At 69.5% G+C, this 113260-nt stretch carries 103 protein-coding genes and 3 pseudogenes (1 of these 106 cut by a window edge); 58 read left to right on the top strand and 48 right to left on the bottom strand.

All coding sequences use genetic code 11. The features are described 5' to 3' along the window. From PV734_RS39615 to PV734_RS39595, 5 genes are all read left to right on the top strand, one after another. Positions 1-662, top strand: the 3' portion of a protein-coding gene (locus tag PV734_RS39615; RefSeq protein ID WP_319095295.1) for a helix-turn-helix transcriptional regulator. Its footprint begins 196 nt before the window's first position; 662 of the gene's 858 nt are visible here — the last part of the coding sequence; its start codon lies off the left edge, out of view; the stop codon is at positions 660-662. 226 nt (positions 663-888) lie between these two features. Then, a complete protein-coding gene (locus PV734_RS39610; protein WP_006380954.1) occupies positions 889-1098 on the top strand; it encodes a DUF397 domain-containing protein in 210 nt (69 codons plus the stop codon). 193 nt (positions 1099-1291) lie between these two features. Next, positions 1292-2149: a hypothetical protein gene (locus PV734_RS39605; RefSeq protein ID WP_319095296.1), complete on the top strand. Its 858-nt coding sequence runs from the start codon at positions 1292-1294 to the stop codon at positions 2147-2149. A 162-nt stretch (positions 2150-2311) separates the two neighbouring features. Beyond that, on the top strand, positions 2312-3097 hold the full coding sequence (locus PV734_RS39600; RefSeq protein WP_319095297.1) for an SDR family oxidoreductase: 786 nt from the start codon (positions 2312-2314) through the stop codon (positions 3095-3097). 185 nt (positions 3098-3282) lie between these two features. Then, on the top strand, positions 3283-4839 hold the full coding sequence (locus PV734_RS39595; protein WP_319095493.1) for a sodium:solute symporter family protein: 1557 nt from the start codon (positions 3283-3285) through the stop codon (positions 4837-4839). Between the two features lie 368 nt (positions 4840-5207). Here the strand turns inward: PV734_RS39595 and PV734_RS39590 are convergent, their stop codons facing one another. Continuing rightward, positions 5208-6341 carry an ADP-ribosylglycohydrolase family protein gene (locus PV734_RS39590; RefSeq protein WP_319294252.1) on the bottom strand — a complete coding sequence of 378 codons (1134 nt, stop codon included), beginning with the start codon at positions 6339-6341 and terminating at the stop codon, positions 5208-5210. Positions 6342-6505: 164 nt separating this feature from the next. Then, a complete protein-coding gene (locus tag PV734_RS39585) occupies positions 6506-9901 on the bottom strand; it encodes a tetratricopeptide repeat protein (RefSeq protein ID WP_319294250.1) in 3396 nt (1131 codons plus the stop codon). A 148-nt stretch (positions 9902-10049) separates the two neighbouring features. On the opposite strand from PV734_RS39585, the gene PV734_RS39580 reads away from it, so the two are divergent. Next, on the top strand, positions 10050-10595 hold the full coding sequence (locus PV734_RS39580; RefSeq protein WP_319294248.1) for a DUF2165 domain-containing protein: 546 nt from the start codon (positions 10050-10052) through the stop codon (positions 10593-10595). A 13-nt stretch (positions 10596-10608) separates the two neighbouring features. On the opposite strand, the gene PV734_RS39575 is transcribed toward PV734_RS39580, so the two are convergent. Further along, the gene (locus PV734_RS39575) at positions 10609-11178 is read right to left on the bottom strand and encodes a hypothetical protein (RefSeq protein ID WP_319294246.1); all 570 of its coding nucleotides are present in this window, start codon (positions 11176-11178) and stop codon (positions 10609-10611) included. A 127-nt stretch (positions 11179-11305) separates the two neighbouring features. Then, positions 11306-12184: a calcium-binding protein gene (locus tag PV734_RS39570; RefSeq protein ID WP_319294244.1), complete on the bottom strand. Its 879-nt coding sequence runs from the start codon at positions 12182-12184 to the stop codon at positions 11306-11308. Positions 12185-12454: 270 nt separating this feature from the next. Between PV734_RS39570 and PV734_RS39565 the strand changes: the two genes are divergently transcribed. Next, on the top strand, positions 12455-13843 hold the full coding sequence (locus tag PV734_RS39565) for a glycoside hydrolase family 43 protein (RefSeq protein ID WP_319095303.1): 1389 nt from the start codon (positions 12455-12457) through the stop codon (positions 13841-13843). Positions 13844-14186: 343 nt separating this feature from the next. Here PV734_RS39565 and PV734_RS39560 read toward each other — a convergent pair whose 3' ends face one another. Then, on the bottom strand, positions 14187-15497 hold the full coding sequence (locus PV734_RS39560) for a glycoside hydrolase family 30 beta sandwich domain-containing protein (RefSeq protein WP_319294242.1): 1311 nt from the start codon (positions 15495-15497) through the stop codon (positions 14187-14189). 273 nt (positions 15498-15770) lie between these two features. Here PV734_RS39560 and PV734_RS39555 point away from each other — a divergent pair, with 273 nt between their 5' ends. The 3 genes from PV734_RS39555 to PV734_RS39545 all read left to right on the top strand — a co-directional run bounded on the left by PV734_RS39555 (position 15771) and on the right by PV734_RS39545 (position 18620). Continuing rightward, positions 15771-16829 carry an amidohydrolase family protein gene (locus PV734_RS39555; protein WP_319095305.1) on the top strand — a complete coding sequence of 353 codons (1059 nt, stop codon included), beginning with the start codon at positions 15771-15773 and terminating at the stop codon, positions 16827-16829. Between the two features lie 73 nt (positions 16830-16902). After that, complete coding sequence (locus PV734_RS39550) at positions 16903-17595, top strand: RNA polymerase sigma factor (RefSeq protein ID WP_319294240.1); 693 nt, start codon at positions 16903-16905, stop codon at positions 17593-17595. Next, a complete protein-coding gene (locus PV734_RS39545; protein WP_319294238.1) occupies positions 17592-18620 on the top strand; it encodes a CU044_5270 family protein in 1029 nt (342 codons plus the stop codon). Before PV734_RS39550 ends, PV734_RS39545 begins: the two co-directional genes overlap by 4 nt. A gap of 103 nt (positions 18621-18723) precedes the next feature. On the opposite strand, the gene PV734_RS39540 is transcribed toward PV734_RS39545, so the two are convergent. Together PV734_RS39540 and PV734_RS39535 are read right to left on the bottom strand one after the other, a co-directional pair. Beyond that, positions 18724-21339 (bottom strand): bifunctional FO biosynthesis protein CofGH, encoded by a 2616-nt coding sequence (locus PV734_RS39540; RefSeq protein WP_319294236.1) that lies wholly within the window; start codon positions 21337-21339, stop codon positions 18724-18726. 110 nt (positions 21340-21449) lie between these two features. Further along, on the bottom strand, positions 21450-22295 hold the full coding sequence (locus tag PV734_RS39535; RefSeq protein ID WP_319095309.1) for an LLM class F420-dependent oxidoreductase: 846 nt from the start codon (positions 22293-22295) through the stop codon (positions 21450-21452). A 193-nt stretch (positions 22296-22488) separates the two neighbouring features. Between PV734_RS39535 and PV734_RS39530 the strand changes: the two genes are divergently transcribed. Then, on the top strand, positions 22489-24036 hold the full coding sequence (locus PV734_RS39530) for a CehA/McbA family metallohydrolase (protein WP_319294234.1): 1548 nt from the start codon (positions 22489-22491) through the stop codon (positions 24034-24036). Positions 24037-24061: 25 nt separating this feature from the next. Here the strand turns inward: PV734_RS39530 and PV734_RS39525 are convergent, their stop codons facing one another. After that, positions 24062-24775 (bottom strand): LAETG motif-containing sortase-dependent surface protein, encoded by a 714-nt coding sequence (locus tag PV734_RS39525; RefSeq protein WP_319095311.1) that lies wholly within the window; start codon positions 24773-24775, stop codon positions 24062-24064. On the opposite strand from PV734_RS39525, the gene PV734_RS39520 reads away from it, so the two are divergent. After that, positions 24759-25109 carry a hypothetical protein gene (locus PV734_RS39520; protein WP_319095312.1) on the top strand — a complete coding sequence of 117 codons (351 nt, stop codon included), beginning with the start codon at positions 24759-24761 and terminating at the stop codon, positions 25107-25109. The genes PV734_RS39525 and PV734_RS39520 overlap by 17 nt on opposite strands. Before the next feature lie 140 nt (positions 25110-25249). Here the strand turns inward: PV734_RS39520 and PV734_RS39515 are convergent, their stop codons facing one another. After that, entirely contained in the window at positions 25250-26068 is an 819-nt protein-coding gene (locus tag PV734_RS39515; protein ID WP_319095313.1) for an endonuclease/exonuclease/phosphatase family protein, read from the bottom strand. A 101-nt stretch (positions 26069-26169) separates the two neighbouring features. On the opposite strand from PV734_RS39515, the gene PV734_RS39510 reads away from it, so the two are divergent. From PV734_RS39510 to PV734_RS39500, 3 genes are read left to right on the top strand one after another with little or no spacing between them, the layout of a single operon-like run. Next, complete coding sequence (locus PV734_RS39510; protein WP_319095314.1) at positions 26170-26574, top strand: nitroreductase family deazaflavin-dependent oxidoreductase; 405 nt, start codon at positions 26170-26172, stop codon at positions 26572-26574. A gap of 57 nt (positions 26575-26631) precedes the next feature. Continuing rightward, on the top strand, positions 26632-26862 hold the full coding sequence (locus tag PV734_RS39505) for a hypothetical protein (RefSeq protein ID WP_319095315.1): 231 nt from the start codon (positions 26632-26634) through the stop codon (positions 26860-26862). Then, positions 26859-27158 (top strand): type II toxin-antitoxin system PemK/MazF family toxin, encoded by a 300-nt coding sequence (locus tag PV734_RS39500; protein WP_319095316.1) that lies wholly within the window; start codon positions 26859-26861, stop codon positions 27156-27158. Before PV734_RS39505 ends, PV734_RS39500 begins: the two co-directional genes overlap by 4 nt. 35 nt (positions 27159-27193) lie before the next feature. Here the strand turns inward: PV734_RS39500 and PV734_RS39495 are convergent, their stop codons facing one another. The 3 genes from PV734_RS39495 to PV734_RS39485 all read right to left on the bottom strand — a co-directional run bounded on the left by PV734_RS39495 (position 27194) and on the right by PV734_RS39485 (position 31666). After that, entirely contained in the window at positions 27194-27373 is a 180-nt protein-coding gene (locus PV734_RS39495) for a hypothetical protein (RefSeq protein ID WP_319095317.1), read from the bottom strand. Between the two features lie 354 nt (positions 27374-27727). Next, on the bottom strand, positions 27728-28516 hold the full coding sequence (locus PV734_RS39490; protein ID WP_319095318.1) for a VOC family protein: 789 nt from the start codon (positions 28514-28516) through the stop codon (positions 27728-27730). Positions 28517-28747: 231 nt separating this feature from the next. Then, on the bottom strand, positions 28748-31666 hold the full coding sequence (locus tag PV734_RS39485) for an NACHT domain-containing protein (protein WP_319095319.1): 2919 nt from the start codon (positions 31664-31666) through the stop codon (positions 28748-28750). 120 nt (positions 31667-31786) lie between these two features. Here PV734_RS39485 and PV734_RS39480 point away from each other — a divergent pair, with 120 nt between their 5' ends. Continuing rightward, on the top strand, positions 31787-31999 hold the full coding sequence (locus PV734_RS39480; RefSeq protein WP_319095320.1) for a hypothetical protein: 213 nt from the start codon (positions 31787-31789) through the stop codon (positions 31997-31999). A gap of 355 nt (positions 32000-32354) precedes the next feature. On the opposite strand, the gene PV734_RS39475 is transcribed toward PV734_RS39480, so the two are convergent. Then, positions 32355-32810, bottom strand: a complete 456-nt coding sequence (locus PV734_RS39475) for an ATP-binding protein (RefSeq protein WP_319095321.1) — start codon at positions 32808-32810, stop codon at positions 32355-32357. A 229-nt stretch (positions 32811-33039) separates the two neighbouring features. Between PV734_RS39475 and PV734_RS39470 the strand changes: the two genes are divergently transcribed. Genes PV734_RS39470 through PV734_RS39460 form a run of 3 tightly spaced genes read left to right on the top strand, consistent with a single transcriptional unit; the run spans position 33040 to position 34688 of the window. Further along, entirely contained in the window at positions 33040-33891 is an 852-nt protein-coding gene (locus tag PV734_RS39470; protein ID WP_319095322.1) for a helix-turn-helix transcriptional regulator, read from the top strand. 11 nt (positions 33892-33902) lie between these two features. After that, the gene (locus PV734_RS39465) at positions 33903-34118 is read left to right on the top strand and encodes a DUF397 domain-containing protein (RefSeq protein ID WP_319095323.1); all 216 of its coding nucleotides are present in this window, start codon (positions 33903-33905) and stop codon (positions 34116-34118) included. 45 nt (positions 34119-34163) lie between these two features. Further along, on the top strand, positions 34164-34688 hold the full coding sequence (locus PV734_RS39460) for a DUF6879 family protein (protein WP_319294231.1): 525 nt from the start codon (positions 34164-34166) through the stop codon (positions 34686-34688). A gap of 167 nt (positions 34689-34855) precedes the next feature. Here PV734_RS39460 and PV734_RS39455 read toward each other — a convergent pair whose 3' ends face one another. Then, positions 34856-35596 (bottom strand): ANTAR domain-containing protein, encoded by a 741-nt coding sequence (locus PV734_RS39455; protein ID WP_319294230.1) that lies wholly within the window; start codon positions 35594-35596, stop codon positions 34856-34858. A 409-nt stretch (positions 35597-36005) separates the two neighbouring features. Between PV734_RS39455 and PV734_RS39450 the strand changes: the two genes are divergently transcribed. The 4 genes from PV734_RS39450 to PV734_RS39435 all read left to right on the top strand — a co-directional run bounded on the left by PV734_RS39450 (position 36006) and on the right by PV734_RS39435 (position 38972). After that, complete coding sequence (locus PV734_RS39450; RefSeq protein WP_319095325.1) at positions 36006-36314, top strand: STAS domain-containing protein; 309 nt, start codon at positions 36006-36008, stop codon at positions 36312-36314. Beyond that, a complete protein-coding gene (locus PV734_RS39445) occupies positions 36311-37270 on the top strand; it encodes a sensor histidine kinase (RefSeq protein WP_319294228.1) in 960 nt (319 codons plus the stop codon). The genes PV734_RS39450 and PV734_RS39445 overlap by 4 nt, the downstream gene beginning before the upstream one ends. 196 nt (positions 37271-37466) lie before the next feature. Continuing rightward, positions 37467-38468 (top strand): helix-turn-helix domain-containing protein, encoded by a 1002-nt coding sequence (locus PV734_RS39440; protein ID WP_319095327.1) that lies wholly within the window; start codon positions 37467-37469, stop codon positions 38466-38468. Positions 38469-38585: 117 nt separating this feature from the next. Beyond that, the gene (locus PV734_RS39435; protein ID WP_319095328.1) at positions 38586-38972 is read left to right on the top strand and encodes an SH3 domain-containing protein; all 387 of its coding nucleotides are present in this window, start codon (positions 38586-38588) and stop codon (positions 38970-38972) included. A gap of 90 nt (positions 38973-39062) precedes the next feature. Here PV734_RS39435 and PV734_RS39430 read toward each other — a convergent pair whose 3' ends face one another. From PV734_RS39430 to PV734_RS39420, 3 genes are all read right to left on the bottom strand, one after another. Next, complete coding sequence (locus tag PV734_RS39430) at positions 39063-40556, bottom strand: aldehyde dehydrogenase family protein (protein WP_415924342.1); 1494 nt, start codon at positions 40554-40556, stop codon at positions 39063-39065. After that, complete coding sequence (locus PV734_RS39425; RefSeq protein ID WP_319095329.1) at positions 40553-42286, bottom strand: D-aminoacylase; 1734 nt, start codon at positions 42284-42286, stop codon at positions 40553-40555. The genes PV734_RS39430 and PV734_RS39425 overlap by 4 nt, the downstream gene beginning before the upstream one ends. A gap of 80 nt (positions 42287-42366) precedes the next feature. Then, a complete protein-coding gene (locus PV734_RS39420; protein ID WP_319095330.1) occupies positions 42367-43485 on the bottom strand; it encodes an LLM class flavin-dependent oxidoreductase in 1119 nt (372 codons plus the stop codon). Positions 43486-43654: 169 nt separating this feature from the next. Here PV734_RS39420 and PV734_RS39415 point away from each other — a divergent pair, with 169 nt between their 5' ends. Continuing rightward, a complete protein-coding gene (locus PV734_RS39415; protein ID WP_319294227.1) occupies positions 43655-44179 on the top strand; it encodes a GNAT family N-acetyltransferase in 525 nt (174 codons plus the stop codon). 34 nt (positions 44180-44213) lie between these two features. On the opposite strand, the gene PV734_RS39410 is transcribed toward PV734_RS39415, so the two are convergent. Continuing rightward, positions 44214-44990 carry a glucose 1-dehydrogenase gene (locus PV734_RS39410; protein ID WP_319095496.1) on the bottom strand — a complete coding sequence of 259 codons (777 nt, stop codon included), beginning with the start codon at positions 44988-44990 and terminating at the stop codon, positions 44214-44216. A gap of 225 nt (positions 44991-45215) precedes the next feature. On the opposite strand from PV734_RS39410, the gene PV734_RS39405 reads away from it, so the two are divergent. Both PV734_RS39405 and PV734_RS39400 read left to right on the top strand, forming a co-directional pair. Further along, on the top strand, positions 45216-45950 hold the full coding sequence (locus PV734_RS39405; RefSeq protein ID WP_319095332.1) for a hypothetical protein: 735 nt from the start codon (positions 45216-45218) through the stop codon (positions 45948-45950). A 160-nt stretch (positions 45951-46110) separates the two neighbouring features. Then, on the top strand, positions 46111-46902 hold the full coding sequence (locus tag PV734_RS39400; RefSeq protein ID WP_319095333.1) for a hypothetical protein: 792 nt from the start codon (positions 46111-46113) through the stop codon (positions 46900-46902). Positions 46903-46949: 47 nt separating this feature from the next. Here PV734_RS39400 and PV734_RS39395 read toward each other — a convergent pair whose 3' ends face one another. The 6 genes from PV734_RS39395 to PV734_RS39370 form a co-directional block, all read right to left on the bottom strand. Beyond that, positions 46950-47738, bottom strand: coding sequence for a LuxR C-terminal-related transcriptional regulator (locus PV734_RS39395; RefSeq protein WP_415924341.1), 789 nt, complete (start codon positions 47736-47738; stop codon positions 46950-46952). A gap of 77 nt (positions 47739-47815) precedes the next feature. Then, positions 47816-48805 (bottom strand): LLM class F420-dependent oxidoreductase, encoded by a 990-nt coding sequence (locus PV734_RS39390; protein WP_319095334.1) that lies wholly within the window; start codon positions 48803-48805, stop codon positions 47816-47818. A 121-nt stretch (positions 48806-48926) separates the two neighbouring features. Continuing rightward, positions 48927-51344, bottom strand: coding sequence for a hypothetical protein (locus tag PV734_RS39385; protein WP_319294226.1), 2418 nt, complete (start codon positions 51342-51344; stop codon positions 48927-48929). Beyond that, positions 51345-52229 carry a hypothetical protein gene (locus tag PV734_RS39380; RefSeq protein ID WP_319294224.1) on the bottom strand — a complete coding sequence of 295 codons (885 nt, stop codon included), beginning with the start codon at positions 52227-52229 and terminating at the stop codon, positions 51345-51347. A 2-nt stretch (positions 52230-52231) separates the two neighbouring features. After that, positions 52232-53074, bottom strand: a complete 843-nt coding sequence (locus tag PV734_RS39375; RefSeq protein WP_319095337.1) for a VWA domain-containing protein — start codon at positions 53072-53074, stop codon at positions 52232-52234. A gap of 167 nt (positions 53075-53241) precedes the next feature. After that, positions 53242-54513 (bottom strand): amidohydrolase family protein, encoded by a 1272-nt coding sequence (locus PV734_RS39370; protein ID WP_415924340.1) that lies wholly within the window; start codon positions 54511-54513, stop codon positions 53242-53244. A gap of 236 nt (positions 54514-54749) precedes the next feature. On the opposite strand from PV734_RS39370, the gene PV734_RS39365 reads away from it, so the two are divergent. Both PV734_RS39365 and PV734_RS39360 read left to right on the top strand, forming a co-directional pair. Next, positions 54750-57773, top strand: coding sequence for a BTAD domain-containing putative transcriptional regulator (locus PV734_RS39365; protein WP_415924339.1), 3024 nt, complete (start codon positions 54750-54752; stop codon positions 57771-57773). Between the two features lie 219 nt (positions 57774-57992). Further along, the gene (locus PV734_RS39360) at positions 57993-58193 is read left to right on the top strand and encodes a hypothetical protein (RefSeq protein ID WP_319095339.1); all 201 of its coding nucleotides are present in this window, start codon (positions 57993-57995) and stop codon (positions 58191-58193) included. Positions 58194-58302: 109 nt separating this feature from the next. On the opposite strand, the gene PV734_RS39355 is transcribed toward PV734_RS39360, so the two are convergent. Both PV734_RS39355 and PV734_RS39350 read right to left on the bottom strand, forming a co-directional pair. Further along, positions 58303-58695, bottom strand: coding sequence for a hypothetical protein (locus tag PV734_RS39355; protein WP_319294222.1), 393 nt, complete (start codon positions 58693-58695; stop codon positions 58303-58305). A 4-nt stretch (positions 58696-58699) separates the two neighbouring features. Then, positions 58700-58978 carry a hypothetical protein gene (locus PV734_RS39350; RefSeq protein WP_319095341.1) on the bottom strand — a complete coding sequence of 93 codons (279 nt, stop codon included), beginning with the start codon at positions 58976-58978 and terminating at the stop codon, positions 58700-58702. A 140-nt stretch (positions 58979-59118) separates the two neighbouring features. Here PV734_RS39350 and PV734_RS39345 point away from each other — a divergent pair, with 140 nt between their 5' ends. The 3 genes and pseudogenes from PV734_RS39345 to PV734_RS39335 form a co-directional block, all read left to right on the top strand. Next, entirely contained in the window at positions 59119-59757 is a 639-nt protein-coding gene (locus PV734_RS39345; protein WP_319294220.1) for a LysE family translocator, read from the top strand. Between the two features lie 398 nt (positions 59758-60155). Continuing rightward, a complete protein-coding gene (locus PV734_RS39340) occupies positions 60156-60755 on the top strand; it encodes a DUF4328 domain-containing protein (RefSeq protein ID WP_319294218.1) in 600 nt (199 codons plus the stop codon). Positions 60756-60825: 70 nt separating this feature from the next. After that, positions 60826-61053, top strand: a pseudogene (locus PV734_RS39335) (protein kinase family protein); the annotation flags it as partial. A gap of 7 nt (positions 61054-61060) precedes the next feature. Here PV734_RS39335 and PV734_RS39330 read toward each other — a convergent pair. Together PV734_RS39330 and PV734_RS39325 are read right to left on the bottom strand one after the other, a co-directional pair. Further along, positions 61061-61432 (bottom strand): fic family toxin-antitoxin system, toxin component, encoded by a 372-nt coding sequence (locus tag PV734_RS39330; protein ID WP_319294216.1) that lies wholly within the window; start codon positions 61430-61432, stop codon positions 61061-61063. Further along, positions 61429-61656, bottom strand: a complete 228-nt coding sequence (locus PV734_RS39325; RefSeq protein WP_319294214.1) for a hypothetical protein — start codon at positions 61654-61656, stop codon at positions 61429-61431. The genes PV734_RS39330 and PV734_RS39325 overlap by 4 nt, the downstream gene beginning before the upstream one ends. On the opposite strand from PV734_RS39325, the gene PV734_RS39320 reads away from it, so the two are divergent. Then, positions 61547-62104 carry a tyrosine-type recombinase/integrase gene (locus PV734_RS39320; RefSeq protein WP_319294212.1) on the top strand — a complete coding sequence of 186 codons (558 nt, stop codon included), beginning with the start codon at positions 61547-61549 and terminating at the stop codon, positions 62102-62104. The two genes, PV734_RS39325 and PV734_RS39320, sit on opposite strands and share 110 nt — an antisense overlap. Before the next feature lie 51 nt (positions 62105-62155). On the opposite strand, the gene PV734_RS39315 is transcribed toward PV734_RS39320, so the two are convergent. Then, entirely contained in the window at positions 62156-62923 is a 768-nt protein-coding gene (locus PV734_RS39315) for a transposase (RefSeq protein ID WP_319294210.1), read from the bottom strand. A gap of 76 nt (positions 62924-62999) precedes the next feature. Between PV734_RS39315 and PV734_RS39310 the strand changes: the two genes are divergently transcribed. Then, entirely contained in the window at positions 63000-63482 is a 483-nt protein-coding gene (locus PV734_RS39310; protein ID WP_319294208.1) for a hypothetical protein, read from the top strand. Between the two features lie 188 nt (positions 63483-63670). On the opposite strand, the gene PV734_RS39305 is transcribed toward PV734_RS39310, so the two are convergent. The 3 genes from PV734_RS39305 to PV734_RS39295 all read right to left on the bottom strand — a co-directional run bounded on the left by PV734_RS39305 (position 63671) and on the right by PV734_RS39295 (position 67295). Then, positions 63671-64036, bottom strand: a complete 366-nt coding sequence (locus tag PV734_RS39305) for a hypothetical protein (protein ID WP_319294206.1) — start codon at positions 64034-64036, stop codon at positions 63671-63673. 15 nt (positions 64037-64051) lie between these two features. After that, positions 64052-64510, bottom strand: coding sequence for a restriction endonuclease fold toxin-2 domain-containing protein (locus PV734_RS39300; protein ID WP_319294204.1), 459 nt, complete (start codon positions 64508-64510; stop codon positions 64052-64054). A 601-nt stretch (positions 64511-65111) separates the two neighbouring features. Further along, positions 65112-67295: a polymorphic toxin-type HINT domain-containing protein gene (locus PV734_RS39295; RefSeq protein WP_319294202.1), complete on the bottom strand. Its 2184-nt coding sequence runs from the start codon at positions 67293-67295 to the stop codon at positions 65112-65114. On the opposite strand from PV734_RS39295, the gene PV734_RS39290 reads away from it, so the two are divergent. Then, positions 67276-70422, top strand: a complete 3147-nt coding sequence (locus PV734_RS39290; RefSeq protein ID WP_319294200.1) for a LamG-like jellyroll fold domain-containing protein — start codon at positions 67276-67278, stop codon at positions 70420-70422. The genes PV734_RS39295 and PV734_RS39290 overlap by 20 nt on opposite strands. Before the next feature lie 185 nt (positions 70423-70607). Here the strand turns inward: PV734_RS39290 and PV734_RS39285 are convergent, their stop codons facing one another. Then, positions 70608-72191: a FadD3 family acyl-CoA ligase gene (locus PV734_RS39285; protein WP_319294198.1), complete on the bottom strand. Its 1584-nt coding sequence runs from the start codon at positions 72189-72191 to the stop codon at positions 70608-70610. A gap of 108 nt (positions 72192-72299) precedes the next feature. On the opposite strand from PV734_RS39285, the gene PV734_RS39280 reads away from it, so the two are divergent. From PV734_RS39280 to PV734_RS39250, 7 genes are all read left to right on the top strand, one after another. Next, positions 72300-73496, top strand: coding sequence for a lipid-transfer protein (locus tag PV734_RS39280; RefSeq protein WP_319294196.1), 1197 nt, complete (start codon positions 72300-72302; stop codon positions 73494-73496). Between the two features lie 3 nt (positions 73497-73499). Further along, the gene (locus PV734_RS39275; RefSeq protein WP_319095347.1) at positions 73500-73916 is read left to right on the top strand and encodes an OB-fold domain-containing protein; all 417 of its coding nucleotides are present in this window, start codon (positions 73500-73502) and stop codon (positions 73914-73916) included. After that, a complete protein-coding gene (locus PV734_RS39270) occupies positions 73913-74683 on the top strand; it encodes an enoyl-CoA hydratase/isomerase family protein (protein WP_319095348.1) in 771 nt (256 codons plus the stop codon). The genes PV734_RS39275 and PV734_RS39270 overlap by 4 nt, the downstream gene beginning before the upstream one ends. 125 nt (positions 74684-74808) lie before the next feature. Beyond that, entirely contained in the window at positions 74809-75768 is a 960-nt protein-coding gene (locus PV734_RS39265; protein WP_319294280.1) for an alpha/beta hydrolase, read from the top strand. Positions 75769-75961: 193 nt separating this feature from the next. Then, positions 75962-76348, top strand: a complete 387-nt coding sequence (locus PV734_RS39260; protein WP_319095500.1) for a sortase-dependent protein — start codon at positions 75962-75964, stop codon at positions 76346-76348. Beyond that, positions 76345-76995: a class F sortase gene (locus PV734_RS39255; RefSeq protein WP_319294194.1), complete on the top strand. Its 651-nt coding sequence runs from the start codon at positions 76345-76347 to the stop codon at positions 76993-76995. Before PV734_RS39260 ends, PV734_RS39255 begins: the two co-directional genes overlap by 4 nt. Positions 76996-77117: 122 nt before the next feature. Then, entirely contained in the window at positions 77118-77615 is a 498-nt protein-coding gene (locus PV734_RS39250; RefSeq protein WP_319294192.1) for an RNA polymerase sigma factor, read from the top strand. Positions 77616-77738: 123 nt separating this feature from the next. Here PV734_RS39250 and PV734_RS39245 read toward each other — a convergent pair whose 3' ends face one another. After that, entirely contained in the window at positions 77739-78590 is an 852-nt protein-coding gene (locus PV734_RS39245; protein WP_319095351.1) for a hypothetical protein, read from the bottom strand. Here PV734_RS39245 and PV734_RS39240 point away from each other — a divergent pair. Continuing rightward, the gene (locus PV734_RS39240) at positions 78568-78747 is read left to right on the top strand and encodes a hypothetical protein (RefSeq protein WP_319095352.1); all 180 of its coding nucleotides are present in this window, start codon (positions 78568-78570) and stop codon (positions 78745-78747) included. The genes PV734_RS39245 and PV734_RS39240 overlap by 23 nt on opposite strands. Here PV734_RS39240 and PV734_RS39235 read toward each other — a convergent pair. Continuing rightward, positions 78737-80368 (bottom strand): annotated as a pseudogene (locus PV734_RS39235) (IS200/IS605 family accessory protein TnpB-related protein). The gene PV734_RS39240 and the pseudogene PV734_RS39235 overlap by 11 nt on opposite strands. Positions 80369-80430: 62 nt before the next feature. Here PV734_RS39235 and PV734_RS39230 point away from each other — a divergent pair. The 3 genes from PV734_RS39230 (at position 80431) to PV734_RS39220 (ending at position 83046) form a co-directional block, all read left to right on the top strand. Then, positions 80431-80991, top strand: a complete 561-nt coding sequence (locus PV734_RS39230; RefSeq protein ID WP_319294190.1) for a carbohydrate ABC transporter permease — start codon at positions 80431-80433, stop codon at positions 80989-80991. A 48-nt stretch (positions 80992-81039) separates the two neighbouring features. Beyond that, on the top strand, positions 81040-82062 hold the full coding sequence (locus tag PV734_RS39225; protein ID WP_319294188.1) for a helix-turn-helix domain-containing protein: 1023 nt from the start codon (positions 81040-81042) through the stop codon (positions 82060-82062). A 129-nt stretch (positions 82063-82191) separates the two neighbouring features. Then, complete coding sequence (locus PV734_RS39220; protein WP_319095355.1) at positions 82192-83046, top strand: hypothetical protein; 855 nt, start codon at positions 82192-82194, stop codon at positions 83044-83046. A 405-nt stretch (positions 83047-83451) separates the two neighbouring features. Here PV734_RS39220 and PV734_RS39215 read toward each other — a convergent pair whose 3' ends face one another. The 3 genes from PV734_RS39215 to PV734_RS39205 form a co-directional block, all read right to left on the bottom strand. Then, on the bottom strand, positions 83452-84075 hold the full coding sequence (locus PV734_RS39215) for a hypothetical protein (protein ID WP_319294186.1): 624 nt from the start codon (positions 84073-84075) through the stop codon (positions 83452-83454). Between the two features lie 678 nt (positions 84076-84753). Continuing rightward, positions 84754-86787: a non-reducing end alpha-L-arabinofuranosidase family hydrolase gene (locus PV734_RS39210; protein ID WP_319095357.1), complete on the bottom strand. Its 2034-nt coding sequence runs from the start codon at positions 86785-86787 to the stop codon at positions 84754-84756. Positions 86788-86836: 49 nt separating this feature from the next. Then, positions 86837-88486, bottom strand: a complete 1650-nt coding sequence (locus PV734_RS39205; protein WP_319294184.1) for a glycoside hydrolase 43 family protein — start codon at positions 88484-88486, stop codon at positions 86837-86839. Between the two features lie 461 nt (positions 88487-88947). Between PV734_RS39205 and PV734_RS39200 the strand changes: the two genes are divergently transcribed. The 4 genes from PV734_RS39200 (at position 88948) to PV734_RS39185 (ending at position 94254) form a co-directional block, all read left to right on the top strand. Further along, positions 88948-90594: a glycoside hydrolase family 27 protein gene (locus PV734_RS39200; protein WP_319294182.1), complete on the top strand. Its 1647-nt coding sequence runs from the start codon at positions 88948-88950 to the stop codon at positions 90592-90594. Positions 90595-90802: 208 nt separating this feature from the next. After that, the gene (locus tag PV734_RS39195; protein WP_319095360.1) at positions 90803-91213 is read left to right on the top strand and encodes a hypothetical protein; all 411 of its coding nucleotides are present in this window, start codon (positions 90803-90805) and stop codon (positions 91211-91213) included. A gap of 75 nt (positions 91214-91288) precedes the next feature. Continuing rightward, entirely contained in the window at positions 91289-91963 is a 675-nt protein-coding gene (locus tag PV734_RS39190; protein WP_319095361.1) for an ABC transporter ATP-binding protein, read from the top strand. Further along, positions 91960-94254 (top strand): ABC transporter permease, encoded by a 2295-nt coding sequence (locus PV734_RS39185; protein WP_319294180.1) that lies wholly within the window; start codon positions 91960-91962, stop codon positions 94252-94254. Before PV734_RS39190 ends, PV734_RS39185 begins: the two co-directional genes overlap by 4 nt. A gap of 158 nt (positions 94255-94412) precedes the next feature. Here PV734_RS39185 and PV734_RS39180 read toward each other — a convergent pair whose 3' ends face one another. Together PV734_RS39180 and PV734_RS39175 are read right to left on the bottom strand one after the other, a co-directional pair. Next, complete coding sequence (locus tag PV734_RS39180; RefSeq protein WP_319294178.1) at positions 94413-94595, bottom strand: hypothetical protein; 183 nt, start codon at positions 94593-94595, stop codon at positions 94413-94415. Beyond that, on the bottom strand, positions 94592-95476 hold the full coding sequence (locus PV734_RS39175; RefSeq protein ID WP_319095364.1) for a helix-turn-helix domain-containing protein: 885 nt from the start codon (positions 95474-95476) through the stop codon (positions 94592-94594). Before PV734_RS39175 ends, PV734_RS39180 begins: the two co-directional genes overlap by 4 nt. Before the next feature lie 133 nt (positions 95477-95609). Between PV734_RS39175 and PV734_RS39170 the strand changes: the two genes are divergently transcribed. Beyond that, on the top strand, positions 95610-96281 hold the full coding sequence (locus PV734_RS39170) for a hypothetical protein (protein WP_319294176.1): 672 nt from the start codon (positions 95610-95612) through the stop codon (positions 96279-96281). Between the two features lie 639 nt (positions 96282-96920). Here the strand turns inward: PV734_RS39170 and PV734_RS39165 are convergent. Beyond that, positions 96921-97331 (bottom strand): winged helix-turn-helix transcriptional regulator, encoded by a 411-nt coding sequence (locus PV734_RS39165; RefSeq protein ID WP_415924338.1) that lies wholly within the window; start codon positions 97329-97331, stop codon positions 96921-96923. A 109-nt stretch (positions 97332-97440) separates the two neighbouring features. Between PV734_RS39165 and PV734_RS39160 the strand changes: the two genes are divergently transcribed. After that, entirely contained in the window at positions 97441-98346 is a 906-nt protein-coding gene (locus PV734_RS39160; RefSeq protein WP_319294174.1) for an NADP-dependent oxidoreductase, read from the top strand. Between the two features lie 75 nt (positions 98347-98421). On the opposite strand, the gene PV734_RS39155 is transcribed toward PV734_RS39160, so the two are convergent. Beyond that, positions 98422-98883, bottom strand: a complete 462-nt coding sequence (locus tag PV734_RS39155) for an ATP-binding protein (RefSeq protein ID WP_319095367.1) — start codon at positions 98881-98883, stop codon at positions 98422-98424. 135 nt (positions 98884-99018) lie between these two features. Here PV734_RS39155 and PV734_RS39150 point away from each other — a divergent pair, with 135 nt between their 5' ends. Both PV734_RS39150 and PV734_RS39145 read left to right on the top strand, forming a co-directional pair. After that, positions 99019-99903: a helix-turn-helix transcriptional regulator gene (locus PV734_RS39150; protein ID WP_319095368.1), complete on the top strand. Its 885-nt coding sequence runs from the start codon at positions 99019-99021 to the stop codon at positions 99901-99903. Positions 99904-99906: 3 nt separating this feature from the next. Beyond that, on the top strand, positions 99907-100080 hold the full coding sequence (locus PV734_RS39145) for a DUF397 domain-containing protein (RefSeq protein ID WP_319095369.1): 174 nt from the start codon (positions 99907-99909) through the stop codon (positions 100078-100080). Positions 100081-100209: 129 nt separating this feature from the next. Here the strand turns inward: PV734_RS39145 and PV734_RS39140 are convergent. The 3 genes and pseudogenes from PV734_RS39140 to PV734_RS39130 form a co-directional block, all read right to left on the bottom strand. Next, positions 100210-100358 (bottom strand): annotated as a pseudogene (locus PV734_RS39140) (ATP-binding protein); the annotation flags it as partial. Between the two features lie 210 nt (positions 100359-100568). After that, a complete protein-coding gene (locus tag PV734_RS39135; protein WP_319095370.1) occupies positions 100569-101219 on the bottom strand; it encodes a response regulator transcription factor in 651 nt (216 codons plus the stop codon). Further along, entirely contained in the window at positions 101207-102466 is a 1260-nt protein-coding gene (locus PV734_RS39130) for a sensor histidine kinase (RefSeq protein WP_319294172.1), read from the bottom strand. Before PV734_RS39130 ends, PV734_RS39135 begins: the two co-directional genes overlap by 13 nt. A 135-nt stretch (positions 102467-102601) precedes the next feature. Between PV734_RS39130 and PV734_RS39125 the strand changes: the two genes are divergently transcribed. Continuing rightward, positions 102602-103099 (top strand): hypothetical protein, encoded by a 498-nt coding sequence (locus PV734_RS39125; RefSeq protein WP_319294170.1) that lies wholly within the window; start codon positions 102602-102604, stop codon positions 103097-103099. Between the two features lie 61 nt (positions 103100-103160). Next, a complete protein-coding gene (locus PV734_RS39120; protein WP_319095373.1) occupies positions 103161-103334 on the top strand; it encodes a DUF397 domain-containing protein in 174 nt (57 codons plus the stop codon). Here the strand turns inward: PV734_RS39120 and PV734_RS39115 are convergent. After that, positions 103318-103992, bottom strand: a complete 675-nt coding sequence (locus tag PV734_RS39115) for a TetR/AcrR family transcriptional regulator (RefSeq protein ID WP_319095374.1) — start codon at positions 103990-103992, stop codon at positions 103318-103320. The genes PV734_RS39120 and PV734_RS39115 overlap by 17 nt on opposite strands. Positions 103993-104163: 171 nt before the next feature. Between PV734_RS39115 and PV734_RS39110 the strand changes: the two genes are divergently transcribed. Together PV734_RS39110 and PV734_RS39105 are read left to right on the top strand one after the other, a co-directional pair. Next, positions 104164-105294 carry an NAD(P)/FAD-dependent oxidoreductase gene (locus tag PV734_RS39110; protein ID WP_319294168.1) on the top strand — a complete coding sequence of 377 codons (1131 nt, stop codon included), beginning with the start codon at positions 104164-104166 and terminating at the stop codon, positions 105292-105294. Between the two features lie 110 nt (positions 105295-105404). After that, positions 105405-108551 carry an ATP-binding protein gene (locus tag PV734_RS39105; protein ID WP_319294166.1) on the top strand — a complete coding sequence of 1049 codons (3147 nt, stop codon included), beginning with the start codon at positions 105405-105407 and terminating at the stop codon, positions 108549-108551. Here the strand turns inward: PV734_RS39105 and PV734_RS39100 are convergent. Continuing rightward, a complete protein-coding gene (locus tag PV734_RS39100; RefSeq protein ID WP_319095377.1) occupies positions 108532-109350 on the bottom strand; it encodes an ABC transporter permease in 819 nt (272 codons plus the stop codon). The two genes, PV734_RS39105 and PV734_RS39100, sit on opposite strands and share 20 nt — an antisense overlap. Beyond that, the gene (locus PV734_RS39095; RefSeq protein WP_319294164.1) at positions 109347-110321 is read right to left on the bottom strand and encodes an ATP-binding cassette domain-containing protein; all 975 of its coding nucleotides are present in this window, start codon (positions 110319-110321) and stop codon (positions 109347-109349) included. The genes PV734_RS39100 and PV734_RS39095 overlap by 4 nt, the downstream gene beginning before the upstream one ends. A gap of 432 nt (positions 110322-110753) precedes the next feature. Here PV734_RS39095 and PV734_RS39090 point away from each other — a divergent pair, with 432 nt between their 5' ends. Next, positions 110754-113018 carry an ATP-binding protein gene (locus PV734_RS39090; protein ID WP_319294276.1) on the top strand — a complete coding sequence of 755 codons (2265 nt, stop codon included), beginning with the start codon at positions 110754-110756 and terminating at the stop codon, positions 113016-113018. Positions 113019-113260 lie beyond the last annotated feature (242 nt).

The raw sequence follows: 113260 nt of genomic DNA, 5'->3' as shown, positions 1-113260 counted from the left end.
AGGTCGAGGACCAGCGGATGGTCGACTCCCTGATGGAGATGGCCAAGGACTCCCGCCAGCAGGGCTGGTGGCACGCGTTCGGGGACGTCCCGTACAGCGTGTACATCGGACTGGAGACGGACGCGGCGTCGCTGCGCGTCTACGACCCCCAGGTCATCCCGGGGCTGTTGCAGACCCGCCCGTACGCGGAGGCCCTCATCACCGGCGCGCTGCCGGAGACGGCCTCCAGCGACATCGACAACCGGGTCCAGGTCAGGCTGCGCCGGCAGGAACGAATCACCGCCGTGGAGAATCCGCTGCGCCTGTGGACGGTGCTCGACGAGGCGGCGTTGCGCCGGGTCGTGGGCAACAAGCTGCTGATGCGGGAGCAGTTGGAGTCCCTGGTCGAGCAGTCGCAGCTGCCGCACGTCACGGTGCAGGTCATCCCCTTCGAGATGGGCGCGCACCCGGGCCTCAACGGCCAGTACGCGATCCTGGAGTTCCCGGACGCGGCCGATTCCAGCGTGGTCTACATCGAGGGCGTCACCAGCGACCTCTACCTGGAGAAAGCGCAGGACGTTCAGAAGTACAGCGTCATGTACGAACACTTGCGGGCACAGGCCCTGAACGTGGACCAATCCCGGCAATTCATCGCGGACTTGGCGAAAGAGTACGCACGCTGACGCCCTTGAGAAGCAAGGGCCGCACAGTACACCTCCGCCTCACGCCAGTGGAAGACCCGGCTGGTATATGCCACCCGGTCGAGTGAACGGTTGGTCCGCATAAGGGCGTTGGCGAGTAGCGTCGATCAGGCCATCGAGGAACAACGTTGGCGCAAACCGTGCCGAGGGCTCCGCAGGGGCCCTCCGTCGGCGACAGCAACTCACCCCTGGTCAAAGCGGAGCGAACATGGCAATTCAGCAAGGCGCCACGAGCACCTGGACGAAGTCCTCGTACTCCACGGGCAACGGCGCGTGTGTCGAGGTCAAGTCCCCGGTTCTCGCGGCGATGTCGGTCCGGGACTCCAAGGTCCCGGCAGGTCCGACCCTGGCTTTCCCGGCCGACTCATGGAACTCGTTCGTGGCAGAGATCAGCCGGGGAGCGTCCGACCTCATCTGATGCTTCACCGCCACTTCTCACAACTCCATAAGCAGCACAGGAAGAGCCCTCTCGACTGGCCCGCCGTCCTGGCCGAGGGGGCTCGGCCATGCCCGGCCACGCCCGGTCGGGCCCGCCGCCCTCAACCGAACTCCGGACGGAGTCGAACGGAATCCCTCTCCTAATCTGACGCCCAGTCAGGTACACCGGACTCATGACAGAGGATGCGACGCACACAGACGAAACCCGCAGCCGCACGTACGCGGAACTGGCCGCCGTCGGCCCCTACGGAGCCGACCTCGGACATGCCCTGATCACCATGGTCGAGCCGCACCCGGGCCACGAACGCCAGTACAACCGCTGGTACGAAGACGATCACTTCATCGCCGGCGCGATGGCCATGCCGTGGATGTACGCGGGCCGCCGCTGGGTCGCCACCCGGGACCTCCAGCTCCTGCGCTATCCCGAGACCTCCGCCGTCGCACAGCCCGTGACGGCAGGGTGCTACATATCCGTCTACTGGATGACCGCCGGCCGCTACGCCGACCACATGCGGTGGACCGTCGGCATCAACAAACGCCTCAACCGCGACCACCGGGTCTTCCAGGACCGTACGCACGTCTTCACCGCCTTCCAGGACCACCTCACCACCGTCTACCGCGACGGCGACCAGGGCCCCCGCGACATCCACGCCCTCGACCATCCCTACGCCGGGCTCGTCGTCCAGGTCGTCGACGCCGGCTCCCCCGGCGAGCGCGGGGAGTTGCTCGCATGGCTGCGCGACGACCACCTCCCGAAGCGGCTGGCCGGCTCCCCGGCGGCCATGGTGACCGTCTTCGCGCCGACCCCGCTGCCTCTGGACCGGATGGCCTACGTCAAGCAGGTCGAAGGGGTGGGGACCCGGCTGACCCTGCTGTGGTTCCTCCGGCAGGATCCCCGCGAGAGCTGGCAGGAGCATTTCGCGGACCTGGACACGGCGGTGGCCGCTTCCGGCCTCGGTGAGGTGCAGTTCGTCGCGCCGTTCATCCCCACGATCCCGGGCACGGACCGTTATGCGGACGAACTTCGGTGACCACTGTGGACACTCCGGGTGCCCTCTCCCTTCCCGGCTGCACCCATCCCCATCGCCATCCCCATCCCCATCTCCATCCCCTCCCCTCCTCTTCCTTCCTCCTTCGGACGCCCATATTCTGACGCTCCGTCAGATAATCCGTCAGAGTCGGGGAGGGCTTCGATGTCGCTGCTCACAGGGAAGACCGTGGTCGTCTCGGGTGTCGGTGCCGGGCTGGGGCGTCAGGTCGTGGCGGCTGTCCTGCGGGACGGGGGGAACGTCGTGCTCGGGGCGCGTACCGAGGCGCACCTCGTGAAGACCGCCGCCGAGCTGGATCCGGACGGGGCGCGGACGGCGTACCGGACGACCGACATCACCGACGAGGGGCAGTGTCAGGCGCTGGCCGCGCTGGCGTGCGAGCGGTTCGGGCGGATCGACGGGGCCGTCCATGTCGCCGCCTGGGACAGCTACTTCGGGGGGATCGAGGACGCGGACTTCGAGAGCTGGGCGGGCGTCGTCGACGTGAACCTGCTGGGCACGCTGCGGATGACGCGGGCCTGTCTGCCGGCGCTGAAGGAGCGGGGCGGGAGCGTGGTGTTCATCGGGACGCAGTCCGCCGTGGCCGCGCCCTCGCAGGTGCGGCAGGCCGCGTACGCCGCCTCCAAGGGGGCGTTGACGAGCGCGATGTACTCGCTGGCCCGGGAGCTGGGACCGCATCGGATTCGGGTCAACACCGTGCTGCCGGGGTGGATGTGGGGCCCGCCGGTGGAGGCGTACGTGCGGTTCACGGCCCAGGGGGAGGGGGTGCCGGAGACCGAGGTGCGGCGGCGGCTCGCGGAGCGGATGGCGTTGCCCGAGCTGGCCACGGACGGGGATGTCGCGGACGCGGTGGTGTTCCTGGCGTCGGAGCGGGCTCGGGCCATCACCGGACAGTCGTTGCTGGTGAACGCGGGTGAGCTGATGCGGTAGCCGATATTCCGCCAATCTCCCAGTGGTCGCGCTGAGTTCATGGACATGAACCGAGGTCAGTGCGGCGAACTTCTTTACTCCCTCTTGACCATACGGGCTGTTGTCGCTGCCATGCCAGCGAATCGACGATGAGCGGGCGCTCGACACCCCCGCTCGACCTGCTCGACGCCCCTGGGAGGGAGCACATGAACGGTCTCGACTGGACCGTGCTCATCGCGTACTTCGGTGTGATGGTCGCCATCGGTGTCTGGTCCCACAAACGGGTCGACAACGTCAGCGACTTCTTCACCGCGGGCGGGAAGATGCCCTGGTGGCTGTCCGGCATCTCCCATCACATGTCCGGATACAGCGCGGTGATGTTCACGGGTTACGCCGGTATCGCGTACACGTACGGCGTCACGTCCTTCGTCACCTGGTCCTTTCCCATCGCCCTCGGTATCGCCATCGGCTCCAAGCTGTTCGCGCCGCGCATCAACAGGTTGCGGTCCCGGCTGCATGTGGCGTCCCCGCTGGAGTACCTGAAGAACCGGTACGACCTGAAGACACAGCAGGCGCTGGCCTGGTCCGGGATGCTGCTGAAGATCGTGGACGTGGGCGCCAAGTGGGCCGCCATCGCCACCCTGTTGTCCGTCTTCACCGGCATGTCCCTCAACCAGGGCATCCTCATCACCGGTGCGATCACCGCCGTCTACTGCACGATCGGCGGGCTCTGGGCCGACGCACTCACGGAGTTGGGGCAGTTCGTCATCCAACTCCTCGCCGGTATCGCCATGTTCGTGGCCGTCGTCAGCAAACTCGACGACCACGGAGGGTTCTTCGGGGTCTGGGACGAGCCCGCACTGCAGGGTCACGGCAAGCCGCTGGTTGGTCCGTACGGCACGGTCTTCCTGCTCGCGTTCCTCTTCATCAAGCTGTTCGAGTACAACGGCGGCATGCTCAACCAGGCTCAGCGGTACATGGCCACGGCCAGTCCGAAGGAGGCCGAGCGGTCCGCGCGGTTGTCGGCGGTCCTGTGGCTGGTCTGGCCGGTGGTGCTGTTCTTCCCGATGTGGATGTCACCGCTGCTGGTCCAGTCGCAGAAGCCGGACGGTTCCGACTCCTACGCCCTGATGACCGAACAGCTCCTGCCACACGGCTTGTTGGGGCTCGTCATCGTCGGCTTCTTCTCCCACACGATGGCCATGTGCTCGTCCGACGCGAACGCCATCGCCGCCGTCTTCACCCGGGACGTCGCTCCGGTGGTCTGGAAGCGGGCGCGGGCCTGGTCGGACTCGTCCGGGCTGGTCGCGGCGCGGGTGACGACGGTCGTCTTCCTCGGGCTGTCGATGGCCGCGGCGACGCAGGTCAATTCCCCCGCGTTCAAGGACATCATCACGGTCGTCATCAAGTGGGTGGCCGGTCTGATGGGTCCGATGGCGATTCCGATGATGCTGGGGCTGCTGCGGCCGTTCCGGCGGTCGGGGCCGACGGCGGCGCTGGGCAGCTGGTCGATGGGGCTGCTCGCCTTCTGGCTGGTGAACTACCCGATCAACTGGAACGTGGACGGCGGGGTGCCGCTCCAGTACCAGGTGTCGATCCCGTTGGCCGTGTCGCTGGTGCTGTACATCCTGATCGGTTTCCTGCGGCCCGAGGACACGCCTGAGCGGTTGGCGATCATCGAGACCGTGAACACGGACGGGGACGGTAGCGGGAGTTCGTCGGTGCGGGTGGCTGTTCCGGAGGTGGCGCCCGTCCGGGAGTGAGGGTGCGGGTAGGGGTGCCGGGGGGTTTCTCGCCCCCGCCGCCCCTACCCGTCCCATCCCGTTCCTGGGGGCTGCGCCCCCAGACCCCCCTCCGGCCCTGAACGGGCCTTGTCCTCAAACGCCGGACGGGCTGGAGGTGCGGGCCGGGGCTGGAGGGGCGGCCTGGGCTGTAGGCGCGGTGGGGGCGGGTGGGCGGGAAAGAAGGACCGGCTGGACAGGCCTCGTCCTCAAACGCCGGACGGGCTGGAAATGCGGGCCGGGGCTGGAGGGTGCGGCCTGCGCTGCAGAAGCGGTGGGGGCGCGTGGGCGGGAAAGAAGGACCGGCTGGACAGGCCTTGTCCTCAAGCGCCCACGGGCTGAAAGCCTCCTCACGCCCGTGGGTATCGTGCGAGCCAGCCCGGTGAGGATCCTGCCGGGCCGTGCAGGGCCGGGCCCTGGGTCATCTCCATGGCGAAGTCGTCGGCGATGACCAGCATCGTCGGTCGGCCCTCCAGTTCCGCCAGCCAGGCGGGCGGGAGGGCCGTCTCGCCGTGCAGGGCGCCCAGGAGGCCGCCGGTCAGGGCGCCCGTCGCGGCCGAGGGGCCGCCGTGGTTGACCGACAGGGACAGACCGTGGCGGACGTCCTCGCCGACCAGCGCGCAGTACACCGCCACGGACAGGAGGCCCTCCGCCGTGCCGACGCCGGCCAGGTCCGTGACCCGCGCGGGGGACGGGATGCCCTGGCGTACGGCGCCCAGGGCCCGCTGGAGGGCCTCCGCCACCTGCTGGTGGCCGGGTCTGGCCGCGAGCAGGGCCAGCGCCCGCTGCACCGCCGCGTCGAGGCTCTCGCCCCGCGCCAGGCCGTGCACGATCACGGCGTACGCGCCCGCCGCCAGGTAACCCGTCGGGTGGCCGTGGGTCTGCGCGGCGCACTCCACCGCCAGCTGCATCACTAGCTGCGGCTCCCAGCCGACCAACAGCCCGAACGGGCCCGAGCGGGCCGCCGCCTCCACGCCCCCCTCGCCGGGGTTCTTCGGCGCGTCCAGGGTGCCCATCGTCTCGTCGCCGAGGCCGAGCAGACAGGCCAGGGCCGGGTCGCGGCGGGCGTACAGCCACTCCTCGCGGGCCAGCCAGCCGTCCTCCTTGCGCCGTTCGTCGGGCCCCCAGTCGCTCTGGGTGGCCGCCCAGCGGCGGTAGGCGCGGTGCAGATCGGTCGGCGGGTGCCAGGCGCCGGTGTCGCGGCGCACCTGGGCGCGGATCAGGCCGTCCAGGGTGAAGAGGGTGAGCTGGGTGATGTCGGTGATCGCACCGCGTCTGCCGTACGCGAACGCCAGATCGGTGAGGCCATCCGCGCCGTACGCCTCGTGGATGGAGTCGAGGGTGAGTCCTTCGAGCGGGGCGCCCAGGGCGTCGCCGAGAGCCGCGCCGAGCAGTGTGCCGCGGACCCGGCTGCGGAAGTCCTGCTGTTCGGAGCGGCCCCAGATCGCGCCGGACGCGGCACCGGTCACTCCACCGGATGTCATCACGCCCACCTCGGACCTCCCTCACAGCAGCGTTCGTACGATTGACAGCTCAGCACTGTAATCGACCGGGAACGGTCTGCTCAGGGCCCGGATTGGTATGCGGAACATGGCCCGACTGGGCATGAGTGGTCCCAGCTGGTCACCAATCGGGAGCCTTACGCCCGTCAGCGCGCGTACCGTCCGCCGATCGCGTCCCGTGCCTCCCGCACCCGCGCCAGCCGTACGGCGAGCCGTTCCGCCTCCTCCGGCGAACCGCCCGGTGCCCGCGCCAGCTCGCCCAGCAGGTCGGCCAGCCACGCCACGTCCACCCACTCCCGCCTTCCCGCGAGCAGGCCGGCGAGATGCTCGTCCAGGTCCGCCCAGTCGCCGAGACCCGCCGCGATCACCGCGTGCAGGAAGTCGGAGGCGCCCTCGGTCAGCTCCCAGCCGGAGGCCAGCCGCTCCGCCTCGCGCCAGACCGGGCGGGCGGCGTCCTGACCCAGTTCCCCGGCGACCGCGAGGGCGAGGCAGAAGACGCCCCCGGCCTCGTGCAGGGCGCGCATCCGGTCCGCCGTCTCCCGTGCGGCCCGCCACTCCCCCGCCCTGCGCTGGGTGCGGGCCAGCTCCTCCAGGCCGGCCGGCTCCACGAGCCCGAGCCGCGCGGCCTCCGCGAGCGCCGCCGCCGCGTCCTCGGGGCGCCCGTCCAGGAGGTGGATCTGCGCGAGGGTGTGGTGCGCCCAGGCCAGGTCGTCGCCGATCACGAGATAGCGGTTCAGGTCGGTACGGGCATCCTCGGGGCGGCCCACCGCCAGCAGGGTCATGATCCGGCGCATCAGATGCCAGGCCCCGTCCGGGTCGAGCGCGACAGCCCGGTCCAGATCCGCCAACGCCTCGCCGTAGAGCCGCAGTTCGTGCAGTACGGCGCCACGGCAGCCGACCGCCCACACACTGCCCGGGAACAGTGCGAGCGCCTGGTCCAGGTCGGCGCGCGCCTCCTCGAACCGGCCCAGACAGCGCAGCGCCTCGCCCCGGTTCCACAGGGCCCACGCGCTCTCCGGCTCCAACTCAACGGCCCTGTCGGCGTCTTCGTACGACGCCTCGTACCCGTCGGTTCTCCGGTGCACCACCGAGCGCTGCACCAACGCCCAGGGATACGCCGGATGCAGTGCCAGCGCCCTGTCGAGGTCGGCCAACCCCCCTTCGTGGCGGCCGAGTCGGCTGTGGGAGACGCCCCGGCTGGCGTACGCCGACGCGTAGGCCGGGTCGAGTTCGAGGGCTCGGTCGTAGTCGGCGAGCGCCTCGGTGTCGCGGCCGGCGACCCGGAGCGCGTCGCCGCGCTGGCACCAGACCCAGGCCAGCTCGGGGCCGAGGGCCACCGCCCGGTCGAGGTCGGCGAACTGACGGTCGTGTTCCTCTCGCGAGCGGTGCACCCTGGCCCGCCGGACCAGCGCCCACACGTGCTCGGGGTCCAGTTCGAGGGCCCGGTCGAGGTCGGCGAGGGCCTGTTCGGTGTCGCCGGTGCCGTGCCGGGTGACACCTCGGGAGGCCCAGGCGCCGGCCAGGTCGGGGCCGAGGGCGACGGCCCGGTCCAGGTCACGGACCGCTTCCTCGTGGTGGCCGAGGATGCGGTGGTAGTCGCCGCGTACGAAGAGGACGCGGGCCGTGTCGGGGGCGAGCCGGTCGGCGCGGTCGAGGTCGGTGATGGCGGCGGCGTAGTCGCGCTGTTCGGCGCGGGTGACACCCCGGCCGTAGTAGGCGCGCTCCAGCTCCGGATCGAGTGCGAGGGCCTGTTCGTACTCGCCGAGGGCCCTCTCGTAGGCCCCGCTCAGCCGCAGTTCGCGCCCGCGCAGCATGCGTGCGACGGCCTGCCCGCGCGAGTCGAGCCCGGCCCGGCCCAGGAGAAGCGCGAGCGCGCGGAGCACTCCGCCGGCCTCGCCCTCCTCCCCGCCGGCCTCGTCACCGGCGCCCTCCCCCTCCTCCGCGAGCGCTTCGAGGAGGTCGTGTCCCCAACTTCGTACCGTCGAGGCCTCGTTGTCGTCCCCGGCCTCCACCAGCACCCGGGCCAGGCGCCGGGCGACCACCTCCCCGTGGTCGCAGGCGTCGACGACGTCCCGCAGGACAAGGGGCAGCGCGGTACGGGGGGACGCGCACAGCAGGTGGTACGACTCCGCGAACCGCAGCTCCCGCCACTCCTCCGTCGCCCACAACTCATCGGCGAGGAGATGCACTTCGGCCTCGGCTCGCCAGGCGGCGAAGGTGTCGGCCAGCCAGGTGTGCTGCTCGGCCCAGCGGCGCGGGGAGCGGCGGCGCTGGAGACGGAGCATGGGTGTTCGTACGACGTCGTGGTACTGGACCCGGTCACCCCGGTCGCTCACGAAGGGCAGCTCCCTCAACCACGCGAACAGCAGGTCGAGTTCGGCCTCGGTCCGGGCGTGCGCCGGGGCGGGGAGGGCGGCCCGGAAGATGTCCGCGTCCAGGCGCCGGGGCAGTGCGCAGGCGAGGGCGGCGGCCCGGCGCAGCGGGTCGGACTCCCACTTCAGGAACCGTTCGACGGCGGTCGCGCTCGGGTCGCCGATGTCGTCCGGGTCGGCGGGGCGGGCCGCGGCGAGGGTCGACACCAGCACCGGCAGCCCGCCGGTGAGCCGCAGCACCTCCTCGACGACCGGCTCGTCCGTCACGCCCCTGTCGGCGAGCAGTCCACGCGCCTCGGCCTCCGTGAACGGCCCGAGGGGCACCTCGGTGACGAAGTCGGCGAAGCCTCCCCAGCGTCCCGTGTCGAAGGGCCGCTGACCGGCGGTGACGAGGACGAGGTTGGCGGGGAAGGAGAGATCGCCGTAACGGTCGGTGGTCATGATGTCGTGCAGCCAGCCGTCGAGGAACGGGCCGGTGCGCTCGTACGTGTCGAGGAACAGGACGATCCAGGGCACGGCCGCGCAGATGTCGTCCAGCTCGGCGAGCAGCACCGGCGTGAGGACGCGCTCGGGCGCGAGGACGAGCTGTACGTCGTCCTGGTTGCGCAGCCGGGCGGCGATCCCGGCCCGTACCCGGTCGGCGCCCTGGGCGATCCGGTCGGCGTCGAATGCGCCGGCGAACGGTCCGACGACGGGGATGAGTCCGGCGCCGACGAGCCCGATCCGGGCGGCCGTCAGACTGCCGGCCGAGGCACCGGCGGCCGAGGCACCCTCGGGCTGCGGTTCGAGGCTCGCGACGGCGGACTCGGCCTCGTGCCGCCGCTCACGATGGGCCGCGAGGAGCCGCTCCAGTTCCTTGAACCGCCTTCCCTGGGCGGCGAACTGACGGCACATCACCGCCAGCGCCTCCGGCACGCTGCCGGCGCCCTCGTCGACGTACGCGGTGAGCGCGCCGCGCTCCTTCGCCTGCTGCTCCAACTCCCTCACCAGGAACGTCTTTCCGACGCCGGCGTTGCCGTGCACATGGAAGCGGAAGTGGTGGCGTTCGTCGTCCGGCGGCAGGTCGAAGTTGGCCCGGAAGGCGGCCCGTTCGGCGCTGCGGCCGACGAAGCCGGCCCGTCTGCGCTGCTGGATCAGCTGCCGCATCGACGGCCGCGGGGCCTGAGCCATCCGTACGTCTCCCTGTGTCGTGGTGAGCGTGTCGTCGTGAGCCTTTTGCCGCGTCCACCAGTCTGACCCAACTCCCCTTCGGTGAACGGGAGGTCAACGGGGCGGGGGACATGGAGACGGCGTACGGGCCACTCCATAGAGTTGCCTCATGACCACAACAGGTACCCCCCACTCCACGCGTGCCACTCCCCCCACACACACCGCGCTCACCCTCGCCGCGACCGTGTTGACGGCGACCGTCGCGCTCTACATCGCCCTCGTGGCGCTCGGCAACATCACCGACTTCGGCTCCAACCAGCAGTTCGTACGGCATGTCCTCGCGATGGACACCACGTTCAAGGACGACGACCTGATGTGGCGGGCCATCACGTCGAAGGGCCTGGCGGACGCGGCGTACGTGGCGATCATCGTGTGGGAGACGCTCGCCGCGTTCGTCCTCGTCGCCGGTACGTGGCTGTGGGTCCGCCGCGACGTGGAACGGGCGCGGAGCGTCTCGACGTACGGCCTGCTGATGCTGATGCTGCTGTTCGGCGCCGGTTTCATCGCGATCGGCGGCGAGTGGTTCGCCATGTGGCAGTCGGACGACTGGAACGGCCTGGACGCGGCGACACGGGTGTTCCTGCTGAGCGGCGTGGTGCTGCTGGTGCTGCACCTGCCGTCGGGGACACCCCGAGCGGCGGCCGAGGAGTCGTAGGAAGCGGCGCCGGCTACTCGACGACCGTCACCTCGGTGCCCGTGTCCCCGAAGGCCCACAGGGCGGTGCCGTCCGCCTTGGACATGCGGATGCCGCCCGTCTGGACGCCGGACGCGGGCTGCGGTGAGGCGCCGTCGACGGCGTTGGAGAAGGCGATCGAGAGCCCGGACCCGGTGGCGAAGAACATGACGTGCTCGATCGGGACGCCGTCGGAGCCGGTCCGGGCCTCGACCCGCTGCCCCACCGTGTACTTCCCCGGGTCCGGGCTCACCGAGCCCGGCCACACCGCGAACGTACGACGGGTCTGTTCGCTCGCGTCGACCAGCCAGACCCGCTTCTGCCCGAGCGAGTAGACGACCCGCCGCCCGGTCCCCGAACCGTCCGGCACGGCCACCTCGACGGGCTTGGTGGGCTTGGCGGAGGGCTTCGCCGACGCGGAGGCGTGGGGCCTGGCGGCGGCGGCGTTGTGGGGGTGCGGACCTTGTTCGGCCTTCACCGCCAGCACACCGACGGCGGCGACCGCGCCCAAGGTCAGACCGGTGACCCAGACCGATGAGGGAAGCCGTCGGGCAGCCACGGTCACGCATCTCCTCAGCAACGGAACCCGCCGCCGGGTCCTCCGCCGGGGGTCGGATCATCGTACTCCGACGCGCATGCTCTCCCTGGCCGGAAAGGAGGTCAGCGAGAGCATCGACCCGGCGGTTCCGGTGTCAGTCCTGGTGGACGACGTTGCGGCCGGGGCCGCCGCTGAGGGTGTCCCTGCCAGGACCGCCGTACAGCTTGTCGTTGCCGCTGTTGCCCTGGATCGTGTCGTTGCCGCTGTTCCCGTAGAGGATGTCGTTGCCGGGGCTGCCGTAGATCAGGTCGTTGCCGGCGCCGCCGCGGACCGTGTCGTTGCCGTCGCCCCCGGTCAGGATCTGCCGGCCCGCACCTCCTTGGACGAGGTCGTTGCCCTTGCCCCCGTCCACGCGGCTTCCCTCGCCGTCGGCAGAGATCGTGTCGTTGCCGTCCTGGCCCCAGACACGCCCCTTGCCTTGCACGGTGATGTTGTCGTTGCCAGGTCCGCCGTAGACCAGGTTGCCGTCTTTGCCACCGGTCTGGATCGAACTGTCGTTTCCGGTGCCCAGGTCGATCGCGACTGCGTACATGCCCTGATCGGCGTTCCTGTTGACGGTGACGGTGTCGTTGCCGTCGCCGAGTTTCATGGTCAGCGCCACATACTCCGCGTCGCTGGCATAGGCGTACAGGTCGCAGAGGACTCTGGTGCGGTCTGCGGGGTCGGGGTAGCGGCAGGAGTCCCCGGGAGCATCGATCGGAACCACGTCGTCGATGGTGAAGTAGAGCGAGAGTGACATGCCGCCGTCCATCGTCGCGTCGACTTTCGCCTTGTTGGTCTGACCCGGCGCCGCTGTGTAAACGAAGGGGACGCCACCAGGACCCCTCGTCAAGGTGGCCGCCTGTTCCGCGGCGCCCGCAGAGGCGGGCAGGGCGACCAGGGCGGTCAGTGCGGTGGTGGCCGCCAGAGTCAGGGCCGAGGCTGCGCGGAGTGCCTTTCGGCCGGCGCGGCGGCCTGCGGGGCGAGAGGGCATTGCACAACCTCCATGAGGAGCGAACGTTTTCAACACCCCCAGGTGACTCACGGCGCGCACAGAGGGTTGCCCAAAGAATCCCCACAGCCTTGCCAGAGTGATTGACGAGCAGGGTGGGGCGATCTACCTTCTGATCGACTTTCCGAACCTAGTTCGAAATTTCGGCCAATTCGCCTGTCTGGCTGCGCCTTTCACGTGCCCGATCCCCACCGATCGCGCAGCCGCTCACTCCCCTCCCGGACCCGCACCCACCCCCGCTTGGAGACACAGATGAGCGCACGACCCCAGCCGTCCCGCCGCCTCTTCCTCGGCATGGCCGCCACCGCTCCGCTCGCCGCGTCCGGCGTCCTGACCCTCGGCGCCGGCACGGCCCACGCGGCCGACTCGGCGTACGTGATGTGCTACTTCACCGAGTCGACGAGCCTCGGCCTGGGCACCGACTACGGCCTTCACCTGGCTGTCAGCACCGACTCGCTCAACTGGACGCCGCTGAACCAGAACAACCCCGTGGTGACCCCGACCGCGGGCGCCCTCGGACTGCGCGACCCGTTCCTCATGCGCAAGCAGGACGGCACCTTCGTCGCCATCGCCACCGACCTCAAGGGCACGGACTGGTCGTACAACAGCCAGTACATCCATGTCTGGGACTCGGCCGACCTGCGCACCTTCACCGGCTACCGGCGCCTCAAACTCCACGACATGACCACGCACAGCTGGGCGCCCGAGGCGTTCTGGGACGCGGGCCGGGGCCAGTACGCGGTGATCTACTCGGCGGTCAACTCCAGCGGCCACAACGTGATCATGGTCAACTACACGAGCGACTTCGTCACGGCGTCGGCGCCTCAGGTCTTCTTCGACCCCGGCTACGACATCATCGACGGTGACATGGCGGTCGGGGTGGGCGGCTACAACTACCTGTTCTTCAAGAAGAACCAGACGCTGGTGTCGGCACGCTCCACGACTCTCGACCCCGGCAGCTTCACCGAGTACAGCGCGGGCGTGGCACACGGCGGCACGGAAGCGCCGACCGTCTTCAAGTCGCTGTCGTCGAACACCTGGTACCTCTGGGGCGACACCTACACCCCCAACGGCGTCTTCTACGCCTGGCAGACCTCCGACCTGGCCTCCGGCACCTGGACCGCGCTCGACCAGAAGACCTACACCCAGCCGGTCAACTCCAAGCACTGCGGCATCACGACGATCACGACGACCGAGTACAACAACCTGCTCACCAAGTGGGGCGCACCGGCCTGGAACCGCCTCAAGTCGTACAACTATCCGGCCCGTTACGTCCGCCACGCCAACTACGTGGGCCGCATCGACGAGTACCCCTTCGACCTGTACACCGACTCGGAGTGGAAGCTCGTCCCGGGTCTGGCGGACAGCACCGGTGTCTCGTTCCAGTCGGTCAACTACCCCACGCGCTACCTCCGGCACTACAACTACGCCCTCCAACTCGACGTGAACGACGGCACGTCGACCTTCGCGGGTGATGCGACGTTCTACCGGACGGCGGGCCTCGCGGACTCCACCTGGGCCTCCTTCCGGTCGTACAACAACCCGACGCGGTACATACGTCACTCGAACTACGTCCTGCGCATCGACCCGATCTCGACGACCACGGAGAAGCAGGACGCCACCTTCCGGGTGGGGTACTGAGGCCGGAGGGCCTGCCGAAGACTCCTCGACGGGGCTTGACTCGGCCCGGCGATCGGGAGGGCTGAGTCGGCCCACAGGGGGTAGCAAACCTGTGGGAGGCGCTCGCCGGTTTCGAGGTCCGGTTCGAGGGCTGGTATCGAGGGATGGTGTGGCATGCCGAGCATGATCGAACGGATCAAGCAGTTCGCAAGGAGCCCTCAGGGGCGTCGCGCGGTCGAGCAGGCGCGTCGGGCCGCAGCCGACCCGCGTCGGCGAAGCCAGGCCAAGCGCCTGCTGAGCAAGTTCCGAGGCCGTCACTGACAACCCGTCGTGGTCTGCCGCCCGCATCCCGCCCCGGGGGCGGTCAGCCCGTCACGAACGTCGTCACGCTGCGAGCGGGCAGCGTGGCGGTGAAGGAGCCGTTCGACACGCCGGACGCGCCCTGCGGCGCGACGTTCCTGCTCCCGTCGGTCACCCATGACGAGACGCTGGCGAGCGTGCCGCTCGCCAGCGTGAACTGCTGACTCACCGCGGAGGCGCCCTTGTTGACGGCGACGACCACGACCGCGGAGCCACTGCCCCGGTACGCCGAGACGTAGACGTCCGACGCCGGTTTCGCCGTCGCCTCGATCCGCACGTGTCCGGGCCGGACGAACCTGGCGAACTGGGCCATGCAGGCGCCGCGCTTGCTGATCCCGCCGTCCTCGCGCATGGGACCGTAGCCGCGCCGGATGTACCACCAGATGTACGCCTGGAACTCGGCGTCCACCATGGCGTGATGGATGTGCTCCCCCACGTCGAGCGCCCGGGGCCAGAGGTCCGCCGAGTCGGTGCTGTTCGGGTAGTAGACCTCGGTCATCCAGAGTTCCTTGCCCGCGCCCTTCTGCTTGAACAGGGGGTAGGGGAAGTTCGCGTACGGCGTGCCGTAGAGGTGGGCCCCGATCACGTCCACGTTGGCGAGCGCCGCCGAGTCGTTCAGGATCGGGTCCGACATGTTCTTCAGGTACTGGAACGACTCCGGCGCGATGACCCTGGTGCCGATCGAGCCGGCGTTCTCCCGCAGGAAGCGGGTCATTTCCGCAGGGGTCCACCATGTCCAGTCCTGCGCGTAGTCAGGCTCGTTCTGCACTGATATGGCGTACAGGTTCACGCCGTTGTTCCGCAGGTAGGTGGTGAAGTCGTTGAGATGCTGGGCGTAGGCGCCGTACATGTCGTACCTGAGGCGCCGGGCGTTGGTCTGGCTGCCGTGGACGAAGGTCTCGACCATGGAGGCGGGAGGATTCCACGGCGACGCGATGACGGCCGCCCCGAGTTCGACCGCGCGTTTCGCCGTCGCCAGGTCACGGCTCCAGGCCGCCCGGTCCTCGGGTACCGGGATCCGCAGCAGCGACAGTCCGAGCCGTCCCTCTCCCGTGCCGAACGCCGTGTCCCGCTGGGCAGTTGTGAGGTCGCCGATCCAGGCCGTGTGGTTCATGCCTCCGAAGCCCCGGATCGTCTGGCGGCGCGCTGCCGGATCGATGACCACCGCGGCGGCTGTCGCCGCGCCGACTCTCGAAACACCGGCGGCCGACGCCGCGACGGTGAGAACCGGCAGGGCCCCCATCGTCGCCAGAACACTCCTGCGACTCGGCGCTCCCTGGTGCCCGTTCACGGGCCCACTCTGCCTGTGCGTCATTTCTCCTCCTGGCTACCTACTCCGATCCGGACTGCCTCGCTCCAATGGGAGCGCTCCCACAAGGAAAATACGATTCCACAACGCGCCATTCTCGACGTGCGGGACTGTGCGGGCCCGTGCCCGGATCCACCCTCGGATCCTCACAGCCCACGGGCCGAGGAGCGTGGACCACAACCTCGGGGTACGGCGGGGAGACAGCCGTCCGTCCTTCCGGCACATCCAGCGGGACGCTAGATTCCGATCAGGTTACTGACCAGGAAGGGGCAGCCGACCGTGGTGTTCAAGGTACGAGGTGTCGTACTGCCCGAGCGGGAGCAGCGGACCTTCTGGATCGACCGGGGCCGGTTGTGGACCGAGCCCGTTCCGGAGGCGGGTTCTGATGCCGAACTCGTCGTGGACGGCGGCTGGTTGCTGCCCGGGCTCGTCGACGCCCACACCCACCCCGGTGCGGAGGGCGTCGAGGACCCGTTCAGCGACGAGACGCTACGTCGGCACCTGACCGACCACCGGGACGCCGGCGTGCTGCTCGTGCGCACGCCAGGATCCGCCGCCCGTATCCCGGCCTGGGTGGACGAGGATCCGGAGTTGCCGCGCGTCCGCTCGGCGGGGCGTTGGCTGGCCACGCCCGGCCGGTTCTTCCCCGGGTTCGGGCGGGACGTGAGCGAGGCCGGCCTGGTGGACGCCGCCGTCGAGGAGGTCAGGGCGTCCTCGGGCTGGTGCAAGGTCATCGCCGACTGGAAGTACGACGCGCCCGCCTTGCCCCTGGAGATTCTCACCGCCGTGGTGGAGGCGGTGCACTCCGTCGGCGGCCGGGTCGCCGCGCACTGCCAGACCGCCGACGGCTGCCGCAACGCCGTGCTGGCCGGGGTCGACAGCCTGGAGCACGGGATGCATCTGGACTCCGGCCTGATCGATCGGATGGCGGCCCAAGGGACCGCGCTGGTACCGACGTTGAGCGTCTTCGGCGCCGGTGCCGAGCGGCGGCGGGCCGCCGGGCCGAGCGCCGCCCGGGACTGGTGGCTGGCCGGATGGGAGGGCATGCTGCCCACCGTCCGGGCGGCGCACGAAGCCGGTGTCACCGTCCTGGCCGGCACGGACAGCTTCCCGTGCGGCACCGTCGCCTCCGAGGTCGAGTGGCTCGTACGGGCAGGTCTGCCGGCGGAAGAGGCACTGGGCGCGGCATCGTGGTCGGCCCGGTCCTGGCTCGGCCTGCCCGGTCTGGTGGACGGAGCTCCCGCCGATCTCGTCGCCTACGACACCGACCCGACACGAGACGCATCCGTGCTCGCCCGTCCGAGCCGGATCATCCTGCGGGGTCGGGTCGTCGCCTGACAGAGAGACCGAGAGACAGACAGGTGTGAGCGCAGTCACAGGGACGGGAAGTGCCGGGCGGACAGGGCTGGTTGTGGAACTTTCCCTACGTGACCGGATACGGGCCCGTGATCCCGAGGCCTTCGCCGAACTGTTCGGGGCGCATGCCAGGGCCGTTTACGGCCATGCCGCCCGGCTGACCGGGGACCGGGGGCTCGCGGAGGACGTGGTGTCCCTGACCTTCCTGGAGGCGTGGCGACTCCGGGAGAAACTGAGACCCGGGGACGCCGCCCTCGATGTTGTGGAGGGAGGCGATGGGCTGCGGTCCTGGCTCTTCGGTATCAGTACCAACGTCCTGCGCAACACCCGCCGGGCAGCCCGTCGGCACAGCGCCGCGCTTGCCCGGCTGCCCGAACGCCCGGCGGGCCTCGATACCGTGCCCGACTTCGCCGACAGTGTCGTCGGGCGCATGGACGACGCCGAACGGCTCGCCGCCGCCCGTACCGCGCTCGGCCGGCTCCGTAGACCTGAGCGGGAAGTGTTCGCGCTGTGCGTCTGGTCGGGGCTGAGCTACGCCGCGGCGGGCGAGGCACTCGGCGTACCTGCCAGCACCGTACGTTCGCGGCTCGCCCGGGCCAGGGGACGTCTTCGGCGCCTGGCGGAGGCGGAGTTGGCGAGGCGAGCGTCCGGCGCCCTCGTCGAAGAACCGAGACTCACCCCTCGTACCGGACAGGTACCGGGTGGCCGCACCGAAGCGGCCCGGTCGACACAGGAGAACCCCCGATGAACCGCATGAAGCGTGAGCAGCGCGTGGAGCGCCTGGAGGGCGCAGAGCGCGAGGCACTGGCCGAGCTGCTGCCGAGTCCGGGGGAACCGGTCCTGTCGAGCGACCGCAACGACCTGCTGAGGGACCATCTGATGCGAGAGTTCACCCAGGAAATCCAGGAAATCCAGGAGATACGGGAGACGCGGGAGACGGGGAGCGCCCCGGCGGCTGCCCCCGGCGTGCATGAGTCCGCTGCCCGCCCCTGCTCCCGGCCCCGTCGCCGGTTCGCCATGATCGCCGTACCGCTGGCCACGGCCGTCCTGGTCGCCGGTGCTGTCGTCGTCGGGGCCGTCGTGTCCTCGCCCCCCGAGCCCGATCGGCGGGCCGTCGACCTCCTGAACCGCATCGCCACGGTGGCCGCCGCGAAGACGCCGGTGAGTGTTCGCGACGACCAGTACGTCTATGTAAGGTTCCTGGGCTCCCTGGAGATCACCGAGGTGCCGGACAGCGGCCTCCAGATCTTCCGCCGCGTGGACTGGACCGCCGTCGACGGCAAGCGCCTCGGACTGGCCCGCACCACGGTGCTGTCGGGCCCGAACCTCCCGGGGGTCCGCACCCCGAAGGGCGTCCAGGAGGACATGACGCTGAGCGCCGACCCGAACGTGACCACGTACCGCGAGCTGGAGGCGCTGCCCACCGACCCCGACGCGCTCCTCAAGAAGATCTACGCCGACACCGGGAACAGCGACTCGGCCGACCGGGGCCAGGCCCTGGAGCTGATCGGCGACATGCTCGACACCGCGACGCTCCTGCCCGAGGTGAACGCCGCGCTGTATCGCGCCGCGGCGAAGATCCCGGGCGTCTCGGTCGTCGAGAACGCCAGGGACCTGTCCGGCCGTCGGGGAATCGGCCTGCGCTTCAAGGACCGCGACGACCACGAGACCTGGGTCTTCGACAAGGAGTCCCTGGCCTATCTGGGCTCGGACGAGAGCGCCCTGCTCGGCACCGGGATCGTCGACAAGGTCGGCGACACACCGGGTGGTTGAGTCCCGGTCGGGCGGCTGCCGGCACCGCCGGTGCCGGAGCACGACTCCAGCACCGGCAAGCGGCGATCGTCAGGCCGTCGCCCGCACCGTCAGTCCAGCACCGTCAGTCCAGCACGGGCAACAGTTCCGGCAGATGTCCGTCCGACAGGGCCGCCGCGCGCTGCCGTTCCTCCGTGACCTCCCCGTAGAGGGTGGTCCGGGGCTTCGCCGGCCGCCCGGCCGCCTCCGCCACCGCGATCAGGTCCTTGACCGACTTGTAGGAGCCGTAGGACGACCCCGCCATACGCGAGATCGTCTCCTCCATCAGCGTGCCGCCCAGGTCGTTCGCGCCCGAGCGGAGCATCTCCGCCGCGCCCTCGGTCCCCAACTTGACCCAGCTGGTCTGGATGTTGGGGATGTGGGTGTGCAGGAGGAGACGGGCCATGGCGATAACCGCACGGTTGTCGCGCATCGTCGGGCCGGGGCGCGCGATGCCCGCGAGGTAGACCGGGGCGTTGGTGTGGATGAAGGGGAGGGTGACGAACTCCGTGAAGCCGCCCGTCTGTTGCTGGATGCGGGCCAGGGTGCGGAAGTGGCCGAGCCAGTGGCGCGGCTGGTCCACGTGCCCGTACATCATCGTGGACGAGGAGCGGATGCCGAGTTCGTGGGCGGTCGTCACCACCTCGATCCATGTCGCCGTGGGCAGCTTGCCCTTCGTCAGGACCCAGCGGACCTCGTCGTCGAGGATCTCCGCCGCCGTGCCGGGGATCGTGTCGAGGCCGGCTTCCTTCGCGGCCGTCAGCCACTCGCGGATCGACATCCCGGTGCGGGTCGCGCCGTTGACCACCTCCATGGGCGAGAAGGCGTGCACGTGCATGCCGGGTACCCGCTCCTTCACCGTCTTCGCGATGTCGAAGTAGGCGGTGCCCGGCAGGTCCGGGTGGATACCGCCCTGCATGCAGACCTCGACTGCCCCGAGTTCCCAAGCCTGTTGGGCGCGGTCCGCCACCTGGTCCAGTGACAGCGTGTACGCGTCGGCATCGGTCCTGCGCTGTGCGAAGGCGCAGAAACGGCAGCCGGTGTAGCAGACGTTGGTGAAGTTGATGTTCCGGGTGACGATGTAGGTGACGTCGTCCCCGACCGCCGACTTCCGTACGTCGTCGGCGACTTGGCACAGCGCGTCCAGCGCCGGACCGTCCGCGTGGAACAACGCCAGCGCCTCGTCGTCGGTGAGCTTCGTCGGGTCGTCGGCCGCCGTGCGCAGCGCCTGCCGTACGTCCGTGTCGATGCGCTCCGGCACCATCCCGGGCGCCGCCGCCTCACGCAGGGCGCCCCAGTCGCCGTACACCTCGTCGAAGTCCTCGCGCCGGTCGGACGTACGGCCTTCGGTGTCGATGGACGCGTGCAGATCGGTGCGGCCGCTGGCGACGAACACCTCCTCCGGCTCCTGCCACGGGTGCCCCTCGACGACCGCGTCCTCGCGGGCGAGGCCCGTCTCCGGGTCGGCGAGTGCCCGTACGTGCGGGAGCAGGCGCGGGTCGAGCCAGGGCTCGCCGCGCCGCACGAACTCCGGGTAGACGCAGAGGCGTTCGCGCATCGCGAAGCCGGCTCCGGCCGATTTCTCCCGCAACTCCTCGATCCGGGGCCAGGGGCGTTCCGGGTTGACGTGGTCGATGGTGAGCGGGGAGACGCCGCCCCAGTCGTCGATGCCGGCGCCGATCAGCCGCTCGTACTCGGAGTCGACGAGGTTGGGCGGGGCCTGGAGGCAGGCCGCCGGGCCCATGATGTGCCTGGCCACCGCCACCGTCGCGACGAGCTCGTCCAGTTCCGCGTCCGGCATGCCGCGCATCGCGGTGTCCGGCTTCGCGCGGAAGTTCTGGATGATCAGCTCCTGGACGGAGTGATAGGCGCGGGAGATCTTGCGGAGGGCGAAGAGCGACTCCGCCCGCTCCTCGTACGTCTCCCCGATACCGATCAGAAGGCCCGAGGTGAAGGGGACGGACGAGCGGCCCGCGTCCTCCAACACCCTGAGCCGTACGGCGGGTTCCTTGTCCGGGGAGCCGTAGTGGGGGCCGCCCGGCTCGGACCAGAGGCGGGTGGCCGTCGTCTCCAGCATCATGCCCATGGAGGGGGCGACGGGCTTCAGGCGCTGGAAGTCCGTCCAGGACATCACGCCCGGGTTGAGGTGGGGCAGCAGGCCCGTCTCCTCCAGGATGCGGATCGAGATGGCGCGGACGTAGGCGATCGTGTCGTCGTAGCCGTGCGCGTCGAGCCACTCGCGCGCCTCCGGCCAGCGGTCCTCGGGCTTGTCGCCGAGGGTGATCAGCGCTTCCTTGCAGCCGAGGGCCGCGCCCTTGCGGGCGATGTCGAGAACCTCGTCCGGGGACATGAACATGCCGTGTCCGGCCCGGCGGAGCTTGCCGGGGACGGTCACGAAGGTGCAGTAGTGGCACTTGTCCCGGCACAGCCGGGTCAGGGGGATGAAAACGCTCTTCGAGTACGTGATGACGCCGGGGCGGCCCGCGGCCTCCAGGCCGGCGTCCCGGACGCGGGCCGCGGACGCCGTGAGGTCGTCGAGGGCCTCGCCACGGGCCTGGAGCAGCACCGCCGCCTCACCGACGTCGAGGGCGACGCCGTCCCGGGCGCGTTTGAGGGCGCGACGCATGGAGTTCTCGGTCGGGCCGGTGGCGCCGCCGGGGCGCTCGGTGGGGCCGGTTCCGGAAGTCTCGGGAGTCGTCATCCTTCGAGCATACGATCGGTTTGATCAGGTCATACAGGACCGCCCTGTCCGTTCTGGGTGCCGAACGTCACAGGGCGGCACTGGCGGCCTCGCGGGTGGAACCCGCCGGGCTACACGTACTCCGCGTACCCGTCCAGCAGGCCCAGCACCTCGGCCTCCCCCGCCGGCGGCAGCTGCACCACGCACTCCTCGATGCCCAGCTCCGCGTAGTGGGCGAGCTTCCCAGGGGTGGGCTGAACGGCGTACGGGACGACCTGGAGCGCGGCCGGGTCGCGGCCCGCGTCCGCCCACACCGACCGCAGCACGGGCAGCGACTCGGACAGCCCGCGCCCGCCGATCGGCAGCCAGCCGTCGGCGTACTCGCTGATGTGGGCGAACAGTTTCGGCCCGGCCGAGCCACCGATGAGGGTGCGGGGCCCGACGACCGGCCCGCGCGCCTTCTGCACCGGCTTGGGATACGCGCTGCTGGCCCGCACACTCCCGAACTCGCCCTCGTACGCGGTCGGTTCGTCCGCCCACAGGGCGCGCATCAGCGCCATCCGGTCCCGGGTCAGCTCGCGCCGCGTACGCCATTCCACCCCGTGGTCGGCGGCCTCCTCGACGTTCCAGCCGTAGCCGAGACCGAGGGTGAAGCGTCCTCCGGAGAGGTGGTCCAGGGTCGCGATCTGCTTGGCGAGGTCGATCGGGTCGTGCTGGGCGACGAGCGTGATGCCCGTGCCGAGGGCGAGCCGCTCGGTGACGGCGGCGGCCTGACCGAGCGCGACGAAGGGGTCGAGCGTACGGCCGTACTCGGGCGGCAGGTCGCCGCCCGCCGGGTACGGGCTGGTCCGCTCGACCGGTATGTGCGTGTGCTCGGGCAGATACAGCCCGGCGAACCCGCGCTGTTCCAGCTCACGGGCGAGTCGGGTCGGGGTGATCGTCTCGTCGGTGAGGAAGATCGTGACGGCTAGGCGCATGGACATATCTGTACCGGGCGGTGCCTTGTCTGTCCATACCGACCGGTCGGCACTGTCGCGCGGCCGGTATGCGCCGCGCGCTCGAAAGATGGCGATTCCCCTGTCTTGTACGCGAGTTCACCGACGGGTACGAGAGTGGACGGAGCACCACTGCGTCACCCACGTCACACCCCGACACCCTGGGAGCAGCGGCATGTGCGAAGACGATCACCACGAGACCGGCCTCGGCAGGCGCGCCCTCTTCGTGACGGGAGCCGCCGCCGCGCTTACGTTGGGAAGCGTGACCTTCTCCGACGGCACCCCGGCCGAGGCGGCCCCGGGCGAGGCGGTCCCCGGCACGGAGACGAAGACGGTACGGGGAACGCTGCCCACCGGCTCGCCCGACTTCGTCTACCTGCCGGTGGACATCCCTTCCGGGGTACGGGAGTTGAAGGTCGCGTACAGCTACGACCGTCCGTCCGTCCCGGCCGGTACCGCGGGCAACGCGCTCGACATCGGCGTCTTCGACCAGCGCGGCACCGAACTGGGCGGCAAGGGCTTCCGGGGCTGGTCGGGCGGGGCGCGCACCGAGTTCTTCGTCCGCGCGGACGACGCCACACCCGGCTACATCCCCGGCCCGGTGAAGGCGGGGACCTGGCACATCGCGCTGGGCCCGTACACGGTCTCCCCGCAGGGCCTCGCGTACGAGATCACCATCACGCTGACCTACGGCGAGCCCGGCGAGGTCGTCGACCCGGTCTACCCGCCCGAGCGGGCCAAGGGGCGGGGCCGGGCCTGGTACCGGGGCGACTGCCACCTCCACTCCTGGTACTCGGACGGCCGCCGCACCCCGGCGGAACTCGCGGCCCTGGCGCGGGCGGCGGGCCTGGACTTCATCAACTCGTCCGACCACAACACGCAGTCCGCACACGCCCATTGGGCCCCGGAGGCGGGCGACGACCTCCTCATCATGCTGGGCGAGGAGGTCACGACCCGCAACGGCCACGTGGTCGCGCTCGGCATCGACCCGGGCACCTTCGTGGACTGGCGCTACCGGGCCCGTGACAACCGCTTCGGCAAGTACGCCCGCCAGATCCGCCGCGCCGGCGGCCTGGTGGTCCCGGCCCACCCGCACGCCACCTGCGTCGGCTGCAACTGGAAGTTCGGCTTCGCGGAGGCGGACGCGGTGGAGGTGTGGAACGGCACCTACTCACCCGAGGACGAGGTCGCGCTCGCGGACTGGGACGGCATGCTGGTGGCGTCCGTGAGAGAGGGCGCGGGCGGCCGGAACTGGATCCCCGCGATGGGCAACAGCGACGCCCACCGCGACCCCGACCCGGTGGGCGTCCCGCAGACGGTGGTCCTGGCCGACGACCTGACCCGGGAGGCGATCCAGGAGGGGCTGCGGGCGGGCCGCTCGTACGTCGCCGAGTCGAAATCGGTCGCCCTCGCCTTCTCCGCCTCCGGCCCGAAGGGCGAACACGCGGACATCGGGGGCCGGTTGAAGGTGGCGAAGGACGCCCCGGTGACGGTCCGCCTGGAGGTGTCCGGCGCCCCGCGCTGCACGGTCCGCTTTGTCACGGACCAGGGCGTCCTGTTCACCAGTGGGGTGTTGCCGGTGACGGGCGCGGGGGTCGTGGAGTGGCGTACGACGGCTCAGTACGCGGCGTACGTCCGGGCGGAGGTGCGGCACGAGGCGGTACTCGCACCTCTGCCCGGGGCGCTGGCGGCGTTCACGAACCCGATCTTCCTGGGGCGGTGACAGGGTCGGATCAGGAGGCGTCGGATCAGGGGGCTTCGGTGCCGGACTTGCGGCGCCGTACGACGAACACGGCACCGGCGCCGAGGCCCACGGCCACGGCGCCCACACCGGCGATCACCGGGAGCGCGGAGGAGGAGCCGGTGTGGGCGAGGTCGCCGGTGGGGGTGGTGGTTGCGGGGGACGGACTCACAGGCGCCGTGGTGCCGGTCTGGGGAGTGGGCTCACCGCTGCTCGGCGGCTTGGTGCCGCCGCCGTCGCCGGTATCGGTTCCGGACTTGTAGACGTTGAAGTACAAATGCTTCGCACTGGCATACACGCACACGCCGTCGTCGTCGGCGCGTTTGGTGTCGGCCTGGAGGGAGCCGCCCCCGATGTAACCGTATTTCACGTAATCCGAGCCGGGAAAGGCTGGGGGCATGTGGATGTTCTCGTCAACGCTCATACGGAGATCAAGGGTCACGGCCTTGTGGGCGGCCACATCGACCTCGGGAAGGTAGCCGATCGTCCCGTATTCGACGAACGGAACGTCCACCCAGACGTGGGTCTTCACGTCCCGCCGCTGGACTTTGATGAATGGCATGATCTCTTCAAGGAAGTCGGGCCCGTCCAGGTATCCGATTTCATTGAGGATCGGTTCGACTCCTTTGAGCGCGGTGTCGGAACGGTTCTCCACCTTGAGTGTGATGCCGCGCCAACTCCCGCCCGGAAGCATTCTCTTGAGGTTGCCGGAGGCTGTCACGGTCAGGCTTCTGTCGCTCTTCTTTCCGGTGCAGGCGACAGGGTCGGTGGGCCCCGACGTCGGGGACGGGGATGCGGACGTCGTCGGCGAACCGCTCGCCGACGGTGACACGGACCCCGATGGCGACGCCGACTCCGACTCCGGCGCCGAACCGGACGGAGACGGGGACGCCGACTCACCCGCCGTCGAGGCCGACGGGCTCGGCGACTCCGTGGCGTACGCGGTGGTCGTCGCGACCGCCCCGGACAGCAGCGCCGCCGGAAGCAGCGCGGCGGCCACCGCCAGGGCAGGGCGTGCCAGAGCGCGGCGAGATTTCATGAAAGGCCCCCGGTGAAAGGATGTCGGCAGCGCGAAGCACACGTCCTCGCGCAAGTTCTGCTGTCACCGGTGTGACCGCTGTGGCGCCCCGATGGTTGTAGCGAGACGCCCCTCGCAGCTCGCTCCGGCCCACTCCGGCCCACTCCGGGTCGCCCCTCAGGCGGACGCCAGATCCGCCACCACCGCCGCGTGATCGGACGGCCAGATGCCCCCGACTGCCCCGTGCCCCGCCCGTTCGACCTTGCGTACGTGCCCGAGCCCGCCCCGGCCCGGCGGCCCGACGAAGACGTAGTCGATCCGCGCGCTGGGCCCGAACCCGGCGGCGACATACGGGTTCGCCGCGTCCCAGGTCGCCGACGGCGCCGCTGGGTCGGCCAACTCCCAGGAGTCCAGGAACACTTGCCCGGGAACAGCGGGGGCGGTCTTGTAGCCGCCCATCAGCCGGATCTCGTCGGAGTCGGGCCAGGCGTTGAAGTCGCCGGTGATGACGGGCGGAAAGGCGGTGCCGTCACGTCGCCTCGCCACGAACTCCGCGAGTGCGGTGACCTGTTGGCAGCGGACAGCCGAGGCGTGGGGCGCCGAGGTGAGGTGGGTCGTGAAGAAGGGGACGTGGTGGCCGGGGGCGGCGAGCCGCGCGTAGAGAGCCAGTCGACCGTCGTCCAGCTCGTCCGGGGCCGGCAGCCGCATCGCCTCGCTCTCGACGACGGGCCAGCGGCTCAGCACCGCGTTGCCCACCTCGACCTTCTCGCCCCCGATACGGCGCTGCCAGCGCTCGGGCGTCTCGGAGGGGGCCCAGGTCCAGTACAGCCCGAGTTCGTCGGCGATCCAGGCGGCGATGTTCTCCCCCTCGCCCTCCCAGACCTCCTGGAGCCCGACCACGTCCGGCCGCAGCTCCCGCAGCACGGACAGGATCGCCTTCTGCCGCGCCTCCCAGGGCCCGAACCGCCACCACAGGTTCCAGGTCACCACGCGCATACTCGCCACCGCCCACCGGTCTCGCCTGCCTCTTGCCCACTGGGAGACCATTCAAGAGCACGCGACGACAGCGGCACGAGCGCAGGAGGCACAAGACCAACATGTCCCGCTTCACGGAGTTCAGGTTCAAGGCCACCACCGCCTTCCAGCGCCGCGTCGGCAACCCCGTCACCCGCCGCCTCCCCTTCCAGACCCTCCTGGAGACCACGGGCCGCACCTCGGGCCTCCCGCGCGTCACCCCGCTCGGCGGACGCCGTATCGGCAACGAGTTCTGGCTGGTCTCGGAGTTCGGCGAGAAGTCGCACTACGTACGGAACATCAAGGCCGACCCGAGGGTGCGGGTGCGGGTCGGCGGGCGCTGGCATTCGGGCACGGCCCACCTTCTCCCGGACGACGACCCGATCGCCCGACTGCGCACGCTTCCGCGCGTGAACAGCACGGGGGTACGGACGATGGGGACGAATCTGCTGACGGTGCGCGTCGATTTCGACGAGACCGGCGAGTGACGGAGCACGAGCGAGGACAGCCCCTCCATCGAGCATGACAGTGAGTATGATGACCGCATGACGATCAACATGACGATGAGCCTTCCCGACGAAGTGGCGGCCTTCGTGAAGGCCAAGGGAAACGCCTCCGCGTACACGGCCCGGATACTGCGTCGCGAGATGCTCTCCGAGGAGCTGGAGAAATCCGCGCGGGTACGGGCCGAGGCCGGAATCGTGACCACCGCCGCGGATCCCGCCGAAAGCGAGGAGGCCACGCTGGAGCGCTGGGCGCGGGTGGCGGGCCGATGAAGCGTGGGCACGTCTATCAGTTGTCTTTCGCCGGCGGTCCCGCGCATGTTCTGGTGATCTCGTCCGACGCATTGAATACACAGAACAAGACGGCTACCTGCGCACTGATCTACCCGCAGCAGGTGCGCGAGAGGACACTCGTCGACATTCCTGTCGACGCCCCCTCATCCGGCACCATCGTGCTGGGCGAGTTCCGCACCCTGTCAAGCGCGCGCTTCACCGAAAGCCTGGGGCAGGTGGACGAGCGGGTCATGGAAGCCGTCGAAATCGGGCTGCGCGCCGTCTTCGACCTCTAGCTGAGAGGCCATTCCGCCCGTTACGCCCCGGGTCTCTACCAGACCCCGGAATCGTAGAGGCCACCGACGGTGAGCAGGGCGACGGGACCGAAAATGAGCGCCACCGAGAACAGCCAGCCCATTTTCCGGGATGTCCGGGCACCGACCTTGACACACAGCAGAATGACCAGTGCCATATAAAGGAACAGTGGGAAGATGAGCACGCCGGCTCCCATTCCGTTTCTCCTTTTTCGAGGGAACAGAGTCGGCTTGTGACGGACCGACCCATGGGATTCAACCATCCGACGTGAAGCCGGTCGCTGGTGGGGTCGGATGCGAATCCGCCGGGCCCTTGCGAGGCGGGCCGGCCTGGTGGACCGCCCGGCGGGCGGGGCGGTCTGACCAGGCAGGGCGGGGTAGTGCGGGGCAGGGTGGTGCGGGGCAGGGCAGGGCAGGACGGGACGGGAACAGGCCGCACGGAGCCCAGGTGAGCGTCACAACTCACCCGGTCCGTGCGGCCGTTCTCACGTCACGGGCCCGACCGTTCTCAACGCGATCGCCGCACATGCCGTTGGACGAGTTGCATCGGGTTACATCGGTACGGCCTTGATCACCGCGAAGACAGCCCCCTGCGGGTCCGTCACGACCGACATCCGGCCCGCGACGAAGTCGAACGGCGGGACCAGGACGTTGCCACCCGCCCTGACCAGCGCGTCCACCGTGCTGTCGGTGTCGTCCACGGAGAAATAGGTCAGCCAGTGCGGCGGCGTCCCGGGCGGGGCCTGCTCGCCCATCGCGGTCAGGCCGCCGACGGCACGGCCGCCCACGGTGATCGCGTGGTACTCCTCCACGCCCTCCATCGGCTCCGAACCGATGCCAAGGGCCGCCGCGTAGAAGGCCTTGGCAGCAGGGATGTCCGGGGTGTGCAGCTCGTTCCAGGTCAGCGCGCCGGCCTCGTTGACCAATTGGGCACCGTAGAAGTCGACCGGCTGCCAGACACCGAAGGCGGCGCCGGTCGGGTCCACGGCCACCAGCATGCGGCCGACCGTGCCGACGTCCATCACGGGGAACATCACGGTGCCCCCGGCCGCCGTGATCGCGGCCTGGGTGGCGTCCGCGTCGGCGCTGGCCAGATAGGTGGTCCACACCGTCGGCGGGGTCGGGTCCCCGTCGTTCATCGGCTGGGCCTTCATGATCCCGGCCACAGCCTTGCCGTTCAGGGTGCACATCGCGTACCCGCCGAACTCCGGCGGGCCGATCTCGCCCTGCCAGCCGAACAGGTCCCGGTAGAAGTCGAGGGCGGCCTGCTGGTCAGGGGCCATCAGATCGACCCAGCAGGGCGTGCCGGGCTGGTAGTGCTCAGCGGTCACTTCAGGCATCTGCGGTCTCTCCGTTTGCGGTGCGGCCCCGGGCGCCCCGGGGCCTGTGGGTGGACCCCCAAGGACCCACCTTCACCGCCCTGGGCGCGGCCCGCCACCCGTGCGGTGCGGGCAGCTGCACCTCGCCCGCGAGATCTTCCGCCATGTGATCCCGGAGCCCACCCCACCCGAGGTGGAGCACCGCATATCCCACCGGGCCAAACGGCGCTCCAGGGTGTTCCGGCTCATGGTCTATTTCTTCGGCGCTACCACATCCCGGGGGCGGGGCCTTCGCGTGATGGCGCCGGACGGAAAGTGTTCCGTGCCGTGCACTTCGTGTGCTCGGGTGATGTGGATGGCCAGGTCTGCCATGCCACGCAGCGGGGTGACATCGACCTCTTTGCGCTTGCCCCAGCAGCTGATTTCCAGCTTCGTGAGAAAAGGAAATTTTCGCCGCACGACCGAGAGGTCGTCACCCTCTTCCCAATTCCCTAGTAAAAGACTCCGGAGTTGCGGGATGAGGGGGAACTCTTCGAGCACGGACAGTCCAACTTCGGCTTGAAGAAAAAGGCTAACAAGTTTGGGTAACGACGACAAGTGGGAGAAGTCACCCAGAGGGCCCAACAGGTTTAGGTGGGTGAGATTTTCCCAGCGCTCAATTCCTTCCAGGGTTCCCAGCCCACGGCATGTGATCCCGCCAAGTGTCAGGCCACGAAGATCCGCACTAACAGGCAGTTCCCGAAGACCCTTAGGGGGAAGCTCCATTCGTAGACCTAATTGCTGAAGTTTGGCGAGGCCATGAAGGCCGTCGGGAATCCTTTCCCCCTCGGGTAGATATAGGTGAGTGACCGCCGTGTCAGCAACTGCGGTCACATCCACTATCTGCGGGCAGTTGAGGAAGTTCAGATGGTCCAGAGATGGGTACGACCGGATAAATTCCAGGTTTCGGAGCACCGAGTTATTGGAGATGAAAAGGGTATGAATATTTACAGGCGTAACTGAATTCGCGATGTCACGGTCTGTAAAGTCGCCCACGAATGTAACCTGCCCCGGAGTGGGCAGAGAGCGCAGTACAGCGAGTTGTTCCACTGATCGCACTCTCATGTAGTGAAGGTCAGAAATATGAGTAAGAACTTCGCGAGCATAGTCTTCGACAGCGAACTCGTCCCAGCTTTCTGCCAATGCCCATTTCACGACGGTGCTAGTACTGGTGCGGAACCTTTTCATAATGGTGAGGGCAGCGTCCCCACCGATACGGGCGGCGGTTTGGATGACCGCCTCAGCCTCGTCATCTTCGAGCCCCTCCGGTCCCGGTAGAAGGTTGAGAATGACCGGGCCGACGGCTGCCAGAGTCTCCGCTTCCTCAAATCCGCGAGGTGGCAGAAGCGCGGCGGTGCGCAGTTCAACCTCTTCGCGGACATCAGGATCGAGTTCCGTGGCGTGTTCGAGGCACGCCGTGGCCAACAGGTACAACCGCGTGCAGTGCTTGGGCGTGCGGTCGCCGCGAGTGATCAAGCGGCGGAAAAGGCTGGCGCGTTCGGCGGGGCGGGCGTGGGCGACGGCCATGCGCAGGACGTCCTCCCACTGGTCGTCATGGGCGTTGCGGACCAGGAGAGGAATGTCCCGGGCTTCGATGGCGGCTTTGGCACCCAGGTAGTCCTGAAAGGTGCGGTGGACGAAGTCGATGGTGTCGGCGGTCGGCATACGCAGCAGTCCGGAGCGGGCGACCAGGTGAGCGAGGACTCCCTCGGAATCGGCCTGCCGGGCGATGTGGGGCATGTGGGGAAGAGCGTCGTCGATCTGAGCGCGGGCGGTTTCCTGGTCGAGCTCGGTCTGGCCGTTGCGGATGAGCCAGTAGGCCAGTCGCTGAAGGAGCTGGATGCTCTGGTGTTCGGTGAGGACGATGCCTTCCGGGGCCTCGATGTCACGTTCGCGGTCGCGGCGGTGCATCAGCATGGACAGCGCCGCCTCGTACAGCTCCATGCGGCCGTGCGGCAGATGGCCACGCCGGTCGCGATGCAGCGCACAGACCAGGGCGCACAGCAACGGGGTGGTGGTGAGACGGGCCAGGTCGGGCTGGGAGCGCACGGTGTCCTTCAACGCCTCCTCCAGACCGGCCAGATCGTCGCGTTCCTGCACGGTTGCGGTGCCTGCGGCAGCGGCGCCGTGCCAGCGGGTGACGAACACCGCCACGTCCCGGCCGCTCATCGGCCGCACGGTCAGTTCGGTGAAGTCGCTGTCGGCCAGCCACCCTTCGGGCACCGCGGAAGGCCGGGTGGTGACCAGGTACGCGGCCTGCGGGTAGGCCGCGAGCAGGTCCCGCAGCCACTGCCGGGTCTGCGCACGCCGTGCCTGGGGAACCTCGTCAAGACCGTCGACAAGCAGCAGAGCTCGACCGTCGACCAGCGCCTGGTCGACCCAGCCCGGCGGCTGGGCGCCCTCGCGTGGGCAGCCGATCGCCGCCAAGTACTCGTGCGGTGCGGGTAGTTCACCACGGCGTACCAAGGTGCGCAGCGGCAGGACGAACGGCAGGCAGTCCGCCAGGTGGGCCAGTTCGGGTGGCAGGCTGCGGCGGGCGGTAGCGACCGCGAGCCACTGGAGCAGAGTGGTCTTGCCGCTGCCGGCCAGTCCCCGCACCAGGATCCGCCGCTGTCCCTCCAGGGCCTGTTCGGCCCGCTCCACCCTCGTCTCCACCCCGATTCCCGCTTGTCCCAGTACGCCCTGCCCCAGAGGCGCCCCGAGAAAGGACAACGTGGCGAACTCCAGGCTGAGATAAGCGGCGTCCAAAGGCCAGCAGGAGCGCTCGGGTCGTGACAGGTCCAGCCCGATCACCGACAACTGCCCGTACTGGCGCTCCACGTACTGCCTGTACCAGCCGTCGAAAGGCTCTTCCGCGTCCGGGACCGGCGCACTGAGGGGCAAGGCCCGGCTGCGCAGCCGCAGCAGCGGTTCAGGGTCGGCTCCCAGTGCCGAAGCAAGCGCCACCACGGTCGCCTCGCTCGGCACGCCGGCCCCGTTCAGCGCCTTACTGACCGTGGTGCGTCCCAGCTCGGCGCGCCCCGGCAGCGCGGCCATCGACAGCCGCCGCTGAACCCGCAGGCTCCGCAGTCGCTCCGTCAGCTCCTCCAGCGCCGCCCGCTGGTCCTCTCTCGCCCCCACCGGCTCCTCCACGGACAGCGTCGTTCCTGTTGTTCAGGTTCGTTCATCCTTGTCCAACCGAACGCCGTTGTACGGGACTTCGGCCATCTTTCCTTCCGTTGCCTGCCTCCACGACAGAACGGAAGTACCTTCATGTCCGCCACGCCCGCACACCTGGCCCTGCTCACTCTCGCGCTGGTGGCCGTCGTCCTGCTCGCGCTCCTGGTGGCCGTGGCCGCCGCCGTGCTCGCCCGATGGGACGGCGCGTCCGTCCCATCGACACTGGCCCGGGCGGGGGTCGCCTTCGGAGGCACCCTCACTCTGCTGACAGCCCTGCTGGCATTCGCCGCCGGGACTATGTCGTGACCGCGCGTGCAGCCTGCGGGGACGAGCACGTGTACTCCACGGGAGGAGGGCGCCGGGTCCCGTCCGATCACCGCGAGCGCGACCCCTACGACTTCCCGCCCCCGCGCCGGGCTTCCTCAAGGGCCGCCATAATTTCCGGCGAGTTCCTGATCCGAACCCGGTGGCGGTAGGCCCTGACCACGGCGGCGGGACCCTCGAAGTCATTGGTCGGGGAGGCCCCTATGGCAGCCGCCAACTCCTCCTCGGCATCTCTCCCCAGGCGTGCTCGGGCTGGACGCTCATGATCTGCTCCTGATGAACGGACGGGGCTCCACTTCCCGTATGGCGCCGCTCCCGGAAGGCCGACAGGGCGTGATCACCCGTTCACCTCCGTCCGCCCGCACTCGGCCCACAGCAGCTTTCCGCCCTTCGAGGCACCCAGCTCGCGCAGCACGGACACCCCCCACGCATCGGCGCACGCCTGTACGAGATGCAGCCCGCGTCCACCTTCGGCGTCGTCAGGGGCTACGGCCGCCAGGGCACCCCTCTCCCGGAAGCCGGGCGGAACCCGGGGGTCGGTGTCCCACACGGCGACCCGGAGTCGGTCCGGTTCCGTGGAGAGGAGTCGGAGCATGTACGGGCCCCTGGTGTGGAGGTGGGCGTTGGTGAGCAACTCCGAGGCGAGGAGTTCGGCCGTGGGGGTGAGGTGGGCGAGGTCGTGGGCGGCCAGGACGGTTCGCAGGGTCGCGCGGGCGATACCGGGGGCGCGGGGATCGTGCGGGAGCTGAAGGGCGTAGCTCCAGGAGGGGGATGACGGCGATACGGTGGCCATCGGAAGTCTCCGATCACGGAGGGGAGTTGGATGGTGTCGGTACGTTGTGCTGCGTTGCGTTGCCCAGTGACCGTGGCCGCTCCGTCGAGCGGGGTGCTTCTGGGCGGGGGCGCCTGGGTTCCAGACTAGGGTCACGCAAGGATTACTTTCACCGCATGACCGAATTCCTTTAGAGTTCCACTCGTGTGGGTGACATCTCAACTCGGTACTTTTTAGGGAGAGTCAGGACATGGCAGGCAGGTCGGCTCCCACCGCCCGGCGCACCCGGCTCGGCGTCGAGCTGCGCAAGCTGCGTGAGCGCGCCGGCATGACGACCACGCAGGCGGCTGCCTTGCTGGGCACCAGCTCAGGACAGTTGAGCAACATCGAAGTGGCTCGGTTCGGCGTCAGTGCGGACCGCGTGCGGGTGATGGCCCGCACGTACTCCTGCACGGACCCGGCGCTCATCGAGGCCCTCGTCGCCATGATCGGGGAGCGCAAGCGTGGCTGGTGGGAGGAGTACCGGGACATCCTTCCGTCCAAGCTGCTCGACATGGCCGAGGTCGAGCACCACGGCACAAGCCTGTACGCCGCGCACAGTATGCACATTCCCGGACTGCTCCAGACCGTCGAGCACGCGCGCGAGATCTACCGCCAGGCCGTCCCCGAACTGTCTCCGCCAGAGATCGAGCACCGCGTCTCGTTCCGGGTCAAGCGCCAGGCCGTGCTCTACCGGGATCATGCCGTCCCCTACCAGGCCGTGATCCACGAAGCGGCTCTGCGTATGAAGTTCGGCGGCCCGGATGTGACCAGGGCCCAGCTTCAGCACCTGATCAAGGTGGGAGAGCAGAGCCACGTATCGATCCGGGTGATCCCGTTCGACGCGGGCTCCTACCCCGGCTCGGGACAGTCCGTCTACTACGTGTGCGGCCCCGTACCCACACTCGACACAGCGCAACTGGACCAGTCCCACGGCCCCGTGTTCATCGACTCCGAAGCCCAATTGGCCCAGTATCGGCTGCTCATCGAGCGGTTGGAGGGGGCCGCCCTCCAACCGACGGAGTCCCAGAGCCTCATCCACGACATCATCAACCACCTGTGAAGGACCCCGAGATGGCCACCATCACCTGGCAGAAATCGTCCTACTGCGCTCAAGGCGAGGCCTGCGTACACATATCCGTCACGGCGGAAACGGTGCTGCTCTCCGATTCCGCCACCCCCGCCCCGACATCCATCCTCACGACCGGCCACGGCGCCTTCGCCGGACTCATCCGCATGCTCAGGGACCGGGACGACGACCGGTCCGCCTTCCCGACCACGAGAGCGTGATCCGGCTGCCGAGGCGGATGTTCCCGCTGCTGAGGGAGGCATTGGATGTCGCAAAGCCTGAGTAGCTTTGCCGATCTGCTGAGGTCCGCAGAGCAATCCGCCGTTCATCTCGAACTGCGTGACACCTACTGGGTGGAGAACGAGGAAACGGCTTTCGCGGACTGGAAACGCGGCGGTCGCCTCGACCCGCGCGACCGTGAGGCCTGGTGGCGCCCGTGGCTCGACCTTGTCCAAGAGGTCACGGCGAAGGGCGTCGCCGTGCGTCGGGCCCGGATCGTGTCGGAACCCCTCAGCGAGTACAGCCGGTTCCTGCACTCGTTCACCTTCACCAACGTCGCGGGAGGCGAGGAAGTCCGATGGCTGCCCAGGCGTCAGGTTTCCGGTCTTGCCCTGCCCGGAAACGACTTCTGGTTGTTCGACGGCCGTCTCGTCCAGTTCAACGTGTTTGACGGGCAGGGTCGTTGGGTCCACACCGATGAGACGGAAGAGCCAGCCGTGACGGGACTGTGTGCCGCCGCCTTCGACGCCGTCTGGGAGCTGGCGGTCCCGCACGACGAGTACGCCGTCTGAGAACCCGGTGTCAGCTCATGTCCTCTTCTCCACTCTCCAGTGCGCAAGCGGCGCGCGCCGCGTGATGATCAATGGTCGCCAGGTTGCGACGCCTCCCGGCGCCAGGTGCGCGCATCGCGCGCTCCCCGGGCGTCCGCCGATGGCCGTGCGGCACCATGCGGTGACCGTCAGGGCGTGTGATCACGTGCGTGCCGGCGCCGCACCGCGTCCCGTAGGGCCGTGCGCACGGGCTCGGGGGGAGGGGGGCCGCCCGTGCTCACCGTGACGATCGCCTCGGCGACGTCGCGGAGTTTGGTGTTCGTGTGCTGGGAGGCGTCGCGCAGGGCGGTCCAGGCCTCGTCGGCGGTGCATGCCTCGACGGCCATCAGGATGCCGCGGGCCTGGTCGATGACCGGGCGGGACTCGATGGCCCGCTGCAGTTGCTCGACCTCCGCCTGGAGTCGCCGTACCCGTTCCTCGCGTTCCGCGGCCACCGCCGAGAGGCCCTGCTCGGAGCGGAGGAGGGCGAGCAGCCGGCGTACGTCCGGCGGGAGCCACGCGGAGAGGCCGCCGGTCGGATCGGATGCGGCGGCGGGTATGGACAGGCCGGTGAGCTCCAGGATGCGGAGGGGCTGGCCGTTCCAGTTGACGGTCCATAAGGGGATTTCGGCGTCGGCTCTGAAGCCCTCCAGGCGCTCCAGGAACTGGAGTCCGGCCGTGTCCATGAAGGTGACCTCGGTCATGTCCAGGACCAGGCCGTTCGTTTCGGCGGGGAGCTTGCCCAGGACGGGGTCGAGCACCGTGGTGCAGCCGTGAACGATCTCCCCGCTCGGTGTCAGGACCGCGGTGCTTCCCCACAACTCGGTGGTGACGGTCAACGGCCCGTTGCCGAGGGACGGCAACGGTGCAGAGACGGGGCCGACAGACATGTACTCACCTCGGGTCCGGGATCCAGATGTGCCGTTGGGCTCCGTGCCACGCTGCGCACGGCTTTGACGTGGCCCGCGGCCGCTTTGCTCCCGCGCCTTCCCCGTTCGGGACGGCATACTCCGGACGGGGCGTGGAGATGTGGAGCCCGTCATCGGCCGGTGGGTGCCGCGGCGCATGAACGCGGCCCGACGGGGCAGGCGCATGGGGCGGCATCGTGCCTGTCGTGCTGGAGGTGCGCTCAGCGCCTGTCCTCCGCCGGCCGCACGGTACGGAGCCGGCGGTACGGGGATATGGGAATACTGGGGCTGGAGTGCGACCGGCACATGGGGGTGGGGCATGGACAGTTTGCGAAGGGCGAGTGCCTCGGCGTCGGTGCCGGGTCCGTCGGGGGGCGGGGTCGTGTTGCGCATGCGCCCGCTGCCGGACCGGGTGGGGTGGCAGGCCGCAGGCGAGATCACTTCGGCCACGTGCCCGGTCTGGGAACAGACGCTTGGGCAGCTGACCCGTCGTATGAACCTACGTAAAGAGATCGTGTGCCATCTGGAGATGTCCGCCGTGACCTTCGTCGATGTCGCCGGTGCCTCGGTCCTGGCGGTGACCGCTCAGGACCTTCCGGCTCAGCGGCGCATCGTGATCGAACGGCCGCCCGCCACTCTGCCACGACTGCTTGATATGTTCTGGCCTGAACTGTCCGTGATCGAGGTGGTGGCGCGATGACTGCCACGCAGACCGATGGGTCGACCGACGACGAGTCGACCGCCGAGCCGTTCGTCCATCCCGCCCTGTTCTACCGGGGTGAGGACGAGTACCTGGACGGCACGGTGCCCTTCGTCCGCGAGGGGCTGAAGGCCGGCCATCCGGTGGCGGTCGCCGTGCCCGGCGCGAACCTGGCCCTGCTCAGAGAGAATCTGGGCGCGGATGCCGCGTCCGTGCTCCTCCTCGACATGACCGACGCGGGCCGCAACCCGGGCCGGATCATCCCGAAGGTGCTGCGCGCGTTCGCCGACGCCCACCCTCGGACGCATGTACGGATCATCGGGGAGCCGATCTGGCCCGGCCGCAGCAGCGTCGAGTACCCGGCCTGTGTGCAGCACGAGGCGCTGATCAACCCGGCCTTCCAGGGCCGGGACGTGACCATCCTGTGCCCGTACGACGCCGTGCGCCTCGACAAGGAGGTGCTCATGGACGCGTACGCGACCCACCCGGTGGTCGTCTCCGGCGGCAGCAGCCGGCCCAGCCCGTCCTACGCGCCCGGGCAGGTCGTCGCCGAGTACAACCGGCCGCTCCCGGAGGCTCCCGCAGCGGCCGAGCCCCAGCACTTCGGCCTCGACGAGCTGCCGGTCGTCCGGCATTTCGCCGTCGCGCGGGGTGCCCAACTGGGGCTGTCCGGCGTACGTCTGGACGATCTCGCTCTCGCGGTGGCCGAGCTGACCACCAACAGCGTGGTGCACGGCGGCGGCTCCGGCAGCCTGCGGATCTGGTCCGAGGGCTCACAACTGGTGTGCGAGGTACGCGACGGCGGCCGGCTGGACGACCCGCTCGCCGGCCGCCGCCCGGCCACCCGGGACCAGCGGGGCGGGCGCGGCCTGCTGCTGGTGCACACCGTCGCCGACCTGGTCCGGATCCACACCGCCCCGGGCGGCACGGCCATCCGGTTCTACCTCGACTGCTAGCGACGCGGCGGCGCCCTCCTCCGCCTCTTCCTCCGCCTCCTTCCCCGGGGCACGCGGGGTCAGTGACAGCGGCGACGTGGCGGAGGTGTTCTGAGGCTCAAGTGGCAGGAATGGCCGATTAGTTGGCGCGATGGTCCATTGTGGCGGTGCACGGGCGGACGCAGCATTCCCTCCGTTCCGGACTGAGGGGGAGACCATGATGGTGACGGCCTACGACAACGAGGCGCTGCCCGCCTCCGACCGGCTTCCGCACTGGCACGATCACATGAGCCGCTCGCTCGCGGCGTCCGACCTCCAGGTCCACCATCCACACTCCTTCCGGGCGTCGATGAGATTCCTGGATCTGGGCGCGGTGCAGGTGAGTGACCTGTCGTTGTCGACCATGCGGTTCAACCGGACCGCCAGGCTGATCCGCGAAAGCGATCCCGAACAGCTCTGTGCCGGGCTCGTCCTCAGCGGCCGACAGGCGCTGTCCCAGCATGGCCGTGACGCCCTGCCCGGCCTCTACGACCTGGTCCTCTACGACACCTCCCACCCCCACCAGGGCTGGGTGACCAACGGCGAGGGCCTCGCCGGGAACCTCGTCATCCAGGTCCCCAGATCCCTGCTGGCCCTGCCCCTGAACCGCGTTCTCGAACTCACCGCCGTATCGCTGGCCACGCGCAGCGGTGTGGCGGCACTGCTGGCGCAGTTCATGCTCCGTCTGTCCCAGGACGCCGACCACTACCGGCCGGCGGACGGTCCCCGCCTGGCCACCGTCCTCGTCGACCTGCTGTCCGCGACGCTCGCGCACGAACTCGACGTCGCGCCCGCTCTGTTACCGGAAAGCCACCATCGCGTACTGGTCCTGCGCATCCAGGCGTTCATCCAGGAGCACCTCGGCGATCCGGAGCTCGGCCCCCGGGTCATCGCCGCGGCCCATCAGATCTCCCTGCGCCAGTTGCACCGGCTCTTCGCACAACAGGCCACGCCGGTCGGCGCGTTGATCCGGCGGCAACGTCTGGAGCGTTGTTGCCGCGACCTGGCCGACCCGTCGCTCGGCTCCCGCACCATCCACGCCATCGCCGCACGCTGGGGGTTCCGCCGCCCCGCCGACTTCACCCGCTCCTTCCGCGCCGCCTACGGAATGCCGCCCAGCGACTACCGCGCCCTCGCCCTCCCCGCCGGCCCCTCGGGGCACCTGCCGCCCGGCGCGTAACGATGGGCACGCAACGCTAGGCACTGGGCACCGACCGCTAACGACCTTCCGGGCTCCGCCGCACAGGATGGCCGAGGACGGGGAGAGAGGCTCCCCGTGTTCTCAGGAGGACGCCTGATGGCAAGTTCCAGAGTCTCCCGCAAGATACGCCGGACAGTGGGCGTTTCCCTGGCCGCCGTTGGTCTGGCGGCCGCCGCCAACCTGGGTGCGGCCGCCCCGGGCAACGCCTCCGCCGCGATCAGTTGCAGCGGCTGGGGCCACGGCAACTACGACGCCGGCGAGGGCTACTCCAAGGGTACGTACGCCCTGAAGACCGGCCCCTACGCCGCCTGCGGCAACATCAGCGGCGGCCAGACGTACTCCGGGACCCACCTCTACTACCACTGCTACGTCATCAACGACTACGGCAACAGCTGGACGTACGCCCGGATCGACGGCTCCAGCGCCGCCGGCTGGTTCTCCGACGACAACCTCGACGACGGCGGAGCCACCGCGCCCTGCTGACCGCCACAGCCGCATCGCCGCACCGGCATCGCGCGCCCGAGCCCCCGCCTCGCCCCGAGGCGGAGGTTCGGGCCGCGGCCGTACCCGCGCTCATCCCGCCCAGACCACCGCCTGCACCTCCCCGTACGCGTGCAGTGCGTACGACCCCACATCGCGTCCGACCCCGCTCCGCTTGAACCCCCCGAACGGCGCCTCCATGTTCCGGCCGACGGTGTTCACGCCCACGCCTCCCGCCCGTAGGCGCCGGGCGACCCGGAACGCGCGGGCCACGTTCGCCGACCAGACGTAGTCGATGAGGCCGTAGTCGCTGTCGTTGGCCAGGGCGATGCCCTCCTCCTCGTCGTCGAAGGGGATGACGGTCACCACCGGGCCGAAGATCTCCTCCCGGGCCACCCGCATGTCGTTCGTGCAGTCGGCCAGCAGGGTCGGGGCGACATAGAACCCCCGGTCGTACGGCGGCCGTTCGCCACCGGCGACCACCACCGCGCCTTCTTTCCGCCCCAGTTCGACATACGCCTCGACCCGGTCCCGGTGTGCCGCCGAGATCACCGGCCCGACCACCGTGCCCTCGGAACGCGGATCGCCGACCTTCAAGTGACCGGCGTATGCGGCGAGTTGCTCCACGACCTGCCCGTACACGCCCCGCTGCGCCAGCACTCGCGTCGGCGCGGTGCAGATCTGGCCGCTGTAGAACGAGAACGTCGTGCCGATGCCCGCGACCGCCGAGCGGATGTCCGCGTCGTCGAAGACGAGTGCCGCGCCCTTCCCGCCGAGTTCCATCAACTGGCGTTTCATGTCACGGCCGCACACCTCGGCGATCCGCTGTCCGACCGCCGTCGAGCCGGTGAAGCTGACCATGTCGACGTCCGGGGAGTCGACCACCGCCTCCCCGACCTCGGACCGCGTCCCGCTGACCACGTTCACGACGCCCGGCGGCGCCCCCGCGGCCTCCAGTGCCTCCGCCATCCGGTACACCGACAGGGGGTCCTGCGGGGCGGGCTTCACGACGACCGTGTTGCCCATGGCCAGCGCGGGCGCGATCTTGCCGGCCGGGTTGGCCCAGGGGTTGTTGTACGAGGTGATGCAGGCGACCACGCCCACCGGCTGGCGTATGGCCAGCGCGCCCATCACCGCCGCCTTCCCGAACGGGCCCCCCTCGTTGACCTGCGGCGGGATCGCCCACTCGGCCGGCTCCACCGTCGCGTACCGGCGGAAACGGGCCGCGCCCACGCCCACCTGCATCCCGCGCGCGGTCCCCGTCGTGGCGCCGGTCTCGGCCTGGGCGAGCGTGGCGTACGGCACAAGGTTGCTCTGGATGATGTCCGCGGCGCGGGCCAGCACGGCGGCCCGTTCCTGCGGTGAGGTGCGCGACCACGGCCCGAAGGCCTCGCGGGCCGCCGCCGCGGCGGCGTGCGCCTGCTCCCGCGAGGCCTCCGGCGCCCACCCGACGACGCCCTCGGTCGCCGGGTCGATCACCTCGTAGTGCCCGTTGGCCGGTTCCACCCACGAGCCGCCGACGAACAGCCGCTGTCCGTCATCCACTTGTTGCTCGCTGCCGCCGTTCAGCCGCTGCTCGTACGTCACTTGGTGCTCACCGTCTCCGTGTCCCGGCCCGAGCGAAGCACCGTGCCGGGTACCGCACCCGTCACCGTGTCGTCCCTGATCACCTCGACTCCGTTGACCCACACGGCCGTTACCCCGATCGCCTTCGAGTCGAGCCGTGGGCTGTCGCCGGGCAGGTCGTGCACCAGGGTGGCCTTGTCGGCGGCGATCCGCTCCGGGTCGAAGAGGACCAGGTCCGCGTGGAAACCCTCCTGGACACGCCCCCGCTCTCGCAGGCCGAACAGTCGCGCCGGGTCGTCGGTCAGCATCTGGACCGCCCGCTCCAGCGGCACCAGTTTCCGGCCGCGCAGACAGTCGCCGAGGAAACGGGTCGTGTACGGGGCCCCGCACATCCGGTCCAGGTGGGCGCCGGCGTCGGAGCCGCCGAGGAGCACGTCCTCGTGCCGCCAGGTCTCGGCGCGCAGCGCCCAGGACGCGGGGTCGTTGTCGGTGGGCATGGGCCACAGGACCGTACGGAGGTTGTCGGCCACGCAGATCTCGACCAGGCAGGTGAAGGGGTCCTGGCCGCGTTCGGCGGCGATGTCCTCCACCACCCTCCCGGTCAGGCCCTCGTTCGCCGCACTGTAGGTGTCCCCGATGACGTACCGCCCGAAGTCGGTCAGCCGCCGGAAGACACCCACGTCCTCGCTCTGCGAGAGACGGACCAGTTCCGCCCGTACGGCGGGGTCGCCGAGCCGGTCGATCCGTTCCGGGACGGGGAGGCCGAGAACCGGGCCCCAGCCGGGGATCAGGTTCAGCGCGCAGAAGGTGCCCAGCGACATGTTCATCGGTGTGAGGATGGGCATGGTGAGCGCGACGATCCGGCCACCGGCCTTACGGGCACGGTCACTTGCCTCAAGCTGGCGGGGTACGCGGGCCGGTACGGCCGAGTCGATCGTGAGCACGTTCCAGTTCAGCGGGCGTCCGGCCGCCGCGCTCATCTCGACGAACAGATCGATCTCGGCGTCGCTGAACCGGTCGAGGCAACCGGCGACGATCGCCTCGATCTGGGTTCCCTCGTGCTCGCCGACCGCCCGGGAGAGGGCGATGAGTTCGGCGGGGAGCGCGTGGCGCGACGGGACGGGTCGGCCGTCGCCGTCCGAGTGCGAGGACGACTGGGTGGTGGAGAGCCCCCAGGCGCCGGCGTCCATGGCCTCGTGCAACAGCCGCAGCATGTCCGCGAGTTGGGCCTCGGTCGGCTGGCCGCCCACCGCGTCGGGACCCATGACGTACCGGCGCAGCGCGCAATGCCCCACCATGAAACCGGCGTTGACGGCGATCCGCCCCTCCAGCGCGTCGAGGTACTCCCCGAAGCCGCTCCAGTTCCAGGGCGCCCCCTTCTCCAGCGCGACCAGGGACATCCCCTCGACCTTGGACAGCATCCGGCGCGTGTAGTCGGCGTCGCCCGGCCGGTCAGGGTTCAACGGGGCAAGTGTGAACCCGCAGTTGCCGGCGGCGACTGTCGTGACCCCGTGATTGAGGGAGGGCGTCGCGTACGGGTCCCAGAAGAGCTGGGCGTCGTAGTGCGTGTGCGGATCGACGAACCCGGGGGCGAGGACCAGCCCGGCCGCGTCCTCGGACGTCCGGGCCTCCTCGGCGATCCGGGTCCCGATGGCCGCGATGCGACCGTCCCGTATCCCCACATCGGCGACGTAGGCGGGGCGACCGGTCCCGTCGACGACGGTAACCCCTCTGACCAGATGATCAAGCAAGACGGCACCTCACTCCTACCCAAGGGGCGCGGGGAACTGCGCGAACACCCCCCACGCACCCGCACCCGCCGACGAGACCCTCAAGCCACCCCTCGGAACCGCGAAGTCCGATGCACAGGATCCGTGTCGATCTTCGGAATCACATGCTCACCGACCAGCCGGATCGTCTGGAGCGTGTCCTCCCTGGAGATCCCGATCGGCATCCCGAAGCTCAGCTGATCGGCACCCGCCTGCTCCCACCGCTTGCACTGCGTCAGCACCTCGTCCGGGTCGCCGCAGATCAACAGCTCCTCGGCGATGAGCAGTTCGATGATCTCCTCGTTGAACTCGGGCAGCGTCTCCGGCCACACCGGGAACCCCTCGGGGCGCGGGAAGGTGTCGTGGTACCGGAAGAGCAGCGACTGCAGATAGTGCAGCCCACCGCCCGCCGCGATCCGTACCGCCTCGGCATGCGTCGGCGCGCAGATGGCCGTCGACGTCACCATCACGTTGTCGTTGACGTAGTCCCCGACCGGCTCGGCGTCCACGATCGCCGTCTTGTACTGCTCCAGCACCCACTCCATGTCGGAGACCTTCTGCACGCTGAAGCCGAGCACCCCGAGCCCCTTGCGGGCGGCCATGGCGTACGAGGGCGGCGAGCCGGCGGCGTACCACATCGCGGGGTGCGAGGGCCCGTACGGCTTGGGCAGGACCTTGCGCGGCGGCAGGGACCAGTGTTTGCCCTGGAAGCCGACGTACTCGTCCTGCGTCCACATCTTCGGGAACTCGGCGATCGTCTCCTCCCACAGCTCCTTGGTGTGGTTCATGTCGGTGATGCCGGACATGAAGCCGAGGATCTCGTGGGACCCGGCGCCGCGGCCGGAGCCGAACTCGAAGCGGTTGCCGGTGAGATGGTCGAGCATGGCGACCTTCTCGGCCACCTTCACCGGGTGGTTGACCGGGGCGAGCGGGTTGAAGATGCCGGAGCCGAGGTGGATGCGCTCGGTGGCGTGCGCGAGGTAGCCGAGGTAGACGTCGCTGGCCGAGATGTGCGAGTACTCCTCCAGGAAGTGATGCTCGGACACCCAGGCGTACTTGAAGTTCGACTGGTCCGCCTGAATGACGTACTCGGTCTCCTCCATCAGCGCCTTGTGCTCCGCGAGCGGATCGGTCTCGGCCCGCTTGCCCACGTATCCCTGTACAAAGAGCCCGAATTCCAAGGAGGTTCACCGTCCCCAGTAACCGTTCCTGACGTTTCTGACGTAGCGTCAGATTCGATGTCGACTGTTCCACCGGGGGCCTGGAGCGTCAATAGCTGACGGGTCGTCAACTCATGCGCATGGCGGGGCGGATGACTTCGGCCGGGCGGCGGGCGATAGGTTGCCCGCCATGACTGAACTGGGACCGGTCACCTGGCCGCCCGCCCCGATCAGGACCGAACGGCTCGTGCTCCGCGAGTCCGAGGCCCGGGACCGTGCGACGTTCATCGAACTGCTGGCGTCGCCGGAGGTGCACGCCTACCTCGGCGGCCCCCGGCCGCGTGCCGAGCTGGAGCGCGAGATGCCCGGGGCGCCCGAACGGTGGCCCGGGAGTTTCGTCGTCGAGCTCGACGGGGCGATGATCGGCCAGATCCTGCTCAGAAGGGCGACGGAGCACCGCCGTCCGGCCGCGACGGGAAAGGCCGACCTCGGCTACCTGTTCCTGCCGCGGGCATGGGGATTCGGGTACGCCGCCGAGGCGTGCGCGGCGGCGCTCGACTGGTTCGACGGCGCCCTTCCCGGCGAGCCGGTGGTGCTCACCACCCAGTCCGCCAACGTCGGCTCGATGCGCCTCGCCGCCAAGTTGGGGTTCACCGAGGTGGAGCGGTTCCAGGCCTGGGACGCCGAGCAGTGGCTCGGTCTGCGACGACCCTGACGGCCGGGACCGTCGGCTTTGGCGCGGGTGGGGCTCAGAAGGCGCTCACCCCCGCCAGCCACCCCCCGTCGATCACGAACGGCTGCCCGGTGATGTACGACGAGTCCTCGCCGGACAGGAACAGCGCCAGGCGCGCCACCTCTTCCGGGCGCCCGATCCGCCCCAGCGGCACGAGCTTGCGGTACAGCTTGTCCAGGCCCTGCGCGGAACCCTCCACGTCCGCCGCCGGGTCCAGTACCGCCGGGTTGGACATCGCGGTGTCGATCGCGCCCGGGCACATGGCGTTGACGCGTATCTTCCGGCGGGCCAGCTCCAGCGCGGCGACCCGGGTGAGCCCGAGGATGGCGTGCTTGCTGGCCGCGTACGCCCCGACCGCGGCCATCCCGGTCATGCCGGTGTACGAGGCGGTGTTGACGATCGTCCCGCCGCCGGCGTCGGCGATGCGCGGCGCGACCGTCTTGATCCCGAGGAAGCAGCCGACCTGGTTGACCTGCACGACCTGCATGAACTCGTCGAGGGGCGTGTCGAGAAGGGTGTTGAAGCGCAGGATGCCGGCGTTGTTGACCAACCCGTCGATCCGGCCGTACGCCTTCTCGGCGGCGGCGACCACAGCCTGCCAGCCCGCCTCCTCACGTACGTCGAGATGGACGTACAGCGCGCCCAACTCCTTTGCCAGCGCCTCTCCTTGGTCGTCGAGCACATCCGCTACGACCACCCGGGCGCCCTCCGCCACGAACAGCCGGGCCTCCTGCTCCCCCTGACCTCGTGCCGCGCCGGTGACGATGACGACCCGTCCGTCGAGCTTGCCCATGCGGAACCCCTTCGCATCGGTGGAGGTCAGCATCGTACCGCCGAGTCTGACGATGCGTCAGATGTCGTCGGCACCGCGTTGAGCGGTGCGCGAGTGTGTGCGAGAGCACACACCATGTAACCGGTGAGTAGGGATATTTGACCCTGTCGCGGATCCACGGGTGACGCCAATAATCCTCCACGAACAGGTAAAGCGAAGACCAAGATTCCCCAGGGACGGAGCGACATGGCCAAGAGGCGTCTGAAGAACAAGAAGGTCCGGCTCGTGGCGGTCGGATCGGCGCTCGCGACCGGTGGCGCGATCATCGCTCTCCTTCCGTCGGCGAACGCGGCCGAGGAGAAGACACCCGAGCAGATCATCACGATGTGCGAAAGGTCCGCGGTGGTCAACGGAAAACAGCGGTCGGTGCGTGATTTCGGAGGCGCCTTCGCCGACGGGTTCCAGGCCGACAACTGCGACTACGTCGAGACCAATTTCCAGTCGTTCGACGGCCCCACCGAGAAAGCCTCCATCGACTTCCCGAACTGTGAGCCGAACGCCACCGAACCGGCGAAGGTGGCGATCACCTGGAAGGCCACCGTCGCTCAGGGATCGGGCAAGTACACCGCGACCCAACAGGGCGCCGGCGGCGGGCTCTTCGGATTTCTGAGCGGGTCCTGGCTCAAGCACAAGGGGACGACCGACATGACGGTCAAGTCCGTGACCGCCGGCGACACGGAGAACCGGGAGGTTCCGGTCGGCAAGGTCCTGCACATGGAGTTCACGCCGAAGATGCAGCGTATGACCGGCGAATGGCGGGTGCGGATCGACGCCGACCCCGGAAGCTTCGCCGTGAACCCCTCACCGGAGAAGAACTTCGTCGCGTCGGAACTCGTCGAGGGACCCGCGGTCCTGCCCGGCGCCGCCGGAGCCGCGGGCATCGCGGACGGGACCGTCAAGCCCGTCCTGACCGACTGCTGACGACGCCTTCCCATGTCCCGCGCCTCCCCGGCTTCCCCCCGCGTTCCCCCCACCGCTCCACCAACCGGCCCCTCAACTGGCCCGCCACCTGGCCTTACACGTGGCTGAACGCCCGCAACTCCCCTCGACTTCCTCCCCCTTCCCCGCTAGGAGACGCACTATGACCCGCACCGGCCGCAAAGGACATCACCGGAGCAAGAAGAAGCGCATCGTCATGGCCATGGCCCCGGTGGTGGCCGTCGCGGTGGCTGTTCCGCTGATGAACCAGGCGGGTGCCGCCACCCCCTCCGAAGTGACCAGGGACTGTGCGCAGAACTCTCCCAAACTGGACGACTGCGTGTTCGTCGACGTCCAGTTCAAGAGCAACAACCTGGGCCCCAACCAGCGCGTTTCCACCATTACCGAGAACTGCGGTTCCACCAGCGCGCTGTCGAAGAGTTTCAGCGTGTCCGCTTCGGTCACCAGGTCCGTCACCCTGGAAGACGGGTTCACCGCTTCCGCCGACTCCAAACTGGGGAACTCGTTCTTCGAGATCGGCGCCAAGTTCAACACGACGGAACTCAACCTCAAGCGCGACGACACGGGAACCGGATTCGACTTCACCCGGACCGACACCGTGAAACCCAACCACATAGGGTTCTTCATGTGGTCGGAGAAACGAACCGACGTGAGCGGATTCCTCAAGGCCACGTACAAGGACGCGCAGGACGGCCAGAAGGTCTTCTTCTCGCCCAGCGAGGGCGCCACCAGCGTGCACGTCTTCTATCCGCAGCTCCTGAAGAACGGGACGCCGGACGGCCGTCTCTGGTTGCGTAACGTCGAGTGCGAAACTCCCCAGGCCAACGGACTCCAGAACTCGGAGAACAGCTCCAGGGCGGAACCCGGATTCGGCGAAGGCGGCGAGAACGTCACCGACGTGGAAATCCCGGTGTCGGAGATTCCCGCGCCGTAGCGCGATCCGGGACGGGAGTCAGCGAAAAGGGGCGGCGCCGGTTGTTCTCAGGTGCGAACAGCCGGGGTCGCCCCCAGCCATCTCAGCACCGCGTCCGTACTCCCCCGGGCGTCGAGCTTGGCGTAGATGTTGCTGAGGTTGTTGCGGACCGTCTTCTCGCTCAGCCGCAGCCGCAGCCCGATCTCCTGGGCGCCCAGGCCGGTCGACAGCAGCTCCATGATCTGCCGTTCACGCGGCGAGAGCAGACTCCGCAGCCGCTCCATCGCCGCCCCGGCGAGGGACACGCCCCTCGCCCCCTCCACGGACACTCGCTGCGCCCCTTCGCGGAGGGCGGCGCAGGCGACAGGCGACAGGTAGGTGTGCCCGACCGTGGCCGCCACGACCGCCGAGGCGAGCATGCAGGTGCAGTAGTCGCCCTCGACCAGATATCCGGCCCCGCCCCGGAACACCTCCACCACGGTCTCCGTGTCCCGCCGGGGACTGACGACGATCACCGGAACGCTCACAGCCCCCAACGCCCCCAGCAGTACCGGGAAGTCGGTCGCCGGTTCCTCGCAGCGCAGGACGACCACATCCACGGCGCCTTCCGCGCGCAGCTCACGGTAGGGCGGGTCCACTCGCAACGCCCGCCCGACGTGCCGGTCCTCGGGGTCCGGCCAGTCGTCGTGCGGCCACTCCCCCTCGGCACAGGCGAGGGCGACGGTCAGCCTGGACGGAGTCGCGGATGCGGAGGCAGATGCGGATTCCGATACCGATGCGGAGGCAGATGCGGATGCGGGCGAAGGCGTGGGTGAGGACGCGGGTGGGTTGAGGTCGACGAGCCGGGAGGTGCGCACCGTGCATGTCCTTCCGCCGGAGTCATGACGTCCGTACGTTCATACGTACGCGCCCCGGCGTTGACATGTTCAAAAATTCAAAGAGAACCGGTCAGGCTGTCAGACAGGTTTCCTTCCAGTTCCCGCTCCAGCAACGGGCCCACCTCGTCGCCGAACTCCCTTATCTGGTCCGTGAGTTCAGCGAGACTTCGACTCCGGAACCGGACCTGGATCTGGTCCACGCCCATCGCGCCGTACGCCCGCAACGACTCGGCGAGCACCTCCGGCGACCCGCTGAGCGTCCGCCGCCCGACATCCCAACCGGGCTCACCGACGTACAGCGGCTCGGTGATGGCCCCGATGGTGAACGGGCCCTGGACGGCGGCCTCTTCGCGTAGCCGCCGGATCCGTGCGATCTGGTCCGGGAGGCGGTCGCGCGGGTCGCCCTGCGGCAGCCAGCCGTCGCCCTTGAGCGCCGCCCGGCGTACGGCGGCGGGGGACGATCCGCCGACCCAGAGCGGTACGCGTTCCCGCGTGGGCCGGGGCCGCTGGCCGAGCCCCTCGAAGTCGAACAACTTGCCGTGGTGCTCCGGGAATTCGTCCGGTCCGAGCGCGGCACGCAACGCGTCGATCGTCTCGTCGAGTACGGCGCCCCGGCGCTCGAAGTCGACCCCGAGGACCTCGAACTCCTCCTGCACGTGCCCGGCCCCGACGCCGAGAATCAGTCGCCCGCCCGAGAGGTGGTCGAGGGTGGCGTACTGCTTGGCGGTGAGAAGGGGGTGGCGCAGGCCCACGACAGCCACGTGGCTGAGGAGTTGGACGCGTTCGGTGACGGCGGCGAGGTGGGCGAGGGTGGCGACGGGGTCGTACCAGACGGTGCTCATCGCGGGGGCGAGGCGGCGCGGGATGGCCACGTGGTCGCAGCTCGCGACGTAGGCGAAGCCGGCGCGGTCGGCGGCGCGGGCGATGTCGACGAGGTCGGCGGCACCGGCCGAGGTTTCCCACGGTTCGGTGTACAGGGTGGACTGGGACTGGATGGGGAGTTGCATGCCGTAGCGGAGGCGGAGGGGCTCGCTGGTGGGGGGCATGGACGGGACCCCTTTCTCTGACGGTCCGTCAACTATGGTCGCGCTGGCCATGGTTGTCGCTGACGGTCCGTCAGGCAAGGGGGATGAGGCATCTCGGCCGGTCAAGCGTGCGAAAGGCCTCTCACCGTCCGGTCAGCAGGAACCTCAGGTACTTGCCTGTGCCCAGCGCGCCCCGCGTCTCCGTACGCGTGACCGCCAGTTCCGCCTCGACCCGGGCCCGTTCCGCCTCCGCGCCCGCCAACTGCTTCTGCCGTTGCAGGAGTTCGGCCCGCTTGCGCTGGGTGTCCATGGCCCGTTGCTGGCGCTGGCCGGTGAGGCGGGCGCGCTCGTCGGTGATCCTTCGCTGCAGGGCGGCCTTCTTCTGCAGGGCCTCGGCCTCCGCCTGTTTGATCTCCGCCTTGTGGGTCCGCCTGAGTGTGCCGATGTCGGCCTTGATCTGCGCCTTCGCCGCCGGGGGCACCGTGGTCGGAGCGGACACCCTGGCCCGGTGTTCCAGGCTCTGCCGCCAGTCGTCGAGGGCGGTGGCGCGGGCCTCTCCGATACCGGGCACCCGTATCCGCTGGCCGCCGGGACGCACCAGGTACACGACGGACGAGTTGTGCGAGAAGTCCACGCCGATGAAGTCGGCCGCGCTGCGGATACCCGCGTCCTGGAGGGCCCGGACCATCTTGGCGCCCATGTTGCTGAGCGACCGTGTCTCCTCGATCGACGTCCTGCGCAGCTTGTCCTGGATGTGCGCCCTGATCGCCGGCTCCAGCGCCCTGTCGATCAGGCGCCGCTCCTTCGCGGCCAGCCCCGCCAGCTGCTGCTGGGCCTGGTCCGTACGCCGGTTGAGGTCCATGGTGATTCGGGCCTGGCCGTCGCGCAGCTCGATCTGCAGGGCCTGGATGCGCTGGTCCGAGGCCGTGTTGTCCTTGGCGAGGGCGTCGTCGAGGACGCGGATCTCCTTCTCCAGGCGCTGATGGGCGCTCACCGGGTCGGCCAGCTCACGGGAACGCCGCTTCAGGTCGCGCACCCGCTTCCGCGCCGCCCGGTACTCGGGGCGCCTGCGTCGGCCGAATCCGACCAGGGCGGCGGAGGTGAGCAGTGCCACGCCCTGTGCCGCGGGCAGGGCGTCCACCGGCTGGGCCGCGGCGAGGACGAGCGCGCCCGGGGCCGACGTACTGAGCAGTGCGCCGAGGGCCGCGAACAGGTCACCGGGGCCGCGCTTGCCGAACGTGGCGAACCCGGCGCCCTGGGCGGCGGCCTGCTGCGCCGGAGTCGGCACGGATGCGGACGTCGAGGTGGACGCGAACGCGGAAGCCGAGGCGGCAGCGGACGTCGGGGCCGGGCGTGACACCCGGCCCGCCATCCAGGCCGGGACTCCGGAGACGGGCTTCCCCGACGCGGACCCGGACCCGGACCGGGACCCGGAACCAGACCCGGCCGGCGTCCAGGAGGTGACCGTGGGACGGCTGCCGCTGAGACCGACCACGTAACCGCCCGCACCGGCACCGGCACCCGTGCCCGGCCCGGCACCGGTCCCCGTGTTCGGCCCCGCGCCCGATGCCGACCGTTGCCCCGGCAGTCGTACGGCGTCGGCGGTCAGGGGTGGCACGGCGGACGTCGGCCTGCCGAGGAAACCCCGGACCCGGCCGGCCATGTCCCGTACCCGCTGGTCCGGGTGGCTCAGCAGAACCGGCCAGGCGAGGGAGGTCGCCGGTTCCTTGAAGTCGGCCTCGGAGAGGATCAGGAACTCGCCGTGTCTGTCGTGCAGTTGGGTCCACAGGCCGGGGTCCGTGGCGACGGCGAGGAGGGCCAGTTCGATGGTCCAGGCGGAGAAGCGGTCCATGGCGGGGCCGAAGTCGGCGGCCGTACGGGAGGGCGACTGGTAGTTGCGGTGGCCGTTCTCGGTCGCCTGCTCGCCGCGCAGGGCGGGGACGTACATGCCGTCGTAGTCGACGAGGCGGAAGGTCCCGTCGGCGGCCACGAGGAGGTTGCCGTGCTGGAGGTCGCCGTGGGCGATGCCGTTCCGCTCCAGGTCGGCGGTCATGGCGAGGAACCGGTCGGCGAGCGCGTGCAGGAGGGCCGGGTCGTGGAGGTTGCGTTCGATCCAGCTGATGAGGCCGGTGCCCTGGACCCAGGTCATCTTGACCGCCGGATACCACTCCCGCCCCACCAGGACGCCCTGTTCCAGGAAGTCGAACCCGACCGGCCACGGCTGGGACAGCCCGCCGCCCGTGCCGGAGCCACCGTTTCCGCCCAGTCCGCCGAGTGCCGAGCTGATGGCGGAGTAGCGCTTGCCGAGGGTCGCGCTGTCCCGGGTGAAACACTTCAGGGCGTACCGCTGCCCGTTCCTCGCCGTGACGGAGAAGACGCTCGCGAAGTTCCCGGAGATCGCCTTCGGGCCCAGTACCGGGTCCTGTTGGACCCTGCCGTCCTTCAAGTCGAGGTCGCTGAAGCACAGTTCAGGGTGCTGCAGAGCTTCCGCGTAATTCGCTCCGGTCGGAAACCTCCGGGCCGAGCCGGTTCCGGGGGCACCGCCGGGGGACACCGCCATCTACGCCTCCGCTCCCAACCTCGCCCGGACGAGCGTCACGTCATCGTTGCGCATCCGGGCGCGCGCCCGCTGGTCGTCCACCCAGTCCGTGAAGTCCTGTCGGTCGAACGCGGCGAACGCCGGGAGATCCACCGTCCGTTCGGCCCCGCCATCTCCTTCGGTCCCGCCCGCGGTCCGGCCGGCCCGGGCGAGCAGCCAGGCGGCCAACGCGTCGGTTGCCAGCAGGAGTTCGTCGCCGGGCAGCAACTCACCGGACGCCACCCGCATCCGCCTGGCGACGAGCCCCACATCATGGTTGCGGCTGCCGAGCAGTTGCGGGGTGATCCCGAACTCGTCGACCGCGCTCAGCGGAAAGGAGTCGAGGAGGCGTCCGTCGCGCAGCTGGAACAGGCAGCTGTCGCCGAGGGCGAAGGAGTACCAGAACCAGCGGGTCGTGCCGTCGTCCAGGACGGTGGCGCGGATCTCGGTGCCCAGCACCGTGGCGAACGCCCCTTTTTCCAGGCCGGGTTGCTCGTACCAGGCGATGGGTCTGCCCTGGTCTGCGCGTTCGGCCTGGTAGCGGGTGAGGAAGGCGTCCCAGTGCAGTGCGGACCGCTCCATCAAGTCCCCTACGAACGTGCCGGGTTCCTGCCACCAGTCACCGGCGAGCCGCATCGACTCGACGGCGTCACGGACCAGGAGCGCGGCCCAGTCGCGGGCGAGCAGGCTCTCCGAGGCGCCGTCGGACACCGAGGCGTACAGGGACGCGGCAGCCCGTCCGGCACTGTCGACGCCCGCCTCTCCGGACTGCCAGACGTACGCGGCGTCCTCGCACTCCTGCTCGCTGCTGCCCGACTTCTGCGTCCACAACCACTGCGCCCGCGGCAGCGCCGGGATGTCCCCCATGGTCAGCGCAGCTCCGTCGCACGGGTGCCGATGTCGAGGAACTCCACGATGGACACGATGTCGGCGTTGTAGACGAAGCCCCGGGTCGACTCGCTGACGTGGTGGCCCTGCGAGGCGGCGTACGAACGCATGTGGCTGGGCAGCACGCTGGACATCTGGAACAGCAACTTGGCGTATGTGTCCGGCAGTTGCTCCTCGTTGTCCGGGAAGGTGATGGGGGCGCCGCCGCTGCCGGAGACATGCAGGTTGAAGAGGAGGACCGGGCCGTCGGCGGTGGCGTGCGAGGCCAGACCGATGGCGGCGCTGGTCGGGTCGCCGTCGGTGGACTCCCCGTCGGTGAGGTTGAGGACGATGGGCGGGAAGCCGCTGGGGTGCGCGTCGACCCAGTTGGAGACGAGTTTGTCCGCGTAGTCGAGGGCACGCGTCATCGGGGTGCCGCCGTTGGTCACCGGGTCCATCCACACCGGGAACTGCACGGACGTCTCGACCAGTCCGCCGGCGCCGTCCGGCACCTTCTTGGTACGACTCTCCACCCGCGCCGGGTTGTTGGCGACCTCGCCCAGCGGAACGAGGTCGCGGCCGGCGAGGACGCCCTGGTAGGCGGAGCCGACGTGCTGATGGCCGTAGCCGATCACGGCGACGTGGAAGTAGTCGCGTACGCCTTCCTCCTTGGCGCACTTGACCGACAGTTCCGTCAGCAGCCGGTTGATGGCGTTGGACACGACCTCGGCTCGCGGCTGTGTCGTCTCACCGCTCGCCATCGGATCGCTCATGGAGGCGGACTGGTCCACGAGGAAGATGAAGCACCCCGGGTTGGTCCGGCTGATCTCGGCGGTGTACGGCAACGGACGGCCCCCGTTTTCCCTGTGCTGCGGTCGCGGCGGACGCTGCGGTCGCTAGGGGGACAGCGGCGATCGGCAGCACGCCTTCACAGTCCGACCACTTGGCCCCCCAAGGAAGTTCACGGTACCGGATGACCAGCGACTCGTTGGGTTCTAAGCCGTTTCTCCCGCTACGCCGCACTCCCCGGACGCCACAGCCCGTCCGGGGTGAGCCCCAGCAGGTCGATCGCGTTTCCTCGTACGATCCGCTCCACGACCCCCGGGTCCAGGTGCCCCATCTGCCTCTCGCCGACCTCGCGCGAGCCGGGCCAAGTGGAGTCGGAGTGGGGGTAGTCGGTCTCGTAGAGGACGTTACCGACGCCGATCGAGTCGAGGTTCCTCAGCCCGAAGGCGTCGTCGAAGAAGCAGCCGTAGACGTGCTCGGCGAACAGTTCGGACGGCGGCCGGTGGACCTTGTCGGCGACTCCGCCCCAGCCCCGGTTCTCCTCCCAGACCACGTCCGCGCGCTCCAGGATGTAGGGGATCCAGCCGATCTGGCCCTCCGCGTACATGATCTTCAGCTGGGGGAAGCGTTCGAACTTGCCGCTCATCAGCCAGTCGACCATCGAGAAGCAGCAGTTGGCGAAGGTGATGGTGGATCCGACGGCGGGCGGCGCGTCGGCGGAGGTGGACGGCATCCGGCTCGACGAGCCGATGTGCATCGCGATGACCGTCCCCGTCTCGGCGCAGGCGGCGAGGAACGGGTCCCAGTCGTCACCGTGGACCGAGGGCAGCCCGAGGTGTGGCGGGATCTCCGAGAAGGCGACCGCGCGGACGCCCCGGGCGGCGTTGCGCCGGACCTCGGCGGCGGCCAACTCCGCGTCCCAGAGCGGGATGAGGGTGAGGGGGATGAGGCGCCCCTGGGCCTGCGGCCCGCACCACTCCTCCACCATCCAGTCGTTGTACGCGCGCACGCCGAGCAGTCCGAGCTCGTGGTCCTTGGCCTCGGTGAAGGTCTGGCCGCAGAAGCGCGGGAAGGTCGGGAAACAGACGGCGGACTGGACGTGGTTGATGTCCATGTCGGCCAGTCGGTGCGGGACGTCGTAGGAACCGGGGCGCATCTGCTCGTAGGTGATGACTTCGAGTTTGATCTCGTCCCGGTCGTAGCCGACGGCGGTGTCGAGGCGGGTGAGGGGGCGCTGCAGGTTCTCGTAGATCCACCAGTCGCCGATCGGGCCGTCGTCGCCGGGTTCACCCATGACGGGCTTGAACCGGCCACCGAGGAAGGACATCTCCTTGAGGGGCGCGCGGACCACGCGGGGGCCGATGTCCAGGTACTTCTTCGGCAGCCGGTCCTGCCAGACATCGGGGGGCTCCACCGTGTGGTCGTCCACCGAGATGATCTTCGGGAAGGTGCTCGCCGTCTCCGTGCTCTCCACAGTCGCCTCCACGGTCGTCCGCACGCCTGTCTCCACGCGCGCATCCACGCACGTCTCCACAACAGGCACGGTAGCGCTGATCTGACGAACCGTCAGCTACGCGGTCACGCGTCCCTTTCCGTGCAACCCTGTGCGAAGACCGGGTGAGAACCCTGTAACGGCTCGTGCACCGGCCTGTGATCGCTGTCTCGACGGCTGACGCACAGGCCGGAGACAAGGCAAACTGACGTCCTGGTCTTGAAGTTCGGCAGGGAGCTGTGATGGGTGACACACCGGCTGTACCGCGAGTGCCGGCACAGCGGGATCCCAGGGACATTCCGGTGGAATCCCTGACGGACTCCACGGCGGACTCGTCGGCGACGCTGCGCTTCGGCGTGCTCGGGCCGGTGCGGGCCTGGCGCGACGAGGTGGCTCTGCCCACCGGATCCCCGCAGCAACGGGCGCTGCTTGCCGCGCTGTTGCTGCGCGAGGGCCGGACAGCGACGGCGGCCGAGCTGATCGACGCGCTGTGGGGCGAGGATCCGCCGTCGCAGGCCCTGGCGGCCGTACGGACGTACGCGTCCCGGCTGCGGAAGGTACTGGGCGCCTGGGTGCTGGTGAGCGAGTCGGGCGGGTACGCGATCCGTTCCCTCGCCGAGGGCGCGCTGGATCTGACGGTGGCGCAGGAACTGGCCGCGGAGGCGGAGAAGTCCAGGAGCGCGGGGGATCTCCGCCATGCCCGAGAGGTCCTCAACCGGGCGCTGGACCTGTGGGACGGCAAGCCGCTGGCAGGCGTTCCGGGTCCGTACGCGGACGCCCAGCGGGCCCGGTTGGAGGAGTGGCTCCTCCAACTCCTCGAATCCCGCCTCGACATGGATCTCGAACAGGGCTGCCACGCCGAGTCGGTCAGCGAGTTGACCGCCCTCACGGCCGAGCATCCGCTCCGTGAGCGGCTGCGTGAGCTGCTGATGCTGGCGCTGTACCGCAGCGGCAGACAGGCCGAGGCCCTGGCGGTCTACGCGGACACGCGCCGCCTCCTCGCCGACGAACTCGGCGTCGATCCCCGGCCCGGCCTCAAGGAGTTGCAGCAGCGCATCCTCCAGGCGGACCCCGGGCTCGCCGAGCCCTCCGCCCCGCTCGCTCCCGAACCCGCCCCGGCGCTCGTCCGACCCGCTCAGCTCCCGGCCACCGTCCCGGACTTCACGGGCCGCGCCGCCTTCGTCTCCGAGCTGAGCAAGGTCCTGTCGTCCGCGTCGTCGGCGTCGTCGGAACAGGGCCGGGTGATGGCCGTGTCCGCCCTGGCCGGTATCGGCGGCGTGGGCAAGACGACCCTCGCCGTCCATGTCGCCCACCAGACCCGTTCCGCCTTCCCCGACGGGCAGTTGTACGTCGACCTCCAGGGCGCCGGTACGCAGGCCGCCGAGCCGGAGACGGTCCTCGGGGCCTTTCTGCGCGCCCTCGGCACGGCCGAGTCGGCGATCCCCGACTCGCTGGAGGAACGCGCGGCCCTGTACCGCTCGGTGCTGGACGGCCGCCGGGTCCTGGTCCTGCTGGACAACGCCCGCGACGCCGCCCAGGTACGTCCGCTGCTGCCGGGCATGGAGGGCTGCGCGGCCCTGGTCACCTCCCGGGTACGGATGGTGGACCTGGCCGGCGCCCATCTCGTCGACCTGGACGTCATGTCCCCCGAGGAGGCCCTCCAGCTGTTCACGAAGATCGTGGGCACTGAGCGGGTCGCCGCGGAGCGCAAGGCGGCCCTGGACGTGGTGGCGGCCTGCGGTTTCCTGCCGCTGGCCATCAGGATCGCGGCGTCCCGGCTGGCGGCGCGCAGAACGTGGACGGTGTCCGTCCTCGCCGAGAAACTGGGCGACGAACGCCGTCGCCTCGACGAACTCCAGGCCGGAGACCTCGCCGTGAAGGCGACCTTCGAGCTCGGCTACGGCGCCCTGGACGGCCAACAGGCGCGCGCCTTCCGCCTGTTGGGCCTGGCGGACGGCCCCGACATCTCGCTCGCGGCGGCGGCGGCCGTACTGGGCCTGCCGGTCGACGAGGCCGAGGAGGTCCTGGAGTCCCTGGTGGACACCTCGCTGCTGGAGTCGGCGGCGCCGGGCCGCTACCGCTACCACGACCTCGTACGACTCTACGCGCGTTCCTGCGCCGAGCGGGACGAACACCCGCCCGGCGAACGGGAGTCGGCGATGTCCCGACTGCTCGACTTCTACCTCGCGACGGTCGCCGCGACCTACCGCGTGCAGCGCCCCGAGGACCGGCTCGTCGACCACCTGGAGCACGCGGAGTATCCGGGGCTGACGTTCGCCGACAGCCACGCCGCGCAGGACTGGGTGCACGCGGAGGCGGTGTGCGTACTGGCCTGCGTCCGGCAGTCCGCCACGCGCCCGAACATGCTGCGCCGGGCCGCCGACGTGCTCTGGGTGGCGGTGGAACTCGCCGAGTCCGGCACCGACTCCAAGGAGTACGAGGCGGTCGCGGCGATCGTGCGGGACGCGGCACGGTCCGCGGGCTGCCGACGCACCGAGGCCCGGGCCCTCACCACCCTGGCCTTCGTGCACCACGTCTCCGGCAGCCTCTTCGACGCGGCCGTCCAGGAGTCCGAACGGGCAACGGAGTTGGCGCTCGCGGCCGACGACCAGTACACCGCCTGCTGGTCGTCCAACATCAGCGGAGTCGTCGCCCTCTACCAGAGCCGGCACGACGCGGGCGAGGCCCACTTCACCCGGGCCATCGAGAGCTACCGCGCCTTCGCCGACCACCCCGGTGAGGCGAGCGCCCTGTGCAACCTGTCCCGCATCCACCTCGCCACGGGCCGCACCGACAGCGCGGTCGCCCTCGCCAAGCAGGGCACGGCGATGTACGACGCGATGGGCCACACCGTACGAGGGGCCAACGGCCGCTACGCGCTCGGCCTGGCGCTCACCCAGAGCGGCCAGTTGACGGAGGCCGCCGACCATCTCGACGAAGCGCTACGGGTGTTCCGGGACAGCCGACAGCGCCTGTGGGAGGGCATGACCCTGTTCCGTCTCGCCGAGGTCGATCTCGCGGCGGCCCGCTCGGCCCGCGCGGCGGCCAACGCCGAGCAGGCGCTGACGGTGCTGCGCGGCATCGGCGGCGAGTGGCGGCGCGGCAACGTCCTCACGGTCCTCGGCCGCGCCCTGCACGGCATAGGCCAGCTGGACCGCGCCCAGGTGTGCTGGCAGGACGCGCTCGGCATCTTCGAGTCGCTGGGGGCGCCCGAGGCGGACGCGGTGCGGGAGTTGCTGGCGCGGGCGACGCGCACGACCTGCTGAGGGTTGCCCGGGCTCGGCGGGAGTCGAGCGGCGTTCATCGTTCGTTTATCGCGGTCCGGCAGGCTCGTCCCTGTCGAGCCGTCGCGTCGGGGGGCAGGCGGAACGACAGGGGGCCGGACCTCTTATGGTGAACCGGCCCAGGGCCCACCTCGCAGTCCACGGGGGAGTCGCGGGGTGGGCCCCATTTCCACCGGTCACCATTCAGGGGAGACAGCAAAGATGAGCGACACAGTCAAGCCGACCGACGTACACGCGACGAGCGAACCGGCCACCGCCACCACCCTGGGCGACGTCCACGCGACGACCGAACCGGCCAAGAAGACCAAGGCCACGGCGACGATCCTGGGCGACGTCCACGCCACGACCGAGCCGGTCACCGCCAAGCCGAACGACGTCCACGCGACGGACGAGCCGGCCTGAGCCACCGGCTCCGGCTTCCACAGACGTACATCTGCACACGGGGGCACAGGGGGAACGACCGCGGCGGCGCGGAGGGGGAGCCGCCGCGGTCGTGGTGTTTGCGGGGCGCTCACACCGCCCTGATCGAAACCCGTCCCCCGCACAGCTTCTTCATGTCGTCCACGTCGGACGTGTAGAGCGCCACGTTCCCCAACTGGCGCTTCGCGATAATCGCCAGCGCGGCATCGATCCCGTACTTGTGGCCGTGCAGCCCTGTTTCCTCCAGCAGCGTCACCGCCGCGTCGGCGACCTCGCGTGTCACCGGCTCCACGACGACGCGGGACATCGCCCATGCCCAGGCCGGGCGCCGTACCTGGCCGTGAAACGCCTCGACCAACGTCATCGAGCTGGTCACCACATGGATGCCCTTGCTTTGGGCGGCCGTCAACAGAGCCGTCATCGTGCGCTCACGTAGCGCCGCTCGCGACAGGCCTTCGCTGTCCAGCACCAGAGTGTCGATCACCACTTCAACCAGCCAGAGGAAAATCGTCGCCAGCAGCGGCCCGGGGTTCGGCGAAGTGCTGTCCCGCCTCGCGCAGCTCGGCCTCCGCCGCCGCCAGCTCCTCCTCCGTGAGCGGCCCGCCCTCCTCCTGCATCCACGCCACCAGCTCCCCCAGCCGGTCCTGCTCCCGCTGACGCTCTATGGCCCGCGTGACATAGGCACTGAACTCGCCGGGTCCGACCTCGCTCCGGATCTCCTCGGCGAGCTCCTCCGGCAGCGTCACGGTGTACTTCTTCGTTGCCATACCAATCACCATTCCGCCTCTTTCCGCGCTCGGCCGGTCGCCAGCCACCTCGCACGACACCGTCCCGACCAGTCGGTCCCGAACAGTCACCCGACCCGCGCGGGATTGCCGCCGCCGGCCCGCGCTCCTGGCCTGACGGCATGTTGGGCATCGGGCACTTCTGGGCTTTCCTCTCCGTGGTCGCCGTACTGATCGCCGTTCCGGGGCCGAGCGTGGTGTTCGTGGTCGGGCGCGGGGTGGCGCTCGGGCGTCGGGCGGCGCCGGCCACGGCGGTGGGCAACAACGGCGGGGTGCTGGTCCAGGCCGTGTTGGTGGCCTTCGGGCTGGGAGCCGTGGTGTCGCGGTCGATCGTGGTCTTCTCGGTGCTGAAGTTCGCGGGCGCGCTGTATCTGGTCCACCTCGGCGTCCAGACGTGGCGGCATCGCGGCGAGCTGGCCGTCACGGACGCGCGACGGCAGCCGCCCTCGAACCTGTGGCTCGTCGCCCGGCAGGGATTCGTCGTCGGAGTGAGCAACCCGAAGGGCTTCCTGATCTTCTCGGCCGTACTGCCCCAGTTCGTCGACCGCTCGGCAGGGCACGTGACACTGCAACTCCTGCTCCTCGGCGTCGTCTGCGCCGCTGTCGCCCTGGTCTCGGACTCGGCCTGGGGACTCCTCGCCGGGACGGCGCGCAACTGGTTCCGCGGGTCGCCCCGCCGCCTGTCCGCGATCGGCGCGGTCTCCGCGACCGTGATGGTCGGCCTCGGCGCCCGTCTGGCTCTCACCGGGAACGACGTGTGACGCCACGGCGGACACGCGCAACGTCACGCGGAGAGCCGAACCTCGGCCTCGGCCCGCTCGGCGGCCTCGACCTCCACGCCCCACCGCACCGCGAGGGTGCCCGGCAGAGCCGGCCCGCGCCCCGACTCACCGACCCCTGGTGGTCATGACCGGCCCGTGATCCGAGACGGGCCGCGCTGACCACGCCGGGGCGGCGGGGCGGCGGGGCGGCAGCCGCCCCCGACCGTCAGCGCCGGCTCGCCAAAACCCTTACGCAGCACGGGACTTGAGTAACTCGGACGCGCTACGGACCGCACGCCTCGCCTTCTGCCGTATGCGCGCGCGGCGAGCCGACCTTATGATCGCTCCGCCCCGGCGTCCGCTGCGGGTGCACACGCCTCCGAGACAGGCCCCGGACGATGACAAGTACCGCCCGCAAAGCTCCCTGGCTCCTGGCGCGCTCCGCGCAGGCGGCGACAGCGGCGACCGCCGTGGTGGACGTGTTCCGGGCGGTCGCGGTCCGGGATCAGCACTTGCACCCCTCGGATGCGTCCCTGCACAGGTCAGGCGTCGTCTCCATGGTCTTCCTCTACCTGATGACTGCCGCGATCGTGCTGTTCCTCGCATGGCTCGTCCGATCCCGGCGCAACGCCCAGGAGCTGTCTCCTCAGGCCTCGGTCCCGAGTCGGGGCTGGACGATCGGCGCGTGGTTCGTACCGGTGGCCAACCTCTTTGTCCCTCGCCGGCTCGTCCTCGACATCGGGCGCGCGAGCTCCGCGTCGTGGGAGCAGAAGCGAGACACCGCACGGGTCAACCTGTGGTGGGGCGCCTGGATCACCCACGCGCTGGTCCTGGCGACGGCGGGCCAGACGGCCCCGGGGTCGATGGCCGTCCTCGTGGTGACAGAGGCGCTCATGCTCGCGGCTGCCGTGCTGCTGGCGCTCGTCATCGAACGCATCACCGCGTTGCAAAGCTCCGCGCTCGGCGCCACCGTTCCGGTCACGACTCTCCCGGTGTGAGGCAGTTCCTTCGACGAACTCCCCCTACGGAGACCCCATCGACGCTTTCCAGGCCGGGCGCCAGAGAGACATGTCGCGCGCCGCGCGCCTGACCACTCACGGTGCCGTCTCCAGCGCCCTGCTGGCCCTGCACAGCGACCGCGCACTGTCCGAACTCCGCGACGCAGCGGTGCCGTTGGGCTCCGGTATCGGCGGGAAGTCCGCGCTTCTGGAGATCGACGGAACCCCGGTCTTCGTCAAGCGCGTGCCGCTCACCGATCTGGAGAGGGCGCCGGAGAACGTACGGTCCACGGCGAACCCCACCTTCACACGGCCCAGGACTTGAGCAACTCGGCAACACTGCGGACCGTGCAACTCTCCCGCTTCAGCTCGTTCGCGAGTGCGGAAACCCGGTGCTGATCGAGCTTCGACGGAACCCCGGAAGCGACCAGGTACGCGTGGGCAGCCGCGACGGCCACTTTGAGATTCGACCGCTCCAGCCAGCGCATACGGCCGAGGGTGTGCGCGAGTGCCGCAGCCTTGGCGTACGGCCCCTGGTAGACCTCGTGCCCGACGAGCACCGCCCGCTGCCGCTCGACGGCCGCGAGGGGGACGCCGTAGTCGTCGACGGCCGGGTCACCCTGACCTGCGCGCTGCGCGACCTGCAGAATCCATGCGAGGTCGACATTGACATTCACGTACGGGACTCCCCCTGCTCCCCCTCGATCTCGTCAAGGAGATCGCCGTACTCATCCAGCACTTCCTGGGCAGCCTCCATGAACACGGCACGCACATGCTCGTTGTCGTTCCGAATGAGCTGCTCGACGTACTCATTGACCGGTATACGCCTGGTCTCCGCCGCCTGCCGGGCCATCTCGGCGGTGTCGTCGTCCATGCGGATGTTGATCTGCGTCTTGGCCATAGAAGAGAAGGTATCACGTGATACCAGACATGCGGTGAGTGGCAAACCAAACGGGCACATCTTCTCGCGGCCCGACGGGCACCCGATCGAGCCCGCCGCTCCCACCGGGCACTTCAACGCCCTAGAGCGCGAGATGCACCTGCGGCCTATCCGGTTCCACGACCTACGCGACCCGACGGCGACGCTTCTCCTGGAGAGCGGCGCCGAACTCGTCGTCATCAAAGAGCTGTTCGAACACGCCCACACCGGGGCGACCGCAACGGTGTACGCAACACGCTCGCCTCCGACTCCAGCGCCAGCGCCAGCGCCAGCGCCAGGCCATCGACCTCCTCGGCCACACGCTCGGCAACCTCACCGGCACCGCCGCCGAGCCCGACGCCGGCGACGACCCGCCGCTTTATGCAGCTCCCGTCCGCTGACGTTGCGTCAGCTAAGGGCTGCCCCGTAAACGATCTTTGTCGCAACCCAGGCGTGGGTGGTCGGCATGCGGGCTGCTCGGCTACCCGCCGAAGGTGAGGTTGTGCAGTCGGGCGATGCCGAGCATGGCGTGGTGCACACCGTCGCCTTTGAGGCGGCAGTCACGGAGGATCTTCCAGCCCTTCATCCGGGCGAAAGTGTGCTCGACGCGGGCGCGGACCTGTTTGTGGGAGCGGTTGTGCTTCTCCTTCCAGGCCGGGAGTTCCTGGCCCTTACGGCGGCGGTGCGGAATGATCAGACCGGTGCCCTGGTAGCCGCCGTCGGCGATAGTCGTTGTGGTGCCGACGGCAGCCTTGGCCCCGGACTCCTCCCAGCCGCGGGAGTCGTGCCGGTTTCCCGGCAAGGGCCGACCGACCACGACGACCCGCCGGGTGTCAGCGTCGATGACGACCTGGTGGTCAGTGGAATAGCGGTAGTTTTTCGACTGCTCGGCCACCGAGTGGTCGCGGGTGGGCACGAGGGTGCCGTCGACGATGAGCACGGTGTCCTTGCGGAACTGCTTCCGCTGCTGGAGCGCCAGCATCGGACCAATGTGGTCGATGATCCGGTCAGCGGCCGACTTGGAGATCCCGAACAACAGGGCGAGCTGTCGCATCGTCAAGTTCGTGCGCCAGTACGCCGTCACCAGCAGGACACGGTCCTCCAGCGGCAGGCTCCAGGGCCGGCCGCGCTGCTGATCCGAGGCTTGCTCGCGTCGCACCGAGGCAACCAACTTCCCGAAGCAGCGCGAGCTCAGCCCGGTGAAGGACTCTATCCAGGACGGCACCGACGCCGTGATCACACCAGCCACAACATGATCGTTTCACTCGGAGAAGGGCAACCAACACCCCGTACCTTCTCGGCCTGAGCCGGTCCAGAATGCCGCCATGGCCGACGAAGAGCACAAGAAGCCAACTGCACGCTCCTTCCTGTCATGCGCCACCGAGGTGGCGCGGCTGATGGATCTTGGGAACGCGGCCGACGTGCCGGAAGCACGCCGCGCACGGCACCTGGCCCATGCGGTGCGCAAGCCACTGCTCGAACGCACCCACCTGCCCGAAGAGTTCTTCGCCCCATTGCTGGCCGCTGCCGTCTACGACCCGGACCCCAGCTTCTGTCGCTGGTTCGTCGAACCAGCGGTCTACGCCTTCGGGCGGCGCCGAGTCATGACCGCACTGCTCGACTATCTACGGACCGGCACGGAGGCGGAGCAGGCAGGCGCCAAGCGGGCCTGGTACTGCGCCCATGTGCCGCTCCGCACCGACCGGTCCCCTGCCTACGCACCCGGCGGAAGTCGCGATCCCGCCATGGATGAGTCCCACGATGTAATGGCCGAGTGGCGGGAAACCGTTCGGCGATCAGCCATGTGACTGGGACACCGCGAAATCTGAGCCGACCCCGATGCCATGGGCTGTTGGTCACCCTGACCAGTTACGGGACAAAGTCTTACTGCCGTCAAACACCGCAGCAGCCCCACCGGAAAAACTCCGGTGGGGCCGCTCGCTTTTACCCAGGGTCAGCGGAACCTACGGAAACGGTCGCACCCTTTTGAGTGAGATCATTCATCAGCGGCAATCGCTACTACGTCCCTCAGACTCATGCCCGGCTCAATAGTTCCACTGAAGCTGTAACTGTCGTCGCAGAAGAACAGCTCAACATCCGTCGGCACGAGGCCCCTGAACCAGAGCGCAAAACTTGCCGCCAGTTCGAGAGGCGAGTCAAGGTAAATGCAAGTTCCGTCCACGTGAGAGTAGCCCTCAAGTTCCTGGCCACCCTCCGAAACAGTCCAAACGACGTCCCTTGACTCCTGCGATCCCTGCCGCTCTCGAATCACAGCGGAAGGCCAGTCTCGTTCCAATGCCGCGAGCAGGTCCGTCCGTCGAACGCCACGACTCTCATCTTCGAAGATGGCCAGATACGTCACTGACCTGCCCCTTTCCTACGGATCCACGACAATGGAGCCGGGGATGCCGTGCTGCTGCATGAGATCCGTGAAGTATGGTACGGCACCGGTCTCATTGGTGATGACCCGAAGCCCCACGAGCGGATTTCCGGGGTCGTTGATCACCGCTGCATATCGTGAGAACTCATCATTTATCTTGCTGTCAATTTTCGCCTGGATGAAGTCAGGGACCTTTCCGCCCGGCACGAACGGGCTACACCCAGCGTTGCCAACGTACTTAGCGTCCAAGAGCTCAGAGGTATTGACGTCAAGGCCATCCGCCCAGACCTGCGTACCTCCACCCGTGGCATGGTATTCCGTCGAACCAACCACTCGAACCTGATACGCCTGGTTCGCGCCGCTGCCCTTCGGCGCCCCCGTTTTCAGCGACAGGGCATATGAAGTAGGACACCCCGTTTTGGTGTTGTGGACCAAGATCGGGACGTCGCCCGCCACAGCATAGTGCGTGTGAAAGCGGGCCGATCCCTACCTGGGATTTTGCAGGTCGGCGCGTAAATGCCCGTCCGCTGAGGTCCGTTGGAGTGCTTCGCTCCGCCGCCCGCCGTTGTCGGATGAAGGGAATCGGAAGGCTGACACAACCGATTCAGACGGATATATCAGCGTCACTATCATCGGCCGATGGTCGAACTCCCAGACACGCGATCACCTTTTCGAAGGCAGGTGTCAAGAATAGCTGGAAATAGTATCCACCAAGAGGGCGATTATCCACGTATCCGATAGCAAGCTCCAACTCCTGGCAAGCCTCTAGGTCGGCTACTGCTTCAGCGAGTCCGATCGATGGCTGTCCAGTTCGAGCAATATTTCGCATTCGACGCGAATAGATAGACGTAAGCTGTCGAGTCGATGTTGACTCGTCCCAGACTTTGAATACAGCGCCGCTAGCCAAAGCAGACCTACACAACCGGAAGACTTCTCTGTCGTCTGCCAGCAGATCAACCAGTCGCATCCGCTCCACGGTACTTACCTCCAGGTCGCACCCTTGCTGGAGCCAGGGCGCTTGGCCCCGACCCCAGCAGGAAGACTCCACGTGCTGGACCTACCCACCCGGGCGGGTCCACGGCCCTCTTCCTATGCTGATCTCAGCACCCTCTATTGTGCCAAGCAGCGCGTGCTCCATCTCCTCGTAGGTCTCAAGATCCGTATCGTGGATTTGGAAGTCCACGCCATCAGGGATGCTCGACCGTGGAATCCTGAGCACAAGTCCATGCTCTACGCCAAATTCTTCGGCCGCATCGAGAGCAACGTCCTCATAATCATGAGTCCACGAAGTGAACTCGCTTTGAATATTTCCTCCTGCATGGAGCTCCGGATCAGAATGACCCCCCTTCGGCACGGCACGACCCTGAAGGGCATCCTGATATTTGGGGTGCTCCTCTCGTGCTCCCTTTGGGAGTCCGCGATAGAGGTACTCCCCCGTCACATCGCACGTACTGCTGTTGTGAACCGAGATCGGGAAGCCACCCGCCACAACATAGTACGTATGCAGTTGTTGAACAGTGAGGTTCCAGCGGTTTGCCGTACCAGGTGTGAGCCGGGTAGCGACGACGAAGGCGTGGCCGTCGCTGGCGGTATTGAGTGCCTCGCCAGCATGGAGTTTGCCAGCCGCGACCCAGGCATGCTTGGTGTCGTCCCAGAACGGATGCTTGGCGGTCGTGTGGAGGGTGGCCGTGTGGCCGTCCTCGGTGCGGATGGTGAGGTCGAGCAGGTCGTGGTCGTGGTTGATCCACACGTGCTGGACGGTGCGGACGCCCTGATGCTTGCCCGTCTTCGGGTTGGCGGCCTCGACCTTGTCGCCGGTCTTGATCTTGCCGATCGGTTTGGTTCTGCCGTTGTCCATCAGGACAGGGGTGTCAGGGGAGAAACTGCAGCGGCTGGGGGACTTCGCGCCGCCGCTGGAAGTTGCGGATGACGGCTTGTCCGGTTCAGACACGGCGGCGTTGGCCCGTTTGGCCAGATCCTCCGGGTCAGAATCCTTGGCCGCAGCAGCCCTGGCGGCTGCGGCATCCTGATCGGCCTTCGCGGCCGCCCCGGCCTCGGCGGCCAACTCGTCGGCGTATTCCTCGGTTGCGCTGGCTGCTCCTAGGCCTAGCCCGATGATGCGGCTGCCGAGGAGCAGACTCCCCCCAGCGTCCGCGTCCGCAGCCCCGAGAACGACGCTGGAAGCGCACTCCACGATGCCGGTTTCGACGCACAGACTGATCCCACTAGCCGCGACCCCCGCCACGCCGACCGCCACAATGGCCATCATGACCTTGCCGTTGCCGTAGTTCTCACACCGGTTCGTGCCGAAGTCGGCAGGCTGGCAGGGGACTTCACCGAGGCTGGGCGTGGGGGTCTGGGTCGAGGCAGGCGCACTGCCCATAGGAGGCGTGGGGGTGGTTGACGGCGCGGGCGAAGCGCTGCTGTTACCGCTGGAGGTGTCGGTGGCCGCCCCCCTCGAAGAGGACGGAGTCGACGACCCTCCGCTGCCCCCTCCGTTCATGTCGGGCAACATGGTCCCGGTGGGGTCGCTGCCGCTTGCCGGGTTGTCTCCGGCGTACGTATAGCCGCCCATCTGGTTCGGGTCGCCGGCCTCGAAGAACGGGTCGACGGTAAGGAAGCGGCCCTGGGCGGGGTCATAGTTCCGGGCACCCAGAAGGCCGAGGCCCGAGGTGGCGTCGGTGGGTTGGCCCAGGTAGCCGTGGTTCTCGTCCGGGGAGACCCATGAAGTCGGTTTGGCGCCCCGGGAGTTGCCGTAAGGGTCGTACGAGCGGCGGGTGACCGCCATGGTGCCGGCGTCTATGGCGGTGGTGGCGGTGCCCTGGGCGTTGGCGACCTGGTAGGTGACGGTTCCGCTGCTGGAGCGAGTGATGGTGGTGCCGTCCGGGCCGTGGTAGTAGCGCAGGCCGGTCCAGGTCTTGGCCGAGACGTTCAGGGTGATCTGTTCGGTGCCGCCGAAGAGATAGAGGACGCGTGTCTTGTCGGTGCCGTCGACGCCGCTGGTCTGCTCCAGCAGGTTGCCGGCGGCGTCGTAGAGGTACTTGCTGGTGTTGGTGTGGGTGCCGTCGGGTGTGTTGACGGTGGCGGTGCGGCCCTCGGTGTCATAGGTGAGGGTCTGGCGGGTGCCGGCGAGGACCGAGGTTCCGGTGGTGGGGGCGGTGTAGACCTGACCGCTGTGGCCGCAGTCGTAGATGATCTGCTTCGCGCCGTTCGGGGTCTGATTGCTGCTCGGGTCGGCCACGGCGGACTTCACAGTCTCCGAACAGGCCCAGAAGTTCGCCGACCAGGGCAGCACCACCTGGTTCATCGGCCTGTACGGAGACGAGGCGATCTCCAGCAGCAACGAGAACTACCTGCGGATGTCCAGCGCCCTCAAACTGACCACGACCTTCGACATCCCGCCCGACGTACCCACCGACCGCAAAACCACTCCGCCGGCCACAGGAGCCGACGGCGACTGCGTCACCAGCGGCGACGGCTGGATCGGGGCTACCACCTCCGGCTCGGCCGGAAGCAACGTCCACCTTCACTCCAAGGTCACGGCCAACGTCTCGGGTGAACTGGTGGACGCTTACTACCACATATGGGATCGCACCGTCCTGGACAGCTCCGGCAATGCCGTCACCATGTCCAACCATGACAGCGGCAACCTCGCATCCGGCACAGACGCCGACACGCCCATCGGATTCACGCTCAAGGACGGGCACGAATACGGCTGGCACGTCTACGCCATGGACAACTCGACAGCCCATCTGGTGTCCGCCGCCAGCCCTTCCTGCTGGTTCAAGACCGACTTCACTCCGCCAGACACCCCCGACATCGCCACCAACTCCACCTTCCCGCCCGTCGGCAGCGGTCCCGCACAGGACCATGCGGGACCCAACACGAGGGCTGCCTTCACGGTCACCGCGAGCGACGGCACCCCGGACGACACATGCAGTCCGAACCCCTGCCTGTCCAGCGGCGTCGACCAGCTCCGGTGGCAGTTGGACAGCCAGCCCACAGCCACCACCGGCAAACCAGTGCCCATCACGAGCACGGACAGCCAAGGCGTGGCCACCGGCACCCTCAGCGTCCCGGTCATGAACTGGGGCGTGCACACCCTGTACGTCGCCGCCCAGGACAAGGCCGGCAACCTCTCCCAGACTCCGGCCGCCTACACCTTCGCAGCTCCCTGGAACCCCACCACGGAGATCCAGCCGGGAGACATCACCGGCGACGGCACGCCGGATCTGCTGGCCACCACCAGCACCGGCGATCTCGAACTGATGCCAGGCAACACCGACGCGGCCCAGCCTGTTGAGCCCGCTCAGACCGGTCCGACAAGCGGTACAACCCCGGCTGCCATCACCAGTCCGGTGATCGTCTCCACCTCTGCCGACTCGCCCGACGGAACCGACTGGAACAACTACCTCGTCGCTCACCGAGGCAATTTGCACGGCGCGGACGTCGACGACCTGTTCGCCTACAACCGTAGGACGTCCCAGTTGTACGTCGTCCCGAACGACCTCGATCCCAAGAACGACACCGCCGCCCAACTCACTCCCTGGTCCGCATTCCCCGGCTTCATCGGCAAGCGCGCCGGCGACACGGTGACCAAGGACCCGTGCCAGCCGACCGTTCCTGACAGCCGCTGCGCGGGCGCCGGATACAACCCGGCCACGCCCTGGAACATCACGCAACTCGTCGCACCCGGCAACGTCTACGGGAACCGGCAGGGCCACCCCGCCGTCATCACCGCGGAGAACGGCAAGCTGTGGATCTACCAGGCCGACAACGGCAAACATCTCACCGACCCGATCCTGCTCGGCGACGGCGACTGGTCGGGGATGACTCTGATCGGTGCCGGAACCACCGGCGGCTCCGGCACACCCGATCAGAACGTGAATTGCACGGTCAACGGCGGAACCCCGACTCTGTGGGCCCGCGACAACAACTCCGGCACGCTGTACACCTACTCGATCAAGGTGGACCCAGCCACCTGCCTGCCCCCGCTGCTGCACCCCCCGACGCGCACCACGCTGACATCGTCACTGACGGCCACCGGCGGCGGATCGCTCTGCCTGGCTGACCCGTCCGCCAGCGTCACCGACGGCACCACCATGATCCTCTGGAACTGCAACGGCCATGCCGAACAGGAATTCACCCTGCGCAGCGACAGCACCGTGAGGGTGCTCGGCAAATGCCTCTCGGCAGAGGGAGGCGGCACGACCACCGGCACACAGGCAGTCATCGACACCTGCGACGGATCCGCCCCCGAGAAGTGGTCGACCGGCACCAATGGTCGGCTCGTCAACACCAACTCCGGCCTCTGCCTCGCCGATCCCTCCGCCAGCACCACTCCGGGCACCCAGCAGATCCTGTGGACATGCGGATCCGCCGGACAGAACTGGAACGCAGGCAGCGCCGGCGCCCTGCCTGCCGCAAACGCCCAGACCAACCTCGCGCCTTTGCTGCCCGCCCACACCTACCCCGGTATCGCCTCGCCCGGGGACGTCAACAGCGCCGCCGGCGGCGCCGACGGCAACCCCGACCTGTACACCGTGGACACCAGCGGACAGCTGACCGAATACGTCGGCGACGCCCCAGACGGTACGACTGCGAAATTCGTGTCCGCCCCCGTCTCGCTCGGGACCGTCACCAACACCGCCACCCACTCGTGGAACCTCTCCGACGGCACCGGCACCACCGCAGCAGATCCGACCGGCAATCTCCCGGCCGCGCTGCACGGCGCGAGCAGTTGGTCCACCGACGCCACCCGGGGCAGCACCCTCAACCTCGCCGGAGCCACCGGCTACGCGGACACCAGCGGGCCGGCGGTCGACACGTCCGGGAGCTTCACGGTCTCCGCCTGGGTGAAGCTGAACTCCCTCAGCATCAACTCCACCGTCATCTCCCAGTCCGACGCCCCCGCCGTCGGCGCCGCCAACGGTCTCCAGCTCTACTACTCCTCGGGCGACCAGGTCTGGGCCTTCGGCCGCCACAACGAGGACACCACTACATCCGCCTTCACCGCCGCCTACGGCACCAAGGCGACTCTCGGCCACTGGACCCACCTCGTCGGTGTCTACGACGCAGGCGCCGCCCGCCTCAGCCTCTACGTCGACGGCAAGCTGTCCGCGGCCAAACCCTTTACCGCAACGCCATGGAGCGCCACCGGCGGCCTCCAGATCGGAAGAAGCCTCGCCCAGGGCTCCTACGGCCAGTACGCAAACGCCCGGATCAGCGACATCCACATCTACGACACCGCCCTGCCCCCGGCCGACGCCTCAGCCCCCGGCGACAACCTCACAGTCACCGGGCTCGGCTGTGAGGAGGAGCAATCGTCAATTCCTGTGGATCGGTGCTATCGCCTGGTCATGGGCTGAGGCGTTCGTGGAGCATCTGCCAGGTTCCGGCGTTGTTGACGAGCACGTTTGTGCCGCGGCCATAGACGGCCTCGGGAGCGATCAGCCGGATGAGCTGGGTGATGTCGTTACTGTTGGTCGCCTTCTCATGCCTGCACAGCCCCCGGGTCACCGACTACGTCGACGTCCGATGACCTGGGACACCCTCAACCCCCCGCCCGCAACTCCCCCTTGACCACCTTCCCGCCCGCGTTCCGGGGCAGGCCGCCCACGAACTCCACCGCCCTCGGCACCTTGTAGTTGGCCATCTCCCGGCGAGCCCAGGCGATCAGGTCGTCGCCCGTCAGGCTCACCCCCGGGCGCCGCACCACGTACGCCTTTCCGACCTCGCCCAGTCGTGCGTCCGGTACGCCGATCACCGCCACGTCGGCCACGTCCGGGTGGAGTCCGAGTTGCTGCTCGATCTCCGCCGGGTAGGCGTTGAAGCCGCCGACGATGAACATGTCCTTGAGGCGGTCGGTGATCCGCAGGTTGCCGTCGGCGTCCAGTACGCCGACGTCTCCTGTCCTCAACCAGCCGTCCCCCGTGATGACTTGGGCCGTGCTCTCCGCGTCCTCGAAGTACCCGCGCATGACGTTGAAGCCGCGCACCAGCACCTCGCCGGGCTCACCCACCGGCGCCTCGACCCGGACCTCCGTCCCCGGGATCGCCTGCCCCGAGGTCGACGCGATCACCGGTGACGCGTCGCCCCGGCGGCACATCGTGACGATGCCGCTCGCCTCGGACAGGCCGTACGCCGTCAGGACGGTGGCCACGCCCAGTTCCGTGCGCAACCGTTCCACCAGCCGCAACGGGACCACCGCCGCCCCCGTCACCACCAGCCGCAGCGTCGACAGGTCGTACGCGTCCCGGGACGGGTGGTCCAGGACGGACTGCAGCAGCGTCGGCGGGCCGGGCAGGACCGACACCCGCTCCGCCGCCACGTTCGCCAGCACCGTGTCGACGTTGAACACCGGCTGCGGGATGACGGTCGCGCCGCGCATCAGGCACGCCAACACCCCGGCCTTGTAGCCGAACGTGTGGAAGAAGGGGTTCACGACGAGATAGCGGTCCCCCTCCCGCAGTCCCGCCAACTCGCTCCAGATCTCGTACGCGCGCAGCGACTGCGCGTGCGTGATCACGGCCCCCTTCGGCCGGCCCGTCGTACCGGAGGTGAAGACGATGTCCGAGGGGTCGGAGCCCTCCACCGCGTCGGCCCGCGCCCGGACCACCGCCGCGTCCACGCCGTCCCCGGCCGCCAGGAAGTCCTTCCAGGTACGGAACTCGGCCGGCGCGTCCTCTCCCAGCACCACCACGTCCCTCAGCTCCGGGAGCCCCGGGAGCGGTCCCTCGCCGTCCCCCTGCCCCGCCGCCCTCCGCAGGGAGGCCACGTACGACGTGCCCAGGAACGTTCCCGTCACGAACAGCGACCTCGCCCGGCTGCGCGCCAGTACGTACGCCGCCTCCGAGCCCTTGAAGCGCGTGTTCAGCGGTACGAGCACCGCGCCCGCCGAGACCGCGCCCAGCGCGGACACCATCCAGTCGAGGGAGTTGGGCGCCCAGATGGCCACCCGGTCCCCGGCCGCCACCCCGCTCGCGACGCAGGCCGCCGCCGCACGCTCCACCCGCGCGCCCAACTCCGTGTACGAGACGCGGGTACGGCCGTCCACGACCGCCTCGGTGTCGCCGTATCGCTCCGCCGCCGCCCGGACCAGCCTCGGAATGCTGCCCCACTCCACGTCACCGCGCACCGCGAGCCTCCCCACAACACCTCACCGCACAAGAGCTGACTGACCGTCAGATTAGCTGTAACCTGACGCCCTGTCAGCAGCCGGGCACGCGTGCGGAGGTGTGCAGTCATGGCAGTGGTCGCACCAGTTACGGCCGGGGTCAGGGGCGTCACCGGCATCGCCGGAATCAAGGACGCCACCGCCATAGCCGGCATCGGACAGACTCCCTTCGCCAAACAACTCCCTGCGGACGAGCGGACGTTGGCGTGCCGGGCGATCCTGGCCGCGCTCGACGACGCGGGCATCGCGCCCACCGAGGTCGACGCCCTCGCCTCCTACACGATGGAGGAGACCGACGAGGTCGAGGTCGCCAAGGCGCTCGGTCTCGGTGACCTCACCTTCTTCTCCAAGGTCGGCTACGGCGGCGGCGGTTCCTGCGCCACCGTCGCCCATCTCGCCGCCGCGATAGCCACCGGGCAGGCCACGGTCGGCGTCGCCTGGCGGTCACGGAAGCGGGGTTCCGGACCCCGGCCGTGGCGGAACACCAGCGCCCAACTCCCCACCCCCGCGCAGTGGACGCGCCCCTTCGGGCTGCTCCGTCCCTCCGACGAGATCGCGATGCTCACGCGCCGCCACATGCACGAGTACGGCACGACCCGCGACCACCTCTTCAACGTCGCCCTCGCCTGCCGCAACCGGGCGAACCAGAACCCGGCCGCGATCATGTACGACCGTCCGCTCACCCGCGAGATGTACATGACCTCCCGCTGGATCAGCGAGCCACTCTGCCTCTTCGACAACTGCCTGGAGACGGACGGGGCGTTGGCCTGTGTCGTCGTGTCGGCGGAGCGGGCGCGCGACTGCCGCCGGGCCCCCGTCTACATCCACTCGGCCGCCCAGGGCCTGCCCGCCCAGCACCACGGGATGGTCAACTACTGGAACGACGACCCGCTGACCGGCCCGGCCTGGACAGCCGCCCGACACCTCTGGAAACACGCCGACTTCACCCCGGACGACGTCCATGTGGCCCAGATCTACGACGCGTTCACCGCGCTCATCCCCCTCTCCCTGGAGGGCTACGGCTTCTGCGGACGCGGCGAGGGCGGCGCCTTCACCGAGGGGGGCGCCCTGGAGAGCGGCGGCCGGCTGCCGATCAACACCGGCGGGGGCGGTCTCAGCGAGGCCTACGTCCATGGCTTCAACCTCATCACCGAGGGCGTACGGCAACTGCGCGGCACCAGCACCGCCCAGGTCCCGGGCGCCTCCACCTGCCTGGTCACCGCCGGTGAGGGTGTGCCCACCTCCGCCCTTCTGCTGAGGAGTTGAGAGATGCTGACCCCTGTAGTCGACGAAGACGGCGCCCCCTTCTGGGAGCACGCGGCCCGGGGCGAACTCCGCGTCCAGACCTGCGCGGACTGCGACGAACCCCGCTTCCCGCCCCGCCCGTGCTGCCCGCACTGCCAGTCCTTCGCGAGCGAGTGGCGCCAGGTCAGCGGACGTGGACGCGTGTGGTCGTACGTCGTCCCGCATCCCCCGCTCCTCCCGGACTACGCCGAGCTGGCCCCGTACAACGTGATCGTCGTCGAGCTGGCGGACGCACCGCGCATCCGGCTGGTCGGCAACCTGGTCACCGGCCCCGACGCTCCCCTCGACTCCCTTGCCCCCGACCGGATTCGCATCGGCGCGCGGGTGCAGGTCGTCTTCTCCTCGACCGGGCTTCCGCAGTGGATCCTGGAGCGCCCGTGAGCCTCGGTATCGCGACCGACAAGGAGACCGGGGTCGCCGTCGTCACCCTCGACCGGCCCGAGCGGCTCAACGCCCTCGACCTCGCCACCGCCGACGAACTGGCGTCCACCTGGCGGGAGTTGCGCTTCGACGACACCGTACGGGCCGTCGTGCTCACGGGGGCCGGGACGCGCGCCTTCTGTACCGGCCTCGACCGGACCGCGACCGTTCCCCAGCCCGACTCGCCCTACATGGTGGACGATCCGCTGGAGAGGATCGGCCCTAAGGCGAACGATCTCTGGAAGCCGGTGATCGCCGCCGTGAACGGTATGGCGTGCGGCGGCGCCTTCTATCTCCTCGCGGAGTCGGAGTTCCTCGTCGCCGACCCGAGCGCGACCTTCTTCGACCCGCACACCACGTACGGCATGGTCAGCGCGTACGAGGCGATGGGCATGGCGCAGCGGATGCCGTACGGGGAGATCGCGCGCATGGCGCTGATGGGGACGGCGGAGCGGGTGTCGGCGGCGCGGGCGTACGAGATCGGGTTGGTGAGTGAAGTCAGCGCGCCCGGTGGGTCGTTGGCGGCTGCCGTGGAGCGGGCCCGGGTCATCGCGTCGTATCCGCCTCAGGGGGTGCAGGGCACGGTGCGCGCGGTGTGGGCGGCGAAGGAGGCGGCCCGCGCGCACGCCCTCGCGTTCGCCCCGCACCTCGTCAGGCTCGGCAACCTCCCGGGCGACCGGCAGGCGGAGCTGTTCGCGGCCAGAACCCCGGATTTCCGATTGCGATAGCAACGCATATTCTTCGCATCATGGATGAGCACCGCACAGTGGATGAGCATCGCGCAGGGGTCGAGACCGGGGCGGAGGTCGAGGTCGGGGCGCGGGCCGAGAACCGTCCGGTCGTCGCGCATCGCATGGTGGAGGTGAACGGCGTCCGGCTGCACATCGCGGAGGCGGGCGAGGGGCCGCTCGTCGTGCTGCTGCACGGCTTCCCCGAGTCCTGGCACTCCTGGCGCCACCAGTTGGGCCCGCTGGCCGCCGCCGGTTTCCGGGCCGTCGCCCCCGACCAGCGCGGCTACGGCGAGAGTGAGCGCCCCGAGGACGTGTCCTCGTACAGCATCCTGCACCTGGTCGGCGACGTGGTCGGGCTGATCCGGGCGCTCGGCGAGGAGACGGCGTACGTCGTCGGCCACGACTGGGGCGCGCCGGTGGCCTGGCACACCGCGCTGCTGCGGCCGGATGTCGTGCGCGGGGTGGCGGGACTGAGCGTGCCGCCGCCGTTCCGGGGCGAGCACCGGCCCCTGGGCGTGATGGACGCGATGTTCGGCGGCCGTTTCTACTGGAACCACATCAACCGCTCCGAGGAGGTCGACGCCGAGCTGGCCCGCGACCCGCGCACCACCCTGCGCCGGATGCTGTACGCCTTCTCCGGCGACAACCCCGAGTCGGGCACGGGAAAGCAGCCGCTGATCGAGCCCGGCCAGGGATGGCTGGACACGACGCCCGACCCGGAGAAGCTCCCGGACTGGCTCACGGAGGCGGACCTCGACTCCCTCACCGAGAGCTTCGCGGGCAGCTTCACCGGCGCCCTCAACTGGTACCGCAACATCGACCGCAACTGGGAGCTGACGTCCGCCTGGCACGGGGCGGTGGTCAGTCCGCCCGCGCTGTACGTGTACGGCGACCGGGACCTGGTGCCGGCGTTTCCGGGCACGCCGCAACTCATCGAGCAGCTGCCGGAGTTGATGCCGAACCTGCGGCGGGCTCCGATCCTGCTGGAGGGCTGCGGCCACTGGACGCAGCAGGAACGGCCGAACGAGGTGAACGCGGCACTGATCCCGTTCCTGACCGATTTGCGGGACTCCGGCAACTGAACAGCCGTATTCCGCAACGGAGTTACCCCCTCTTCCCCCCACCCCAACGACTTTGCCATTCCTTTACAACCGACTCCTGCGCCGACTCGTCTCTCCGCGTGTTCCGTCACCCAGCCGCCCGGCCGGCCCGACCACCGGGCCGGGCCACTTTCCGGGCGGACCGACGAAAGAGAGCGATTCCATGCGCCGTACCGTGCGCCGTACCGTCCTCAGCGCCGTGGCACTCGCGGCCACCGCCGTACTGGCGGGCACCGCACCCGCGTTCGCCGACGGGACCAGCCCGACCGCGACCCCCTCCACCGCGCCGACCGAGGCCTCCCCCGCTCCGAGCACCGCGCCGACCCTGGCCCCGACCGACGCGGCCAGCCCGGTGCCCAGTGAGGCCCCCGACACTGGCGCCAGCACCGCCCCGTCCCAGGTCGCCGAGGTTCCGAACGGCGCGCCCAACACCGGTGTGACGCAGACGTCTTCGGACTCCGGAACGCCGGGGGCACTGATCGGCGGAGGCGCTGCCGCCGCGTTCGCCGTGGCCGGCGCCGCGGTGATCGTCGTACGCCGTCGGCGGGCGACCGGCGCGTGACCGTGCTCTCCAGGCGCGCGTTCGGTTTGGGGGCCACGGCCGCCGCGGCCTCGCTGCTCGTGGGCTGTTCGTCCGGCGCCGGGGGCGTACGGACGACGGGGACCGCGAGTCCGGACGCCGTCTCGTCGCAGTCGACCGCCGACAAGCACACCGCCGCGCAGTCCGCCAAGTCCGGCCGGGCAGTGGGCCGTTCGGCTCCTGTCCGGCTCAGTGTCCCCGCCATCGGGGTCGACACCCCGGTCATGCGGCTGGGGCTGGCGTCCGACGGCACGGTGCAGGTCCCTCCGATCAGCGACCACGACCAGGCCGGCTGGTACGAGCACTCACCGACACCCGGCCAGACCGGTCCGTCGGTGATCCTCGGCCATGTCACGGTCGGCGCGTACGGGGACGGCGTCTTCCACGGCCTCTCGCGGCTGCGCCGGGGCGAGAAGATCGTGGCGCGTCTGGAGAACGGCACGGAGACGGAGTTCACGGTCACCTCCGTACGGACGGTGGCCAAGGCGAACTTCCCGACGAACGACGTCTACGGGAACGTGAACCGGCCCGAGCTGCGGCTCATCACGTGCGGTGGCCCCCGGGACGAGGACGGCTACCTCGACAACGTGATCGTCTTCGCCGCGCTGACGTCGTCCACGAAACCGTGAGCACACTGGAACACCTGGAACCCCTGGAACACAAAGAACGGCGGGCCGCCGGAACGTACGCCGTCGGCCCGCCGTCCTCCCCCACGAGTGCCACGACGGTGGCAACTGGCCCATGGAGAGCGTTGAAACGGTCCCGCGAGAAAGCGGCGGCAGCTTCCGAGCTGTTCGCCGCCCTCTACCCGCGCCTGGCCGGCTGGTGCCGCCGTCTCGTCGACGACGACGAGACGGCCCACGAGATCGCCTCGGAGGCGTTCACGCGTCTGTGGGCCCGCTGGACGACCGTGGAGGAGCCGCGCGGCTTCCTCTATGTGACGGCGGCGAACATCGTGCGGGACCACTGGCGCAAAATGGAGCGCGAGCGAAAGGCCATGCGGCACGCGACCACGGAGGCGGCACTGCGCATCCACGCGGAGCCGTCGGACCCGTCCGTACGGCTCCTCGTCCAGTCGTTGCCGGAACGACTGCGGGTGCCGATCCTCCTCCACTACTACGCTGACATGCCCATCCGGGAAGTGTCCGCGCTGACCGGACGCAAGGAAGGAACCATCAAGGCCGACCTCCACGCGGCCCGTGAACAACTCCGTGCCCACCTGAGGAAAAGTCTTGACCACACGCTTTGACGACGCCGAAGACCCGGAATTCGACCCCACCGGCGCGGACCACGACCCCGACGACCCGCTCCTGATCCTCCTCGGGCCCGCGTCGGCGTCCGCCCCCGCCTACCTGGGCGCTCCCCCGGGCCGCTACGAGGAGATCCGCCGTACCGCGACCCGCCGCCGCCGGACCCGCGCCGCCGCCGGAGTGGGCGCGGCCTGCGCCATCGCCGCCCTCGTCGTCCTCCCCCTCAACCTGACGACGGGCTCCGAGTCCCCCCGCTCCCCCACGGTCCCCATGGCCCCGCCCGTCTCGACAATCCCGGCGTCACCGGCTCCCTCACCGGCACCGTCCCGGCCGATGTCCCCCTCTCCGGCCTCCGCCACGCCCTCCGAGGTGCCCTCCAGCGAGCCCACCGAGGGGCCCCACAGCAACACCGGGGCGTCCCTCGCCCCGCCCGACCAGACGCCCGTACCGACCCCGGCGGCCTCCACGGGCGCGTCCACGCAGGCGGAGTCGCCCGCGACGGACAGCGGCGCGAGCCCCGCGCCGAAGGACAGCATCACCGCGGCCCAGGACAGCACGACCGCGCCGTAGAGCACAACGGGGCACTCCAACTCGTGGACGTCGCCGGGTGAGATGAGCGGCGGGTGGACGGTCCAATGCTCCAGGTCGTCGGAGATGGCCAGGGCGACACAGCCGCCGACCTCGACGGGGAGGGAGGCGTCACTGGCACAGACGACCATGACCCAGCCGCCCGGACCGTCCGCGTCGCCCGTCTCATACGTGCTGTCGTCGTCGCGTACGACGAACGGGTCGCGCCAGCCCATGTGTTCACCGGTGCGGTACCAGCGCGGATCCGCCTCGACGACCGGCCCGGTGCCGTGGCGCCGCCAGCCCGTGCCGTCCGTGCGGTCGGAGTACGCCAGCCCGACCGACTGGAGCGGCCAGCCGTCCGGGGTGAGGCCGGAGACACCGGTGACGGGCGGCCTGTTCGTCAACTCGATGGCGGCGTACGGGCTTTCACGGCTGAAGTGGCGAGGCCGGGACGCCGTCTTCACCCTCGTCCTCCTGCTGATGCTGGTCCCGTTCGAGTCGGTGGCGGTCCCGCTCTTCTACATGTTCAACGACCAGCGCAACACCGTTCCTAGGGACTGAGCGGGAGTGAGTCCTGTTGCCAGGTCTCGTGCTCGGCCGAACGCCCCGGACGGTGTTGGGCGTTCTGGTTGCCCGCGTTCGCTCCGTGTCCGGGCGGCACGGATCGTGTCCGTGGTCCGGGAATGCGGGGGCGGGGTTCCTCACGCCCAGGAACACGCCGATCGGCCTGGACGGTCCGATGCCCCATCACATCACTCCGGTGTGGTGGGGGCGGTGCCGTCCGTCGCCGGATCGGGTGTTGCTGGGCGCGCCTTCCGATCGCCACGGCGGCAGCATCATGGCGAGTCGTCGTACGGGTCGTACTGGTCAGAGGTTTCTGCCAGTGCTGGGCTCCCCAGTGGCTGGTGTAGGCGGGGTCGACGGCGATGACCGCGATGCCCGTCTGGTCGGCCATCGAGGACAGTCGGGCGCGGAGTTTGCCGGTGGGCATGCCGGAGATCAGCTGCCTGAAGCGTTTCCTGCGGCCGTGTTTCTCCCGGGTCTTCTCGGTGGTGAAGTCGAGGTCCTCCACCGCGATCGCCTTCACGCCACAGGTTCTGGCCCAGTGCAGGAGGCGGGTGAGGGCGTGGCGGACCTGGGCGTCGCGGTGTTCGGCGGTGCCGGTGAGGTCGTAGGGGAAGTGGCGTGGGCTGCCGGTGGGGTTGCCGTGGGTGTCGAGGTGCCAGGCGGCGAGGTGGTCGGCGTTCATGTCGACGCCGATCACCCCGTGGGCGAGCGCGGCCTCGATGGGGAGGGTGGGGGTGGGTGGGATCTGCCAGGACGCGGTCACATACCAGCGGTCCCGGGCGGTGTCGTAGTGGATGCGGTAGGCGACCGCCCGATTGGCCGCGACGCGGTCCGCCCACTCACCGCCCCGGTGCGCGAACCGCACCGTGCAGGCCAGGACGTACCGTCCGTGCGGGGCGTTCGCCAGATACGCCAGCGGGGCGGGGAGTTTGATGCTCACCTCACCGTCCGGGCTGATCCGGATGGTCTCGTTGCCGTGGCGCTTGCCGGACTCCCCGTCCGCCTGGCAGAACCAGCGTTCCGCCTCCCACCGCCCCCGCCACACCGACTCCGTCAGCCTGGCCGCCTCCAGATGATGCCGGGTACGCGCCAGCCGCTTGCCGCCCCGCACCACGTGCACGAGAGCGGCCTCACGATCCGCCCGCGCGACCGTCAGCCGGTCCTCAAGCACCCGCAGGCGCCGCGACTTGGCATGCCACTCCCGCCGGGACCGGTACCCGCCGGGCGCCTTCTTCGTCCCCTTCTGCCCGAGCGGCTGGGACAGGCGGTCCTCGACGGTGCGGATGCCCGCTTCGAGGTGGTGGAGGTGCGCGAGCTGGCCACGCCGGGCCAGCGCCCACTGATCATGCGTGGCCTTGGTGATGCTGCCCGCCCAGCGCGACGACGACAACGGTGTCAGCTCCCGCTTACGCACCGCCCACGCCTCACCAGAATGCGACAGACCGTCCCGGCAACGCGCCTTGAGATCCTTCGAGGCCAGCGACCCCAGATGCGCCCCCACCAGACGCAGCACCTTCTCATCATCCGTGGTCAGGTGCTTGAGACGGGTCCGGATGGCCACACCGGACGGGCCGGACACGACGAACGGCGCCGCGACAGTCCGCAGCTCACCCACCCCTGTCACCCCATCCCCGGCCCCACCCGAAAACCTGTCGCCATGAGAAACGAGCATCACCCATGAAGGTCACGCATTCGACAGGAGAACACCAGTTCCCGCCAGGAACGACCCCACGGCCGAGACGCACGACACAACACGGCCCAGCAACACTCACTCCCGCTCACCAGAACGCACTTGAGCGAACTCCAACGGCAGCAGTTCCAACCCTCTACATCCTGGCGCTCCCGTTCGTCGCCAACGCCTTCTCGGTCTACCAGTTCCACACCTTCTTCCGCACGATCCCACCGAGCATCGAGGAGGCCGCCCGCATCGACGGGGCGGGCCCATGGCGCACGTTCTTCGCGATCATCGTCCCCATGAGCAAGCCGGCCTTCGCCTCGGTCGCGATCCTGACGTTCCTCACCCAGTGGGGCTCCTTCCTCTGGCCGGTCCTGATGGTGTCCGACCCCTCGGTGCGCCCCCTTCCCCTGGAGATGAGCGTCTTCCAGGCCCAACTCCCCCCGGACTGGGGCCAGACGCTCGCCTTCGGCGTCCTCCTGGTCCTGCCGGTACTGATCGTCTTCGCCTTCTTCCAGCGCTGGTTCGTCCAAGGCGTCGCCAGTTCGGCGGTCAAGGGCTGAAAATGGCCACTGAAATGGCCAACGGGGCCGGGATCGGTGGGGACGGGAATGATCGGGACGGTGTTCCGCAGCGAGGACGTGCCCGCGGCGGACAGGTTCGACCACTGGCGGGAGCTGATCGCCCGGACCCGCTCCAACGATTTCATCAGCATCCACTCAGCCGATTTCTGGGGCGAGACAAGCCTGTTGGAGCTGGGCCCGGCGACCGTGATGCACACGTCGTTCCTGCCGACGCGATTCCGCCGCAGCACGAGAATGGTGCGCCAGGACGACCGCGAGCTGTACCACCTGACGTTGATGCTCGACGGCGGCATGGGCCTCGACCACGCCGACCGGACCACCATGTTCGACCCACGTGACCTGCACCTGGCCGACAGCTCCCGCCCCTACGACTTCCGGCCGGCGGACGACCGGGAACGCCGGGTCGTCCGAGGAGTGGGCCTGGACATCCCCAAGGCACTGCTGCCCCTCCCGCCGCACCGCGTACGGGAGTTGCTGAACCGGCGCCTTTCGGGCCAGGAGGGAATCGGCGCTCTGCTGGCCGACTTCCTCACGGGACTGGACCTCCAGGCCGACACCCTCCAGCCCTCCGACGCGCCCCGCCTGGGCAAGGTCGTACTGGACCTCACATCGGCCTGGCTCGCACAACTCCTGGACGCGGAGGCCGCGTTGCCACCGGAGACCCGTCAACAGGCGCTGATGGAACGCGTCCAGGCGTTCATCCGGCAGAACCTGCACGACCCCGGCCTGACCCCGCCGGTGATAGCCGCCGCCCACAACATCTCGGTCAGCTATCTGCACCGCGTCTTCCAGCAGCGGACGCGCGGGGAACCGGTCGCCGCCTGGATCCGCCGCCAACGCCTGGAGAACGCCCACCGCGACCTGGCGAACCCCGCACTGCGCCACACGCCGGTCCACACGATCGCCGCCCGCTGGGGCTACCCGCGCCCCTCCGACTTCACCCGAGCCTTCAGAGCCGCCTACGGGACATCCCCCACGGAGCACCGGCAACAGGCGCCGACGGAGGTCCTCCGCGCCCCAAGCACCCCCCGCGTCCCCCGCGTCCCCTAAATCCCGTTACCCACTTATTGCCCGTGGGATCTTCATGAACGTCGCGTCAGGTTCGTACGATATGCACATCAACGGGCCTGGCCAGGAGCAGACTTGGACAGGCCTCCCGCGTTCCCATGGGGGATTCGTATGCGTCATCACGTCGCGGCCACCGTTCTCTCCGGTGCCGTCGTTCTGTCCGCGCTCGCGCTTCCGGCAACCGCCGCCCAGGCGTCGGAGCGGACGGCCACGTCGGCGAAGCCAAGTTCCTTCGCCCAGCGGTCCGTTCATCCGAAGGACTCGCTGGGCAGCATGAAATTCTCGAACGCGGTCATCAACGGCGGCAAGGACATCGTCCTCGGCGTCACCACCAAGACGTCGGTCACCGTCACGTACACCGCCACCAGTGACAGCGGCGTCGCGCTCACACAGGCCTTCCTGTGGCAGGGCACCGACAGCTCCGACACGGACACCATCACCGGTTCCCTGGGCACGGACGACGACCCCGAGTGCACGGAGTCGACCACCCAGACCGGTACCTACAGATGCACCGCCGTCTTCCACGTCAACGCCGCCTCGGACCTGAAGCAGAACGGCGTCGCCGGGGTCTGGAAACTCTTCCTGGGCGGCTACGACCTCTACGCGAACGCCAGTTACAACGACAACGTCGCCACCACCAGGATCAAGAAGGTGTCCCAGCTGACCCTTGACGCCACCCCGGAACCGGTGACGAAGAACAAGAACATCACCGTCGCGGGCAAGCTGAAGCGCGCCAACTGGAACGACGGCACCTACGCCAGCTTCCCGGGCCAGAAGGTGCTGCTGCAGTACCGCAAGAAGGGCAGCAACACCTACACCACCCTCAAGACGCTCACCAGCGCCACCGGCGGCACCCTCAAGACCGTCGTCAAGGCCACGGCCGACGGCTACTACCGCTTCACCTTCGCGACGAACCTCAGCACCGCCGCCTCGACGTCGGCCGCCGACTTCGTCGACGTCAGGTAGCTTCCCGGCCTTCCCCTGCCGTACGGACCCGGCGCCGGCCACCGTCCACGACGGCACCCGGCGCCGCGGCTCCCCGCCGGCCCGAGGAAGCTCAGCGCGGGAGAGCCGTCAATCCATGTTCGGTGGGTTCCCCGGTCGCGTGGTCCCGCAGGCCGGGACACCGTCGAGCCAGGCCGGGCCCTGGAAGAAGATGTTGCTGATCCAGCCGCCGTAGTCCGGAAGGTAGGACCAGGCGCTGTTGGTGAGGCCCTCGGCCGTGACCGACTGCAGGCGGCAGGCTCCCGGGCGGGGGCAAGGAACTGGGCCGAAGTGCGACGGTCCCGCCTGTGGCATGACTGGTACGGGGCTGTCCTTTCGACCCGCGCGGCGGGAGGACAGCCCCGTACCTTTCCGGTGGCCGGCCGGTCAGTACAGCTTGTTGACGGCCGTGGTCGTGGTCTTCTTGAAGGCGGCCACGGGCGCGTCGTCGAAGTCGCCCATCTGTCCCCACCGAACGACGGTGACGGTCTTGTCGTCCCGTCCGACGGACAGCAGGGTGATGTCGGTGGCGCCCCAGGACGTTTCGGTGTGCAGGCCGCGGACGCGGGCGCCCTCCTCGACCGGCAGCGTGCCGTAGTCCCGGCCCTCGGCCTTGATGTCGGGCGAGGACTTCTCGATGCGGTCGGCGCAGGTGCGGATCAGGTCGTCGTAGTGCTTCGCCAGGGCCTTGGCCAGAGCGGGTGAGCCCGTCACGACGGTCAACTGCACGGCGCCGGTGTCCAGGTCGGTCCGGAACTCCCGGTGCCGGTAGTCGTAGTCGAGCACACCTTCCGTGCTCACGCAGGAGCCGAGTGCCTCCGGAAACCCCTCGGTGACCGGCCCGGCGGTCCAGGACGATGTCGGATGCGGCGGCAGCTGGGACGCCGACAGGAACGTGGGCGTGGCGGCCTTCGGCGCGGCGCCTGCGGCCGGTGCCGTCAGGACCGAGCCCGCCGCGAGGGCGGCGACGGCGAGTGCGGTGAGAGCGCTCGTTCGGATGCGCATGGACATGGATGTTCCCCCGTGGATGAGTGCGTGGACTTGAATGCCCCGGCGAGGCCGGCTGGTCGGTCCGGGCCTGGTCGGTGCGGCACCAAGAGCATCAGCGGTCACAGTGGCTGGGCGCAACAGTCGGCGGCCGATCGAGCAGGGTGGAACGGTCCCAGCCCCTCTGACGTGCAGCTATATGGGGTGCCTGGGACACCGTCCGGGGCGACGAGAGACCTGAGTCGGCACAGGACGACGGCATCAACCACGCGCCGGGGTCCGCCGTTCGGGCGCCGAACCAGCCCTGCGCAGTGCGTTGTGGAGCGCGCCCGCTCGGGTCATTGGGCGTCAGCGGTGTTGAGCCGGCCGCATGCGCTAGACTTGATCTTGAGCTGGTCATCGCAACTCGCGGTAGCTGGTGGTGCGTTGGTGGTCCAAGGAAAGACGCCCCGCTTCCTGCGGGGAAATGCAGGTGCAAGGCCTGCCCGGCGCTCGATACACGTAGGGCCCGTCCGTACAGCGGACGGGCCCTACGTGTTGCCCGGCGTGAGAGCCGGGGAGGGGGAAAATCGGCGAAACCCAGCGGCGTGACGTCCCGTGCGCCCGTGGCTTCAGCGTTGCCGTGGTCACCCAGGGGCCGCCGCCCTGGCATGCCGAAGTGGGGAGCGCTCCCCACGGAAGCGCTCCCCACGGCTCGGTCGGTCAGCAGGTCGAGTTGGTCTGGGTCAGGAGGCCGAGCCGCCACGGAAGGAGGTTGTAGTCGCCGCCCGCGTTGGGGTCCAGGCCCTGGTAGAGGTACTGGAGCCGGCAGGAGGGGATGGTGAGAGTCTGGTCGTAGCCCGCGCGGATCATCTCGCCGTGGCTGATGTCCCGGGTCCAGGCGCCCGCGGGGAAGCTGACGTTGTTCGCCCGGGCGAAGGGATTGCCCTCGGACGCGGCGAGCTGTGTCCAGGAGCCGCCGAGATTCGCGGCGGTCCAGGAACGGAAGTAGCGCCGCCCGTCGGAACCGATGGCCTCGACGAGGAGCAGGTACTGGTTGCTGCCCTGCACCTTGTAGACGTTGCTCGCTTCGAACAACGCGTTCTTGGAGTCCTGCAGTGCGATGACGGTGTTGGTGAACCCGTTCGGGAACTGGCCGACGGTCGTCTGCGAGCGGTACAGGTGTCCGTTGTCGTCGGAGGAGAACAGGTAGCAGTTGGCGCTGTCGCAGATCACCCACATGTCGACCCAGTAGCCGTTGCCGATGTTCTGCCGGATGATGTCCGGCATCGACGAGTAGAAGTTGCGCGGGGCGCTCCACCCGTTGGGGTTGCTGATGTCGGGGTTGGTGGAGTACGAGGCGTTGCCGGTCTGGTAGACGAGGTACCACAGGCGTTGCGGCGCGTTGTAGAAGACCTGCGGCGCGGCCCGGTAACCGGTCCCGATGGCGGTGCGGTCCAGGTAGTGGTGGGTGGCCGAGCCGGCCTGGGACCAGTCGCTGAAGTTCAGGTAGACCAGGTTGTAGCCGGAGCGGCTCGCGGTACTGGCGAACACGTGGTACTTGCCGTTGTACTGGACGACCGTCGGGTCCTTGATGCCCGCGATGTTGTGCGTCGCGTCGGACTTCGGCCCGATCATGGCGCCGCTGGAGCTCCACGAGTACCTGTTGGGCAGGGCGGTGGCGTCGGCGGCGCCGCGGGTCGTGGCGGGGGTGCCGCCCATCGTCGTCAGCGCCGCGTTGTAAGCCGGCTTCTTGTTGCCGTTACGGTCGAACAGCAGCGGGTTCTCGTTGCTGCGCCAGGAGTCGCTGTCGCGGATGCCCCAGACCGTGATGCCGGTGCAGCGCGCCACGTTCATACAGGCCCTGACCGTGTTCGCGTACGCGTTCGTCGACGCCTGCGCGATGTCCAGTTCGGTGATCTGGACGTCCACGCCGAGTGCGGCGAAGCTCGAGATCGTCGTCTGGAAGCTGCCGGGAGGACCGCCGGCGCCCAGGTGGGCCTGGAGGCCGACGCAGTCGATGGGTACGCCGCGTGCCTTGAAGTCGCGCACCATGCGGTAGACGCCCTGGGTCTTGGCGGCGTTCCAGTCGTCGATGCTGTAGTCGTTGTAGCAGAGCTTGGCCCCTGGGTCGGCCGCCCGGGCCGTGCGGAACGCCTCTTCCAGGAAGCCGTTGCCCAGCACGTCCCGGAAGACCGAGCTGCGGAGCTGGCCGCTGCCGCCGTCGGCGAACGCCTCGTTCACCACGTCCCAGGTGTAGATCTTTCCCTTGTAGTGGTTCGCCACGGTCCTGATGTGGTTGTTCATCACGGATCGCAGGGTGTTCGCGTCCCTGATGGAGCTGACCCAGCCGGGCAGTTGGGAGTGCCACACCAGGGTGTGGCCACGCATGCGCTGGCCGTGGGACAGCGCGCGGTTGACGATCTGGTCGCCGGGGCCGAAGTTGAACGAGCCGCGGGACGGCTCGGTGGCGTCCCACTTCATCTCGTTCTCGGGCGTGACCATGTTGAACTCACGGTCCAGGATCCCGGTGTACGTACGGTCGCCGAGCCGGCCCGCGGCCACGGCCGTTCCGAAGTACCGTCCGGACTGGGCCGCCTGGGCGCCCAGGGTGGAGGCCCGGACGGTGTCGGGTACGGCGGGTGCGGCGGTCGTGCCCGCCGCGCCGATCGCGCTCCCGGGTGTCGCCATGACGGTCGCGGCCAGCAGGCCCAGGACCGAGGCTCGGCGGTGGCCGAGCCGTTTCAGCGGGTTCATGTTTCTCCTGTCGGGGTGGGGGGTTGGGTGGTGCGATCGGTGGAACCGCTCAGGGCGTGGTCAGCTCGAACCGTGTGCAGCGGACCGCGCCGCCGAGTGCCTGGGTGGCGTGGTTGAAGAGGGCGAATCGGTAGCCCATGAAGAACCGCCAGTCGTTGCCCAGCGAGAAGGTGGGGCCGAGGCGGGTGAAGGTGGTGCCGTCGGTGCTGTACGAGAAGGCTCCGGGGCGTCCGGTGCCGGGACGGATGTCCGCGCTCGCGCGCAGCCAGACGCGGCTGCCCGAGACGGGCGCGCCTGCGGCCTCGGTGCCGACGTTGGTGGTGTTCCAACTGCCGTCCATGGTCAGCCCGTTGACCATCACGACTCGGGTCGCGCCGCCGTCGCGCCGGACGCCGATCCAGGCGGAGGAGTCACGCAGCAGTGCGAGTCCGGCGCGGTCGCCGTCGCGCATCGCCGAGAAGTCGAGCTGGACGGTGGCGGTGGAGGTGGGGCCCTGGATCCGGTGGGTGAGGGTGTTGCGGGCCCAGTAGAGGTCGCCTGTGACCGTCGCGGTCCGCAGGGTCAGGCCGTTGTTCACCGACCATCTGGTGTTGTCCGGGTTGTGGTTCCACTCCCATCTGGGCTTGAGGGCTGTGCCGTCGAAGGTGTCGACGCCGGTCATGGGGGTGACCTGGCGGGGCGGAGGGGGCACGGCCGGGCTGGGATACGTGGTGCCCCACGCGCCGTTGACGAGCTGCACGACCGGCCAGCCGTCCGCGGTCCAGGTGACCGGCGCGAGGGCGGGCATCCGGCCGCCGGGGTACGCGTCGACGAAGGCCAGGTAGTACCAGGCGCCGTTCTGCGTCTGCACCAGCCCGCCCTGGTGCGGGACGCCACCGCCGGGGATCGGCCCGCGCAGGTCGAGCAGGACCTGCCGCATCGTGTACGGGCCGAAGGGGCCGCTCGACGACTTCAGGATGTACTGGCCGTTCGCGGGGCGGGTCAGGAAGATGTAGTACTGCCCGTTGATCTTGTAGAAGCGGGAGCCCTCCAGGGTGCCCACGCTCGACGGAGTGGTGAACACCTGCTGGGTGCGGACCTGGCTGCGGCCGTCGGGCGAGAGCTGGGCCACGCTGATCGTGCTGTTCCCGTACGCCACGTAGAGGGTGTCGTCGGTGTCGACGAGCAGCCCCGCGTCGTAGTAGGGCGTGCCGATCGTCGTCAGCCTGTTCCACGGACCCTCCGCGGCGGGGGCCGTGTAGACGTACGTCCTGGCGAAGTCGATCTGGCCGAGCCAGTAGAACGTCCTGTTGCTCGGCCGGTAGGCCAGTGACGACGCCCAGATGCCCCGTACGTAGCCGCGGGCACCGTTCAGGTCGTACTTGGCGCCGAAGTCGAGCACGGGCACCGAGTGACCGGCGATCTCCCAGTTGACCAGGTCGTACGACCTCAGGACGGGCGCGCCCGGCGAGTAGTGCATGGTCGAGGCCGAGGCGTAGAAGGTGTCACCGACGCGGATGACGTCGATGTCCGCGAAGTCCTGCCAGATCACCGGGTTCGCGTAGGTCGCGGCGGCAGCGGGGGCCGGCCCCTGGGCGAAGGCGGCGGAGGCGGTGCCGGGGACCGCCGACGGAGGGAACAGGGAGCCGACGGTCAGGCCGGTGGCGGCCGTCAGTGCGCGGCGACGGGACAGGGCGTGATGGGTCCATGACATTTGCATGGGTGGCGTTCTCCTTCTGTGGCCCAGCCGTTGGTGGTCGGCGTTGTCCGGAGGTGCCCTGCTGGTTCGCTCGGAGCGGCTGCCCTGTATACGAGATATCGAACGCGGATCGGCTTGCCGAGCAATTTGGATGATAGGGGGCCGGTGGATCCCGTCAATACTTCTCGCATGAATCGTCATGGACTTCGAAACATTCGAAGATATTTGATCCCATGTCATCGCAGGCCAGCTGTCCGTATGGTGAGGATGCGCCACTTTCGGCGAGCTTGTATGGCCGGATCGTTGAGGCAGTGCGGTGATGGGTGTTGACATGTTCGAGGGCCTCCCTAGTATCCGTGGGGCCCTGGTTTCCGAATGGCTCACGAAATTTCGAACGCCATCTCTCCCGCTGTCCAGTGTCATGCGCGTGACATTGATCTTCGTGTCACCGCTCATGGCGCCCTTCCGTGAAGGAGCCCCTGGTGCCCAGACGGTCAGGCGGACGACTGCTCCGCCTCCTCGCGACCATCGTGCTGACGGTCACCGCGTCGGTGACGGCCTCCGTCCACTCCACCGCCTCGGCGGCGCCCGGCAGCCCGGCGCTCACGCCACCACTCGGCTGGAACAGCTGGAACAGCTTCGGGTGCGGAATCACGGAGGCGCAGGTTCGCCAGGCCGCCGACGCGATGGTGGCCTCGGGCATGCGCGACGCCGGCTACCGGTATCTGGTGGTCGACGACTGCTGGTTCGACCCGAACCGCGACGCGGCAGGCAACCTGCGGTCCAACCCGACCAAGTTCCCGAGTGGGATGAAGGCGCTCGGGGACTACATCCACAGCAAGGGACTCAAGTTCGGCATCTACCAGGTGCCGGGCGAACGCACCTGCGCGCAGACCAGCGGCGGCTATCCCGGGTCGACGGGCAGCAGGGGACACGAGGCCCAGGACGCCGCCACGTTCGCCTCGTGGGGCGTCGACTACCTGAAGTACGACTGGTGTTCCTCCAGCGGCACCCGCGATGAGCAGGTCGCGCGCTTCACGCTGATGCGTGACGCCCTGCGCGCCACCGGGCGGCCGATCGTCTACAGCATCAACCCCAACAGCTTCCACGCCATCACCGGCTCCACCTACGACTGGGGTGAGGTCGCCGACCTGTGGCGGACGACCGAGGACCTGCTCGACATCTGGCAGAACGGCAACACCAACAGCTATCCGATGGGCGTCGGCAACGTCCTCGACGTCACCGCGCCGCTGGCGGCGCAGTCCGGTCCCGGACACTGGAACGACCCGGACATGCTGGTCGTGGGCCGTCCCGGCCTGTCACTGACCGAGTCCCGCTCCCACTTCGCCCTGTGGTCGCTGATGGGTGCCCCGCTCATGGCAGGCAACGACATCCGCACCATGTCCGCCGACGTGAGCGCCATCCTGCGCAACCCGCGTCTGCTGGCGGTGAACCAGGATTCGCTGGGGGCCGGCGGGCGCAGGGTGCGCGACGACGGCAACACCGAGGTGTTCGCCAAGCCGCTGGCCGACGGCTCGGTCGCGGTGGGCCTGTTCAACCGGGGAGGCAGCACCGCGACGGTCACCACGACAGCGGCACAAGTCGGCCTGTCGGGCGGGTCGTTCACCCTCACGGACCTGTGGACCGGCTCCACGTCGAGCACGTCAGGACAGATCTCCGCGAGCGTGCCGGCGCACGGCGTGGCCGTGTTCAAGGTGACCGGCGGCAGCCCGCTGGCCGCCACCACCTCGCGGCTGCGCGGCACCGGATCCGGCCGCTGTCTGGACGTGGACAACGCCTCCACCGCCGCCGGTGCCACAGCACTGCTCTGGGACTGCCACACCGCCGCCAACCAGCTGTGGACCACATGGACCGGCGGCGAGATCCGCGTGTTCGGCGACAAGTGCCTGGACGCCTACAACCAGGGCACCGCCAACGGCACCCGGGTCATCACCTGGTCCTGCAACGGCCAGGACAACCAGAAGTGGACCGTCGGCTCCGACGGGTCGGTCCGCAACGTCCGCGCGGGGCTGTGCCTCGACACCGACCGGGCCGGCACCGCCAACGGCACCCCACTGGTCCTGTGGGCCTGCGACGGGCGGGCGGGGCAGAAGTGGAGCCGGTCGTGAGGGAGTCGGGTTCCTCTCCGAACCGGGGGTACATGTGGTTCTCCGCCCCCGAAATGTCATGCACGAGTAAAGATCGTCAGCGAAAACGACCCAAACCGAACCACCAGCAACTTAATTCCAAGTCCACGCTCTGCAGCCCCTGTTACGTTCATCGGCGGCCCTGGGAGCACAACGACCAACCCAGGGTGAACAAAAAACGGTAGAAAACATGCGCAAGTTGGCTGTTGGCGCGCTCGTCGGCGGAATCTTCGCCCTGAGCGCCGGGTCCGCGATGGCGGTCTCGTGGCACACCATTCCGACACTCACCACGGGGGGCGCATCCTTCACGGGGGGCTCGTACACGTTCTGGCCCTCGGGGCAGAACCACGGTGCCTTCGAATGGGAGGGCAACCTCAACGACACCGACAACGGTGACGGGCACAACGTCTACATGCAGGTGCGGGTCGAGGGCTACGACTGGAGCCGCTACAACGGCAAGCAGAAGAGCTCGGTCTCCTTCGACCAGCTGAACTGGGACGGTGCCGCCCAGTACACCGACGACGCGTACATACGCGTCTGCCGTGACAAGGGTTCGCTGAACCCTGACAACTGCTCGGCGACCAAGCACTACCAGAAGTAGTCGCTCACTCCGGCAAGACCGCGGGCCCAGGATGTCCTCCTGGGCCCGCACGCTTCTTTGGGGGAAGCCAACAGCATGTCAGAAATCCTTGTTGCCAAGGGAGTTGACCTCTCCTACGGCAATCAGTTGGCCGTCAGCGACGTCCACCTCTCCGTGTCCCCCGGTGAGGTCGTGGCGATCACCGGGCAGAGTGGTTCCGGAAAGTCCTCGCTCCTCTACTGTCTCGCCGGCGTCCTTCCCGCCACGCGTGGTCAGGTGCGTTTCGAAGGGCGGACGCTCGGCGATCTCTCCGACGACGAGATCAGCACGCTCCGCCGCGAACGTTTCGGATTCGTCTTCCAGTACGGCGAGTTGCTGCCGGAACTCACCGTCGAGGAGAACACCGCCCTCCCCCTGCGGCTGGCCGGACAGCGCAAGGGTCCCGCCCTCGCGGCAGCCGGTGAGGTGCTCGAACGACTCGGCCTCGGCGAACTGCGGGGGCGCCGCCCCGGTCAGGTCTCCGGCGGGCAGAGTCAGCGCGTCGCGGTCGCGCGTTCCCTGGTGCACCGGCCCGCGATCGTCTTCGCGGACGAGCCGACGGGATCGCTGGACAGCGCCAACGCCTCCGCCGTACTGAAGGAGTTCCTCGACCTGGCCAGGTCACAGGGGACCGCCGTTCTGCTGGTGACACACGACCACGCCATCGCCGCACAGGCCGACACCCACTACACGATGACCGACGGAGTCCTGGGTACACGGGGTGCCGCGTGAGGGAGTTCCTCTTCGGCCTGCGCCTGTTGTTCGGCGCGGGTCGCGGCAACCGCATCCGTTTCTTCCTGATGGCCATCGGCGGCTCCATCGGGGTCTGCTGCCTGGCACTCGTCCTCACCGTCCCGGCGATCCTCGACGCGCACGACGGCCGCGACGCCGCCCGGCAGCCCGTCACCTCCGCCCGGGGCCCCGCGGACGGCACCCTGGTCCTGCAGCGCAACGACGCCTACGGCTCCAGGTCGTTCACCCGGGTGTTCGTCGCCCGGGGATCGCAGGGAACGCGGGCCGTTCCACCCGGGCTCAGTGAACTGCCCTCCCCCGGTGAGGTGTTCGTCTCGCCGCGGGTGCACGAGCTGCTGCGTGAGGCACCCGCTGTCAAGGCCCTCCTGCCGGGCCGTGAGGCGGGTGTGATCCGCCCGGCCGGGCTCACTCATCCCGACGAGCTCTACGCCTACGTCGGAACCGACCGTGCCCGGATCGCCGACGAGGGTCGGACCCTGAAGGGGTTCGGCTACAGCTACGCCCCTTTCCCGGCCGTCGACCCCTCCACCCTCACCGACGTACGGTTCGCCCTGGCCACACTGGTCCTGCTGCCACTGGGAATCTTCCTGTCGGTCTGCGCCCGTCTCTCCGCCGCGAGCCGTATGCGCCGCCTGGCGGCACTGCGGTTGCTGGGCCTGAGCATCAAGGGCACCCAGCGCGTGAACGCCGCCGAGACCGTCGTCGCGGCGCTGCTCGGCGCGGTGCTGGGACTCGGCGAGTACTGGCTGCTCAACCAGGTGATGGCAAGGGCGGGTCTGCCCGGCCTGAGGTGGTACCCGGGCGACGGCGCCCTGTCCGCGTCCACCATCGCCGTCTGTCTGCTCGGCTGCCCGGCCCTCGCCTGGTTCGTCGGCCGCAAGAGCGCGCGAGACGCAGCCGCCAACCCACTGGCGGTACGGCGTACGGCGGTTCCGCGACCGCCCTCCAAGTGGGGCGGCCTGCTGCTGGTCGCCGGCCTGGGCATCGTGTCCGGCTTCTGTGTCACGGGTCTGATGGGCCACCCCGCCTCCAGTGACGGCCCGAACGCGCTGCTCGTGGTCGCCGGAGTCGTACTCACCGGCGTCGGACTCGTGCTGACGCTGCCCCTGCTCTCGTACGTCCTGGCCAGCCGGTTGGCGAGCTCCACCCAGTCACTGACCCTCAACCTGGCGATGCGGCGCAACGAGGCCGAGCCGGGTAGCACGATGCGGGTTGTCACCGGCCTCGTCCTCCTCGTCTACGCCGCCTCGCTCGCCCAGGGCGTCCTCATCCAGTTGGAGCAGGTCACCCGCCCGTCCGGTCCCGTACAGGACTACTCCCTTCCGCTGTCGGGACTCAGCGCCCAGCAGCAGCGGGACCTCGCGGATGTGTCGGGTGTGCGCGCACACGCCGTCCTGATGAACTCCTGGGTCGACCTCAACGCGAACCGGCCCCAGGCCGACCTCGCCTCCTCGGCGACGGCCCTGGTGGCCACCTGCGCCCAGTTGGACCGTATGACCCGGCGCTCCGAGGGCTGCGTGGACGGCCAGGTGATGCGACTGGCCGACCCCAACTCAAGCCTGGGATCCGACCTGAAACCCGGTACGTCGTTCAGCTTCCGTCTCCGCCTCGGCGGCGGCGGGAACAAGAAAGTGAACGTCACCCTGCCCACGGAGCGGATCGTCTACAGCGGGTACTCGGGCTCCGCGGTCGGCAACGCCGTCCTGCTGGTCCCGCCGTCCGCGCTGCCCGCCGGGGCGAGCCCACGCGATGCGGAGCTTCTCCTCGCCGGCAGTTCGGACCCCGGTCAGGTCCGCGGTGTCCTCGACGGCATCGCGGCCGTGGTCCCGATCGCCGAGATCGAGCTCGTCGGGCTGAACGTCCAGGGCCTTGAGCAGATCTCCGTGGTCGAGACCCTCATGGCCCTGGGCATGATCATGGGCCTGGTCATCGGGGTCGCCGCCTTCCTGGTGTCCGTCACCGACCGGGCCGTCGAGCGCCGCGCGCAGGTCACCGCCGTCACCCTGATCGGCGCACGGGCGAGAACCATGAGGGTCGTACAGTGCGCCCAGGTCGTGCTGCCCCTGAGCCTCGGCCTGATCCTGGCCCTGGTGACGGGCAAACTCGCCGAGTCCAGCTACCTGATCACCGGCGGCGGCACCATCCGCTGGGACCTGGCGGGCATCCCCCTCCTGATACTCGCCACCACAGGCGTGGTGGCGACGGCCACAATGGGCTCGTTGCCGCTGGTGGGCCGCCGTATCAACCCGGAACTGATCCGCCGGGACTGACGGATCTGAGGGACCTGACGGGACGACCCCGCACGACGGTGACCGTCCCGTCGGGGACAGCCCATGGCAGGGGCCTTCGGCCGGTGCGGCACGGAGCCGCACCGGCCGACCTGCCACTCGTACCCGAGCAGATCGCCCTGGAACAACTCCAGCACCAGTCAGCCACCGGCGACCTCACGATGAGCCGCCCGTACGATCTCGCCGGCTTCCTGGATCGCCCGCTCCCGTGCGTCGATGAAGCTGTGCCAGTACACCGCGTCGTGTGCCTCCTCACGACCCAGGGGGTCGTCCTCGCCGACCTTGAGGTCTGGCCGCGCTCTGTGTGTGTGGATGGCGGTCATCGCGAGCGTCTGGCTGGGTCACGGAACCCGAAGTCGTTGAAGGGTTGGATGTGCCCGAGCTCGCGTTTGGGTGGGGTGCGGCGCATGATGTCGAGCAGTTCTCGTGGTGTCTGGCCAGAGAGGGTTCTGAAGTCGCGGTTCATGTGGGACTGGTCGTAGTACCCAGCCCGACTGGCCAGGTCGGCGAGCGAGTCCAGGCCGCTTGGTGCCACCGCCAGGGCCTGGTGGAACCTGATGATGCGGGAGAGTGTTTGAGCGGGCAGTCCGATGTGCTCGCGTAGCAGCCCCTGTATGCGGCGCTGACCGAGGCCAATGGCCAGGGCCAGGTTGGGTAAGGACACGGCGCCGCCACGATCACGCAGCAGGTTCCATGCCTGGGTGGCGGCAGGTGATGGAGCAGTTTCGCCGTGAAGTCGTCGGATGAGCAGGGCGTCGAGAATCTGCCAACGGCGGGGCCAGCGCGATGCAGCGGCCAGTTGTTCTGTGGCGTTCGCAGCCCAGCCTTCTCCCATGATGTGGTCCGGGTCGATGACCGTTCTCGCCAGGTGGTGCAGAGGGAGGTTCAGGAGCCGGTATGCGCCGAGGGGCGTGAGTTCGATCTCGACGGCAGAGGCGGATCCATTGAAACCCGCCAGCATGGGCGCGGTTTGCAGACCTGCGATCATCGCAGGCCACCGGCCGAGGGCCGCTTGCTCTGGACCGGTGTGGACGGTCAGCGGTCGGCCCCAGCCGAGGAGGACAGTGACGGCGGCCGAGGGAAGGGTGACCCGTGCGGGCGGCGGGCCACCCATGCGGTGGCCTCGATAGCGGATGACGATGCCGCGTAAGGACGCGGCCGGACGACCGAAGTACTCGCCGGGTCGGTCGATCGGTTCGGTCACTGTTGATGTCCCCCCGCTGTGATTGCGTCTTCGTACAAGACTCCCGGTGGCAGGTGCCGAAGGCTAGAGCCTGCTCGGTCACCCGAGTCCTGATCGAGTCGTGGTCTCAAGACCTGTCGCTGCCCCTGCTCACGTGCAGGAGTCTTCAGAACGTTGGCGCCTGCTTTCGGGCGGCGCCCAGGTCGAGACATCAGCAGCAATCCATGACGCCAAACGGAAAGAGGCAACTATGCAAAGCGGATTGTCGAGGCTCAGGGCGATGCTCGCAGTCGCTGCGGCCTTTCTGGCTTTGAGCTTCAGCACCGGCGCCGCATCAGCCGGTACAACGGGCGCTGTCGGTCCCTACGCCTCGCAGGCCAAGCAGGCAGGCCTCACTGGCACTCAGACAAGGGGACTCCAGAACGAGGTAGACCGGTATCTCGCCCAGACAGGCGGAAAGCAGGTGGCCGCCAACGTGATCGATTTGGGCGGCAAGCATCTGATGTTCGTGGCCCTTCCCGGCGAAACTCATCCCCGCGACATGACCAGCGGGGCGCTGGTCAACCACTGCGCCCCAGCTGTCGATTACGGCTACTTCTGCGCCTACAGTGGCCTGAATTACACCGGCTCTTCGATACCCATGTACAGCTGCGCCCGTTACCGCATTCCGTGGACAGCCAACGGATCGTGGATCAACAACCAGACCACCGGTACCGTCGCCCACTTCCTGGACGACGGCGGCGTCTCGCGCTGGAACGACGGCGGCGCCTTCAGCGCGGACGGCGACGCCCCCTGGTACTGGGTTCACTGGGTCAAGAACTGCTGACTGAGCGTCTGGTCCGGTGACTCGTGTCTGGTCCCAGGGCAGGTTCCACTCCTCGCCCTCAGTTTCGCGGACCAGGCGGCGCAGGCCGGTGAGCTGCTCGAAGACGCCGTCCTGCTGCCACGTAGCGAACCCACCGGGCCCACGGGGAGAAGACGTGCGGAAGACAGCGACAAGGGGGAGCCGGTTCCAGGAGCACGCTCCCCCTTGTCGCTCCTCAGGGCAACGACACCTGTGGTGCTGATCCTGGACGGTTCCTGGCGTGCTGGCCGCGCGGCGCCAGCCCGCTACGCTTCCGGCTCCTTGCCGCTGGTGCCGCCTTCGAGGGCGTGCCTGAGCCGACTTCGGGCGTCCGGCCGTTCCGGTCCGCCGACCAGGCTCCAGCGGTCGTGCGTGACGATCGTTCGTGCTCGCGCAGTTCGGTGACTTGCTGCTCTTGGGCGTCCGTCCAGCCGGGGAAGTGAGGGTGGGCCATCGAATTGATGACGTAGCCCGTCCGCAGTGTGCAGCCGGGGCGTCACGGTGCGGGCATGCTGTGACGCCGGGTGTCCGCGAGGCTCAGGGTCCCCGACAACCGACGGATTTTGTTGACCTGCAGGAACGTGACCTCCACCTGGCTTTTGCCACCGGGCGGGAAAGCGTTCAGCCGAGGGAGGAGGCGCCGCCCTCGTGGGCGTCGAGCAGCTCGTCCCAGTGCTCGGTCGCCCATCGGCACGAGGCGGCCAGCGGCTCCAGCACGCTGCGGCCCAGCGGTGTCAGCGCGTACTCCACCCGCAGTTTCGGGTCGGCGTGCACCGTACGGGACACGAACCCGTTCCGCTCCAGGTCGCGGAGCGACTTGGTGAGCGACTTCGGGGTGACGCGGCCCAGTGGCACGCGGAGTTCGGAGAATCTGCGCGGGCCGTCGTCCAGGCAGTAAAGGACCATGGACGCCCATTTGTCACCGAAGCGGAAGGGCAGCAGCGGGGACGGGCACAGCTCGTCGAACAAGTCGGGTGGCAGCGGCGGCCGTTGCGTCATCGAGGGGCTCCCGTCGCCGGTCTTGGTATCCATCTGGTGACCGACCCTATGGATATCTTCCAGAGCGTCGACCCGACGGGAGCTATTCCGACGACGGGTAGGACCGCGGTTAATCCGGATCAAAAAGGTAAGGCAGGACACTATGCGTGCAGCTCGATTCCATGAATACGGCGGACCGGAGAACCTGGTGATCGAGCAGGCCCCCGACCCTCACCCCGGACCTGGTGAGATCCGTGTCCGCGTCGCGGCGGCCGGCGTCAACGCCATCGACTGGAAGCTGCGCGCCGGCTCCCTGCAGCAGTTCATCCCCCTGGAGCTACCCGCCGTCCCGGGGCGCGACGCCGCCGGTGTGGTCGACGAAATCGGTGACGGAGTACGGGGGGTGAGCATCGGCGACCGCGTCTTCGGGTTGGGCGGTGTCACCGGCGCGACCGCGGAGCTGGTCATCCTCTCGGCCTGGGCCCACACCCCCGACACGTGGAACGACGAGCAGGCCGCGGGCGCCGGACTCGCGTCCGTGACCGCGATGCGTGGCCTCGACGCGCTCGGCCCCCTCGCGGGGCGCACCCTGCTGGTCGAGGGCGCCGCCGGAGGCGTGGGCAGCGCGGCGGTCGAGATCGCCGTGGCGCAAGGTGCCACCGTGATCGGGACGGCCAGCGCACGCAACCACGAGTTCCTCACCGCTCTCGGCGCCGTTCCCACCACCTACGGCCCCGGCCTCGCGCAGCGCCTCTCCGCTCTGGCTCCGCACGGCGTCGACATCGCGCTCGACACCGCGGCCTCCGGATCCCTGGACGACCTCGTCGCGATCACGGGCGACCCGACGCGCGTCGCGACGGTCGCCGACCACGCGGGCGGGCAGCGTCTGGGCACGCATGTGGTCAACGCGGAGAACGACTCCGCCCTCCTGTCCGCGGCTGCGGAACTGGGCCGGCAAGGCCACTACACACCCCGTGTCGAGCAGACCTTCCCCCTGGAGAAAATCGCCGACGCCCACGCACACGCCGAGCGCGGACGTACACGCGGCAAGATCGTGATCCGCCTCTGAAGCGAGGGCACGGCCCGGACCACGCCGCCCGTGACCAGCGGGCGGAAGGGCCGTCAAGCGACCCGCACGGCCTCGTCACTTCCTGACGCCGATGAGTGGAACGGCGTCACGCGGGGCGACAGCGAGCCCCCACTCGGCCCAGACCGTCTTGCCCACCCCGTCCCGTGGACCCACGCCCCACTGCTCGGCGAGCGCCCCGACCAGCAGCAACCCCCGCCCGAACTGGTCGTCGTCGGTCACCTCACGAGGGCAGGGCATCCGCTCGGCACGCGGGTCACTGACCTCGACGCGCAGAGTGGCGGCGGTGCTGACGGTGAGACGTACGCGGATGAGGCGCCCCCGGAGGCTTCCGTGGAGCAGCGCGTTGGTCATCAACTCGCTGACGACGAGGGCGACATCCCCGGCGAGCTTGGGGTGCCCCCACTCGACGACCAGTCGGGCGGTGCGGTGGCGGGCAAGGGGGACGCTGCGGGTTACGGGGGTGTAGTCGAGGTGGTCTTCGTGGAGAGGTGCGGCGGGCGGTTGCGAGTCGGGCATGGGGGCCTCCATTGACTCCGCTGTGCATGCGGCTGAGCACTGAAGGTAGAGAGCCTGAAGTCTCGGGTGCAAGCTAATCGGAGATAATTGTCTCCATCGAGTGACGGAGGGGTTCCCGCACGCAACACTTACTCCGTGACTCGTACCTCAGAACTGGGCAATCGCACGTCAACTGTCCTGGGCCGCAGGCTCGGTGCCGAACTACTGCGGCTGCGCGACACCTCGGGCAAGACTCAACAGCAGGCCGCCGAGGTCATCAACGCGACCAACTCGAAGATCGTGAAGATGGAGCGCGGCTGGGTACCGATGCGAGACCCCGACATCCGCGTGCTGTGCGAGTCGTACGGTTTGAGCGATCCGAAAGCCCTGGCGCGGCTGTTGAGCCTGGCCCGGCTGGACCGCGAGCGACGCAAGGCCAAGGGGTGGTGGCAGGACTCACCTCACCCGGGCTCCCTCTCCGAGTACATCGCGTTGGAGGATGCCGCGAGCCGTGTGCGGACTTGGCAACTCAGCCTGATTCCTGGCCTGTTCCAGACCGCCGAGTACGCGCGCTCAGTGACTGTCACCGAAGGTGCCGGGGTCTGGGTAGACCCCGACGAGATCGAGCGCTTGGTCGACATCCGGATGCGCCGCCAGGCACGTTTGCACGACGAACGCCCCCTTCAGCTGTACGCCGTTGTCTGGGAAGCGGCGCTACGGCAACTGATCGGCGGGCCCGACACCATGCGCGCTCAGCTGGAACATCTGCTTGAGGTTGCCGAGCTGCCCAACGTTCGCGTGCAGGTACTGCCGTTTCGCGCGGGCGGGCATCCCTGCATTTCAGGCCCGTTCACCATCATCTCGTTCGCCGAGACCGAGGCCGTGGACGTGGTCCACGCCGATGCCATCGCCTCTACTGTGTGGGTGGAAAACGAAGCCGAGAGCGCCGCGTACAGCGGGTTCTTCGAACGTACGGCGCGACTGAGCCTCGCACCGCGCGACTCGGTCCAACTGATCGACACCATCCGCCAGGAGATCTGACTCATGCCCGAGTTCGACTTCGTCAAGTCCACCTACAGCAACGCCGGAGGCGAGTGCGTCGAAGTAGCCCGCAACCTCCCCGAAGTCGTCGCCGTCCGCGACTCCAAGTCACCCCCCGACGCCCCCATACTCCGCCTCTCCCCCACCGCCTGGCGAAGGTTCACCGCCGCACAGTGATCCGGTTCGGTCTTCGGTTCAGCGGATAGCGACTACCGGGTGCGAGCGGTTCACCGAGCACGTGAGGTATCCACGCTGGTGGGACACGTCGGGGACGTCGATGCCTAGCCGGCTGTCGCACCGGCCCGCCGCCCGGGTCTGCGCGAGGCGGTAGAAGTGCGTGCCGGTCTCAATGGTGGCCGCGTCGAGGGTGAACCGGTCGACGATGGCCGTGCAGAGCCTCGGATCACCGAACGTCTTCGTCCAGTCGCCGAAGCTTCGTTGGAAGCGATGGAGACGCGGGGTGAGTGCGCGGCGCTAGACCGGTGAGGGAGGACAGGGGGGCCTGCACCGCCAACAGGCCCTGCTGGAACAGACTTCTGACGGCACCACCGGTTTCCTTGTCCGTTCCTCCTCGGACTCGGCGAGCACCTGTCCGAAGGCGCCGCATTCCCTGTCAAGTGCTGCTCAGCACCGTTGTCGACTGGGCATGCGGGCGTGATCGCGCACTATGCGGTCGCAACGCCCAGGAAGCGCAACACCGCCAGGACGCGGCGGTGGTCGGCGTCGGCCTTGGGCAGGTCGAGCTTGGTGAAGATGCTGTTGATGTGCTTGGCGACCGCGCTCTCGCTCACGACCAGCTCGGCGGCGACGCCGGAGTTGGATCGGCCGCTCGCCATCAGCTCCAGCACCTCCCGCTCGCGCGGCGTCAGCCGGTCGAGCGGATCGCTGTGCCGGCGCACCAGCAGCTGCGTGACGACCTGCGGGTCGAGCGCGGTGCCGCCGGCCGCCACCCGGCGTACCGTCTCGGCGAACTCCTCGACGTCGGCGACCCGTTGCTTGAGCAGATAGCCGACGCCCGAGGTGTTGGCGGCGAACAGATCGGTGGCGTACCGCTCCTCCACGTACTGCGACAGCAGGAGCACGGCGGTACGCGGGTACTGGCGGCGGATCACCAGCGCGGCGCGCACTCCCTCGTCGGTGAAGCCGGGCGGCATGCGCACGTCGACCACGGCGATGTCGGGCCGGTGCTCCTCGACAGCTGCCAGCAGCCCTTCTGCGTCGGCGACTTGCGCGCACATCTCGAACCCGGCCGCCTCCAGCACCTTGACCACGCCGATGCGCAGCAAGAGGGAATCCTCGGCGATCACGGCGCGCACGGCAGCTCCACGGTGATGACGGTCGGGCCCCCGGCGGGGCTGCGGCAGGAGAACGTACCGTCGACGGACGCGACGCGCTTGGCGAGCCCGGCAAGCCCGGTGCCATCGCCGGCCACCGCGAGATCCGCGCCGCCCGCGCCGTCGTCCGCGACGACCACCAGCAGTGTCTCCCCGATCCGCTCCACGGTCACGTCCGCCCGGGTCGCCTGGGCGTGTTTGACCACGTTCGTCAGGGCTTCGGAGACCACGAAGTACGCGACGGCCTCGACCGTGGGTGAGGGGCGCTGCGGCAGGTCCACCGCCACACGCACCGGGATCGGGAGGCGGGCGGCGACCCCGGACAGCGCGGCGTCGAGGCCGCGGTCCTCGAGGACGGCCGGATGCAGGCCGCGCACCAGGTCGTTCAGCTCGGCGATCGCCTCCTTCGCCTCGCGGTGCGCCTCGTCGATCACCTTGCGGGCCTCCTCCGGCAGGTCGCCGAGGGTGGCCCTGGCCAGGCCCAGGTTGACGGCGAGTGAGACGAGGCGCTGCTGTGCGCCGTCGTGCAGGTCGCGCTCGATCCGCCGCCGCTCGGCGTCGGCGGCGGCGAGCACGCCGGCCCGGCTCTCGGCGAGGTCGACGACCCGGCGGGCCAGCTTCTCCGTGCGGCTGGGGCCGAGCAGGAGCTCGGCCGCACGGGTCTCCAGCCGCACCAGAGCGCCGGTCAGACGGGGCCCGAGGAACAGCAGGGCGAGGCCGCCGGCGGTGATGTACGCGGCCTGCGTGGTGTAGCCGAGGTCGGTGACCCGCCACTGCGATGGCAGCGCCCAGATCCACACGTAGATGGAGGCGGCCACGACAGCGGCGGCCCAGACGGCGAGGACGCCGAGGTCCAGGACGGCGAGCAGCGGTCCCGCCACGGCGTGGTAGCAGACCTGCCGCCACAGGGCCCGGCCGGTCAGCCGGCGAACCACCGACTGCCCGTTGACGGCGGGGCGCGGGAGGTCCTTGCCGACGAGCGCCCGGTAGCGCCGCCGCTGCCCGGCGGTCAGCAGGGGTGTCACCACGAGCGTGAGCAGCACGGGCAGCGGAGTCACGGCCACCGCGCCGGGCGCGCGCACCAACGCCGCCGTCGTGCCGAGCAGCCAGAGCCACAGTGGCACCACGGCGAGGTGGAGCGGCAGGCCGGCGGCGACCAGCGCGGTCCGATGTCCTGCCCTGCGGAACGGCGGGCCCGGCACCAGCCGCAGCCACGTGGTGAGTTGCATGCGTCAGACGGTAAAGCCGCAGGCCATCCCCGTGCCATGACGTTCTCTCCCGGTTCGGGGGTGCACTTTTCTCCACCCCAGGTCGGAACCCTGCGTGACTGACGGCGCCCTGGTGTGCGGCGGAGGGTGGAGCACATGAAGGGACGAGCCGACGGGGAGCGGGAGATGACGATGCGTCAACTGGTGTTGTGCGATGAGGATGTGGCCGGTGCCGAGGTCATCCCGCTCCACGAAGAGGCGGAGGAGCCGCGCCCGGCGCGGGGCATGCGGCGCGCCGAGTGGCTGCTGGTCGCCTGCGGGCTCGCCCTGCTGCCGTGGCTGTACGTGCTGGCCACCCGCCTGCCGGCCACCGCGACCGCGGCGCACTGGCCGGTCGCCTGGGTCGGACTCGACGCGCTGGAGGCGCTCGGCCTGATCGCCACCGGCCTCCTCGCCGCACGCGGCGACCGGCGGCACGCCCTGGCAGCCGCCGCGACCGCGACGCTGCTGGTGGTGGACGCCTGGTTCGACACCACGACCGCGGCCCCGGGCGGCGACTTCGCCACCGCGGTCGCCATGGCGCTCGGCGCAGAGCTGCCGCTCGCTGCGCTGTGCGGCCGGCTGGCGCTGCGGGCGCTGAGCCGACCCGCGTGACGCCGACCGCCCAGCCACATGCCACGGACCAGTCGACACCGTCCGCCAGGAGATCTGACTCATGTCCGAGTTCGACTTCGTCAAGTCCACCTACAGCAACGCCGGAGGCGAGTGCGTCGAAGTAGCCCGCAATCCAACTGGAGTCGTGGCCGTCCGCGACTCAAAAACACCCCCCGACGCCCCCACACTCCGCCTCTCCCCCACCGCCTGGCGGAACTTCACAGCCGCTCGGTGATCCCCGCCAGGATCAGGTCGATCCCCGCCAGGAACTCCCCCCGGTCGTCGTGATCCCGTAGCTGCTCCGCCACGCTCCGCGTGAACGCGTACTCCTCGGGGTCGAGGTTCGCCCAGGACGCCGAGACCTCGCCCAGGAACTCCGCCCGGGTCGTGGCCAGCCGGGGGTCGCGGGCGTTGGCCGCGTTCTGGCCGCCCACGCCGAGGATGTAGTTCAGCAGCGCGGACGCGGCCGTGAAGTGGGCGGCGTGGGGCACCCCGAGCGCCTGGACCTGGCGCCCGAGGTGCTCGAAGATCCGCAGCAGCGGCGACTGCGCCGGGGCGCGGGCGAGTTGCGTGCCGATCCACGGGTGGGCGTCGATCGCGTCGAACACGCTGAGCGCGAGGGCACGTACCGCTTGCTGCGGTGTCGGCCCGGTGACGACCGACGCCATCGCGCCGGCGACGACCGCCTCCGTGGCGGCGCCGAGCAGCTCGTCCTTGCCGGTGACATGCCAGTAGATCGCGCCGGGGCCCGTGGCGAGACGCCGGGCCAGTGCGCGGAACGTCAGCCCGCCCTCGCCCTCCGCGTCGAGAAGCTCGATCGCCGCTTCGACGATGCGCTCCCGGGAGAGCGGCTCCTCTCGTCGCTCCGGACGACGCCTCCTGGTTTCAGCCATACAGGCATCCTGACACACGCCTGGAACGTCGTTCCAGCTTGACAACTCTGGAACGCCGTTCCAGTCTGGCATCCGGGCCTTCTGGAACAACGTTCCAGGAGGCGGCAATCCTCGCGCACAGCCCCGCGCACATCTCCGTGCGTCCCTCGACGCCACCCAAAAGGAGCCACCATGCCCACCACCCCCGACATCACGATCATCGGCGCCGGACTCGGCGGACTGACCCTCGCCCGCGTCCTCCACGTGCACGGCATACCGGCGACGGTCTACGAGGCCGAGCCCTCCCCGACCGCCCGCGCACAGGGCGGGATGCTCGACATCCACGAGCACGACGGGCAGCGCGCCCTCAAGGCCGCCGGTCTGTACGACAAGTTCCGCGACCTCGTCCTGGAGGGCCGCGAGGCGACGCGGATCCTCGACCGGGACGGCACCGTTCTGTTCGAACAGGACGACGACGGCACGGGTGGCCGCCCCGAGGTGCAGCGCGGCGCGCTGCGGCAGCTGCTGCTCGACTCGCTGCCCGCCGGCACCGTCCGGTGGGGACACAAGGCCAGCGGCACCCGTACCCTCGGCGACGGCCGCCACGAGGTGACCTTCGCCGACGGCACCTCCGTCACCACGGGCCTGCTCGTCGGCGCCGACGGCGCCTGGTCCCGTGTCCGGCCGCTGCTCTCCGACGCGATACCCGAGTACGTCGGCATGTCGTTCGTCGAGACCTATCTGATCGACAGCGACACCCGGCACCCGGCGCACGCGAAGACGGTCGGCGGCGGGGCGCTGTACGCGCTCGCGCCGGGGATGGGCCTCGGGGCCCACCGGGAGAGCGGCGGCACCCTGCACACGTACGTGATGCTCGCCCGGCCCCAGGAGTGGTTCGCCGACATCGACTTCACCGACTCCGCCGCGGCGACGGCGCGGATCGCGCAGGAGTTCGACGGGTGGGCGCCCGAACTCACCGCGCTGATCACCGACGGCGAGACCGCCCCCGTCCTGCGCGTCCTCCACGCCCTGCCCGTCGAGCACCGGTGGGACAGGGTGCCGGGTGTGACCCTGGTCGGCGACGCCGCTCACCTCGCGCTCCCGAACGGCGAGGGCGCCAACCTGGCCATGCACGACGGCGCCGAACTGGCCAGGGCCATCGCCACCCACCCCGGCGACGTCGAGACCGCGCTCACCGAGTACGAGGAGGCCATGTTCCCCCGTAGCGCCACAGCCGCCGCCGACGGCAACCAGCTCCACGAGATGCTCTACGGCGACGACACCCCCCACGGCCTGATCAACCTGTTCGGCGGAGCCGCGTAACCCCGACAGCCCGACAGCCGCTCGTGCGACGGGAGTTCAGCGGACGGGCGGCCGGACTTCGGCCCACCGGCGCTCGTTCCAGCGGCCAACCCCTTGGTTACGCTGCACGCATGCCCACCGACCTGACCCTCCTCCCCCGTGTCGCCTGTCGCGGGCAGGAGGTCACCGCGCCCCGGCTGCGCGCCCTTCTCGCACTGCTCGCCGGCGACCTGCGTACCGGCTGCGGCGTCGAGCGGCTCGTCGAAGGGCTTTGGCTGCCGGACGAGTTGCCGGAGCGGCCGGGCAAGGCGCTCCAGGTGCTCGTGTCCCGGGCGCGGGCCCAGCTGGGCGCCGACCTCATCACGAGCACGCCGACCGGATACCGGCTCACCCTCACCGAGGACCAGGTCGACAGCTCGGCCCTGCTGCTGCACGCCGCCGCGAGCGCGGAGCGGTCCAGGGCCGGGGATCACGCGGGGGCGCTGGCCGCCGCCGAGGCCGGGCTCGCCCTGTGGGAGGGGGCCACGGAGCAGGGCGGCGGCGACAGCGACGACCCCGTGGCCGCGCTGCGCGCCGAGCGTGCCCCCGTACGCGGCGACCTCGTCCGCGCGCGGGCCCTCGCCCTCGCCCGGCTGGGGCGACGCGCGGAGGCCGCCGGGCCGCTGGCCGCCCTCTCCGCCGAGCACCCGCGCGACGAGGAGGTGCTCGCCGAACTGCTGCGCGCCGAGGCGGCGTCGGCGGGTCCGTCGGCCGCGCTGACCCGGTACGAGGCCTATCGGAGGGAGCTGCGCGATTCGCTCGGTACCGACCCCGGGGCTCAACTCAAGTCCGTACAGCAGGAGTTGCTGTCCGGCGAGGCGCCCGCCGTCCGGCACGGGGTGCCGCACGAGCCGAATCCGCTGCTCGGGCGGAACGAGGACATCGCCGAGGTGGAGCGGTTGCTGCGTACCTCCCGCGCCGTGACCGTCGCCGGGCCCGGCGGTCTCGGCAAGACGCGGCTCGCGCACGCCGTCAGCCGCCGCGCCGAGCAGCGCGTGGTGTACTTCGTGCCGCTCGCCGGGGTCACCGAGAACAAGGACGTGGCCGCCGAGGTGGCCTCGGCGCTCGGCGCGGGCGAGGGGCGGCCCGGTGCCGCGAGCGGCCACGACCCGGTGTCCGGCATCCTCGGCGTGTTCGGGTCCGCGCCCGCCCTCCTCGTCCTGGACAACTGCGAGCAGGTGGTCGGGGGCGCCGCCGACCTCGTACGGGCCCTGGTGTCGTCGTCGAAGGACCTGCGGGTGCTCACCACCAGCCGGTCTCCCCTGGGTCTGACGTCGGAGGCGGTGTACGCGCTGCCGGAACTCCAACTGGCCACCTCTGTCGAGCTGTTCACCCAGCGGGCCCGCGCCGCCCGGCCCGGTGTGGAGCTGCCGCCGGACGCGGTGGCGGGGCTGTGCCGTCACCTGGACGGGCTGCCGCTCGCCGTGGAATTGGCGGCGGCGCGGGTACGGGTGCTGTCGGTGCCGGAGATCGCGCGCCGCCTCGGCGACCGGTTCGCGCTGCTGCGCGGCGGGGCCCGGGACGTACCGGAGCGCCACCGCACGCTGCACGCGGTCGTGGACTGGAGCTGGAACCTCCTCGACGGGGAGGCCAGGGCCGCGCTGCGCCTGCTGTCCGTGTTCCCCGGCGGCTTCTCGGGCGAGACGGCGGAGCAAGTGCTGGGCGTGGACGCGCTGTTGCTCCTTGAGCAGCTGGCCGACCAGTCGCTGCTGACCGTCGCCGACACCCCGACCGGCGTGCGGTTCCGGATGCTGGAGACCGTACGGGAGTTCAGCGCCGCCCGGCGGGCGGAGGCCGGCGAGGAAGAGGAGGCCGTCGACCGATTCCTGGGCTGGGCGCGGGACTTCGGGGTGGCGTACCACGACTGGTACTTCGGCGCGGAGCCGCTGGCCGCCGGGGAGCGGATCAGGGCCGAGCAGGACAACCTCGTACTGGCCCTGCGGCATGCCCTGGCCCGTACCGACAACCCCACCATCGCCGCTCTCACCGCCGTCCTCACCGCCCTGTGGTCCACCGGCTCCAGCTACCGCCGTCTCCGCGCCCTCGCCGAGGACACCGGCCCGCCGCTGTCGCACTACCGCCCCGAGCCGGAATACGTCGAAGTCGCCCGCGCCGCCGCGGTGTTGTCCACGGCGAGCCTGTTCATGGGCTACGGCCCCGTCGCCGTACGCCAGTTGGTCACGCTCCGACGGCTGCCGCCGGCCCCGCCGGACACGCTGGCCCGGGCTGTCGCGGTGGTACTGAGGGCGATCCCCGAGATGCTGCCTCCCGACTACGACGTGCTGCGGGGGCTCTGCGACAGCGACCAGCCGTTGCTCGCGGGGGTCGCCGAGTGCGTCGCCACCTATGTCTGGGAGTACGAGCACGACGTCGACCGGGCGCTCGCCTCGGCCCGCCGGATCGTCACCGCGCTGGGGCCGGTCGACAACCCGTTCCTGCAGATCCTGGGCCATGCCCGACTGAGCGAGCTGTGCCTGCAGACGGAGCGGGGCGAGGCCGCGTACACGCATCTCAGGGCGGCGCTCGCGGTGCTGCCCCGGCTCGGCGACGAGCACGACTCGATCGGTGTCCGAGGGGGCCTCGCCCTCGCCTGTCTGCAGCGCGGCGACCCCGACGAGGCGGAGTACTGGCTGCGGCAGGCCGAGGACGTCAACGCCTCGTGGACGGACGACGCCGGGAACTCCGACCTCGGCGCGCGCGCCGAACTCGCTCTCGCCCGTGGGCTGACGGAGGTGGGGCTCGGCCTGTGGCGGGGTGCCGTGGAGGGGGTGGTGGGCGCCGGCGCGATGTACGACGGCGATCCGTTCCTCGACCGGTGGTCGCTGCAGATCCAGTCGACGGCGGTGACGGCGCACGCCCACGCCGGCCGTCTCGAACTGGTCGCGGAGCTGGTCGACCGGCTGCGTCAGGCGCTGCGGACCCTGCTCTCCGGTCCGCCCCGGCCGATGGAACTCCCTTTGCTCGGGACGGCGTTGTACGCGCTCGGCCTGGCAGGGCTCGCCTCCGGCGACGACGCCCTAACCTCCGTACGGATGATCGCGCTGGCCGAACGGCTGCGGGTGCTGCGCGACTACCAGCCGACGATGTCGGCGGACCGCGCGCGCAAAGCGGTCGAGGCGGCCGGGAACGGGGCCGGGGCGGCGTACGCCGACGCGGTGTCGGAGTACGCCGCCCTGGGCCGGGACGAGTTGCGGGAGGCTGCCCGCGCCGTCATGGCGGCTACTTGGGGTCGCGGTTGAACTGTGTCATCGACCAGCGGTAGCCGAGGACGGTCAGGCCTACGCACCAGGCGACCGCCATCCAGCCGTTGTTGCCGATCTCGGTGCCGAGGAGGAGTCCGCGCAGGGTCTCGATGGCCGGGGTGAAGGGCTGGTACTCGGCGATCGGCTGGAACCATCCCGGCATCGTGTCGGCCGGGGTGAAGGCGCTTGAGATGAGCGGGAGGAGGATCAGCGGCGTCGCCATGTTGCTGGCGGCCTCGGGGTTCGGGCTGGCCATGCCCATCCCGACCGCGATCCAGGTGAGCGCCAGGGCGAACAGCGCGAGCAGTCCGATCGCCGCGAGCCACTCCAGGGCCGTGGCGTCCGTGGACCGGAAGCCGATGGCCACGGCGACCAGACCGACGAGGACCAGGCTGGCGAGCACCTGCAGCACACTGCCGAGGACGTGCCCGACGAGCACCGACCCGCGGTAGACGGCCATGGTGCGGAAGCGGGCGACGAGACCCTCGTTCATGTCCATGGAGACCGAGATCGCGGCCCCGATCACGGTGCTGCCGATGGTCATCACCAGCAGGCCGGGGACGATGTAGGCGATGTAGGCGGAACGGCCCCCGCCGCCGTCGCCGATGCCCGCGCTCATCGCGGATCCGAAGATGTAGACGAAGAGCAGCAGCAGCATGATCGGCGTGAGCAGCAGGTTCAGGGTCATGGACGGGTAGCGCCGGACGTGCAGCAGGTTGCGGCGAAGCATCGTGCCGGAGTCGCGGACGGCGAGGGAGAACCGGGACGGGCGGGCGGGAAGCTGGACAGTGCTCATCGGAGGGTCTCCTTGGGCTGGTGGGGAACCTTGGCTCCGCCGGTCAGGGCGAAGAACACGTCGTCGAGGTCGGGGGTGTGCACGGTCAGCTCGTCGGCCTCGACGCCGGCCGAGTCCAGCCAGTCGAGGATGGAACGCAGCTCGCGCTGGCTGCCGTCGCTGGGAATCTGCAGCGCCAGCGCCTCGTCGTCCCTGGTGACCTCGCGCAGGGCGACGGCGGCGGACCGGTAGGCGCCCGGGTCGGTGAACCGGAGCCGGACGTGACCGCCGGGGACGAGCCGCTTGAGTTCGTCGGCGGTGCCCTCGGCGGCGATCCTGCCGTCGTTCAACACCGCGATACGGTCGGCGAGTTCGTCGGCCTCCTCCAGGTACTGGGTGGTGAGGAAGACGGTCACCCCGTCGGCGACGAGCCTGCGGATGATGCCCCACATGTTGTGGCGGCTGCGCGGGTCGAGGCCGGTGGTCGGCTCGTCGAGGAAGATGATCCGCGGGTCGCCGACCAGCGTCATGGCGAGGTCGAGGCGGCGTTTCATACCGCCGGAGTAGGTGGAGGCGGGCTTCTTCGCGGCCTCGGTGAGGTCGAAGCGCTCAAGGAGTTCGGCGGCGGAGCGCCGGCCCTCCTGCCTGGACAGGTGGTGCAGGTCCGCCATGAGGAGCATGTTCTCCTCGCCGGTGATCAGGCCGTCGACGGCGGAGAACTGCCCGGTGACGCCGATCGCGGCGCGCACGGCCTGCGGGTCGGTGGCCAGGTCGTGGCCGCCGACGCCCAGTTCGCCGGCGTCGGCGGTGACGAGGGTGGAGAGGATCTTGACGGCGGTGGTCTTGCCCGCGCCGTTCGGCCCCAGGAGGGAGAAGACGGTGCCGACCGGTACCGCCAGATCGATGCCGTCGAGGACCGTCTTGTCCCCGTATGCCTTCCGCAGCCCCTTGGCCGCGATGGCGAGCGGTGAGTGCGATGTCGTCGATGTCATGCCGCAGAGACTGCGGCAGAGCGCATTCAGCGCGGTTTCACGACGGTTTCAGCCCCCTGGAACCGGACCGGGGCGACGGCGGAGCGAAATCGGCTCGGAGACAGCTCCGAGGAAACTCCGAGAAACTCCGAGAGACACGGGGGCGCCTCCACAGGAGCTGACGCCTGGTGTGACCAGCGGCACCATCCCCCTGTGAGCGCGCTGTGTATGGGTACGGTGGCGCTGCCGTACCGGTCGACGGTGGACGGCCGCTGCGCGTCGTCCGCGTCCCGCGCACGGCCACGGTGACGGGGATGCACCGCCGCGCGGCCGTGGTGGCGGGGATGTACCAGTGCCCCTCGGGCCGCGAGGCGTCACCGATCGGCGGGTTTGCCCGGCATGCGATGCTTCCGGCAAGGAGTAGGGAGAAGGTGAGTGCGCGGCGTGACCAGCATGATCTCGGAAGCGGGCAATCTGCCCGTGGCCTTCACCAGCTTCGTGGGCCGACGCCACCTCATCGCCGAGATCCGTCGGGTTCTCGGCCCGGCCCGGCTGCTGACCCTCACCGGTATGGGCGGGGTGGGCAAGACGCGGCTGGCCGTCGAGGCGGCCGCCGCGTCGCGAAAGGCCTTCGCGGACGGGGTGTGGCTGATCGACCTTGCCCCGGTACTGGAGCCGTCGGCCGTCGCGGACGCGACCGCGGCGGCGCTGGGCGTGCCCGACCTGGGCGCCAGGCCCGTCCTGGACCAGATCACGGGGTATCTCGCCGGGCGCCGGGCGCTGATCGTGATGGACAACTGCGAGCACCTGATCGATGCCTGCGCAGAGCTGGCCGAGACGCTGCTGTCGGCCGCTCCTGAACTACGTATTCTGGCGACGAGCCGGCAGACGCTGGGCCTCGCGGGTGAGCACGTCCTGATCGTGCCGCCGCTGTCGTTGCCGGAGGAGGCTGTCGAACTCCTGCGGGACCGGGCCACCGCCATCCGGCCGGAGTTCCGGATCACCGACCTGAACCGGGCCGAGGCCTCCCGGCTCTGTGCCGACCTGGACGGACTGCCGCTGGCGATCGAGCTGGCCGCGTCCCGGCTGCGCACGCTCACCGTCGACCAGACGGTGGACCGGCTGCAGGACCGCTTCTCGCTGCTCACGAGCGGCAGCAGGACCGCACGGCCCCGGCAGCGCACGCTGCGGGCGCTGATCGACTGGAGTTACGAACTGTGCGGCCCCGCCGAGCGGCTGCTGTGGAACCGGCTGTCCGTCTTCGCGGGCGGGTTCACCCTGGACGCGGCCGAGGACGTGTGCGCCGGGGAGGGTATCGATCGGCGCGAGGTGGTGGACCTCCTGGACCGGCTGGTCGGCCAGTCCATCGTGCTGGCCACCGAGCAGGAAGGCCTGCCGCGTTACCGGCTGCTGGAGACCATCCGCCACTACGGCAGGCAGCGGCTCGCCGAGTCCGGCGAGGAACAGCGGCTGCTGCGGGGTCACCGCGACTTCTTCCTCGCCCTCGCCGAACACGGCGCCGACAGCTGGTTCGGCCCGGGCCAGCAGGAAACCCTGGCCCGGCTGCGCGCCGACCACAGCAATCTGCTCGCCGCACTGGATCAGGGCGGCGACCCGCAGGCCGAGCTGGCGCTGGCCGCGGCGCTGCGTTTCCACTGGTGTACCAACGGCTTCCTCGGCGAGGGGCGCCGCCGGCTCGAGGGGGCGCTCGCCGCCGCACCCGAGCCCACCCCGGCCAGGGCCAAGGCGCTGTGGGCCGCCGGCTGGGTGGCACTGCTGCAGGGCGATCTCGGCGCGGCCGACCAGTGGCTGAGCGAGGCCGACGAGCTGGGCGAACAGCTGGACGATCGGGCGGTACGCGCGAACGTCCTGGGCCTCCGGGGGTCGTTGGCGCTGTTCCGCCGGCGCCCCGAGGAGGCCGTGCCCCTTTTCGAGGGGGCGGTGGCCGCTCAGACCGCACTGGGGGAGGAAGCCGCGACGGTGTTCTGGCTGTTCCAGCTCGCCAACGCCCAGGCCCACCTCGGTGACCCGCGCTCGGCCGAGACCGCCAGACATGCGGTCGCCGTCGCACAGGCCCACGGCGAGGGCTTGAACCGCACGTACGCGCTGTACGTGCTGGGCCTCGACGCCTGGGTGCGCGGCGATCTCGCGGCGGCTACGGAACTGGCCTGCGCCGGGCTGGAGATCCAGCGGGGCTTCAATGACCACCTCGGGGCCGCGCTACTGCTGGAACTGCTCGCCTGGATCAGCGCGGCCAGGGACGACCACGACCGGGCGGGGCGGCTGCTGGGCACAGTGCGGACCCTGTGGAGGGACCTCGGCACCGAGCTCTTCGTGTTCGGTCCCGATCTGGCCGAACACCATGCCCGCTGCGAGGAAGCGGTCGTCAGGGCACTGGGCCCGGCGGGGTACGAGAAGGCCCTCACGGAGGGCAGCCGCTTGGACGGCGCCGGCCGGGGCCTCGCGTTCGCTCTGTCCGTCGGCGCCGGACCGGCCGCCCCGGCCGCGGCCCCGAGCCCGCTGACCCGGCGGGAACGGCAGGTGGCCGCCCTCGTGGCGCAGGGCATGACCAACCGCCAGATCGCCGCCGCGCTCGTGCTCTCCCCGCGCACGGTCGGCGGCCACGTCGACCACATCATGGCGAAGCTCGGCTACGGCCGCCGTGCCCAGATCGCGACCTGGTGGGCGGCGAACCAGGTACCCGACCCGTCCGAATGACGCATGCGCGGGGGCTACCCCCGCTGTGATCCTTGCCGTCATGGACGCCTCAACACGGCGGACATGACGGACGGGTGACACCGGCCTGCTGAAACACCGGCGGACCGATCGCGACTCCCTCCGGTACACGCATACCCGCCGACACCCCAGGGCCCCGGCGTTTGCCCGGATCGCCCCGGCCTGGGCCGGTTGATCATGCTGGCGGGCCCCGGAAGCAGATGAACACGGCACCTGTGGATCAT

It is taken from the genome of Streptomyces sp. AK08-02, from assembly GCF_033795085.1.
GTDB lineage: Bacteria > Actinomycetota > Actinomycetes > Streptomycetales > Streptomycetaceae > Streptomyces > Streptomyces echiniscabiei.
The sequence above is the reverse complement of the archived record's forward strand: the minus strand, read 5'-3'. Positions and strand labels throughout refer to the sequence as shown.

Bases quoted from the DNA above. Each gene is read 5' to 3' on its own strand.
- PV734_RS39610 (WP_006380954.1), top strand. From the start codon at position 889: ATGGCAATTCAGCAAGGCGCCACGAGCACCTGGACGAAGTCCTCGTAC.
- PV734_RS39605 (WP_319095296.1), top strand. From the start codon at position 1,292: ATGACAGAGGATGCGACGCACACAGACGAAACCCGCAGCCGCACGTAC.
- PV734_RS39600 (WP_319095297.1), top strand. From the start codon at position 2,312: ATGTCGCTGCTCACAGGGAAGACCGTGGTCGTCTCGGGTGTCGGTGCC.
- PV734_RS39595 (WP_319095493.1), top strand. From the start codon at position 3,283: ATGAACGGTCTCGACTGGACCGTGCTCATCGCGTACTTCGGTGTGATG.
- PV734_RS39590 (WP_319294252.1), bottom strand. From the start codon at position 6,341: ATGACATCCGGTGGAGTGACCGGTGCCGCGTCCGGCGCGATCTGGGGC.
- PV734_RS39585 (WP_319294250.1), bottom strand. From the start codon at position 9,901: ATGGCTCAGGCCCCGCGGCCGTCGATGCGGCAGCTGATCCAGCAGCGC.
- PV734_RS39580 (WP_319294248.1), top strand. From the start codon at position 10,050: ATGACCACAACAGGTACCCCCCACTCCACGCGTGCCACTCCCCCCACA.
- PV734_RS39570 (WP_319294244.1), bottom strand. From the start codon at position 12,184: ATGCCCTCTCGCCCCGCAGGCCGCCGCGCCGGCCGAAAGGCACTCCGC.
- PV734_RS39565 (WP_319095303.1), top strand. From the start codon at position 12,455: ATGAGCGCACGACCCCAGCCGTCCCGCCGCCTCTTCCTCGGCATGGCC.
- PV734_RS39560 (WP_319294242.1), bottom strand. From the start codon at position 15,497: ATGACGCACAGGCAGAGTGGGCCCGTGAACGGGCACCAGGGAGCGCCG.
- PV734_RS39545 (WP_319294238.1), top strand. From the start codon at position 17,592: ATGAACCGCATGAAGCGTGAGCAGCGCGTGGAGCGCCTGGAGGGCGCA.
- PV734_RS39540 (WP_319294236.1), bottom strand. From the start codon at position 21,339: ATGACGACTCCCGAGACTTCCGGAACCGGCCCCACCGAGCGCCCCGGC.
- PV734_RS39535 (WP_319095309.1), bottom strand. From the start codon at position 22,295: ATGCGCCTAGCCGTCACGATCTTCCTCACCGACGAGACGATCACCCCG.
- PV734_RS39530 (WP_319294234.1), top strand. From the start codon at position 22,489: ATGTGCGAAGACGATCACCACGAGACCGGCCTCGGCAGGCGCGCCCTC.
- PV734_RS39515 (WP_319095313.1), bottom strand. From the start codon at position 26,068: ATGCGCGTGGTGACCTGGAACCTGTGGTGGCGGTTCGGGCCCTGGGAG.
- PV734_RS39510 (WP_319095314.1), top strand. From the start codon at position 26,170: ATGTCCCGCTTCACGGAGTTCAGGTTCAAGGCCACCACCGCCTTCCAG.
- PV734_RS39505 (WP_319095315.1), top strand. From the start codon at position 26,632: ATGACGATCAACATGACGATGAGCCTTCCCGACGAAGTGGCGGCCTTC.
- PV734_RS39500 (WP_319095316.1), top strand. From the start codon at position 26,859: ATGAAGCGTGGGCACGTCTATCAGTTGTCTTTCGCCGGCGGTCCCGCG.
- PV734_RS39495 (WP_319095317.1), bottom strand. From the start codon at position 27,373: ATGGGAGCCGGCGTGCTCATCTTCCCACTGTTCCTTTATATGGCACTG.
- PV734_RS39490 (WP_319095318.1), bottom strand. From the start codon at position 28,516: ATGCCTGAAGTGACCGCTGAGCACTACCAGCCCGGCACGCCCTGCTGG.
- PV734_RS39480 (WP_319095320.1), top strand. From the start codon at position 31,787: ATGTCCGCCACGCCCGCACACCTGGCCCTGCTCACTCTCGCGCTGGTG.
- PV734_RS39475 (WP_319095321.1), bottom strand. From the start codon at position 32,810: ATGGCCACCGTATCGCCGTCATCCCCCTCCTGGAGCTACGCCCTTCAG.
- PV734_RS39470 (WP_319095322.1), top strand. From the start codon at position 33,040: ATGGCAGGCAGGTCGGCTCCCACCGCCCGGCGCACCCGGCTCGGCGTC.
- PV734_RS39465 (WP_319095323.1), top strand. From the start codon at position 33,903: ATGGCCACCATCACCTGGCAGAAATCGTCCTACTGCGCTCAAGGCGAG.
- PV734_RS39460 (WP_319294231.1), top strand. From the start codon at position 34,164: ATGTCGCAAAGCCTGAGTAGCTTTGCCGATCTGCTGAGGTCCGCAGAG.
- PV734_RS39455 (WP_319294230.1), bottom strand. From the start codon at position 35,596: ATGTCTGTCGGCCCCGTCTCTGCACCGTTGCCGTCCCTCGGCAACGGG.
- PV734_RS39450 (WP_319095325.1), top strand. From the start codon at position 36,006: ATGCGCCCGCTGCCGGACCGGGTGGGGTGGCAGGCCGCAGGCGAGATC.
- PV734_RS39445 (WP_319294228.1), top strand. From the start codon at position 36,311: ATGACTGCCACGCAGACCGATGGGTCGACCGACGACGAGTCGACCGCC.
- PV734_RS39440 (WP_319095327.1), top strand. From the start codon at position 37,467: ATGATGGTGACGGCCTACGACAACGAGGCGCTGCCCGCCTCCGACCGG.
- PV734_RS39435 (WP_319095328.1), top strand. From the start codon at position 38,586: ATGGCAAGTTCCAGAGTCTCCCGCAAGATACGCCGGACAGTGGGCGTT.
- PV734_RS39415 (WP_319294227.1), top strand. From the start codon at position 43,655: ATGACTGAACTGGGACCGGTCACCTGGCCGCCCGCCCCGATCAGGACC.
- PV734_RS39410 (WP_319095496.1), bottom strand. From the start codon at position 44,990: ATGGGCAAGCTCGACGGACGGGTCGTCATCGTCACCGGCGCGGCACGA.
- PV734_RS39405 (WP_319095332.1), top strand. From the start codon at position 45,216: ATGGCCAAGAGGCGTCTGAAGAACAAGAAGGTCCGGCTCGTGGCGGTC.
- PV734_RS39400 (WP_319095333.1), top strand. From the start codon at position 46,111: ATGACCCGCACCGGCCGCAAAGGACATCACCGGAGCAAGAAGAAGCGC.
- PV734_RS39390 (WP_319095334.1), bottom strand. From the start codon at position 48,805: ATGCCCCCCACCAGCGAGCCCCTCCGCCTCCGCTACGGCATGCAACTC.
- PV734_RS39385 (WP_319294226.1), bottom strand. From the start codon at position 51,344: ATGGCGGTGTCCCCCGGCGGTGCCCCCGGAACCGGCTCGGCCCGGAGG.
- PV734_RS39380 (WP_319294224.1), bottom strand. From the start codon at position 52,229: ATGGGGGACATCCCGGCGCTGCCGCGGGCGCAGTGGTTGTGGACGCAG.
- PV734_RS39365 (WP_415924339.1), top strand. From the start codon at position 54,750: ATGGGTGACACACCGGCTGTACCGCGAGTGCCGGCACAGCGGGATCCC.
- PV734_RS39360 (WP_319095339.1), top strand. From the start codon at position 57,993: ATGAGCGACACAGTCAAGCCGACCGACGTACACGCGACGAGCGAACCG.
- PV734_RS39350 (WP_319095341.1), bottom strand. From the start codon at position 58,978: ATGGCAACGAAGAAGTACACCGTGACGCTGCCGGAGGAGCTCGCCGAG.
- PV734_RS39345 (WP_319294220.1), top strand. From the start codon at position 59,119: ATGTTGGGCATCGGGCACTTCTGGGCTTTCCTCTCCGTGGTCGCCGTA.
- PV734_RS39340 (WP_319294218.1), top strand. From the start codon at position 60,156: ATGACAAGTACCGCCCGCAAAGCTCCCTGGCTCCTGGCGCGCTCCGCG.
- PV734_RS39320 (WP_319294212.1), top strand. From the start codon at position 61,547: ATGAGCTGCTCGACGTACTCATTGACCGGTATACGCCTGGTCTCCGCC.
- PV734_RS39325 (WP_319294214.1), bottom strand. From the start codon at position 61,656: ATGGCCAAGACGCAGATCAACATCCGCATGGACGACGACACCGCCGAG.
- PV734_RS39310 (WP_319294208.1), top strand. From the start codon at position 63,000: ATGGCCGACGAAGAGCACAAGAAGCCAACTGCACGCTCCTTCCTGTCA.
- PV734_RS39280 (WP_319294196.1), top strand. From the start codon at position 72,300: ATGGCAGTGGTCGCACCAGTTACGGCCGGGGTCAGGGGCGTCACCGGC.
- PV734_RS39275 (WP_319095347.1), top strand. From the start codon at position 73,500: ATGCTGACCCCTGTAGTCGACGAAGACGGCGCCCCCTTCTGGGAGCAC.
- PV734_RS39265 (WP_319294280.1), top strand. From the start codon at position 74,809: ATGGTGGAGGTGAACGGCGTCCGGCTGCACATCGCGGAGGCGGGCGAG.
- PV734_RS39230 (WP_319294190.1), top strand. From the start codon at position 80,431: ATGAAGGTCACGCATTCGACAGGAGAACACCAGTTCCCGCCAGGAACG.
- PV734_RS39225 (WP_319294188.1), top strand. From the start codon at position 81,040: ATGATCGGGACGGTGTTCCGCAGCGAGGACGTGCCCGCGGCGGACAGG.
- PV734_RS39220 (WP_319095355.1), top strand. From the start codon at position 82,192: ATGCGTCATCACGTCGCGGCCACCGTTCTCTCCGGTGCCGTCGTTCTG.
- PV734_RS39215 (WP_319294186.1), bottom strand. From the start codon at position 84,075: ATGTCCATGCGCATCCGAACGAGCGCTCTCACCGCACTCGCCGTCGCC.
- PV734_RS39210 (WP_319095357.1), bottom strand. From the start codon at position 86,787: ATGAACCCGCTGAAACGGCTCGGCCACCGCCGAGCCTCGGTCCTGGGC.
- PV734_RS39205 (WP_319294184.1), bottom strand. From the start codon at position 88,486: ATGCAAATGTCATGGACCCATCACGCCCTGTCCCGTCGCCGCGCACTG.
- PV734_RS39195 (WP_319095360.1), top strand. From the start codon at position 90,803: ATGCGCAAGTTGGCTGTTGGCGCGCTCGTCGGCGGAATCTTCGCCCTG.
- PV734_RS39190 (WP_319095361.1), top strand. From the start codon at position 91,289: ATGTCAGAAATCCTTGTTGCCAAGGGAGTTGACCTCTCCTACGGCAAT.
- PV734_RS39180 (WP_319294178.1), bottom strand. From the start codon at position 94,595: ATGACCGCCATCCACACACACAGAGCGCGGCCAGACCTCAAGGTCGGC.
- PV734_RS39165 (WP_415924338.1), bottom strand. From the start codon at position 97,331: ATGGATACCAAGACCGGCGACGGGAGCCCCTCGATGACGCAACGGCCG.
- PV734_RS39160 (WP_319294174.1), top strand. From the start codon at position 97,441: ATGCGTGCAGCTCGATTCCATGAATACGGCGGACCGGAGAACCTGGTG.
- PV734_RS39155 (WP_319095367.1), bottom strand. From the start codon at position 98,883: ATGCCCGACTCGCAACCGCCCGCCGCACCTCTCCACGAAGACCACCTC.
- PV734_RS39145 (WP_319095369.1), top strand. From the start codon at position 99,907: ATGCCCGAGTTCGACTTCGTCAAGTCCACCTACAGCAACGCCGGAGGC.
- PV734_RS39130 (WP_319294172.1), bottom strand. From the start codon at position 102,466: ATGCAACTCACCACGTGGCTGCGGCTGGTGCCGGGCCCGCCGTTCCGC.
- PV734_RS39125 (WP_319294170.1), top strand. From the start codon at position 102,602: ATGAAGGGACGAGCCGACGGGGAGCGGGAGATGACGATGCGTCAACTG.
- PV734_RS39120 (WP_319095373.1), top strand. From the start codon at position 103,161: ATGTCCGAGTTCGACTTCGTCAAGTCCACCTACAGCAACGCCGGAGGC.
- PV734_RS39115 (WP_319095374.1), bottom strand. From the start codon at position 103,992: ATGGCTGAAACCAGGAGGCGTCGTCCGGAGCGACGAGAGGAGCCGCTC.
- PV734_RS39110 (WP_319294168.1), top strand. From the start codon at position 104,164: ATGCCCACCACCCCCGACATCACGATCATCGGCGCCGGACTCGGCGGA.
- PV734_RS39105 (WP_319294166.1), top strand. From the start codon at position 105,405: ATGCCCACCGACCTGACCCTCCTCCCCCGTGTCGCCTGTCGCGGGCAG.
- PV734_RS39100 (WP_319095377.1), bottom strand. From the start codon at position 109,350: ATGAGCACTGTCCAGCTTCCCGCCCGCCCGTCCCGGTTCTCCCTCGCC.
- PV734_RS39095 (WP_319294164.1), bottom strand. From the start codon at position 110,321: ATGACATCGACGACATCGCACTCACCGCTCGCCATCGCGGCCAAGGGG.
- PV734_RS39090 (WP_319294276.1), top strand. From the start codon at position 110,754: ATGATCTCGGAAGCGGGCAATCTGCCCGTGGCCTTCACCAGCTTCGTG.